106 protein-coding genes and 1 tRNA gene (2 of these 107 cut by a window edge) are annotated in these 115343 nt (G+C 57.2%); 46 read left to right on the top strand and 61 right to left on the bottom strand.

Features of this window, described 5'->3' with window-relative positions; translation table 11 throughout:
- The 3 genes from AB1A64_RS07715 to AB1A64_RS07725 all read right to left on the bottom strand — a co-directional run.
- On the bottom strand, nucleotides 1-652 hold the 5' portion of the coding sequence (locus AB1A64_RS07715) for a DctP family TRAP transporter solute-binding subunit (RefSeq protein WP_366550872.1). Its footprint begins 350 nt before the window's first position; the window shows 652 of its 1002 coding nt (coding positions 1-652); the start codon lies at nucleotides 650-652; its stop codon lies off the left edge, out of view.
- Between the two features lie 372 nt (nucleotides 653-1024).
- A complete protein-coding gene (locus AB1A64_RS07720) occupies nucleotides 1025-2254 on the bottom strand; it encodes a sigma-54 dependent transcriptional regulator (protein ID WP_366550873.1) in 1230 nt (409 codons plus the stop codon).
- Nucleotides 2251-3984, bottom strand: a complete 1734-nt coding sequence (locus AB1A64_RS07725) for an ATP-binding protein (protein ID WP_366550874.1) — start codon at nucleotides 3982-3984, stop codon at nucleotides 2251-2253. Before AB1A64_RS07725 ends, AB1A64_RS07720 begins: the two co-directional genes overlap by 4 nt.
- 47 nt (nucleotides 3985-4031) lie before the next feature.
- On the opposite strand from AB1A64_RS07725, the gene AB1A64_RS07730 reads away from it, so the two are divergent.
- Nucleotides 4032-5204, top strand: a complete 1173-nt coding sequence (locus AB1A64_RS07730) for a cytochrome P450 (protein ID WP_366551256.1) — start codon at nucleotides 4032-4034, stop codon at nucleotides 5202-5204.
- Between the two features lie 6 nt (nucleotides 5205-5210).
- Here AB1A64_RS07730 and AB1A64_RS07735 read toward each other — a convergent pair whose 3' ends face one another.
- Nucleotides 5211-5690 (bottom strand): Lrp/AsnC family transcriptional regulator, encoded by a 480-nt coding sequence (locus AB1A64_RS07735; RefSeq protein ID WP_170348555.1) that lies wholly within the window; start codon nucleotides 5688-5690, stop codon nucleotides 5211-5213.
- A gap of 141 nt (nucleotides 5691-5831) precedes the next feature.
- Between AB1A64_RS07735 and cobA the strand changes: the two genes are divergently transcribed.
- The 7 genes from cobA to infC all read left to right on the top strand — a co-directional run bounded on the left by cobA (nucleotide 5832) and on the right by infC (nucleotide 11456).
- Entirely contained in the window at nucleotides 5832-6608 is a 777-nt protein-coding gene (gene cobA, locus AB1A64_RS07740; protein ID WP_366550875.1) for a uroporphyrinogen-III C-methyltransferase, read from the top strand.
- A complete protein-coding gene (locus tag AB1A64_RS07745) occupies nucleotides 6608-6922 on the top strand; it encodes a DUF2849 domain-containing protein (RefSeq protein WP_366550876.1) in 315 nt (104 codons plus the stop codon). Before cobA ends, AB1A64_RS07745 begins: the two co-directional genes overlap by 1 nt.
- 66 nt (nucleotides 6923-6988) lie before the next feature.
- Nucleotides 6989-8653: a nitrite/sulfite reductase gene (locus tag AB1A64_RS07750; RefSeq protein ID WP_366550877.1), complete on the top strand. Its 1665-nt coding sequence runs from the start codon at nucleotides 6989-6991 to the stop codon at nucleotides 8651-8653.
- A complete protein-coding gene (locus tag AB1A64_RS07755) occupies nucleotides 8643-9404 on the top strand; it encodes a phosphoadenylyl-sulfate reductase (protein WP_366550878.1) in 762 nt (253 codons plus the stop codon). The genes AB1A64_RS07750 and AB1A64_RS07755 overlap by 11 nt, the downstream gene beginning before the upstream one ends.
- Complete coding sequence (locus tag AB1A64_RS07760) at nucleotides 9401-9808, top strand: DUF934 domain-containing protein (RefSeq protein ID WP_366550879.1); 408 nt, start codon at nucleotides 9401-9403, stop codon at nucleotides 9806-9808. Before AB1A64_RS07755 ends, AB1A64_RS07760 begins: the two co-directional genes overlap by 4 nt.
- A 107-nt stretch (nucleotides 9809-9915) precedes the next feature.
- Nucleotides 9916-10749, top strand: coding sequence for a ferredoxin--NADP reductase (locus AB1A64_RS07765; RefSeq protein WP_366550880.1), 834 nt, complete (start codon nucleotides 9916-9918; stop codon nucleotides 10747-10749).
- 158 nt (nucleotides 10750-10907) lie between these two features.
- Nucleotides 10908-11456 (top strand): translation initiation factor IF-3, encoded by a 549-nt coding sequence (gene infC, locus AB1A64_RS07770; RefSeq protein WP_366551257.1) that lies wholly within the window; start codon nucleotides 10908-10910, stop codon nucleotides 11454-11456.
- A gap of 77 nt (nucleotides 11457-11533) precedes the next feature.
- Here the strand turns inward: infC and AB1A64_RS07775 are convergent, their stop codons facing one another.
- Nucleotides 11534-12850, bottom strand: coding sequence for an aspartate aminotransferase family protein (locus tag AB1A64_RS07775; protein ID WP_366550881.1), 1317 nt, complete (start codon nucleotides 12848-12850; stop codon nucleotides 11534-11536).
- Nucleotides 12847-13626, bottom strand: coding sequence for a 3-keto-5-aminohexanoate cleavage protein (locus tag AB1A64_RS07780; RefSeq protein ID WP_366550882.1), 780 nt, complete (start codon nucleotides 13624-13626; stop codon nucleotides 12847-12849). Before AB1A64_RS07780 ends, AB1A64_RS07775 begins: the two co-directional genes overlap by 4 nt.
- Nucleotides 13627-13715: 89 nt before the next feature.
- On the opposite strand from AB1A64_RS07780, the gene AB1A64_RS07785 reads away from it, so the two are divergent.
- A complete protein-coding gene (locus AB1A64_RS07785) occupies nucleotides 13716-14615 on the top strand; it encodes a MurR/RpiR family transcriptional regulator (protein WP_366550883.1) in 900 nt (299 codons plus the stop codon).
- Nucleotides 14616-14659: 44 nt separating this feature from the next.
- Here AB1A64_RS07785 and AB1A64_RS07790 read toward each other — a convergent pair whose 3' ends face one another.
- The 5 genes from AB1A64_RS07790 to AB1A64_RS07810 all read right to left on the bottom strand — a co-directional run bounded on the left by AB1A64_RS07790 (nucleotide 14660) and on the right by AB1A64_RS07810 (nucleotide 20572).
- Nucleotides 14660-15451, bottom strand: a complete 792-nt coding sequence (locus AB1A64_RS07790) for a xanthine dehydrogenase family protein subunit M (protein WP_366550884.1) — start codon at nucleotides 15449-15451, stop codon at nucleotides 14660-14662.
- A gap of 94 nt (nucleotides 15452-15545) precedes the next feature.
- On the bottom strand, nucleotides 15546-17906 hold the full coding sequence (locus AB1A64_RS07795; protein ID WP_366550885.1) for a xanthine dehydrogenase family protein molybdopterin-binding subunit: 2361 nt from the start codon (nucleotides 17904-17906) through the stop codon (nucleotides 15546-15548).
- A gap of 79 nt (nucleotides 17907-17985) precedes the next feature.
- The gene (locus tag AB1A64_RS07800; protein WP_366550886.1) at nucleotides 17986-18471 is read right to left on the bottom strand and encodes a (2Fe-2S)-binding protein; all 486 of its coding nucleotides are present in this window, start codon (nucleotides 18469-18471) and stop codon (nucleotides 17986-17988) included.
- A gap of 137 nt (nucleotides 18472-18608) precedes the next feature.
- On the bottom strand, nucleotides 18609-19607 hold the full coding sequence (locus AB1A64_RS07805) for a molybdopterin-binding protein (protein WP_366550887.1): 999 nt from the start codon (nucleotides 19605-19607) through the stop codon (nucleotides 18609-18611).
- Nucleotides 19604-20572: an XdhC family protein gene (locus AB1A64_RS07810; protein WP_366550888.1), complete on the bottom strand. Its 969-nt coding sequence runs from the start codon at nucleotides 20570-20572 to the stop codon at nucleotides 19604-19606. The genes AB1A64_RS07805 and AB1A64_RS07810 overlap by 4 nt, the downstream gene beginning before the upstream one ends.
- Nucleotides 20573-20806: 234 nt before the next feature.
- Between AB1A64_RS07810 and AB1A64_RS07815 the strand changes: the two genes are divergently transcribed.
- Nucleotides 20807-21307: a hypothetical protein gene (locus tag AB1A64_RS07815; protein ID WP_170348541.1), complete on the top strand. Its 501-nt coding sequence runs from the start codon at nucleotides 20807-20809 to the stop codon at nucleotides 21305-21307.
- 3 nt (nucleotides 21308-21310) lie between these two features.
- On the opposite strand, the gene AB1A64_RS07820 is transcribed toward AB1A64_RS07815, so the two are convergent.
- Entirely contained in the window at nucleotides 21311-22567 is a 1257-nt protein-coding gene (locus tag AB1A64_RS07820) for a VWA domain-containing protein (protein WP_366550889.1), read from the bottom strand.
- Nucleotides 22567-23475, bottom strand: a complete 909-nt coding sequence (locus tag AB1A64_RS07825; RefSeq protein ID WP_366550890.1) for a MoxR family ATPase — start codon at nucleotides 23473-23475, stop codon at nucleotides 22567-22569. The genes AB1A64_RS07820 and AB1A64_RS07825 overlap by 1 nt, the downstream gene beginning before the upstream one ends.
- A 134-nt stretch (nucleotides 23476-23609) precedes the next feature.
- Between AB1A64_RS07825 and pyrC the strand changes: the two genes are divergently transcribed.
- Nucleotides 23610-24647 carry a dihydroorotase gene (gene pyrC, locus AB1A64_RS07830; protein WP_366550891.1) on the top strand — a complete coding sequence of 346 codons (1038 nt, stop codon included), beginning with the start codon at nucleotides 23610-23612 and terminating at the stop codon, nucleotides 24645-24647.
- On the opposite strand, the gene AB1A64_RS07835 is transcribed toward pyrC, so the two are convergent.
- Nucleotides 24644-25939, bottom strand: a complete 1296-nt coding sequence (locus AB1A64_RS07835) for an MmgE/PrpD family protein (RefSeq protein WP_366550892.1) — start codon at nucleotides 25937-25939, stop codon at nucleotides 24644-24646. The genes pyrC and AB1A64_RS07835 overlap by 4 nt on opposite strands.
- 37 nt (nucleotides 25940-25976) lie before the next feature.
- Nucleotides 25977-26423, bottom strand: a complete 447-nt coding sequence (locus tag AB1A64_RS07840) for a type II toxin-antitoxin system RatA family toxin (protein ID WP_366550893.1) — start codon at nucleotides 26421-26423, stop codon at nucleotides 25977-25979.
- 72 nt (nucleotides 26424-26495) lie between these two features.
- On the opposite strand from AB1A64_RS07840, the gene hpt reads away from it, so the two are divergent.
- The gene (gene hpt, locus AB1A64_RS07845) at nucleotides 26496-27038 is read left to right on the top strand and encodes a hypoxanthine phosphoribosyltransferase (RefSeq protein ID WP_170348535.1); all 543 of its coding nucleotides are present in this window, start codon (nucleotides 26496-26498) and stop codon (nucleotides 27036-27038) included.
- Here hpt and AB1A64_RS07850 read toward each other — a convergent pair.
- Both AB1A64_RS07850 and lipA read right to left on the bottom strand, forming a co-directional pair.
- The gene (locus AB1A64_RS07850) at nucleotides 27025-28182 is read right to left on the bottom strand and encodes an amidohydrolase (RefSeq protein WP_366550894.1); all 1158 of its coding nucleotides are present in this window, start codon (nucleotides 28180-28182) and stop codon (nucleotides 27025-27027) included. The genes hpt and AB1A64_RS07850 overlap by 14 nt on opposite strands.
- Nucleotides 28179-29129 carry a lipoyl synthase gene (gene lipA, locus AB1A64_RS07855; RefSeq protein ID WP_366550895.1) on the bottom strand — a complete coding sequence of 317 codons (951 nt, stop codon included), beginning with the start codon at nucleotides 29127-29129 and terminating at the stop codon, nucleotides 28179-28181. The genes AB1A64_RS07850 and lipA overlap by 4 nt, the downstream gene beginning before the upstream one ends.
- Nucleotides 29130-29392: 263 nt before the next feature.
- On the opposite strand from lipA, the gene AB1A64_RS07860 reads away from it, so the two are divergent.
- The gene (locus AB1A64_RS07860) at nucleotides 29393-29941 is read left to right on the top strand and encodes a peroxiredoxin (RefSeq protein WP_170348532.1); all 549 of its coding nucleotides are present in this window, start codon (nucleotides 29393-29395) and stop codon (nucleotides 29939-29941) included.
- 52 nt (nucleotides 29942-29993) lie between these two features.
- Here AB1A64_RS07860 and AB1A64_RS07865 read toward each other — a convergent pair whose 3' ends face one another.
- Together AB1A64_RS07865 and AB1A64_RS07870 are read right to left on the bottom strand one after the other, a co-directional pair.
- The gene (locus AB1A64_RS07865) at nucleotides 29994-30917 is read right to left on the bottom strand and encodes a LysR substrate-binding domain-containing protein (protein ID WP_366550896.1); all 924 of its coding nucleotides are present in this window, start codon (nucleotides 30915-30917) and stop codon (nucleotides 29994-29996) included.
- A gap of 52 nt (nucleotides 30918-30969) precedes the next feature.
- On the bottom strand, nucleotides 30970-32091 hold the full coding sequence (locus tag AB1A64_RS07870; protein ID WP_366550897.1) for a DUF6456 domain-containing protein: 1122 nt from the start codon (nucleotides 32089-32091) through the stop codon (nucleotides 30970-30972).
- A gap of 241 nt (nucleotides 32092-32332) precedes the next feature.
- Between AB1A64_RS07870 and AB1A64_RS07875 the strand changes: the two genes are divergently transcribed.
- Complete coding sequence (locus AB1A64_RS07875; RefSeq protein ID WP_366550898.1) at nucleotides 32333-32632, top strand: DUF6477 family protein; 300 nt, start codon at nucleotides 32333-32335, stop codon at nucleotides 32630-32632.
- Here AB1A64_RS07875 and AB1A64_RS07880 read toward each other — a convergent pair whose 3' ends face one another.
- A complete protein-coding gene (locus AB1A64_RS07880; RefSeq protein WP_366550899.1) occupies nucleotides 32633-34177 on the bottom strand; it encodes a trimethylamine methyltransferase family protein in 1545 nt (514 codons plus the stop codon).
- Between the two features lie 282 nt (nucleotides 34178-34459).
- Entirely contained in the window at nucleotides 34460-34897 is a 438-nt protein-coding gene (locus tag AB1A64_RS07885; RefSeq protein ID WP_366550900.1) for a GNAT family N-acetyltransferase, read from the bottom strand.
- An 81-nt stretch (nucleotides 34898-34978) separates the two neighbouring features.
- Here AB1A64_RS07885 and guaA point away from each other — a divergent pair, with 81 nt between their 5' ends.
- The 9 genes from guaA to AB1A64_RS07930 all read left to right on the top strand — a co-directional run bounded on the left by guaA (nucleotide 34979) and on the right by AB1A64_RS07930 (nucleotide 44253).
- A complete protein-coding gene (gene guaA / locus AB1A64_RS07890) occupies nucleotides 34979-36538 on the top strand; it encodes a glutamine-hydrolyzing GMP synthase (protein WP_366550901.1) in 1560 nt (519 codons plus the stop codon).
- 96 nt (nucleotides 36539-36634) lie between these two features.
- Nucleotides 36635-37540, top strand: coding sequence for a DMT family transporter (locus AB1A64_RS07895; protein WP_366550902.1), 906 nt, complete (start codon nucleotides 36635-36637; stop codon nucleotides 37538-37540).
- Nucleotides 37541-37661: 121 nt separating this feature from the next.
- Nucleotides 37662-38795 carry an outer membrane protein transport protein gene (locus tag AB1A64_RS07900; RefSeq protein WP_170513720.1) on the top strand — a complete coding sequence of 378 codons (1134 nt, stop codon included), beginning with the start codon at nucleotides 37662-37664 and terminating at the stop codon, nucleotides 38793-38795.
- Between the two features lie 120 nt (nucleotides 38796-38915).
- Nucleotides 38916-39485 (top strand): hypothetical protein, encoded by a 570-nt coding sequence (locus tag AB1A64_RS07905; protein ID WP_366550903.1) that lies wholly within the window; start codon nucleotides 38916-38918, stop codon nucleotides 39483-39485.
- Between the two features lie 353 nt (nucleotides 39486-39838).
- Nucleotides 39839-40711: an ATPase gene (locus AB1A64_RS07910; protein ID WP_366550904.1), complete on the top strand. Its 873-nt coding sequence runs from the start codon at nucleotides 39839-39841 to the stop codon at nucleotides 40709-40711.
- Nucleotides 40712-40750: 39 nt separating this feature from the next.
- Complete coding sequence (gene metA / locus AB1A64_RS07915; protein WP_366550905.1) at nucleotides 40751-41689, top strand: homoserine O-succinyltransferase; 939 nt, start codon at nucleotides 40751-40753, stop codon at nucleotides 41687-41689.
- A gap of 7 nt (nucleotides 41690-41696) precedes the next feature.
- Complete coding sequence (locus AB1A64_RS07920; RefSeq protein WP_366550906.1) at nucleotides 41697-42644, top strand: alpha/beta hydrolase; 948 nt, start codon at nucleotides 41697-41699, stop codon at nucleotides 42642-42644.
- Nucleotides 42645-42693: 49 nt separating this feature from the next.
- Nucleotides 42694-43563: a polyphosphate kinase 2 gene (gene ppk2 / locus AB1A64_RS07925; protein ID WP_366550907.1), complete on the top strand. Its 870-nt coding sequence runs from the start codon at nucleotides 42694-42696 to the stop codon at nucleotides 43561-43563.
- A 75-nt stretch (nucleotides 43564-43638) separates the two neighbouring features.
- A complete protein-coding gene (locus AB1A64_RS07930; RefSeq protein WP_170348518.1) occupies nucleotides 43639-44253 on the top strand; it encodes a TetR/AcrR family transcriptional regulator in 615 nt (204 codons plus the stop codon).
- A 3-nt stretch (nucleotides 44254-44256) separates the two neighbouring features.
- Here the strand turns inward: AB1A64_RS07930 and AB1A64_RS07935 are convergent, their stop codons facing one another.
- The 11 genes from AB1A64_RS07935 to AB1A64_RS07985 form a co-directional block, all read right to left on the bottom strand.
- Nucleotides 44257-45315 (bottom strand): adenylate/guanylate cyclase domain-containing protein, encoded by a 1059-nt coding sequence (locus tag AB1A64_RS07935; RefSeq protein ID WP_366550908.1) that lies wholly within the window; start codon nucleotides 45313-45315, stop codon nucleotides 44257-44259.
- Complete coding sequence (locus AB1A64_RS07940; RefSeq protein WP_366550909.1) at nucleotides 45312-45680, bottom strand: group 1 truncated hemoglobin; 369 nt, start codon at nucleotides 45678-45680, stop codon at nucleotides 45312-45314. The genes AB1A64_RS07935 and AB1A64_RS07940 overlap by 4 nt, the downstream gene beginning before the upstream one ends.
- Nucleotides 45681-45810: 130 nt before the next feature.
- Entirely contained in the window at nucleotides 45811-46653 is an 843-nt protein-coding gene (locus AB1A64_RS07945) for a glycosyltransferase family 25 protein (RefSeq protein ID WP_366550910.1), read from the bottom strand.
- Between the two features lie 134 nt (nucleotides 46654-46787).
- Complete coding sequence (locus AB1A64_RS07950) at nucleotides 46788-48008, bottom strand: aminopeptidase P family protein (RefSeq protein WP_366550911.1); 1221 nt, start codon at nucleotides 48006-48008, stop codon at nucleotides 46788-46790.
- Nucleotides 48009-48168: 160 nt separating this feature from the next.
- Complete coding sequence (locus AB1A64_RS07955; protein WP_366550912.1) at nucleotides 48169-49380, bottom strand: ABC transporter permease; 1212 nt, start codon at nucleotides 49378-49380, stop codon at nucleotides 48169-48171.
- A gap of 5 nt (nucleotides 49381-49385) precedes the next feature.
- The gene (locus tag AB1A64_RS07960) at nucleotides 49386-50660 is read right to left on the bottom strand and encodes an ABC transporter permease (protein ID WP_366550913.1); all 1275 of its coding nucleotides are present in this window, start codon (nucleotides 50658-50660) and stop codon (nucleotides 49386-49388) included.
- 70 nt (nucleotides 50661-50730) lie between these two features.
- Nucleotides 50731-51828, bottom strand: a complete 1098-nt coding sequence (locus tag AB1A64_RS07965) for an ABC transporter substrate-binding protein (protein WP_366550914.1) — start codon at nucleotides 51826-51828, stop codon at nucleotides 50731-50733.
- 110 nt (nucleotides 51829-51938) lie between these two features.
- Nucleotides 51939-53030, bottom strand: a complete 1092-nt coding sequence (locus tag AB1A64_RS07970; RefSeq protein WP_366550915.1) for an ABC transporter ATP-binding protein — start codon at nucleotides 53028-53030, stop codon at nucleotides 51939-51941.
- Between the two features lie 147 nt (nucleotides 53031-53177).
- Complete coding sequence (locus AB1A64_RS07975; protein ID WP_366550916.1) at nucleotides 53178-53888, bottom strand: aspartate/glutamate racemase family protein; 711 nt, start codon at nucleotides 53886-53888, stop codon at nucleotides 53178-53180.
- Entirely contained in the window at nucleotides 53885-55030 is a 1146-nt protein-coding gene (locus AB1A64_RS07980; RefSeq protein WP_366550917.1) for a Xaa-Pro peptidase family protein, read from the bottom strand. The genes AB1A64_RS07975 and AB1A64_RS07980 overlap by 4 nt, the downstream gene beginning before the upstream one ends.
- A complete protein-coding gene (locus AB1A64_RS07985; protein WP_366550918.1) occupies nucleotides 55027-56070 on the bottom strand; it encodes a pyridoxal-phosphate dependent enzyme in 1044 nt (347 codons plus the stop codon). The genes AB1A64_RS07980 and AB1A64_RS07985 overlap by 4 nt, the downstream gene beginning before the upstream one ends.
- Before the next feature lie 85 nt (nucleotides 56071-56155).
- On the opposite strand from AB1A64_RS07985, the gene AB1A64_RS07990 reads away from it, so the two are divergent.
- Both AB1A64_RS07990 and argE read left to right on the top strand, forming a co-directional pair.
- Complete coding sequence (locus tag AB1A64_RS07990; protein WP_366550919.1) at nucleotides 56156-57340, top strand: M24 family metallopeptidase; 1185 nt, start codon at nucleotides 56156-56158, stop codon at nucleotides 57338-57340.
- A complete protein-coding gene (argE, locus tag AB1A64_RS07995) occupies nucleotides 57337-58494 on the top strand; it encodes an acetylornithine deacetylase (RefSeq protein WP_366550920.1) in 1158 nt (385 codons plus the stop codon). The genes AB1A64_RS07990 and argE overlap by 4 nt, the downstream gene beginning before the upstream one ends.
- Here argE and AB1A64_RS08000 read toward each other — a convergent pair.
- Genes AB1A64_RS08000 through AB1A64_RS08025 form a run of 6 tightly spaced genes read right to left on the bottom strand, consistent with a single transcriptional unit; the run spans nucleotide 58491 to nucleotide 64176 of the window.
- Entirely contained in the window at nucleotides 58491-59357 is an 867-nt protein-coding gene (locus tag AB1A64_RS08000; protein WP_366550921.1) for a DUF1989 domain-containing protein, read from the bottom strand. The two genes, argE and AB1A64_RS08000, sit on opposite strands and share 4 nt — an antisense overlap.
- A 29-nt stretch (nucleotides 59358-59386) precedes the next feature.
- Complete coding sequence (locus AB1A64_RS08005; RefSeq protein WP_366550922.1) at nucleotides 59387-60865, bottom strand: aldehyde dehydrogenase; 1479 nt, start codon at nucleotides 60863-60865, stop codon at nucleotides 59387-59389.
- Between the two features lie 8 nt (nucleotides 60866-60873).
- Nucleotides 60874-61908 (bottom strand): LLM class flavin-dependent oxidoreductase, encoded by a 1035-nt coding sequence (locus AB1A64_RS08010; RefSeq protein ID WP_366550923.1) that lies wholly within the window; start codon nucleotides 61906-61908, stop codon nucleotides 60874-60876.
- Between the two features lie 12 nt (nucleotides 61909-61920).
- The gene (locus AB1A64_RS08015; protein WP_366550924.1) at nucleotides 61921-62829 is read right to left on the bottom strand and encodes a flavin reductase family protein; all 909 of its coding nucleotides are present in this window, start codon (nucleotides 62827-62829) and stop codon (nucleotides 61921-61923) included.
- Nucleotides 62826-63605 (bottom strand): alpha/beta hydrolase, encoded by a 780-nt coding sequence (locus AB1A64_RS08020; RefSeq protein WP_366550925.1) that lies wholly within the window; start codon nucleotides 63603-63605, stop codon nucleotides 62826-62828. Before AB1A64_RS08020 ends, AB1A64_RS08015 begins: the two co-directional genes overlap by 4 nt.
- A complete protein-coding gene (locus tag AB1A64_RS08025) occupies nucleotides 63577-64176 on the bottom strand; it encodes an amino acid synthesis family protein (protein ID WP_366550926.1) in 600 nt (199 codons plus the stop codon). Before AB1A64_RS08025 ends, AB1A64_RS08020 begins: the two co-directional genes overlap by 29 nt.
- A 107-nt stretch (nucleotides 64177-64283) precedes the next feature.
- On the opposite strand from AB1A64_RS08025, the gene AB1A64_RS08030 reads away from it, so the two are divergent.
- The 5 genes from AB1A64_RS08030 to AB1A64_RS08050 all read left to right on the top strand — a co-directional run bounded on the left by AB1A64_RS08030 (nucleotide 64284) and on the right by AB1A64_RS08050 (nucleotide 70271).
- Nucleotides 64284-65141 (top strand): LysR family transcriptional regulator, encoded by an 858-nt coding sequence (locus tag AB1A64_RS08030; RefSeq protein WP_366550927.1) that lies wholly within the window; start codon nucleotides 64284-64286, stop codon nucleotides 65139-65141.
- Between the two features lie 84 nt (nucleotides 65142-65225).
- The gene (locus AB1A64_RS08035; protein WP_366550928.1) at nucleotides 65226-66476 is read left to right on the top strand and encodes a sarcosine oxidase subunit beta family protein; all 1251 of its coding nucleotides are present in this window, start codon (nucleotides 65226-65228) and stop codon (nucleotides 66474-66476) included.
- Between the two features lie 12 nt (nucleotides 66477-66488).
- Complete coding sequence (locus AB1A64_RS08040) at nucleotides 66489-66776, top strand: sarcosine oxidase subunit delta (protein ID WP_170393802.1); 288 nt, start codon at nucleotides 66489-66491, stop codon at nucleotides 66774-66776.
- Entirely contained in the window at nucleotides 66773-69718 is a 2946-nt protein-coding gene (locus AB1A64_RS08045) for a sarcosine oxidase subunit alpha family protein (RefSeq protein WP_366550929.1), read from the top strand. Before AB1A64_RS08040 ends, AB1A64_RS08045 begins: the two co-directional genes overlap by 4 nt.
- Nucleotides 69711-70271, top strand: a complete 561-nt coding sequence (locus tag AB1A64_RS08050) for a sarcosine oxidase subunit gamma (protein ID WP_366550930.1) — start codon at nucleotides 69711-69713, stop codon at nucleotides 70269-70271. The genes AB1A64_RS08045 and AB1A64_RS08050 overlap by 8 nt, the downstream gene beginning before the upstream one ends.
- 8 nt (nucleotides 70272-70279) lie before the next feature.
- Here the strand turns inward: AB1A64_RS08050 and AB1A64_RS08055 are convergent, their stop codons facing one another.
- On the bottom strand, nucleotides 70280-71284 hold the full coding sequence (locus AB1A64_RS08055; RefSeq protein ID WP_366550931.1) for a GlxA family transcriptional regulator: 1005 nt from the start codon (nucleotides 71282-71284) through the stop codon (nucleotides 70280-70282).
- Between the two features lie 44 nt (nucleotides 71285-71328).
- A complete protein-coding gene (locus AB1A64_RS08060; protein WP_366550932.1) occupies nucleotides 71329-71577 on the bottom strand; it encodes a hypothetical protein in 249 nt (82 codons plus the stop codon).
- A 166-nt stretch (nucleotides 71578-71743) separates the two neighbouring features.
- Between AB1A64_RS08060 and AB1A64_RS08065 the strand changes: the two genes are divergently transcribed.
- A complete protein-coding gene (locus AB1A64_RS08065) occupies nucleotides 71744-72613 on the top strand; it encodes a LysR family transcriptional regulator (RefSeq protein ID WP_366550933.1) in 870 nt (289 codons plus the stop codon).
- 1 nt (nucleotide 72614) lies between these two features.
- Here AB1A64_RS08065 and AB1A64_RS08070 read toward each other — a convergent pair whose 3' ends face one another.
- Together AB1A64_RS08070 and gcvA are read right to left on the bottom strand one after the other, a co-directional pair.
- Nucleotides 72615-73226 (bottom strand): YrbL family protein, encoded by a 612-nt coding sequence (locus tag AB1A64_RS08070; protein ID WP_366550934.1) that lies wholly within the window; start codon nucleotides 73224-73226, stop codon nucleotides 72615-72617.
- A 106-nt stretch (nucleotides 73227-73332) separates the two neighbouring features.
- Nucleotides 73333-74232 carry a transcriptional regulator GcvA gene (gcvA, locus tag AB1A64_RS08075; RefSeq protein WP_366550935.1) on the bottom strand — a complete coding sequence of 300 codons (900 nt, stop codon included), beginning with the start codon at nucleotides 74230-74232 and terminating at the stop codon, nucleotides 73333-73335.
- A 113-nt stretch (nucleotides 74233-74345) separates the two neighbouring features.
- Between gcvA and AB1A64_RS08080 the strand changes: the two genes are divergently transcribed.
- Nucleotides 74346-75053, top strand: coding sequence for an SDR family oxidoreductase (locus AB1A64_RS08080; protein ID WP_366550936.1), 708 nt, complete (start codon nucleotides 74346-74348; stop codon nucleotides 75051-75053).
- A gap of 107 nt (nucleotides 75054-75160) precedes the next feature.
- Here AB1A64_RS08080 and AB1A64_RS08085 read toward each other — a convergent pair whose 3' ends face one another.
- From AB1A64_RS08085 to AB1A64_RS08105, 5 genes are all read right to left on the bottom strand, one after another.
- Nucleotides 75161-75577: a hypothetical protein gene (locus tag AB1A64_RS08085; RefSeq protein ID WP_366550937.1), complete on the bottom strand. Its 417-nt coding sequence runs from the start codon at nucleotides 75575-75577 to the stop codon at nucleotides 75161-75163.
- Between the two features lie 56 nt (nucleotides 75578-75633).
- Complete coding sequence (locus AB1A64_RS08090; RefSeq protein ID WP_366550938.1) at nucleotides 75634-77697, bottom strand: glycosyltransferase; 2064 nt, start codon at nucleotides 77695-77697, stop codon at nucleotides 75634-75636.
- Entirely contained in the window at nucleotides 77694-78776 is a 1083-nt protein-coding gene (locus tag AB1A64_RS08095) for a hypothetical protein (RefSeq protein WP_366550939.1), read from the bottom strand. Before AB1A64_RS08095 ends, AB1A64_RS08090 begins: the two co-directional genes overlap by 4 nt.
- Nucleotides 78777-78781: 5 nt before the next feature.
- Nucleotides 78782-79090 carry a hypothetical protein gene (locus AB1A64_RS08100; RefSeq protein ID WP_366550940.1) on the bottom strand — a complete coding sequence of 103 codons (309 nt, stop codon included), beginning with the start codon at nucleotides 79088-79090 and terminating at the stop codon, nucleotides 78782-78784.
- A gap of 77 nt (nucleotides 79091-79167) precedes the next feature.
- Entirely contained in the window at nucleotides 79168-80724 is a 1557-nt protein-coding gene (locus tag AB1A64_RS08105) for a hypothetical protein (RefSeq protein ID WP_366550941.1), read from the bottom strand.
- Between the two features lie 1025 nt (nucleotides 80725-81749).
- Here AB1A64_RS08105 and AB1A64_RS08110 point away from each other — a divergent pair.
- Nucleotides 81750-82709, top strand: coding sequence for a radical SAM protein (locus AB1A64_RS08110; protein WP_366550942.1), 960 nt, complete (start codon nucleotides 81750-81752; stop codon nucleotides 82707-82709).
- 50 nt (nucleotides 82710-82759) lie between these two features.
- Here the strand turns inward: AB1A64_RS08110 and AB1A64_RS08115 are convergent.
- The 10 genes from AB1A64_RS08115 to pyrH all read right to left on the bottom strand — a co-directional run bounded on the left by AB1A64_RS08115 (nucleotide 82760) and on the right by pyrH (nucleotide 94867).
- A tRNA-Ser gene (locus tag AB1A64_RS08115) sits at nucleotides 82760-82849 on the bottom strand.
- A 90-nt stretch (nucleotides 82850-82939) separates the two neighbouring features.
- Complete coding sequence (locus AB1A64_RS08120) at nucleotides 82940-85375, bottom strand: DUF3772 domain-containing protein (RefSeq protein WP_366550943.1); 2436 nt, start codon at nucleotides 85373-85375, stop codon at nucleotides 82940-82942.
- Entirely contained in the window at nucleotides 85375-86409 is a 1035-nt protein-coding gene (locus AB1A64_RS08125) for a cysteine synthase A (protein WP_366550944.1), read from the bottom strand. The genes AB1A64_RS08120 and AB1A64_RS08125 overlap by 1 nt, the downstream gene beginning before the upstream one ends.
- A 69-nt stretch (nucleotides 86410-86478) precedes the next feature.
- A complete protein-coding gene (locus AB1A64_RS08130) occupies nucleotides 86479-87594 on the bottom strand; it encodes an NUDIX domain-containing protein (RefSeq protein WP_366550945.1) in 1116 nt (371 codons plus the stop codon).
- Nucleotides 87595-87624: 30 nt separating this feature from the next.
- Complete coding sequence (locus tag AB1A64_RS08135) at nucleotides 87625-88065, bottom strand: TrgA family protein (RefSeq protein ID WP_366550946.1); 441 nt, start codon at nucleotides 88063-88065, stop codon at nucleotides 87625-87627.
- Nucleotides 88066-88081: 16 nt separating this feature from the next.
- Nucleotides 88082-89290, bottom strand: coding sequence for a cyclopropane-fatty-acyl-phospholipid synthase family protein (locus AB1A64_RS08140; protein ID WP_366550947.1), 1209 nt, complete (start codon nucleotides 89288-89290; stop codon nucleotides 88082-88084).
- Nucleotides 89291-89359: 69 nt separating this feature from the next.
- Nucleotides 89360-90781, bottom strand: a complete 1422-nt coding sequence (locus AB1A64_RS08145; RefSeq protein ID WP_366550948.1) for a deoxyribodipyrimidine photo-lyase — start codon at nucleotides 90779-90781, stop codon at nucleotides 89360-89362.
- A 48-nt stretch (nucleotides 90782-90829) separates the two neighbouring features.
- Nucleotides 90830-92056: an aminotransferase class V-fold PLP-dependent enzyme gene (locus tag AB1A64_RS08150; RefSeq protein WP_366551258.1), complete on the bottom strand. Its 1227-nt coding sequence runs from the start codon at nucleotides 92054-92056 to the stop codon at nucleotides 90830-90832.
- Between the two features lie 258 nt (nucleotides 92057-92314).
- The gene (locus tag AB1A64_RS08155) at nucleotides 92315-93901 is read right to left on the bottom strand and encodes a BCCT family transporter (RefSeq protein ID WP_366550949.1); all 1587 of its coding nucleotides are present in this window, start codon (nucleotides 93899-93901) and stop codon (nucleotides 92315-92317) included.
- 213 nt (nucleotides 93902-94114) lie between these two features.
- Nucleotides 94115-94867, bottom strand: coding sequence for a UMP kinase (gene pyrH, locus AB1A64_RS08160; RefSeq protein WP_366550950.1), 753 nt, complete (start codon nucleotides 94865-94867; stop codon nucleotides 94115-94117).
- A gap of 96 nt (nucleotides 94868-94963) precedes the next feature.
- Between pyrH and miaA the strand changes: the two genes are divergently transcribed.
- The 5 genes from miaA (at nucleotide 94964) to AB1A64_RS08185 (ending at nucleotide 102694) form a co-directional block, all read left to right on the top strand.
- Nucleotides 94964-95857, top strand: coding sequence for a tRNA (adenosine(37)-N6)-dimethylallyltransferase MiaA (gene miaA, locus AB1A64_RS08165; RefSeq protein WP_366550951.1), 894 nt, complete (start codon nucleotides 94964-94966; stop codon nucleotides 95855-95857).
- Nucleotides 95858-96182: 325 nt separating this feature from the next.
- Nucleotides 96183-97853 (top strand): ABC transporter substrate-binding protein, encoded by a 1671-nt coding sequence (locus tag AB1A64_RS08170; protein WP_366550952.1) that lies wholly within the window; start codon nucleotides 96183-96185, stop codon nucleotides 97851-97853.
- Nucleotides 97854-97989: 136 nt separating this feature from the next.
- Entirely contained in the window at nucleotides 97990-99036 is a 1047-nt protein-coding gene (locus AB1A64_RS08175) for an ABC transporter permease (protein ID WP_366550953.1), read from the top strand.
- A 13-nt stretch (nucleotides 99037-99049) separates the two neighbouring features.
- Complete coding sequence (locus AB1A64_RS08180; RefSeq protein ID WP_366550954.1) at nucleotides 99050-100513, top strand: ABC transporter permease; 1464 nt, start codon at nucleotides 99050-99052, stop codon at nucleotides 100511-100513.
- Nucleotides 100514-100606: 93 nt separating this feature from the next.
- The gene (locus tag AB1A64_RS08185; RefSeq protein WP_366550955.1) at nucleotides 100607-102694 is read left to right on the top strand and encodes an ABC transporter ATP-binding protein; all 2088 of its coding nucleotides are present in this window, start codon (nucleotides 100607-100609) and stop codon (nucleotides 102692-102694) included.
- A 127-nt stretch (nucleotides 102695-102821) separates the two neighbouring features.
- Here AB1A64_RS08185 and AB1A64_RS08190 read toward each other — a convergent pair whose 3' ends face one another.
- Complete coding sequence (locus tag AB1A64_RS08190; protein WP_366550956.1) at nucleotides 102822-103400, bottom strand: lytic transglycosylase domain-containing protein; 579 nt, start codon at nucleotides 103398-103400, stop codon at nucleotides 102822-102824.
- A 206-nt stretch (nucleotides 103401-103606) separates the two neighbouring features.
- Here AB1A64_RS08190 and ssb point away from each other — a divergent pair, with 206 nt between their 5' ends.
- Together ssb and AB1A64_RS08200 are read left to right on the top strand one after the other, a co-directional pair.
- The gene (gene ssb, locus AB1A64_RS08195; protein WP_366550957.1) at nucleotides 103607-104101 is read left to right on the top strand and encodes a single-stranded DNA-binding protein; all 495 of its coding nucleotides are present in this window, start codon (nucleotides 103607-103609) and stop codon (nucleotides 104099-104101) included.
- Between the two features lie 18 nt (nucleotides 104102-104119).
- On the top strand, nucleotides 104120-105190 hold the full coding sequence (locus AB1A64_RS08200; protein ID WP_366550958.1) for a site-2 protease family protein: 1071 nt from the start codon (nucleotides 104120-104122) through the stop codon (nucleotides 105188-105190).
- Here AB1A64_RS08200 and aroB read toward each other — a convergent pair whose 3' ends face one another.
- Entirely contained in the window at nucleotides 105191-106303 is a 1113-nt protein-coding gene (gene aroB, locus AB1A64_RS08205; RefSeq protein WP_366550959.1) for a 3-dehydroquinate synthase, read from the bottom strand. It lies immediately after the preceding gene.
- Nucleotides 106303-106890: a shikimate kinase gene (locus tag AB1A64_RS08210; protein ID WP_366550960.1), complete on the bottom strand. Its 588-nt coding sequence runs from the start codon at nucleotides 106888-106890 to the stop codon at nucleotides 106303-106305. The genes aroB and AB1A64_RS08210 overlap by 1 nt, the downstream gene beginning before the upstream one ends.
- A 79-nt stretch (nucleotides 106891-106969) precedes the next feature.
- Between AB1A64_RS08210 and AB1A64_RS08215 the strand changes: the two genes are divergently transcribed.
- The 4 genes from AB1A64_RS08215 (at nucleotide 106970) to AB1A64_RS08230 (ending at nucleotide 110959) form a co-directional block, all read left to right on the top strand.
- Nucleotides 106970-107119, top strand: a complete 150-nt coding sequence (locus AB1A64_RS08215) for a hypothetical protein (RefSeq protein WP_366550961.1) — start codon at nucleotides 106970-106972, stop codon at nucleotides 107117-107119.
- The gene (locus tag AB1A64_RS08220) at nucleotides 107109-108632 is read left to right on the top strand and encodes a hypothetical protein (RefSeq protein WP_366550962.1); all 1524 of its coding nucleotides are present in this window, start codon (nucleotides 107109-107111) and stop codon (nucleotides 108630-108632) included. The genes AB1A64_RS08215 and AB1A64_RS08220 overlap by 11 nt, the downstream gene beginning before the upstream one ends.
- Nucleotides 108633-108634: 2 nt before the next feature.
- A complete protein-coding gene (locus AB1A64_RS08225; protein ID WP_366550963.1) occupies nucleotides 108635-109588 on the top strand; it encodes a site-specific tyrosine recombinase XerD in 954 nt (317 codons plus the stop codon).
- A gap of 63 nt (nucleotides 109589-109651) precedes the next feature.
- The gene (locus tag AB1A64_RS08230; RefSeq protein ID WP_366550964.1) at nucleotides 109652-110959 is read left to right on the top strand and encodes an HlyC/CorC family transporter; all 1308 of its coding nucleotides are present in this window, start codon (nucleotides 109652-109654) and stop codon (nucleotides 110957-110959) included.
- A 55-nt stretch (nucleotides 110960-111014) separates the two neighbouring features.
- On the opposite strand, the gene AB1A64_RS08235 is transcribed toward AB1A64_RS08230, so the two are convergent.
- Nucleotides 111015-112583, bottom strand: coding sequence for an ABC transporter substrate-binding protein (locus tag AB1A64_RS08235; RefSeq protein WP_366550965.1), 1569 nt, complete (start codon nucleotides 112581-112583; stop codon nucleotides 111015-111017).
- 194 nt (nucleotides 112584-112777) lie between these two features.
- On the opposite strand from AB1A64_RS08235, the gene AB1A64_RS08240 reads away from it, so the two are divergent.
- Complete coding sequence (locus AB1A64_RS08240) at nucleotides 112778-115195, top strand: FAD-dependent oxidoreductase (RefSeq protein ID WP_366550966.1); 2418 nt, start codon at nucleotides 112778-112780, stop codon at nucleotides 115193-115195.
- A gap of 31 nt (nucleotides 115196-115226) precedes the next feature.
- A protein-coding gene (locus AB1A64_RS08245) for a nucleotidyltransferase family protein (RefSeq protein WP_366550967.1) crosses the window boundary here: on the top strand, nucleotides 115227-115343 show its beginning. It continues 483 nt past the right edge of the window; only the first 117 of its 600 coding nucleotides appear in the window; its start codon is at nucleotides 115227-115229; its stop codon lies off the right edge, out of view.

Here is a 115343-nt window from a genome sequence, read left to right on the forward strand (position 1 = left end):
AGATGTTCGACCAGGTGTTCTCCTGCCCGTCCACAACGCCCTGCTGCAGCGCGCCGTACACTTCCGAGAACGCCATTTTCTGCGGGCTGCCACCGATGGCCTCCATCTGTGCAACCAGCACGTCCGAGGACTGCACGCGGAACTTCAGGCCATCCGCATCTGACGGATCAACCAGCGGCTTGTTGGCCGACATCTGCTTCATGCCATTGTGCCAGAACGCCAGACCTTGCAGGCCACGGCGCTGCATGCTGTCTTTCATAGCCTGGCCTTCCGCCGAGGCCTGGAATGCATCCACAGCGTCGATGTTCTTGAACATGAACGGCAGGTCAAACAGGCGGAATTGCTTGGTGAACTTTTCGAACTTAGACAGCGACGGTGCGGCCAGTTGCACATCGCCCTGCAACATCGCCTCAAGCACCTTGTCGTCGTTATAAAGTGTCGAGTTCGGATAGACCTCAACACACATCACGCCGTTCATCTCGTCGTTTACACGCTGTTCCAGCAGCGATGCCGCGATGCCCTTGGGGTGTTTATCAGTGTTCGTCACATGCGCAAACTTCACAACGATTTCACCATCGTCGCACGCCGCCATGCCAGTCGTCGCAATTGCAGACAGTGCAATCGCCGTTGCAGCGGTTGTCAGAAATTTCATCAGCCTTTTCCTCCCGGACTTCCTAGATACTCCAATTGGCGCTTGGTTAGCGCCGCATGCCGGGAAGTGAACTGAATCAGCGGATACGGCTCAACGATTTGTTACAACGCGCCACATCCGTAATTTTTCCTTTTTAAATTAGCCTGTTAAATGGTGATCTTTCGATTCATCTATAACGCAACATGTCCCATTGTGTGAAAATCCGCACACGTCTGACGCACGTTGTGCGGATTCTCGCACTTCTGTCGAATCACTTCGAAAGAATCAGGTCTCTCTTAGCTTGATCCAACCGTAGCCTGCGCCAGCGGGCTGCCCGGCCCAACGCCTTTAACCGCATGATAACGCGGTCAAAGGGGACGGGAGAACTTGCGACTACCTCCGGTAATCCTCTGGGCGAATCTGATACCTGGCCAATTTGTCATAGAACGTTTTGCGCGGCAGCTTCAGCGCCTTTGCCGCGTCCGATGCCTTGCCATTGTGCCGCCCCAGCGCTGCAATCAGCAAAGATCTCTCAACCCGCGCCATCTGTTCACTCAGCCCCAAGTCGACGGATTGTGAAACTTCTTCGGGCATCCCCAATACAAACCGCATAGCGGCCGACATCAAGGAGCGCGCGTTTCCCGGCCATTCTCTGACCATGAGTGTGGCGAGATGATCCGAGGTTATCTCGGGTTCCGCGATACCCGATTGTTCAGCTGCCTGTGCCACATAGTGGCGAAAGATCACCGGAATATCCTCGGGTCGTTCAGCCAAAGACGGAATGCGCACGCGCATCACATCCAAGCGATAGAACAAGTCCGCATGAAACCGCCCCTCAGCCGATAAAGAGGCCAAATCCGCCGTTGTGCCCGCCAAAATACGCGCGCCCACGCCCTGTTCGACCAATTCCAGCGCAGCATACTGAGTGGCCTCTGGCATCGCTGAAATCTCATCCAGAAACAGGGACCCGCCAGCGGCATCTTCGCAGACCTGAACCAGCGCCTCAGGCGTCAGACCCGACGACGGCTGTTTCACGAACGAGCCCTGAACCTGCGGCGACATCAGATGAACGACCTCAGCCACTTTCGAAATCCCGCTGCCTGCAGGCCCGGTAACCAGCACCTCGGCCCCGGTGGGGGCGACGGTCCGAACACGCTCTCTCAACGCTTCGGCCTGTGCGGATAGACCAAACAGCAACCGCGCAGCTGGATCTCCGCGCATCAGTTCGTTCTTCAAGGCTCGCCGTTCCAGAACCTGAGCGCGAGCAGCAAAAGCCTTATTCAATACCTCAAGCAGGTCGGCAGCCGCACAGGGTTTTTCCAGAAAATCGAATGCACCCTGTCCCATGGCCCGCACTGCCATGGGAATATCCCCTTCGCCTGTCAACAGAACAACCGGCAGTTCCGGGTCAACCTCATTCGCGTAGTTCAAAAGGTGAAATCCGTCCCGCCCTGGCATGCGGATATCCGACACGATCACACCCGGAAAATCATCACGAATGTGGTCCTTGGCCGCCACAAACGATCCCGCCGTGACCGGATGGTATTCTGCTAATTCCAGCGTCTGCGCCAATGCCTCGCGCACGGCGGCGTCATCATCGACCAATAGAACCTTACGCGTCATGCCACTTTATCTTCCCGGTAGTATTCAAGCTCGACCGTAAACATCGCACCTGTCCGGGCGTTGGACCCTCGGATGTTGCCGCCAAAACTCTGGACCAAACCATACGAGATCGACAGGCCAAGACCCATCCCTTCGGATGAACCAACAGCCTTTGTGGTATAGAACGGCTCGAACAGTTTTTCAGTGTTCTCAATGCCCGGCCCGATATCTCGCACAGTAACAGCCAGCTTCTTTCCGTCATTGATTGCAATTCGAATAAGTCGATCATCCTGCTGGCTCATCGCGTCTGCGGCGTTGTTGATCAGGTTTACAAAGACCTGAACCAGCCGCACCTCTCCACCCCACGCATATACCGGTGCCTTTGGAGGATGCCATTCCATCGTCACGCTTTCGGCACGCAGGCGCGCTTCGGTCAGCTCTACAGCCGTGTCGACCACCTGCCCCAGATCGACCTTGCCCATTGGCTCACTTTCATTGCGGGCAAAAGCGCGCAGGTTCTTGATGATCCGCGCCATCCGGGCCGCCATATCGGAAATGCGTGTCAGGTTTTCGCCAGCCTTTTCTGCACGGCCTCGCGACAGGAACGCAGCCCCATTGTCAGCAAATTGCCGGATCGCCATCAGAGGCTGATTCAATTCATGACTGATGCCGGCCGACATCTGACCCAGGGCGCTTAGTTTGCCGGCCTGAATAAGTTCCTCCTGCGCGTGTTTTAGCGCAGCCTCAGCCTCTTGCCGCTCATGCACCTCACGGCGCAATGCAGTGTTGACCGCCGTCAGAGCATGGGTGCGCTCGGCGACGCGAATCTCAAGTTCCGAATTGGCCTCGGCCAGGGTACGCCTGCGCTCGGTCGCCAGAAACAGCAGGGCGCCAAAGGCTAGGCAGATCGCCGCAACGGTAGCCGCCTGCAAACCGGCCAGACGCCGTGCGGGGGCCACATCCATAACAACTTCGCCCGTCATACCGATCACCGGCAAATCCCGACTGAGGTGTAAGGCACGCTGTGGTAGGTATGGCCCCCACCCCAGCTGCCACAACTTGTACGAACCAAGGCGGGTTTCGGAAAAAACAACCCTTTCACCACTCGGAGGGATCAATCCCAACTGCCCCTCAGCGCGTTGCCAAAATAGCAGTTCGGATCGGTTGGAAATGAACACCAAGCCGGTGCGATCAACAAAATACACGGCTTCGGTGCTACCGCGCCAGGTCTGCTCGATGCCCTCGACATCGGCGATGACGATCAAAGCGCCTGTGACTGTACCATTGGGTGCAAAGTCCGGCGCAGCATAGGTGAAAATCCGGCTTCCCATCTTGGGCAGGACACCGTGGGAACTGCCCAATGCACCCTGCATCGCGCGCTCGAACGCAGGTTGACCTGAAACATTGCCGCCTACAACGTCATGCGCTGCCGCCAAAACGCGCCCCGAAGCGTCAGCATAAAGGACATCGACAGCCGCAGTTTTGTCAGCAACCTCCAACAGCAGGGCTTGGGCGACCGCCAAATCCACAGGGTCGTTCAGGTTGCGCAACTCGGGGTGCCCTGACATCAGAACGGCCAGCTCCTGATACACCTGCAACTGCGTACTGAGCCGATCTGCAGCCAATTCCAGATCCGCTTCGGCTTTTTCGCTAAGCTGCGACAGCGCCTGCCGATACCCATAAGACCACACCCCGGCGGACAACAGCCCGACAGCACACAGAAAACCCAAGATCAACCAAACCCTTTGCATGACTTAGGGTCTTGCATTCAGCGGGCCACATGGCAAGTCTGCCGAGCATGAAGACGGTGTTCCAATCCCCGGTCGAACCGGGTTTCGTTCAAAACCCCTATCCGTTCTATGACGCGGCCCGTAGGCATGGGGACCTTGTATATTGGGATGATTATATGAAGGTCGCAGCAGTTTCGCACCAGGCTGTGCAGGCCTTGCTGAAAGATCGCCGTTTTGGCCGCGAGGTTCCCACCGAACTGCAACGCCCTGGGCCCGACCACTTAGCGCCCTGGTTGATGACCGAGGCGCATTCCCTGCTTGAGGCTGAACCACCCCGCCACACGCGGCTGCGCGCGCTGGTCATGCGAGCCTTTACGTCGCGTGCGATTACCGCGTTGGAACCTTCGATTCAAGACCTCAGCCACAGCTTGATCGACCAATTCCCCGGCACACACTTCGACTTACTGGACGCGTTTTGCACGCAGGTTCCCGTGATCACCATCTGCCGTCTTCTGGGTGTACCCGAAAAAATGTCGCCCGATCTATTGCGATGGTCGCATGCCATGGTAGCGATGTATCAGGCCAGCCGTACGCGCCAGACCGAGGACAAAGCCGCTGACGCCGCGCGTGATTTTACTCTATTCCTTGCTGAATACATCGAACAGCGCCGGACCGATCCCCAGGACGATCTCATCACCCGCTTGATCGCGGCCGAGGAAGAGGGTGAAAAGCTTTCACACGATGAACTGGTCGCCACCTGCATATTGCTGCTGAATGCGGGGCATGAGGCGACAGTTCATTCGTTGGGCAACGGTGTGAAAACGGTTCTGCAACTGGGATTTGATCCCCGAACTTGTGACCCGGACAGGTTGGTCGAGGAAATCCTGCGTTTCGATCCGCCCCTGCATATGTTCACGCGCTATGCCTATGAAGATGTTGAGGTTTTCGGCTGCGACTTCAAACGTGGTGATGAGGTTGCCCTGCTGCTGGGTGCCGCGAACCGTGACCCTTTGATCTGGAGCGATCCGGGGCGCTTTGACCCCTCGCGCCCGATTGTCACCAATACCAGTTTCGGTGGCGGTTTGCATTTCTGCGTCGGTGCCCCGCTGGCCCGGTTAGAGATGCGAATTGCATTGCAAGCTTTGTTCGACCGATGCCCAAACCTGCGCTTAGTCGACGAACCGGAGTATTCGAATACCTATCATTTCCACGGGCTGACCCGGTTGATAGTTCAGGTCTAAGCGGCTTTAGCTTTCGATCAGCGCATTCAGCGGCAGCATTGTGGTGGATTTAATCTCTTCCATCGACAGCAAGGCGGTCACGTTATGAACGCGCACCTCGGAAATTAGGGTCTGATAGAAGACGTCATAAGCCCGCGCGTTTTTGACCCGCACCTTCAGGATATAATCGATGTCACCGGCCAACCTGTGCGCCTCTTGCACTTCGGGTCGATCACGCAGGGCCTTAAGGAACTTGCGCTGCCATTCTGCCTCATGTTCCGAGGTTCGGATCAGAACGAAAAATGTGGCCTCAAACCCCAGCGCTTCGGCATCCAGCAAAACGGTCTGCTGACCGATGACCCCGGCCCCTTTCAGCTTGCGGATTCGATTCCAGACTGGGGTCTTGGAACTGCCAACACGGGCGGCTATTTCATCCAGCGATTGGCTGGCATCGCGCTGTAGCTCGGCCAAAATTTTCCGATCCGTGTCATCTATCCGCACCGACATTCCAATTTTCCCTTTGTTTCGAAACCAGCGTCCCAATTGGCGATCGCAGAAGAACATTTGTCCTTTTTTGGCCGCCCATATGGCGCATTACCGGGAATATTTCCTATATTGCAGGTCAAGTCAAACCAAGCGGAACAGATCATGCAGTTTACGCATTCATATGATGGCACAGGGCACGTCGACTTTGTCGGCGCAGGTCCGGGCGATCCGGAATTGCTGACGCTCAAGGCGCTGAATGCCTTTGCGCGCGCTGACGTCGTGCTGCATGACCGCCTGATCAGCGCCGAGGTTCTGGAACTGGCTGGCAAGACCGCTGTTCTAATCGATGTCGGTAAGGCCGGGTTTGGTCCGTCATGGAAACAGGAAGACATTGACGCGCTGCTGGTGGATTACGTTCTGAAAGGTCAGCGTGTGGTGCGCTTGAAATCCGGCGATCCGACCGTTTTCGGGCGCCTGGATGAAGAGATTGAAGCGGTTGAGGCCGCAGGCATCACCTGGCAGATCGTGCCTGGCATCACCGCTGCGTCGGCAGCCGTCGCCGGGATTGGTCAAAGCCTAACCCGCCGTGGCCGCAACTCGTCCGTGCGCATCCTGACCGGCCATGACATGAAAGGATTTGCCGATCACGACTGGACCGCGCTGGCACGTGCCGGTTCCGTAGCGGCGATCTATATGGGTAAGAAATCCGCCCGCTTCATTCAGGGCCGCCTGATCATGCACGGTGCCGACCGGGACACGCCGGTGACGCTGGTCGAAAATGCCTCGCGCCCCGATCAACGCATTCTGGCCACCAATCTGGCCCAGCTGCCCAATGACCTGGCCGCCGCTGAAATGGACGGCCCCGCCCTGACCTTTTATGGCCTCGCCCCGCGCCAAGCGGCCCAGGCCCTGACCGAATTTAAGAAGGAGCACGCCTGATGGCCCGCGCTTTTACCCCCAAAGTAGTGACCGCCAACGATCTGTTGGAAGGTGATGTTATTTACCTGACCGAGGACGACCGCTGGTCGCGTGATCTGCGCGATGCGGAACTGATCACTGACGAAGCACATGCGCAGGTTCGCTTGCTGGATGCCCAACGCCAGGCCAACAAGATTGTCGGTGCCTATCTGGCGGATGCCGTCGCTGGCGCAACCGGCCCCGAACCCACCCATTTCCGCGAGGATTTCCGCCGTACCGGCCCGTCAAACTATGCCCACGGCAAGCAGGAAACAGCAACGCAGCCCCGGGCCTGACCTCTGGCCTACTCTCTCCCCTTCAAGGCCCCTTGGTATCGGGGCTGCAACTAAGGACAGCTAGACATGTATCGCTACTCCGAATTTGACCACGATTTTCTGGCAGAGCGTAACGCACAGTTCCGCGCCCAGGTCGAGCGCCGCATTGACGGTTCGCTGACCGAAGATGAATTCAAGCCCTTGCGCCTGATGAACGGCCTGTATCTGCAGTTGCACGCCTATATGCTACGCGTCGCGATCCCTTACGGCACGCTGTCCAGTGCGCAAATGCGCCAGCTGGCCCTGTTGGCCGAGAAGTGGGATAAGGGCTATGGCCACTTCACCACCCGCCAGAACATTCAGTACAACTGGCCGAAACTGAACGACGTGCCGGACATGCTGGACGCGCTGGCCGAGGTTGGCATGCACGCCATTCAGACGTCGGGCAACACCATCCGCAACGTAACCGCCGACCATTTTGCCGGCGCCGCGGCAGATGAGGTCGCCGATCCACGCCCCTATGCCGAATTGCTGCGCCAGTGGTCGACCGACCACCCGGAATTCCAGTTCATGCCGCGTAAGTTCAAGATCGCCATCACCGGCTCGGAAGAGGACCGCGCCGTGATCAAAGCGCATGACATTGGCCTGCAACTGGTCGAGCGCGACGGCGTTCTGGGCGCCCGCGTCATCGTGGGTGGTGGTCTGGGCCGCACGCCGATGATTGGCAAGGAACTGTCCGAATTCGTCGCCTTTGACGACCTGCTGGCGTATCTCGAAGCCACCGTTTCCGTTTGGAACCAGATCGGTCGTCGCGACAACAAGTACAAGGCGCGCATCAAGATCACCGTGCATGAACACGGCATTGATGCAATCCGCGCCAAGGTTAACGAACGGTTCCTGCAGGTTCGCTCGCAGTTCAAAGGAGCCGATATGGCCCTGCTGGAGGAAATCAAGGGCCACTTCGCCCCGCCTGCCTTCCGCGAAGGTTCGGTTGCGTCGTTTGAAAGCGCCTATACCAACGATCCGGTCTTCCGCTCGTGGGTCGACACGAACATCGCGCCACACAAGAACGCGGATCATGCGATTGTCACGATCTCGATCAAGAAACACGGCGCGACGCCGGGCGACGCGACGGCTGAACAGATGCGCGTGATGGCTGACCTGGCGGAAGAGTTCGCCTATGACGAACTGCGCATCAGCCATGAGCAGAACGTGATCCTGCCGCACGTCCACAAGTCGGACCTGCCCGCGATCCACGCCAAGCTGAAAGAGCATGAGCTGGCAACCGCGAATATCGGCCTGATCAGCGACATCATCGCCTGCCCTGGCATGGACTACTGCGCCCTGGCGACAGCGCGCTCAATCCCTGTTGCCCAGGAAATCGCGAACCGCTTTGATGACCTCAAGCTTGAGCATGATATCGGTCACCTGAAAATCAAGATCTCGGGCTGCATCAACGCCTGTGGTCACCACCACGTTGGTCATATCGGTATTCTGGGTCTGGATCGCGCAGGCGTCGAAAACTACCAGATCACTCTCGGTGGTGACGGCACCGAGAACGCGGCCATCGGCGATCGCACGGGTCCCGGCTTTGCCTATGACGAAATCGTGCCTGCCGTAGAACGCATCGTTGACACGTATCTTGAGCAACGCGAAAGCGCAGAGGAAGAATTCCTGCAGACCTATCGTCGGGTAGGCATGGCACCCTTCAAGGCTGCCCTCTACCCCGAGGCGCAGGCCAATGCCGCTTGACCTAATCCAGACGGAACTGGGTAAGGATCGTGCTGAACTGACCGAACAGGTCGAAGCATTGAACGCCCAGTTCCGCCATCACAGCGCTCATGATGTGATGCACGGCGCGATTGAAGAGATCGATGAGCTTGCTCTGGTCTCAAGCTTTGGGGCTGAATCGGTTGTGCTGCTGCATATGGCGGCTGTGGTGAACAAGGCCACACCGGTTTTGTTTGTGGATACGCAAATGCTGTTTACCGAAACGCTGGAATACCAGCAGGAGGTGAGCGAGCGTCTGGGCCTGTCGAATGTCCGTATCATTCGGGCAGAGGACGAAGACCTTGAGCGTGACGATCCATACGGTGCTTTGCGGCTGAACGACATGGATGCTTGCTGCAACCTGCGCAAGACCTTCCCGCTACAAAAGGCACTGGCGGGATTCGATGGCTGGATCACCGGGCGCAAACGGTTCCAGTCCGGCTCGCGGGCCGAGCTCGATTTCTTTGAGGTCGAGGACGGAACCGGTCGGATTAAGGTCAACCCGCTGGCCCATTGGGCGCCCGAAGATGTGCGCGCCTATATGGAAGAGAACAACCTGCCGCGGCATCCGCTGGTGGCCAAAGGATACCCTTCGATCGGCTGTGCGCCCTGCACCTCGCCGGTCAAAAAGGGCGAAGATCCCCGCGCCGGGCGTTGGCGCGATCAGAACAAGGAAGAATGCGGCATCCATTTTGTCGATGGCAAAATGGTGCGCGCCGGAGAGAAAACATGAACGTAATCGTAACGGATACGGGGTTCGCCCCCGATGACTGGACCGATGGCTTTGTCACACTGGAAGATGCGGCCAATGATGTGGTCGCACTTGACGTGGCCTCGGATACGGACCCGGATGAACTGTTTGACCGCCTAGGCAACGCCAAAATGGTGCGTGTGGATTTTCCATCCTCGGCCGATGGTCGCGGCTTCACCATTGCGCGCGTCCTGCGCCTGAAGGGCTTCACCGGGCGCTTGCGTGCCAAGGGCCATGTACTGGCCGACCAATATGCGATGGCCCGCCGCAGTGGCTTTGACGAGGTCGAGATTGATCACGCGCTTGCCAACCGCCAGACGGAAGATCAGTGGCTGGCCCGCGCCAACTGGAAAGACCACAGCTACCAGGCCCGCCTGCGCGGCTGAAACCGCCATCGCCAGCTTGTGACCGGAGGGGGGCAAACTGTCCCCTTTTCCTGCCTTGAAACAACGTTTAAACGGAGATGCCGGTCACGCTGACCGACAGTGAAACCATGACAGAGATGAAGCCCGTGACCGAAGCAACCGCCGTGAAGGCCCCCGTTCTGCCTGACGCCCAGACCGTAACAGACGTCAAACACTGGACCGACAGCCTGTTCTCGTTCAAGGTGTCACGCCCTGCCTCGCTGCGGTTCCGCTCGGGCGAGTTCGTGATGATCGGCCTGCTGGGCGACAACGGCAAGCCGCTACTGCGCGCCTACTCTATCGCCTCGCCGTCCTGGGACGAAGAGTTGGAGTTCTATTCGATCAAGGTGCAAGACGGCCCGCTGACTTCGAAGTTGCAGCACATCAAACCGGGCGACCAGATCATCCTGCGACCCAAACCAGTCGGAACGCTGGTGCATGACGCCTTGCTGCCCGGCAAGCGCCTGTGGTTCTTCGCCACTGGCACCGGCTTTGCCCCGTTCGCCTCGCTGCTGCGTGAACCGCAGACCTATGAGGATTATGACGAGGTCATCATCACCCATACGTGCCGCGAAGTGGCGGAATTGGAGTACGGCCGTCAGATGATCGAAAACATCCGTCAGGACGAGATGTTGGCCGAATTGATGGGCGAAGGCTTTGCCGACAAGATTCGCTATTACCCCACGACCACCCGCGAAGAGAGCCCCAAGATGGGCCGCATCACCAACCTGTTGAAAGACGGGACCGTGTTTGCCGATCTGGGCATTGAAGGTGGCATCAACCCCGACACCGACCGTGCCATGGTCTGTGGTTCGCTGGCTTTCAACCTGGATATCAAGGCAATACTGGAAGAATTCGGCCTGCGCGAAGGTGCCAATTCTGAGCCCAAGGAATTCGTGATCGAAAAGGCCTTTGTGGGCTGATCCATTCGTGCGGGCCGCTGGAATTACCGTGGCCCGCGCATAAACCCGCTGCAAACCTGTGAATTTCGGCCATTTCCGCGCGGATGGCGCTTGAAACGGGCCGCGCAGCAGTCTAAATTTCGGGCTCGAAATTCTGCAATCATCAAAGGAATGAACCAATAGCTCGCAGACCTCACAACGCGCCGCCGCAGCGAGACACCGGCCCGCGCGTCAATGATAAGATCCGTGCCCCCGAAATTCGCCTGATTGGCGCCGAAGGTGAAAACGTCGGGGTGGTTCATCCCGCCAAAGCAATGCAAATGGCCGCCGATGTCGGACTTGATTTGGTTGAAATCTCGCCCAATGCGAACCCGCCTGTCTGCAAGATCATGGATTTCGGCAAGTTCAAGTACGAACAGCAGAAACGCGAAAGCGAAGCACGCAAAAAGCAAAAAATCATCGAGGTGAAAGAGGTCAAATTCCGACCCAACACCGACACGCACGATTATGATGTGAAAATGCGCAACGTGTTCAAGTTTCTTGAAAACGGCGACAAGGTCAAAGTTACCCTGCGTTTCCGTGGTCGTGAGATGGCGCACCAGAACCTGGGTCGTGAGCTGCTGGAGCGTGTGGCCGAAGACGTCAAAGAGCTGGGCAAGATCGAAAACATGCCCAAAATGGAAGGTCGTCAGATGATCATGATGATCGGGCCTCTGCCGCAGAAATAAATTTCTGACAGATTAAATGATCAAAGCCCCCTTCTCATAAGGGGGCTTTTCCATTTCAAGCGCGCTGTTTCATACCGCTAGATCACGGTCGCTATTGCCTTGTTCAGCTTGCTGGCCATCTCATCAATCTGCGCGTCTTCGATGATAAAGGGCGGTGCCAACAGGATGTGATCCCCCAGCCGCCCGTCGCGTGTGCCGGACATGGGATAGCAAATCAGTCCTTCGGCCAGCGCGGCCTTTTTGATCTTGCCAGCCACCCCAAGCGCGGGGTCAAGCGGCGCCTTGGTGTCACGATCCGCCACCAGTTCAACGCCTCGGAACAATCCCCGACCTCGAATATCTCCGACATTGGGATGCTGGCCCAAAGCAGCCTCAAGTTTGGATTGGACCTTTTGCCCCATGACCGCCACCCGAGCAGGCAGATCGCGTTGTGTCATTTCGCGGACAACAGCCAGGGCTGCCGCTGTCGCGACCGGATGCCCGATATAGGTGTGGCCGTGCTGAAAAAAACCAGACCCGTCGCGAATTGCATCAAAAATCTGCGCGGTACACATCATTGCACCGATGGGTTGATACCCAGCCCCCAACCCCTTGGCGATACATAGAATATCAGGGGTGACCCCATCGTGATCGCAGGCAAACAGATGCCCTGTCCGACCCATACCGCACATCACCTCATCGAGGATCAACAGTACACCGTAGTGGTCGCAGATTTCGCGAACACGTTTGAAATACCCCTCGACCGCTGGCACCGCGCCCAAGGTTGCGCCAACAACCGGCTCAGCCATAAACGCCATTACGGCGTCAGGGCCCAGCCTTAAAATTTCAGCCTCAAGCTCATTGGCCACGCGCTGACCGTAGTCAAAGCTCCTCTCGCCGTCGGTTTTATCCACGTATTCATAGCAGGGCGCGATGTGAGTCATCTCGATCAGCATCGGTGCGAACTGCGCGCGCCGCCATGCGTTGCCCCCAGCTGACAAAGCCCCCAGAGTGTTCCCGTGATAGCTCTGCCGCCGGGCAATGACATGTCGCCGCTCAGGCTGGCCAATTTCCAAATAATACTGCCGCGCCAGCTTGATCGCAGCCTCGGTCGCCTCGGACCCACCCGACACGAAATACACCCGATCCAAATCACCCGGAGCATGCTCGACCAGCAAATCCGCCAACGCCTCGGCCGGTTTCGAGGTCATAAACCCGGTATGCGCAAAAGCGATCTGTTGGACCTGTTCCTGTACTGCCCGGATGACGGTTGGGTTGGAATGCCCCAGACACGACACCGCCGCATCACCACAATCCAAATAGCGGCGGCCCTGCGCGTCAATCAGGTAACACCCGTCCCCACCAGCCGCGACCGGCAACTCAGATTTTGTGTGACGAGGAAATACGTGACTCATTTGACTTCCCTTTCCAACTTGGCAACAAGCGCCGACACCGACGCGGCATTGTCTTTCCAAAGGGTTCCGCTCTCATCCGTCAGGCTGTTTTCAAACCCAACGCGAACGTCCCCGCCTTGCCCGGCTGCATATGCCAGACAGGCATGTTCCTGCGCGCCAAAGGCACAGACCATCCATGGCGACGACCCCTTGGGAAATCTGTCCAGGTCCTGCGGGGTAGATTGCTGACCGGTCGTATAGCGCCCCAGAACCAAAATACGCTCTACCTGATCTTCACGCACAATTCCGGTTTTTTGCCATTGAGCCAGCAAGTCGACGTCATCGGCATCGTACAGAATGTGCTGCACCCGTGTACCTTGCGCGGCACACAGACCGTAAACCTGATCGGCCAATTCAGGCGAGCGCGCAATCTCCCGTATGGAAATCGAGGCCCAGTCGGGGCACACCCGTTCCAAACACGCGAACTGAGCCGCCACATCGAACACGCCCGCGGCCTCGGTCGTGATCTGTAGGTCCAGTCCGGGTACACTTTCACGTAACGCGGTTATCGTTTCCAGATACTGACCAGCGTCCAGAGAATGCTGTCCCTCCGCGTCCCGTATATGCAAATGCAATCCGTTCGCGCCCGCAACTAAACAGGCGCGTGCGGTCTGGATGATCTGATCGGTGGACACCGGCAATTCCGGGTGATCCGACGTCCCACGCCGCGCGCCATTTGGGGCGACCAGAACATAGGGCCGCCCAGCAGTTTGGATTTTTGATTGCGAGTCCGACATGCACACTCCTCAGGTAATACTTGCCCTATCTAATCCGCTGAAAAATGTTTTTTACTTGCTAATTTCATAACATTTGTTTTTTTACTGCCATGAACAGCACACCAACCCAGATCATCGACCATCTGCGTCAAGAGATTGAACAGATGCCAGCTGCCCTGCAAGCTGCCGCCAAATACATCATCGACTACCCCGGAGATTTCGGCCTTGATCCGATCCGCACCACAGCCGCCCGGATTGGCGTCAGCTCGAATGTTCTGGTTCGTTTGGCGCAACGCATGGGTTTCGATGGATTCGAGACCTTCCGCACCCCATTCCGCAATGCTCTGGTCACCGACAGGGAAAGTGATTTGGGACAAGAATGGCTGAGCGCCCTGCAATCCGAGGATCCCTTTGGCACCTTTCAAGCCAAACTGGTGCAGAACGAACAGAACGTCGTCACACGGTCGCTGCGCCTCATGAAACCCGAAAAAGTGCGCGAGGCCATCCAGTACATGACCACATCTCGCCGGTGTTTCGTGACGGCAACGCGCGCCAGCTATGCGCTGGCCTATTATTTCTCCTATACGGGACGCATGGCGCATCCGGGCATTCAATTGGCGCCGCGCCATGTAGGATCTGCAACTGACGATCTGCTGGACGCAGATCATCGCGATTGCCTCATCGCTATCACTGTTCACCCCTATTCTGCGGATACGATCCAGTCGATGCGCTTTGCAAAGCAACAGGGGCTGCGCCTGATCCTGATCTCGGACAGTGACGTGATTGCACCAGGGGTCGAGCCTGAAGTTACTTTCACTGTCAGCACCCGCGCCTTGCACCCGTTTTCCTGTTTCACCGGCGCAATGACTGTTCTGGAATGTCTGTTGGGTCACCTGTTTGAAATCGGAGGTGACGCCGCTCGTCAACGGCTGGAGTCCTATCAAAAAGCCCGCGAAGACACCGGCGCATACTGGCAGCCCTCAAAACCCCCGAAGCTACGCCGCACGTAAAAAGCCCCGACACGCGGGCCGGGGCTTCAATAAGATTGCTGCAATCACATACAGGCTTCGACTGCCCGTTTAGTCATGACGCCCACAAGATGTGCACGGTAGTCCTTACTGCCATGCAGATCGGCGATCATGTTGGCCGGATTGATGCGCAAATCCATTAGCGCATCCGCCCGGAACTCTTTGTTCAATGCCTCTTCTGCCTCGGACCACCGGAATACACCGTCGTCACCGGCCCCGGTTACAGCAACGCGCACCCCATCCGCAAAACGGGCCAGATACACACCGACCAGAGCAAACCGCGAGGCCGGTTGCAGGAATTTCTGATAGCTCGCTGCCTGTGGCACCCGGAACCGGATCGATGTGATGATCTCACCCTCGTCCAATGCGGTCGAAAACAACCCTTCAAAGAAATCATCGGCCGCAATCTGACGAGCATTGGTGATGATTGTCGCCCCCGAGCCCAAAACGCCCGCCGGATAGCAGGCCGCCGGATCGTTGTTGGCAACCGAACCGCCGATGGTGCCGCGATTGCGCACCGCTGGATCGCCGATCTGACCGGCCAGCGCCGCCAATGCCGGATAACTGCCAGCAGCCTCAGTCGCGACGGAGGCATGCGTTGTTGCCCCGCCGATGGAGACCGAGCCATCATCGTCGACACACACACCCTTCATCTCGGCAATTCCGCTTAACGAAACCAGAACCGAGGGTGACGCCAACCGTTGTTTCAGCGTTGGAATCAGTGTTTGCCCACCCCCCAAAGCCTGCGCGTCTTCGACCCCCAATGCGGCGACCGCATCAGCAACGGTCGAGGGTTTCTCAAACTCGAAATTGTACATTTCGTCTTCCTTTCCGAAAGGCGCGGATCCGCCCTTCATCTGGCTATAAATACCTCGGGGGTCCGGGGGCTGCCCCCCGGTCCACCCTCTCCATTCAGCTGTTCATCGCCGCCCAAACGCGCGATGGGCTCATTGGCATGTCGATGTGATCCACCGCCTTACCTCCCGAGTTCAGCGCATCCAGCACCGCGTTCACCACTGCGGGCGGTGAACCGATCGCGCCAGCCTCACCACAACCTTTGACACCCAGCGGGTTGTGCGTACATGGCGTCTGGCTGGAGTGGTCGACCGCATAGAACGGAACGTCATCGGCACGCGGCATGGCGTAATCCATGTAAGAGGCGCTCAGCAGTTGGCCATTTTCGTCGTAAGCGCAGTTCTCTAACAGCGCCTGGCCAATGCCCTGACCGATACCGCCGTGCACCTGACCATCGACGATCATCGGATTGACGATGTTGCCAAAGTCATCCGCAGCCGTGAAGGCTTCGATGCTGACCCGCCCGGTTTCCGGGTCGACCTCGACCTCACAGGCATAGGCCCCTGCGGGGAAAGTAAAGTTGGCCGGGTCATAAAACGCGGTTTCCTCCAACCCTGGCTCAACCTCCAACGGATAGTTGTGCGGCACATAAGCCGTGAGGGTCACATCGCCCCAGGCCACTGATTTGTCGGTGCCTGCGACACTGAACTGACCGTCCTTCAGCTCGATATCGGCCTCGGACGCCTCAAGCAGGTGAGCCGCGATCCGCTTGGCTTTCTCGATCACCTTCTCGGTCGCCTTGACCATGGCCGAGCCGCAGACCGCCAACGAGCGAGACCCATAGGTGCCCATACCAAACGGAATCTTAGACGTATCGCCATGCACAATCTCAACCATCGACTCGTCAATGCCGATCATGTCTGCCACAACCTGCGGAAAAGCGGTTTCATGCCCTTGCCCATGGCTATGCGCACCGACCATGACACTGATCGAGCCGGTGGCATTTACCCTCACCGTCGCCGCATCATAAAGACCCGCTCGGGCCCCGAGCATGCCAACGATGTTCGAAGGCGCGATACCGCAGGCTTCAATATAGCAATTGATGCCAAGCCCGCGCAGCTTGCCCTTCGCTTCGCTTTCCGCGCGGCGCGCCGCAAAGCCTACCAAATCGGCCGCGGTTTCAAGCTTGTCCATCGTCCCATTGTAATCCCCGGTGTCATAGGTCAGCGCCACCGGTGTGTCATAGGGGAACTGGGTGATAAAATTCTGACGACGCAGGGCAACCGGATCGACCCCCAACTCGCGCGCGGCTTTGTCCACGACGCGTTCCAGTTGGAATGTCGCCTCGGGCCGTCCTGCTCCTCGGTACGCATCCACCGGCACCGTATTGGTAAACATCGCCTTCACGTTCACCTGAATAACCGGCGTCTTGTAATTGCCTGCCATCAACGTGCCGTGCAGCCAGGTCGGAACCGAGCTTGAGAAGGTCGACAGATAGGCACCCAGATTGGCGTAGGTATTGGTGCGCAAACCGACAAAGTTGTTGTCCCCATCCAGCGCCAGCTCGATGGTGCTGACATGATCGCGACCATGAGCGTCCGACATAAACGCCTCGGACCGACTAGCCGACCATTTGACCGCACGATTGCAAGCCTTGGCGGCAAAGGTGCAGAATGCCTCTTCGGCATAGTGGAAAATCTTGGTGCCAAAGCCGCCGCCGACATCCGGTGCCACAACGCGGACCTTATGCTCGGGCAGGCCCAGAACAAACGCACACATCAGCAGCCGGATCACATGCGGGTTCTGTGACGTTGTGTACAGCGTGTATTCATCCGTGCTGCGCTTGTATTCGGCTACGGCCACGCGCGGCTCCATCGGGTTTGCCACCAGACGGTTGTTCACAAGATCCAATGTGGTCACGTGCGCCGCATTGGCGAAAACCTCATTTACCTTGGCGTCATCGGCCTCACCCAACTGCCAGTCATAGCAGATGTTGTTCTTAAGATCGTCATGAACCAGCGTCGCGCCATCCTGCGCGGCGACTTTCATATCCATGACGGCAGGCAGTTCCTCGATGTCGACATCAATCGCCTCGGCGGCATCACGAGCCTGTTCAAGACTGTCAGCGACAACCGCCGCAATCGGGTCGCCCACATGGCGCACCTTACCTTGCGCTAGAATGGGGTGCGGCGGCTCTTGCATGGGCGCGCCATGCTTGTCGGTGACTTCCCAGCCGCAGGGCATCCCCCCTACGCCTTCAAAATCCTTACCCGTGAAAACCTTGACCACGCCGGGCATACCTTCGGCGGCAGAGGTGTCCACGCTTTTGATCCGTGCATGCGCGATGTCGGACCGCAGAAAATGCACATAGGCCTGGCCGGCCACGTTGATATCGTCGGTATAATTGCCGTCTCCGGTCAGAAAGCGCACGTCTTCGCGGCGCTTGGAACTGGCTCCGATGCCACTGTCTTTGGGCATTGCTTGTTCTCCTCCCATTAACGGATGCTTATGCACCCTTTGTCATCCCACGGGCGTCTCGCTTACGCCCGCAGCGGCATCATTCGGCAGCGATGCTGCTGACGTCCTGGCCAGACGCGGCCATGATCGCCTTGACGATGTTGTGGTATCCGGTGCAGCGACACAGATTGCCTTCCAGATACTTGCGGATTTCAGCTTCGGTCGGGCGCGGATTGTCTTTCAGCAAAGCAGCCGTACTCATCACCATGCCCGGCGTGCAGAAACCGCATTGCAACCCGTGGTGATCCTGAAAGGCCTGCTGAATGGTGTTCAGCGAACCATCGTCGTTGGCCTGCCCCTCAATCGTGCCGACATCGGACCCATCAGCCTCAAGCGCAAGCATATTGCAGGATTTGACCGCCTCGCCATTCACATGGACCACACACGCACCGCACTGTGCAGTGTCGCATCCTACATGCGTTCCAGTCAGTGACAGATGATCGCGTAGAAAACTGGACAGCAAGGTCCGGCCCTCGACATCACCGCTCACGGATTTTCCGTTCACGGTCATTGAGACCTGTGTCATTCGCTCCTCCCAAAATGAAACTCCCTGGCCCGAGTTAAACACGGGAATTTTTGTTTGAGAACAAAAATATTTAGCGATTTGCCCAGGAGGTCATTTGGGTAGCCTTCATAAGTATTACACTGACTCAGAAAGGCAAATTATCGCCGCGATGCCCGTGGTTGCGGCCGCGTCGGGATCTCTTTAAGCAAACCACCTACGCCCATCCCGGCAATGTCCGCACCGGTCGTGTCGATCCCGCAGGCGACACGGGACAGGACCCAATCGGCCCCGTTCAACGCCGGTGACCGCGCACATCCCGGCAATCCGATCACCGGTCGCGATCCAAGCGAGCCAAGAAATAGCAGATTGCCCGGGTCGACCGGCATGCCAAACCGATCCACCTGCCCACCTGCGGCCCGCACCGCCTGAGGGGCGACATCCGCCACATCCGAGGTGGCCGACCCGGTCAGTATCATCGCCACTTGGCCTTGTATCTCAGAGACAGCTTGCGCAATCGCATCCGTCTGGTGCGGGACGATGCGAACATCGGTCATCTCCATCCCCAGCGCCTCGACCCGGCCCTGAATTGCGGCGATACCTTTTTCATTCGAAGGACCGCCAGGAATGTCAGTCACAACCAACCCCGCTTTTTGGTAGATCGGTGTTGCTAGGCGAATAGCGCCTTGCGCCAGCCGAGCCGCTTCTAGAACATCTGCGCCCGGCACGGCGTAGGAAATGACCTTGATCGTTGCGACCATACCTCCGGCACCCATCTGCTGATGTTGCTGCACGGTGGCAACTGTGATCATCGGGTTGACCTGATTGAACGCCTCAAGTGCTGCAACATCAAGAACCGCAACACCCGGCCCGTCCGCCAACAGGTTCACGCGCCCGGTGAACGGTTGCGTCACACGTAACGCGGCAGCTTGCGGATCGGGTGCCAGAGCATCGGCCAGCATCCCGGCGGCCTTGTCCTCATGACAATCTCCGGGCTCTAGCCGGGCGACCGTGACAGCCTCATACCCAGCGGCAGCCAATTGCTCTTGATGCTCGGGCGTTAGAACGATTCCTTTGCGCAGTTTGGCGTTCTGAACCTGCACGGAATGCGCCAGGATGGCTCCGGCAGCTTGATCGACGGGAACAGCGCCGAACTTCACGCTTTGCCTCGCAGCACGGCTGTCATTTGCGCCAAAATGGCCACGGCGATTTCTGAAGGCCCTGCAGCCCCGATATCCAACCCGATGGGGCCATGAATGCGGGCGATCTGTGCGTCGGTAAAGCCGGCCTCTTTCATCCGTGCCACCCGCTTGGCATGGGTTCGGGTCGATCCCAGAGCGCCGATATAAAACACGCCCGCCTGCAAGGCTGACTCCAAGGCCGGGTCGTCCAGCTTTGGGTCATGGGTCAACAACACCACTGCCGTGCGTGCGTCCAAGCCCAGTTTGGCCACCGCCTCATCCGGCCAATCGGTCAGGATCGTCTCACCCGGAAACCGTGCGTCCGAGGCAAAGGCGTCGCGCGGATCGATGATAGCCGGATCATACCCGGCGATCCGCGCCATCGGCACCAACGCCTGCGCGATATGAACCGCGCCAACAATGATAAGTCGCAGCGGGGGGTTATGAACCGCAACGAATGTCTGACCGTCCTCTTCAAAACCGGATCGGTCCATGCGCAGCCGATCTGCATAAGCGTTGCGGCGCAGGGCCCGATGACCGGTTTCGATGTTCACTTCGTAGGCCACGGGGTCACGCCCGGCACGCGCCTTTACCAGCTCATGCAGCATGGGTTCGGGCAGCACGCTGCCCACGGGCTCGACCAGAACACGGATTGTACCGCCACAGGCCAGACCCACGGCAAAGGCGTCCTCGTCGCTGACGCCAAATTCTAACAGGCGCGCTTCGCCTTCGTCGATCGCCTCCAACGCCTCGACCACAACTGCGCCTTCGACACAACCGCCCGAGACCGAACCTTCGATCCGTCCATCCGCACCTATGACCAGCTGCGCACCAACACGGCGCGGAGCACTGCCCCAGGTCTCTACCACTGTGGCCAAGGCTGTGGGTTGCCCTTGGCTGAACCAGCGCAAAGCCGTTTCCGGGCTATTGTCGAATCTGTCCATAAACACTCTCCGCCAGCGTTCTGACCCAACATAGGCAGGTTTCGCCATATGAAAAGGAAACCCGGTCATCAACTCTGTGCGTGAGTTCGAAGTTCGGAACCTTCGGCGCAATTTAGCCCGGATTGCCGCCATTTCCGCAAGGGATTGATTGTCACGGGGCCTGATTCTAGCTTACACGCGCGACTAGTGCATTCCAGTATGCGCATATTTAATTTTCGCAAGGGAGACAGAGACTTGAAACGCATTTTTACACTCGGAACAGCAATTGCCCTGTTGGCGTCAACCGCAGTCAGCGCGGACACATTCCTGCGTTATGGCGAAGTTGAAGGATGGAAGGTCTTCATCGATCAGGAAAAGAAATCCTGCCTAATCGAGGCTGTAGATAGCGCTGAAAACGTGGTGCAGATGGGCCTGACCGAAGATCGTGGCGTTGGGTACGTGGGCGTTTTCACCAAAGCCAAGACCGACATCAAGCGCGGCGAAAAAGAAGCCGTAGCAATATTGCTGGGCGACAATGTTTACGTCGGCGAAGCCACTGGCATGAAGGGTAACATCACCAAAGGCTATTCTGGCGGCTATGTTCTGTCAGATGATCCCCAATTCGCCGAGGATATCGCAAAGCAAAAGGTCATGGTCGTGTTCCCGGAAAAGGAATTCGCCTTCACCGTTGATCTGACCGGCACCTACAAGGCCATGGAAATGGCGCGTAAGTGCAACGAAGAACAGCTGGGCTAAGGTTTAGCCAGAAAGCGCGGTCATCAGCCGCGCTTTCTCACCCATATCATCGGGCTTTGAGATTGCGACGGCCAGGTCTTCCAGTGACGCAATTGAGTGGCCGGCGCGGAAACTGTCCACATGCGGCAGCATGGCCACCACCCCCTGCGCCTTGGGCATGAACCCATCCCAACGCAGCAGCGGATTAAGCCAGATCAGACGGCGCGACGACAGATGTAGGCGCTCCACCTCTCGGCCCAAGGCGTCGGGATCGCCCCGATCCAGCCCGTCCGAGATCAGCAGAACCACAGCCCCCTGCCCCATAACCCTGCGCGACCAATCGCGGTTGAACGCGTGCAGGCATTCCCCGATCCTGGTTCCGCCCTCCCAATCTTGTGCTTCGGCACCAGCCGCAGCAAGCGCTGCGTCCACGTCGCGTTGTTGCAAATGACGGCTGATGTTGGTCAGGCGGGTGCCAAAGGTAAAGGCATGCACCCTGGCCCAACCCGCGCCCTTGGTGTTCGAAACAGAGTGAAGGAAGTGCAAGATAAGCCGACTGTATTGGCTCATCGATCCCGAAATATCACACAGCACCACAAGGTTGGGCCAACGCAGCTTAGGCTTCAGGCGGGCGATATCGCGCAGTTCCCCGCCCTGACGCATCGCCGACCGCAACGTCCGGGCACGGTCAATCCGGTGCCCCAGATGGCTGGCTTGTCCCCGGCGGGATTCGATCGGTTTTACAGGCAACGCCAGCCACGCCAGCATGCGCTTAGCCTGCGCGATTTCGGCCGTACTCATCTGTTCAAAATCCAGACTGCGCAGCCGTTCCTCGGTCGACGCCGTTTTTGAGGCGTCGATCTCCAACTCAGTTTCTCCCTCGTCCTCATCAACGTCTGGCGGGTCACGCTCGACTCCGTCCAACAAAGCCTCGGCCGCGCGCTTTTCGGCGGCGTCGGCCTTGCGTTCCTCTTGCACGCCGCGGATCGCGGGCAACATCAAGGACATCATATGTTCAAGATACCGCGGGTCGCGCCAATACAGGCGAAAGACCTGCGCAAACACCGTGCGATGTTCGGGGCGGTTCACGAAACAAGCGTGCAAGGTCCAGTAGAAATCCTGCTTCTCCGTAAATCCTGCTGCCTGAACGGCACGTATGGCATCAACCACCCTGCCTGTCCCGATGGGCAAACCGGCCTTGCGTAAGGCTCGCGCAAAATGAGTGATGTTTTGCGCCAGCTTCGGGTCGTCAGGAATATCAAGCGGGAGTTGTTCCGCCATCAGGCCGGTTCCAGATCCGCTTTCGCCTCATCCAGAATTCGCTTCGCCTCGGACCCTTGCAGCTTTTGAATGTCGTCTTGGTATTTCAGGATTGCACCCAACGTATCGCCAATCACCTCGGGGCTGAGGTTGATCACGTCCAGCGCCAGCAGGCATTTGGCCCAGTCGATGGTCTCGGCCACGCCAGGTTTTTTGAACAAATCCTCGGTGCGCAGACGCTGGACAAAGGCGACGACCTCACGGCTGAGCGCCTCGGCAGCTTCGGGCGCGCGGGCATGCAGGATTTCGATCTCGCGCTCGAAATCCGGGTAATCGACCCAGTGATACAGACAGCGGCGTTTCAACGCGTCATGCACCTCGCGCGTGCGGTTCGAGGTGACAATGACGATGGGCGGTTCGGGCGCTTTGACGGTGCCGAGTTCGGGAATTGTGACCTGAAAATCGCTGAGAGCTTCAAGCAAAAACGCCTCAAAGGGTTCGTCCGTCCGGTCCAGTTCGTCAATAAGCAAGACCGGCGCTCCGTTCTCATCCGGGCGCATGGCTTGCAACAGCGGGCGTTCAATCAGGTAATCGTCCGAGAACAACTCAGACTGCAAAGTCCCGCGATCTGCACCGCCCGAGGCCTCGGCTGTGCGGATTGCCACCATCTGTGCCGGGAAATTCCATTCGTACACAGCCGAGGACGCATCCAGCCCCTCGTAACACTGCAACCGGATCAGGCGTCGGTTCAGCCCGGCGGCCATTGCCTTGGCGATTTCTGTTTTTCCGACCCCGGCCTCACCTTCCAGAAACAACGGCCGACCCAGTTTCAGCGACAGAAACACAACCGTAGCCAAGGCCCGCCCGCAGACATAGCCCTGCGCGCCCAGCATTTTTTGAACGGCGTCAATGGATTCCGGCTGTGTCATATCAATTTTCTCCTTCGCCTCAACTGGTCATGGCTGTGTGAAAGCGTCAAGGCCGTAATCTTTCCAGACATACGGTGATCTGAGTCGTTGACAAGGTCTTTTCCGGCGGCGGGCTCTGTGCTAGCCGGTGCGCCATGACCGATAGCATCACGATCCGCCGCCCCGACGACTGGCATCTGCACTTGCGCGACGGCGCTATGCTGCAGGCCGTCTTGCCCGAAACCGCGCGACATTTTGCCCGTGCCATCATCATGCCGAACTTGGTGCCGCCGGTGGTGCGCGGCGATCAGGCCGCCGCCTATCGCGACCGCATTCTGGCTGCCCTGCCCGAAGGTATGACGTTCGAGCCGCTGATGACACTGTATCTGACCGAAGACACTGACGCCGAGGATGTAGCCGCCGCGCATGCCAGCGGGTTAGTCAAAGCGGTCAAACTGTATCCGGCGGGCGCCACGACCAACTCAGCCTCGGGTGTGCAGGATTTCGACAATGTCCGCTCGGTGTTGGAAAAGATGGCCGAGATCGGGTTACCGCTGTGCGTCCATGGCGAAGTCACCGCCCCCGAAGTCGACATTTTCGACCGTGAGGCAGTGTTCATCGACCGTATTCTGGACCCGATCCGCAAGGCGACACCCGGACTGCGAGTGGTGATGGAACACATCACGACCAAAGACGGTGTGGATTATGTGAAGTCAAATGACGCGGATCTGGGCGCGACCATCACCGCTCACCACCTGATCATCAACCGTAACCATATTCTGGTGGGTGGAATCAAACCGCACTACTACTGCTTGCCTGTCGCCAAGCGAGAGGAACACCGGCTGGCGCTGCTGGCCGCTGCGACCTCGGGTGATGCGCGGTATTTCCTGGGCACCGACAGCGCGCCGCATACGGATGCCAACAAGGAAATGGCCTGTGGTTGTGCCGGGTGTTTCACCGCGACAAACACCATGTCGCTGGTGGCCGAGATGTTTGACGCCGAAGGCGCACTGGAAAAGCTTGAAGGCTTCGTCTCGCTTAACGGGCCTGCATTCTATCACCTGCCGGTGAACGAGGGCACCATTACCCTGACCAAGGGCGACCCTGTGGACTACCCCGACAAGATCGAAACCGAGGACGGCCCCGTGACGGTGTTTGAACCGGGCTTCGCTTTGCACTGGCGCGTAGTTTAACGCGCCAGCATTCCTGCCAGATCGCGGGCGCGGCCACCGGTGCGCAGCATCGACCAGATCGCGTCCGCCTCTTCACTGCCGATCAGCTTGGTCGCCTTGCCGCGCACGCGGTCTTCTCGGTCAGACAAGGTCATCGGCGCCATAAGATCATGCGTCGCCTCAAGCCGAGCGCCGTCGCGGCGAAGCAAGGTCAGATGCGCCCGCGTTTCCGACAGAGACTCATCAGCCTCAACCGAGATTCGGTCGCGCAGGGATATCAGCCGTGGATCGGCACAGACCCTTTCTGTGTAGCTGCCCGGCAAAGCCGTATCATAGCCAAGCGCCTGCATGGCAATCACGGTGCGATACGAAAACTTCGCCCCAAGCCCGGTCGTCGGAGTCATCTGGTTGCAAACACTCATCCAGCGAGGGTGGGTCTTGATCTTGATCTCGGCCACTTCGGGTTCGGCAATATCCAGATCGCGCGCGGCCTCAAGTGCGGCGTGCAGGCCGTGGCAACAAGCGTGGAACTTGTGGCTGACATTCTCGAACAGCCATTCATCGCCCAACCCATCTAAAGCGGTTTGCGCATCCGCCTCACCGCTATGGGTCGCACCAAACCCATACTGACCTTCCAAAGCGTTCATGTTCGGCGTGAAGCCTTTAGCGATCAGCAACGCTGCTTCGACCCCGGCCGAAGCCGCAAGCCCTGCATTATAGGGTTTGCCCATTGTTCCGAATTGCGTCTTGAGGCCAGCCGCGCGGGTGGCCGTCAACCCAAGCGTTTTTTGCATCTGATCCGTGTCGAAGCCAAGGATACGCCCCGCCGCAACGGCCGCACCGAACGCGCCTGCCGTAGCGGTTTGGTGAAACCCCGCCTGATAGTGGTCCCGTCCAAGCCACAGCCCGACGCGGATCGAAACCTCCATCCCCACAAGCGCGGCCTCAAGGAAATCGACCAGGATGCGGTCATCCCATTCGCTCAGCGCCAGCGTAGCGGGCAGAATCGCAACCGAAGGATGACCGATATGGGCAAAGTGTGTGTCATCGTAATCCAATGCATGCGACACGGTGCCATTGACCAATGCCGCCCCACGCAACGGCGCCGCTCCACCGCCAAAAAGATGCGCCTGCGCGGCGCCCTCTTCGCCCAAAACAAGGTCACGGATTGTCTTTGAGACCGGCTCATCAACCCCGGCCCGTCCAACAGCAATCCAGTCCAATACAGACAAAGATGTGACGACTCGCGTTTGCAGTGTCGTCTCAACGGGTCCGGCAGCAAACCCTGCAAGAGATGTGGAGAAATCGCTCATGGGCGCAGTCTAGCGTGCGCCGTTTGCGGGTAAAGGCCTAGGTATACAAATCCTTGGCACGGATCTCAAACGCTTGAACGATCCGGTGCATGGCTTCGTTGAACACCACGCCGATAATGCCCTGCAAGATGGCGTTCTTGAATTCGAAATCTACGTGAAAGGACACGTTGCACCCCCCCTCGGGTGCATCCTCGAACTGCCAATCGGATTTCATGTATTTGAACGGGCCGTCCAGATATTCCGTGTCGATCTTCATCTGATCAGGAAACAGCGTTACCCGGCTGCCGAACCTTTCGCGGAACACTTTGAACGAGATGATCAGGTCGGCCTCCATCACCTGAGCCTCACCCGCGGCATAGGTCCGTCGAATACGGGCAGCAGCACACCAGGGCAGAAACTCGGGGTATTTCGCCACGTCCGCGATCAGGTCGTACATCTGCTGCGCCGTATACGGCAGGTGGCGGGTTTCCGAATGAGTAGGCATAGCGTCCGGTATTAACAGGTGACAATGGCGCGTGATTTCGTATGTTGCGCGCCAAAGATCAAGGGGGCAGCGATGAGCGACCGTGCATATGTGATAGATGAGATGATCTCGGCCAAGGCCATCGCCGCCCGGATCGAGGAGTTGTGTCGCGAAATCAGCACTGAATACAAAGACACCGACAAGCTGGTCGTGGTCGGCTTGCTGCGCGGTAGTTTCGTCTTTATCGCCGACCTAGTGCGCGAGTTGGACCTGCCGATTGAGGTGGATTTCCTTGAAGCGTCATCCTATGGCGATTCAATGGAAAGCAGTCGAGAAGTTCGCATTCTCAAGGACTTGCGCGGCGCGATTGAAGGGCGCGACGTTCTGGTCGTCGAGGATATCGTCGATACCGGCCACACACTGAACCACGTCACCCATCTGCTGCAAAGCCGCAAACCCGCGCGGCTGAGATCCATTGCACTGCTGGACAAACCCAGCCGTCGCGAGGTTGATTTCCGGTCCGACTGGATCGGGTTCGAGATTCCGGATGAATTTGTTGTGGGTTATGGAATCGACTACGCGCAGCGCAACCGTAACCTGCCGTTCATCGGCAAGGTTCGCTTCACCGAGGATTGATCGGGCCCAATACCTGCTGAACGGCAGCCAGGAAAATCCCGGTACCGATCGGGATCAGCGCATCCGGGAAATCGTAGTCTGGGTTGTGCAGTTGCGGGTGGTCGCCTCCTGAGCCCAGCCAGAACATTGCCGCTTGGGCGTCTTTGCCGAACTGCCCAAAATCTTCCGAGAACTTCTGCGGGTAAGCCGTCACTTCACAAGATACACCCGTTTCTGAGCAAGATCGGCTTAGGATATCGACGGCGTCAGGCGCGTTCACGCAGGCTTCGAACACGTCTTCATAGGTGATCTCGTATCCAAGCCCTTGATCCAATGCCACTTGTGCAACCAGCACCTCGGCCTCCTCAATCAGGCTTTGCATCCGCGCATCAGCGACGGTGCGCAGGGTCACCCACAGCTCGGCCCGGCCCGGCGCTACGCCAAAGGTCGGTTCACCAAGATTGACATGCGTCACGGTCGTCAGCGCGAAATCGGCGTCCAGCGAACCGCCACTTCCCAGCCCTGCCATTTGCGGCATCAACGCGGCCAGTGCCCTCGCCGGTGAGACCCCATCCTGCGGCGCCGCCGCGTGCGAGGTCTTGCCCTTCAGAGCAACCTTCATTCCGCGAGACGCGCAGTTTGCCGGACCCTCGCAAAGCAGAACGTCACCCAACGCCAGCCCGGGCAAATTATGCAGGGAAAACACATAATCCGGTGCAATTTCCATAAACTTAGGGTCCGCCCTATAGGCAATGGCCCCTTGCCCGGTTTCCTCGGCGGGTTGGAAGATCAACACCACCCGGCCTAGATGAGGACGATTCTGGTTCAGATGGTCCGCAACACCCAGAACCATCACCATATGTCCGTCATGCCCGCACAGATGACCCTTGCCCGAAATGCGCGAGGCATAGGCTGCGCCGGACAGCTCTTGAATGGGCAAACCATCAAGCTCGCATCGAATGGCAATAGTCGGCCCGGCCTGCCCGCTCTCGAACACACCCGCCACTCCGTGCCCACCGATTCCCGTCAAAACCTGATCTGCACCACGGGCACGCAATTCGTCCGCGATCCGAGCGGCCGTCAGCTCTTCTTGGCCCGAAAGTTCCGGGGATTGGTGCAGTTCGTGACGCAGGCGGGTAAGCTGTGCGCGTGTGTCAGGTGTCACCCTTGCTCCAACTTCTTCTGGCGTGCATCGCGCAGGCGGGCAAAATCGTCGCCCGCGTGGTAAGACGACCGGGTCAGAGGCGTTGCTGAAACCATCAGGAAGCCCTTGCCAAAGGCCGCTTTCTCATAAGATGCGAACTCTTCCGGCGTGACAAAGCGATCGACGCCATGGTGTTTCGGCGTGGGCTGCAGGTATTGGCCAATGGTCAGGAAATCAATGTCAGCGGCGCGCATGTCATCCATAACTTGCCGAACCTGTTGTTCGTCTTCACCCAGACCAACCATGATGCCCGATTTGGTAAAGATCGACGGATCCAGTTCCTTGACCCGCTGCAACAGGCGCAGCGAATGGAAATAGCGCGCACCGGGGCGTACTTCGGGATAGAGGCCCGGTACAGTTTCGAGGTTGTGGTTAAACACGTCCGGCTTGGCTTCGACCACGACCTCAAGAACCGAAGGGTCGCATTTCAGGAAATCCGGCGTCAAAATCTCGATCGTTGTTTTGGGTGAGCGGTGCCGTATGGCGCGAATGGTCTGCGCGAAATGCTCTGCCCCGCCGTCAGTCAGGTCATCGCGATCTACGGATGTAATGACTACATGGTTCAGCCCCAGTTTCTGTACAGCGTGCGCCACGCGCCCGGGCTCGAACGCGTCCAGATCATCTGGGCGGCCCGTAGCGATGTTGCAGAATGTACAGCCGCGGGTACAGATCTCGCCCATGATCATCATGGTGGCGTGGCCCTGGCTCCAGCATTCGCCCACATTCGGGCAACCGGCCTCTTCGCACACAGTAACCAGATTGTTCTCGCGCATGATTTTGTGAGTTTCGGCATAGCCCTTACCGCCGGGTGCTTTTACGCGAATCCACTTCGGCTTTTTCGGCTGCGCATTGTCCTGACGATGCGCCTTTTCGGGATGACGTTGTTCGGGGATCTTCAGATCACGCACGGTTTGCTTTCCTGACTTTGGGTCATTTTGCTTCGACATAATATAAACTGCCGTGTCTAGCTATACCACCCATGCATACCTGCCATAGTGGCGCACGTTTCAATTGCAGAATATCGACTGGAGGGAGCCATGAAACACGTTTGAAAACAGTACATTCACCCACGTGGTGCAGAAATTGCATTTGCAGAGAAAATTCCATTGAAGCCAATTTAGAACTGTTTTAACTCCTCCTGAGTTCACACATGAATCACAGGAAATTGAAAATGAAGTCCGGGACAAAACTGCCTGATGTAACCTTTCATACCCGTGTGCGCGATGAGGCCGTCGAAGGCCCCAATCCGTTCCGCTGGGAAGACAAGACAACGGCAGATTACTTTGCCGGAAAGCGCGTGATCCTGTTCTCGCTGCCCGGTGCGTTCACCCCCACCTGCTCGACCTACCAGCTGCCCGGCTTTGAAAATGGCTATGCCGAGTTCAAGGAAAAGGGCATCGATGACATCTATTGCATGTCGGTGAATGACAGCTTTGTCATGAACAAATGGGCACAAGACCAGGGTCTGGAAAACGTCAAGGTTATCCCTGATGGATCGGGCGAGTTCACTCGCAAGATGGGCATGCTGGTCGACAAGGACAATCTGGGTTTCGGCATGCGCTCGTGGCGCTATGCCGCCATCGTCAATGACGGTGTGGTTGAGGCATGGTTCGAAGAGCCCGGCCTGATGGATAACTGCCCCGAAGACCCCTATGGCGTGTCTTCTCCGGACAATCTGAAAAAGCACCTGAACGAAGCGAAAGAGCCAGCTTTGGCTTAAGGCTCACAGCGATCTAATGCAAAAGGCCCGCCACTGGCGGGTCTTTTCATTTTCAGGCGCGGGTTGCGGTGACGATGCTCTCTCCGACCTGCCGAATGACCTGCGCCAGCCCGTCAAACCAATCTTCTCCCGCAGTCGATGCACGCCTTACCAAACCAACCGTCCGCGCCGGTTGCGGCGCACCAAAGCGCAGTAGCTTCAATCCGGGAACAGCCTCGGATTCTGCGCGGGCGGCCAGCTCGGGCATAAGTGTCAGGCCAAACCCTTCGGCCACCAAGCGCGATAGGGTAGCAAGCGAAGACGCGCCCATATTGATCAGACCACTGCTTCGATCCTGACCGCAAACCTCAAGCGCCTGATCAGTCAGACAATGACCATCATCCAACAACATCAGCTGTGCGGTTTGCAGGTCCAGCGGCCGCAAAGCTTCGGGGTTGGTGGTCATGCCTTGAAGGCGCGCAGAACTGCCAGCCAGCAGGAAACGGTCCTGAAACAGCGGCAACTCGAACAGCTCGCCTCCACCCGCAGGCAATGCCATGACACCGGCGTCGATTTCACCGCCGCGCAGCATGGTCAGCAAACGCTCGGTTCTGGCTTCGCGGACCTGCACGCGCAATGACACGTCTGAGGACCGCAAACCCGCCAGCACACCCGGCAGCAAATACGGCGCAATCGTCGGGATGATCCCGATCGCCAACGATCTGTGTCCGCCCGAGCGATCTCTGGCGAACTGGTCCAGCCTATCCGCTGCCCCAAGGACCTGACGCGCGTGATCCAGCACATCGCGCCCCAGCGGGGTCAGCAGAATGTCGCGCGCCTGACGCTCGAAAAGCGGACCGCCCAAACTGTCCTCCAACGCCTTGATCTGCACAGACAAGGCGGGCTGAGATACGTGGCACACCTGGGCGGCCCGACCGAAATTGCGCTGTTCTGCGACTGCACTGAAGTATTTCAGCTGTCTAAGGGTAAAATTCATAACCTTTGATTATCACTCGCCCACCCAAGTGCAACCAAAACATATCGCACCGTTAACCGATCATGCGATTGCGCTCGGATTGCCCCTCATAATGTCGCTTGAGTCGCTGCAACGCGATCCGCAGCACAATCTTGCCCGAGCGCGCCGACCATCCCATCCGCTTTTCCGCAAGCTCAAGCCCTTCGAGGTAACAACAACAGCGCAAAGCCACATCGCTGAGGCCCGGACCCAGATCCGACAAGGCATGTTCAACCCGATACCGTGCATCCGACGCCCCGTGCCCGGCATGGGCTTCACTGTTGAAACCACCGCGCGCCCCGGCCGTCAGAAAATGATCCCAATTCTGTGCGACCTGAGGGCCAATCTGCGCCAGTTCGAAATCCTCACGCAGGCGTTCGCCCGCCGCCACAAGTGTTTCATCAAGAAAAGGCTTTCCATCCCGATCCCGTCTGCGTGCCAATGCGATCAGAGGGCTTTCCGCTGCACTATAACGAATCCGCCGAGGCCGGTCGGGTTTCGCAATCGCGCTCTGACAGGGTGCCATTTGCGCCTGAAACGGAGATTGTGCATCTGCCATTCCAAATTCACTACGCTCACGCGCTTTGTTTTCGGCCTCGGCAATAAGGCGGCTCAGCGCCGTGCGGCCCGACGAGGAAATCCGATACCGCGAAATCCGTCCGGGATTGTCGCAGGAAATCCAGTCTTTCAGCGCCAGCGCTTGCGCGATCTTGCAATCCACAACCGCTGTTCGAGTGGCGCCGCTGTCGCCGGTGTCGCGGACCACCACGGCCTTGTCCATTTCCTCGGCCACCGCAAGCACTGATCCCGTTTCACACAAACGACGCAAAATTCGCAGTGCCTCACGGTTGAATTCTTCGTCCTTGGCGGCGGCGGTTTCTTCTTCGGTCACAGCCAAGGCTCCGAATTGGATCGGGCCCGTGGCATCGGTTGGATCCGAGAAATGCGTCTCGGCCAGAGATTGCAGCGCTGCATCCACCAAAGGATCGTCCCGTCGCATTTCGATGCGCCTGATTTGTCTGAGTATGGTCGAAGCATGGCACCCTGCGGATCGCGCAATATCGCGGATCGACTGTCCGGTCTCTGTGTGGGCAAGGTATCGTTGTGCCCCCTCAGGTACCCAAGCCGGAATGGTGAATGCCATGTTGTTTTCCATAGTTACTTGCCCTCGTCGACACAACAATCTGTTTTCAATCGCCCCCGATGAATTTGTTAACCAATTCTAACTAGAGTTGCTTTCGTTACTCGTTCGTTAACCCGTGGCGACAAGGACCAGATTTGATTCAAAAACATAAACACTCATGAAGTCAGAGTTCGGCGCGAACCCAATCAAGGCAACACCCGCTTAGGTTGTGCAACACATTCAGGGACGTTCACACACACAAGGGAACCCCGGAATGCAGGACCTGATGACCATGATTACCACCCTCCGCCGCCCTCGCCTGTTGGCACGGGCCGCGAAACACGGGGCGCAGGACTATGACCGGGATCGGTACCTGCAACGCATCCTGGGCTATGGATCACTGCCCGGCACGGGCGCGGCTCTGATGCGGCTGATGGAAATGGAGCGAGAGGTTAACGCGCAGCGCGTGGAAGAGGACGCAGCCTATTCTCTGGTCCGTCATTTGGACTTGCTGATCGCGTTGTTGGGCGAGGCGCAGCTGTTTCAGGCCAGCCGCGCCGCGCAATATCAGTGATCAGGTGAAGGCATCCGGCATGGATGCTTTTTTCTTGTCAATGTACTCGTTCAGAGCAGCATTGATTGCCGGGTCGAGTTGCGGTTGCTGGTAGTTGGCCAGCAGATGCTCGACCCGGGCAGAGGCCAGTTGACGCGTGTCACGCCCGCCTTCATCTTCCCAGGTTTCGAACGGTTTGTAGTCCAGCATTTCCGACTTCCAGAACGCGTCCTTGAAGTTCGCCTGCGTATGCGCACAACCCAGATAGTGGCCGCCCGGACCAACCTCGCGGATCGCATCCATTGCCTGCGCGTTCTCGTCGTAAGCCACGCCTTTGGCCAAGCCGTGCAGCACGCCCAGTTGATCCGCATCCATGACGAACTTCTCGAAATCCGCAACCAGACCGCCTTCGAGCCAACCGCAGGAATGCAGCATGAAGTTCACGCCTGACATCAGGCCCATGTTCAGCGAGTTTGCTGTTTCGTAAGCAGCCTGCGCGTCGGGCAGTTTCGAGCCACAGAACGACCCGGCCGAGCGGAACGGCAGGTTCAGGCGACGCGCCAGCTGACCCGCACCATAGGTGACCATCGACGCCTCAGGCGTACCAAAGGTCGGTGCGCCCGAGTTCATATCAATCGACGACACGAAGGCCCCAAAGATCGCCGGGGCACCCGGACGGATGATCTGGCTGTACGCGACGCCGGCCAGAACTTCGGCCAGAACCTGTGTCAGCGTCCCCGCCACCGAAACCGGTGCCATCGCGCCACCCACGATAAAGGGCGAGATGATGCAGGCCTGATTATTTGCAGCGTAAACTTCAAGCGAACCCATCATCACATCGTCGAAGGTCATCGGCGAGTTGATGTTGGTCAGCGAGGTCATCACTGTGTTTTCCTGCACGAACTCTTTGCCGAACAGGATCTCGCACATCTCTACCGAATCCTGCGCCCGGCTGGGGTCGGTGACCGAGCCCATGAACGGCTTGTCCGACAGGGTCATATGCGCCATCAGCATGTCCAGGTGACGCTTGTTCACCGGCACGTCGGTCGGTTCGCACACAGTCCCGCCCGAGTGGTGCAACCACTTGGACATATAGGCCAGTTTCACGAACTTGTTGAAATCGTCCATGGTCGCATAGCGACGGCCACCTTGCGCGTCGCGCACGAATGGAGGACCATAGACCGGTGCCAGCACCAGATTGCGCCCCCCGATGACAACCGATTTTTCGGGGTTGCGCGCGTGTTGTGTGAACTCGCTGGGGGCAGTTTTGATCAGCTGCCGCGCTAGACCGCGCGGGATGCGAACACGTTCACCATCGACATCAGCCCCGGCATCTTTCCAGCGCTGCAGAGCGCCCGGATTGTCGACGAAATTAACGCCGACATCAGCCAGAATGGTTTCCGCATTGGTTTCAATGATCTCCAACGCTTCTGCGTTGAGAACCTCGAAATTCGGAATATTCCGTTCGATGTATTTTGCAGTTTCGATTCGAACTGCGGTGCGCTCGGCCCTGCGGGCGGCACCACCACCGCCTCTGGCTCTGCGTCGGGTGTTTGCCTCTGCCATGAGATAATCCCGTTAGTCATGTTCACGTTGCAAATCGTGTTACCGGAACCGCAGATCACACCAGACGTGGATTACGGCGCTATAGGGGTAAAAGCGACATGATCGCCCATTCGATGTCGTTTGAACCCCTAATTCCTGACGCTCATGATAAAAGCATGGAACCGAAATCGCAAAATCGGTCTAACCGCTAGCTGCGCGAAAGCTCCTTTCCGCGACAGAAATTGGGTACGTCGCATTTCACAAGATGGTTTAGAGAAATCTAAATTGACGGACTGACAAACCTCAGAAGTTTTTACGCATCGCAACCGAATTCCCGGCCACCTCGGCTTCGATCCAACCGAGATGCGCGTAAATCGCCCTCGTATCTTTCATCAGACGATGGGTGCGCAGTTCCATATGGGTGCAGCCAGCCTCGCGCGCTTCGGCCTCGGCGTACGACAACAACTTTCCGGCAACTCCCTGCCCCTGCGCCGAAGGTGAGACAGCCAAGTTGACGATTTTCATCACAGCACCTAGTTGCGCAAAGATAATCACCCCTGCCAACCCATCATCGCAGTGGGCCAGGACCACGCGATGATCCGCTATATCCTGCGCCAAACCACCCGTCACATCAGGCAGATCATCAATGCTTTTGCGCGCTTTGGCATAAGCCACCCTGATGCAGTCTGTGACCGCCTCGACGTCATCCCGCGTAGCATCCGTGAAACGAATGACGGCCATTGATCCAATCTCCCTCTGCATCTGGCTGAAATAGCCCTCATAACGCTTGCACATAACCGCCGCGCGACCTAAGAGCCAGTCATGAGCCAGACATCCCATGACCGCCTTCTGATCATCGACTTCGGCAGCCAGGTGACGCAGCTGATCGCACGCCGCCTGCGCGAGTTGAATGTCTATTGCGAAATCCACCCCTACCAGAAAGTCACGATGGACTTTGTGCGCGAAATGGCGCCCAAGGCCGTGATCTTTTCAGGCGGGCCAGACAGCGTGACGCGCGAGGGGTCTCCCCGCGCCCCGCAAGAGATTTTTGACTATGGCGTGCCGATCCTTGGCATCTGCTATGGACAGCAAGTCATGATGCATCAGCTTGGCGGCAAGGTCGAAAGCGGTCACGGCACTGCCGAGTTCGGGCGGGCCTTTGTTACCCCTAAAAACCAACTGGATATTCTGAACGGCTGGTTCGCGGATGGCGACGAACAAGTTTGGATGAGCCACGGCGACCACGTCAGCGAAATCGCCCCCGGGTTCGAGGTCTTCGGCACCTCACCCAATGCGCCCTATGCCATTACGGCTGATACCAACCGTCACTTCTATGCCGTTCAGTTCCACCCCGAAGTTCATCACACGCCCAAAGGCGCGAAGCTGTACGAGAACTTCGTGAAACTGGCCGGGTTCCGCGGTGACTGGACCATGGGTGCCTATCGCGAACAGATGATCGAAAAGATTCGCGAGCAAGTCGGCGACAAAAAGGTCATCTGCGGCCTGTCCGGCGGCGTCGACAGCTCGGTCGCGGCGATCCTGATTCATGAGGCAATCGGAGATCAGCTGACCTGTGTGTTTGTCGATCACGGCCTGTTGCGCAAGAACGAGGCCGAAGAAGTCGTGGGCATGTTCCGCGACAACTACAACATTCAGTTGATCCACGCGGATGAAAGCGACCTGTTTCTGGGCGAGCTGGACGGTCAGTCCGACCCGGAAACCAAGCGCAAGATCATCGGCAAGCTATTCATCGACGTGTTCCAGAAACATGCCGACACGATCGAAGGGGCCGAATTCCTGGCCCAAGGCACACTCTATCCCGACGTGATCGAATCGGTTTCGTTCTCGGGCGGCCCCTCGGTCACTATCAAGTCGCACCACAATGTCGGTGGCCTGCCTGAAAAAATGGGTCTGAAACTGGTCGAACCCCTGCGCGAGCTGTTCAAGGACGAGGTCCGCGCCCTGGGCCGCGAACTTGGCCTGCCGCAGAGCTTCATCGGGCGCCACCCCTTCCCCGGGCCGGGTCTGGCGATTCGCTGCCCAGGCGAGATCACCCGTGAAAAACTGGAGATTTTGCGCGAAGCCGACGCCGTCTATATCGATCAGATTCGCAAACACGGTCTGTATGATGATATCTGGCAGGCTTTTGTTGCCATCCTTCCAGTGCGCACCGTCGGTGTGATGGGTGACGGGCGCACATATGATTATGCATGTGCGCTGCGGGCTGTAACTTCGGTCGATGGCATGACCGCCGACTACTATCCGTTCAGCCACGAATTCCTCGGTGAGACCGCCACGCGGATAATCAACGAGGTCAAGGGCATCAACCGATGCACTTATGACATTACCTCGAAACCTCCGGGAACGATCGAGTGGGAATAACAAAAAAGCCGGGCTTTGACCCGGCTTTTTTGTTTAAGTCCTGCCAGAAACCCATAGGTTTCAAATTAGAATTCCGCGAATCCCGCAGGCAGGTCAATGGATAGCAGCAAACCGCAGATCGGCAAGGCCGCGCTTTGGATGACGGGGGCAATTGCCTCTTTCTCATCGATGGCCGTTGCCGGCCGCGAATTGAGCGTGGCCCATGATACATTCGAAATCATGTTTTACCGCAGCCTCGTCGGCATCGTCGTTGTAGCGGTGATTCTGACACTGTCGCGCAAATGGGATCAGGTCTCGACATACAGACTGGGGCTGCACGGCGTCCGAAACCTGACGCATTTTATTGGTCAGAATTTGTGGTTCTACGCGGTAACTGTCATCCCTCTGGCACAGGTTTTTGCGCTTGAGTTCACGCAACCCATCTGGGTGATCCTGCTGTCTCCGTTGCTGCTGAACGAACGGCTAACACCTGTACGCGCGCTGTCTGCCCTGATTGGTTTTGCCGGTGTCCTGCTTATTACCCGCCCCGGTGCCGTGCCTTTGAGTGCTGGTATTCTAGCAGCAGCAATGTCTGCCGTATTCTTCGCGTTTACAACGATTTCCACCAAAACCCTGACCCGTTTTGCCAGCATTGGATGCATCATGTTCTGGCTGACCGTCATGCAGGCTGTCCTGGGATTGATGGCCGCGGGGATCGATGGGCAGATTACTCTGCCAACTGCAAACACGGCCCCCTTCCTGGTCTTGATTGGGTTGGCAGGGTTGCTGGCGCATTATTGTATTACCAACGCCCTGGCCATTGCGCCTGCGACCGTGGTTGTACCGTTCGATTTTGTCCGACTGCCCACAATCGCAGTGATCGGAATGATTCTGTACCACGAGCCACTGGACCACTGGACTCTGCTGGGGGCCGTCGTGATCTTTTCGGGCATCTTTTTGAACGTGCACGCCGAAAATCGTAACAGTTTGGCAACAGTTTCCCGACACACTCACCCTGAATAACGCACCGTCACTAGTTGACGGTAATATAACCCTCAAGAAAGTATCGGGCACCACAAGACAGATCGGCCTTCACCACTCGATAACCCGGTCTGAAAAACAGGACACCTTTTGGGAGGACAGAATGAAAAAAGCGCTTCTACAGGCGTGCGCGGTGTGCGTTGGGACAACAGGAGCTTACGCTGGCGGTCTGGATCGTAGCGGACAGGGTGTCAATATCCTGTTCGAAGAGGGATCCGTTGTACAATTCCGTCTCGGCTATACTGATCCAAGCGTAAGCGGCACTCAAAATGGTGTAGATTCCGGCAATGTTGCCGAGTCATTCTTCACACCGCATTTAGCCTATAAACATGCTTTTACAGACAGACTGGATTTCGCACTGGTCTATGATGAGCCGTTCGGTGCGGATATCGAGTATCCGTCAAACTACCCGTTGTCGATCAACCCGACGACGCCGTTTGGTGGGCGTACAGATGTTCTGCGCGCCAAAGCAGATGTGGACGCAATCACTGCGCTTGTTCGGTATAAATTCGACGGTGGCTTCAGCGCTATCGGAGGTCTGCGCGCGCAACGTTTGAAAGCCAACGTAGCCGTACCCGCTGCCGTGGGATACGAAGTCGACACAGATTCTGACATCGCATTTGGATATGTCGTCGGCGTCGCGTGGGAAAAGCCAGAAATCGCTGCACGTGTGGCTCTGACCTACAACTCAAAAATCACACACGACTTTTCGCAGACAGAATCATTCAACGTCGTGCCGCCTGTATTCCCACCTAGTGCGGTACTGGTCACAGCGGAAACCGAGTCTGAGATTGAATCACCTCAATCCATCAATCTGGATTTCCAAACCGGTGTAGCCCCCAAAACACTTCTGTTTGGGTCAATCCGATGGGTGGACTGGCCGCAGACTGTGTTTGCACCGCCAAACTATGTCAACATTGTCGGTGATAACCTTGTCGACTACGCAGATGATACGTTCACGTACACGCTGGGGCTCGGCTATCAGTTCTCAGAAGAATTCTCGGGTGCAGTTACTGCTGGGTATGAAACGTCCACTGGTTCCGAAGTCACCAATTTGGGCCCGACAGATGGGTTCTGGAGCCTTGGGCTTGGTGGAACTTACTCTCTTGAACGCGCGCAGATTTCCGGCGGTGTCCGGTATACTGACATTGGAGACGCCACCACCACCACGGGGGGAGAGTTCAGCGGCAACAGCGCTTGGAGTGTGGGATTCCAGATCACCTACTCGCTGGGCTGATCCACAACACAATGAAACCTTGAACCCCGCCCTACCGGCGGGGTTTTTCTGTGCGCGTTACCAAAGATTTCAACGACCCCGGCCATTGCAGGCACACAAGAACTTCGCGGTGCTGCAACCTTGGGCTATGGACAATCTTCCATTTCCAACGGCGGTGGCGATTACGGCACCTTCACCGGAGATTTCACTGGCACTTTGAGCTTCGACAACGGTCTGCATTGGGGCCTTGACGCCAAGTATTACAACACCGATCCCGACAATGTTTCCGGGGATGTTTCCCTTTGGGATCTGGGCGCGACGCTGAATTACCAAATTGATAACGGCGGCGTTCCGGGCGGCTACCTCGACTATACCGGACTCGAAGGCTGGATCGGCGAATCGGAAACATCCTCAAGCCTGCCAAACGGCACGGATCGGACCGATCTCGACGCACGAATCCGCTATCAAGCGTCGGACAATGCGGTATTCGGTGGTCACTATTTTCGCAGCGACGTTTCGGGTGGTGGTGTAAACCTTGATCTGTATTACGTCGGCTTGGGTGGTTACTACCGATTCAACAGCGGTTGGGGGACTTACGCCGGTCTCGTGCATCGGTCGTTTAGCGACCTTGATTTGGATTACACAATGCTGGGTATCGGCGTTGTTTTAACCTGCTTGAGACCAGCGAAATTCCCGGACAAGTGTCGCTAGAACTGGCCAGAACGGATTTCGATATCGGCGGTGCAAGCGGCGATATCGATACCCTTCGCTTTGGTCTGACATTCCCCCTTGGCGGTCCCACCTCCTCCACTCTGCTCAACAGCGCAGCCCGCGCGTCTTGATGACATTTTTGACCATTGGGCTGCTGAACATCGCCATTCCGTTTTCCGGGATGATTTGGGAGCAGTTGTATATCGATACCAGCTTGATCTCGTGCTAGAGAGGGCGGTTAGTTTAGTGGGGGGCTACCACTGTCAGACGGCTGTTCCCAAACCATTCTGGCACACGCGATTGACGCCACCCGCTGCCCGTTTTAGCAAGGTCGGAAAAAGGGATGGCGGACAATGATCTACGGCTCGGCAAAAGATTGGCGCGATGCGGCGCGAAAAAAGGTGCTGTTCTTTGGCATGTCGGGCCTGGGCAAAACCTATGTGTCGAACGTGCTGCGCGACTCGGGCGATTGGTTCCACTATTCCATCGATTACCGCATCGGCACCCGGTACATGGGCGAATACATAGCCGACAACGCCAAAGCCGAGGCGATGAAAATCCCGTTTCTGCGAGAACTGCTGTTGTCGGATTCAATCTTTATCGGCTCGAATATCTCGTTCGAAAACCTGACCCCCGTTGCCGCCTATTTGGGTAAGCCCGGAAATCCGGCGCTAGGTGGTTTGGAACTGCCCGAATACAAGCGCAGGCAGGAACAATTCCGGCAGGCGGAAATTCACGCGCTTCTGGATACCGAGTATTTCATCGACCGGGCACAACGCCTGTACGAATACCCGCATTTTATCTGCGACACCGGCGGGTCGATCTGCGAATGGGTAGACCCGGAAAATCCTACGGATCACGTGCTTTCCGAACTGTCCCGCCAAACCCTAATGATTTGGATTCAAGGGGATGAAGATCACACGGCAGAGCTGATCAGCCGCTTTGATAAAGCGCCCAAACCGATGTCTTATCAGCCTGAATTCCTGGTCCGTGTTTGGGACGACTATCTAACCCAACATAATTGCCGATCCGAGGATGTAGACCCCGACGCATTCATTCGCTGGACTTACGCGCAGGCGCTGGCGCATCGGCAGCCCCGCTATCAGGCCATGGCGGACAATTGGGGGGTGACAGTCACCGCGGATGACATGCAGAAGGTCCGTGATGCCGCTGATTTCGACGAGTTGATCGAACGCACCCTTGAGACCGGCGCAAACCGGGCTTAATTACCGCCTCTACACTGTAACTCCAAAGGCTTGCACCTGATGCCAATCAAGATCCCCTCTGACCTGCCCGCATTTGACGTTCTCACCCAAGAGGGCGTTTCGGTCATGGCCGAGGATCAGGCAATGCGTCAAGATATCCGTCCCCTCAGGATCGGGTTGTTGAATCTGATGCCCAAGAAGATTCAGACTGAAAATCAGTTTGCCCGCCTGATCGGGGCGACCCCATTGCAGATCGATTTGTCGCTGATCCGGATGACGGAACACCGCACCAAGAACACCGCGGCCGAGCACATGGCCGAATTCTATCGCCCCTTTCAGGAGGTGAAGGACGAGAAATTTGACGGGCTGATCATCACCGGTGCCCCGATTGAGCATCTGGAATTCGACAACGTCACCTATTGGGACGAAATGCGCGAAGTGTTCGAATGGACGCAGACCAATGTGCATTCTACCTTTGGTGTGTGCTGGGGTGGAATGGCGATGATCAATCACTTTCATGGCGTCAAGAAACATATGCTGGATGCCAAGGCGTTTGGTTGTTTCCGGCATGCGAACCTTAATCCGGCCTCGCCGTTCCTGCGCGGATTCTCGGATGATTGCGTGATTCCGGTCAGCCGCTGGACGGAAATGAAACAGAATGAGATTGATGCCGCTAGCGGTTTGGTAACCCTGCTGGGCAGCGACGATGTAGGTCCCTGTCTGGTCGAAGATCGGAACCATCGTGCCATCTATATTTTCAACCATTTCGAATATGACAGCGATACGTTGAAACAAGAATACGACCGCGATGTTGCCAACGGCACGCCGATCAACGTACCCATGAACTACTATCCGGACGACGATCCAAGCCAGACACCACAGAACAGATGGCGCAGCCATGCGCATTTGCTCTATGGCAACTGGATCAGCGAGATTTATGGCACCACGCCCTATGACATAAACCGGATCGGTGTTGACCAGACCGACCTGAGGGCCTGATCCGGTGATGCGCGTCGGCCTCATAGCTTTGACCTTGCTGGTCTTGCTGTGGGCCCTCGCACTCTGGCGCGCCGGTCGGAACGAAGCCCGCGCCGAAGCCGCCTTTCCTCCAGAAGGCCAAATTGTCGAAGTCGATGGTATCCCGGTGCATGCGGTGGTGATGGGTGAAGGCCCTGATGTTGTGCTGATCCACGGGTCCAGCGGCAACACGCGCGATATGACTTTTGCTCTGGCCCCGATCCTGGCAGAAAACTACCGTGTGATTGTATTCGACCGACCGGGTCTGGGGTATAGCGCCAGCTTCAATCCGGACGGTGAAACCATTGAGGAACAGGCAGAAATTTTGCAAAAGGCCGCGGCTCAACTGGGTGTGGAAAAACCTATCGTCGCGGGGCAAAGCTATGGCGGATCCGTCTCACTTGCATGGGCTGTTACGCGGCCAGACAATATCTCGGGGCTGGTCCTGATCGCAGCTGCCGCCATCCCGTGGGAGACACCTCTGGACGGGTTCAACACACTGGCGGCAACGCCCACCGGCAACGCCACCGCCCTGCCCTTGATTACTGCCTTTGTGCCCGAGTGGTACGTTGAAAAAGCTTTGGACAAGGTGTTCGCACCGCAAACCGCGCCCGAAGGATATGCCGACCATTTCGGCCCCGGGCTGACCATGCGCCGGGCCTCGATGCATGCAAATGCTAAACAGCGCGCCAACTTGCTGGAAGAAGTCCGCGCCCTACAACCGCGATACGGCGATATCGACGTGCCAACCGAGATCGTCCATGGCACCGCCGATGATACCGTTGGGCTGGGCTGGCATTCACATCGACTGATCGAACAAATCCCCGGCGCGGAACTGATTGAACTGCCCGGTATCGGGCACATGCCTCAAGTCGTTGCTGCACCCGAAGTTGCTGCCGCCATCGACCGCGCCGCACAACGAGCGGGTTTGCGTTAGGCCCGCCGCTAATCCATAGTAGGATATGGATTTTATGGCGAGGTAACACATGGCCCGTTCCGAAAAAGGCTCCATCGAAAAGTACTTTAAGAATGACGCCCCGAAAGAGGTGCGTTCGGCCATCGAAAAGTCCGAAAAAGGCGACATCCTGAACCCCACCTACCCTTACGACGAACGAATGAAGCGTAAGGAATACGAAAAACGGATCGAAAAGCTGCAGATTGAGCTGGTCAAGATGCAGTCCTGGCTCAAGGAAACTGACCATCGCATATTGCTTATTTTCGAAGGTCGGGATGCGGCAGGTAAAGGGGGCACGATCAAGCGGTTTCGCGAGAACCTGAACCCACGCGGCGCACGCAATGTCGCGCTAAGCAAACCCTCAGACACTGAGCGCAGTCAGTGGTATTTTCAACGCTATATCGCACATCTACCTGCCGCTGGTGAGATCGTGTTCTTTGACCGCAGCTGGTATAATCGCGGTGTTGTCGAGAACGTCTTTGGCTTTTGCACAGCAGAAGAACGCGAACGGTTTTTCCGACAGGTCCTGCCGCTGGAAACCGGTTTGGTGAATGACGGAATCAAACTGTTTAAATTCTGGTTGAATGTCGGCCGGGCGGAACAGCTCAACCGTTTTTTGGCGCGTGAAACCGACCCGCTGAAACAATGGAAACTCAGCCCGATTGATATCGCGGGTCTGAACAAATGGGATGAGTACAGCCAGTCGATCGAAGAAACCCTGACGCGCAGCCACACGGAACACTGCCCCTGGACCATCGTGCGATCAGACGACAAGAAACGCGCGCGGCTGGCGGCCATTCGTACGGTTCTGCACGCGCTGGACTATGACGAAAAGGACGAAGACGCCATCGGCGCGAATGACCCCGATATCTGTGGTGGGCCAGAGATTTGGGATGCGTGACAGGTGGTGGACGAATGCGTTTTCGCGAATTATGTCATGAATTCTATAACTTAAAAAAGGGCACCTGAAGCAGGAATGACAAAACGCGGGTATCACCACGGGAACCTGAAACAGGCTCTGATCGAGGCTGCGCTGTCTCTGATCGAAGAAAAAGGTCCGACCGGCTTTACCCTGTCTGAAGCTGCAAAAACCGCCGGCGTCACCCCCGCTGCGGTTTACCGGCATTTCCACGGGCGCGAAGACCTGATCGCCGAAGCCGCCCGGCAAGGGTTCGAGATGTTCTCGGATCTGATGCAATACGCCTATGACAAGGGCCAGCCCTCAGCGCTCGCCGCGTTCGAGGCAACAGGCCGAGCCTATCTGGCATTTGCCCGCAAGCACCCCGGCCATTACATCGCCATGTTCGAGAGCGGGATTTCGATCAATCGAACGCCTGAACTATCCTTGGCCGCAAACCGCGCCAAGGCAGTGTTAGAGAAAGCCGCCGCTGATCTGTCGCAACACATTCCGCCTGAAAAACGCCCGCCGGCATCCATGTTCAGTGCCCATATCTGGGCCATGAGCCACGGCGTAGTTGAACTTTATGCCCGCAACACTGGCGCCAGTTCCCCCTTTTCACCCGAAGATTTGCTGGAATCCGGCATTGGCATTTATTTGCGGGGTTTGGGGTTGGTGCCGCAGGACGACTGACAATCAGAACCTGCTCAGCGGCTGTGGCGCGCTGAGGCCCGAGGTGACGTTAATCAACTCCATTTCCCCCATGCCCTTGATATCCACACGTCCGATATCCGCGACCTGAAACTCATCAATCAAGGCAAATTTCATCTCTTCCGGGGCAACGATATTCATTGGGTTTGCAAAGACTTGCAGGCGCGAAGCAATGTTCACAGCCGGACCGAACACGTCATAGACGTATTTCTGTATTCCAACGACAGAGCCCACCGCAGCCCCCATACCAAGGCCAATCCGGGCCTGCCATTTATGCGGATGGCTTTCATTTCGCCGCTCCAGATACCGCAGGAAACGAACCGCACAATGGGCCACGGCCGTGGCATGATCCGGCGTGGCATCCGGCATGCCGGAGACAGCCAGATAGGCGTCACCGATGGTTTTGATCCGCTCGCATCCGAATTGTTCGACGATACGGTCGAACGCGGTGAAAATGTCATTCAACTCGCTTAACGTGACGGTTGGATCGGTCTTGGCGGCGAAATCAGTAAAGCCCACAAAATCCAGCATGACCACCGACACCTGATCATATAGCTGCGGCGTGACGACACCGAAGGTCTTGAACTCTTCGTACACTGCCCGCGGCATAAGGTTCAGCAACAACCGCTCGACACGCTCTTTCTCGCGCTCCAATTCTCGTGTGTTGCGTTCGACCATGGTCGAGTAGCTGTCGATCATGCTTTCCAGTTCGCGAATGCGGGTGATGTTCTGGCATTCCACGACCAGAACCTGTTCGGACAAGCCGTTCGCCAGGGATACAGCCGTTGCGAAAATCAGCGTCCTGCGTTTTGGCTTGATCTGCAATTCAACTGTATAACGAAGCCCCGATTGCTTGACGTCGTCTAATTCGCGGGGTTCCAGCGATGGGATCAAATCCAGCAAAGTCTGCCCTTCGGTCGGGGTTCCAAACCATTCGGCAAACGGCCCGTTGTGAAACACAAAACTCAGGTCTGAGGCGCGAACGACGGCCACGCCAACACCAATCGCCCGCAGCAATTGTTCGTTTATCGCTAAAATACTCATGCGGCGTCACGGGCAACAATAATTGCGCGTTTGGATTCAATGGCATTCAAGGCGATCTTGATGTGTCCGTCTTCCATACCGTGCATGGAAAGCGCTTCGGCAAACAGCTCGGCCATCTCATCAAAATCCGCATGAGAGATTTTCAGGTGCCGATGGACGGCCTCGATCCTGTCATCGCTAAAGGACGCAGGACCACCAACCAGTGAAGACACGAATTTGGTCTGATGATCGATCAGACGTGGCATGTCTATGTCTTCGAAATGGCCGCCGATCTGATCGGAATCCAATGCCATTTCATAGAATGTCATCACGATCCGACTGATCGTTTTGAAGCCACCATATCTTTCATAGATTGTCTGCCCCACACCACTCACCCAAGCGTTAACCAAAAAACAACACTGCAACCTTATATCAAGTTGACAGTTTTGTTAACGCTTATACGAGGGTTCACGGTCCAACATTCACAAACACCTGTTGGACGTCCTGTAAGAGACGCTATACGTTCAGATCGTCGGCGCAGGGGATGAAACCCGCAAAGCCACCTTGTGCCAGAAGCCTGTCCTGCCCGCCTGCGCGCCAATACAGTTTGCGCCGCGCGGCCTGCAGCTCGCGCCGGATGCGGAACCCCAATGGCCCCTTATCTAAACCGCTGTTGGTTTTCTGATCCTGCGACCGCTCACTGACCTTTACAGGTTCGGCAGTCTGTTCCTGCTGCTTGGACCACATCATCTGCACCCCTACCGCGGGAAAACATTGACACATGCGCCAGTCAGGACGTGGGAGCGAGATAAAGTCGTCCAGATGGTCCGAATACTCCTCGGACCAGGACAGCAGTTTCCGACAGGCCGCTTGCGTCAGAATGTAGGCAGCAGAACTGGGGGCCATTTCCAACATTGGGCGAACCGGAACGTCCGCAATCGACTCAAGCGGCCCAAACCGCATCGAACGTGGCGAATAATCCAGTTTGATCAGATCAAAAACTGCATCATCTGCCAGCAAAGCCGCGATGACGGCCCCGGCCTGAGCCGACATTTCAACGTCATCCTCAAAAATCGCAACCCTGCTCAGGTTCTGATCCACAGCAACCTGCCAAACGGCGCGGTGGCTTTCAAAGCAGGCGATTTCGCTTTGTGTCAGCCCCCATCGGGTGCCGGCGCCGGGAACGTAGCAATTGCCATCCAGTGCGCCGGGTTGCTGACCGTCCACTGCGCTGAACCGCTGTGAGCCATGCAATCCTGTTTCGGCGAACTGACCTTCCATGAACTCAGCCCGCTCGGGCACCCGATCAAGGTTGATAAAATAGGCAGCAGCTCCCGATGGCAGTTCGTAATGTCCCACGGCGCATCCTTTCAAACACTGTCGTCAGATACACACCGCTGAGCCGGACAATCAACCCCACCAGAGTATGACTGCGCTGCCCATTGTTTGCAACGTAAGGCAGGAAGGGCTGATCGCCCTTCCTGCTGATCCGATCAAGCGCTGATCGTGTTGTGTTCAGGGCCATAGGGGAAGCCGGTGATGTTCTCGGCACCAGATTCCTCGACCACCAGAATGTCATGCTCGCGATACCCGCCAGCACCTTTCTGGCCTTCGGGTATCCACAGCATCGGCTCGATGGATACAACCATGCCCGGCTCCAGAACCGTGTCGATGTCTTCACGCAGCTCAAGCCCGGCCTCGCGACCGTAATAGTGGCTGAGAATGCCGAAGGAATGGCCATAGCCGAACGAGCGGTATTGCAGCAAACCTTCGTCAGCAAAGAACCGGTTGATCTCTTCACAGATGCCAGAGCAGGTCGCGCCGGGTTTGATCAGGCTCAGGCCCAGCTCATGCGCGGCGACATTCGCCTTCCAGATGCGCAGGCTTTCGGCGTCGGGTTCCCCCAGGAACAGGGTGCGTTCCAGCGCAGTGTAATAGCCCGAGATCATCGGGAACGTGTTCAGCGACAGGATATCGCCCTTTTGCAGCGCCCGTTTTGTGACCGGGTTATGCGCCCCATCGGTATTCAGACCGGACTGGAACCAAACCCACGTGTCGCGATATTCGGCGTCTGGATAGGCGCGCGCAATCTCAGCCTCCATCGCATCACGACCGGCCATGGCGATCTCAATCTCGGTCGCGCCTTCGCGGATCGCGGCGTGGATTGCCGCGCCACCGACATCAGCCGTACGCGCACCACCTTTGATCAGCTCGATCTCTTCCGCGGATTTCACCATGCGCGCAGCCATCGTATCCGGTGCGATATCGACCAGTTCCGGCACACCCAGCATGTCCAACGCCGTATCGCGCATCGCCAGTGTCATGTGATCACCCTCGATACCGATCCGGCCCACAGACCCAATCAGGCTGGCCACAGCGCGCCAATAGTTGTTCCGCTGCCAATCGGTATAAATCACATTCTCTTCGACCGAGCGCCGCCAAGGCTGGCCCGCGTCAATATTCGCCGAAACCGTAGTGCAGCTGTCCTGGGTCACAACACAGCCATAGGGGCGCCCAAAGGCGCAATATAAAAAGCCCGAGTAATAGGCAATGTTGTGCATCGATGTCAGCAGCACCGCTGGGATATCACGCGCCGCCATCGTCGCTCGAAGGCTGGCCAGACGCCGGTCATATTCTGCCTTGCTAAACGGCAGCGGGGCTTTGTCACCGTTATGGCTGGTGAAGAACTCGGGGCGATTGATCAGGTCTTTCATCATCTCTCTCCTCAATGCCGGACAGGCAAAGCCCGGCCACAAGTCCCGGCGTTCAGGACAAGCGGCCTCGGGAACCGAGAGCCATGCGCCCCGCGTTGCGTCACGACGCCATCGTGACCGAGGTGCATGGTGAAATCGCTAAATCAGCTTTCGAGTCGCGTCAAGCCGGGCTGAGACCCCGCAAGCGCTCAGACCGACGCCGCAGCAGTTCGACCGTGGTCAGCAGCGCAATCGAAATCACCACAAGAATGGTCGCAACCGCCAGAATGGTCGGGCTGATCTGCTCACGCAGGCCAGTGAACATCTGCCAGGGCAACGTTTTCTGACTGGCTGAACCGACGAATAGAACCACCACAACCTCGTCAAACGACGTGATAAAGGCAAACAAACCACCCGAGATTACGCCGGGCAAGATCAACGGCATCTGAATTTTGAAGAAGGTCCGTACTGGCCCTGCCCCCATATTCGCCGCGGCCCGCGTCAGGGATCGGTCAAACCCGACCAACGTCGCTGTCACCGTAATGATAACGAACGGAATACCCAGAACCGCATGCGCCAGAACAACTTTGATGTATCCGACAAAGTTCTTGTCCATGCCCAATGTTCCTTCCATGAAACGACCGATGTCGCTGTAGAAAAAGAACATACCCGTAGCCGAAATGATCAGCGGCACAATCATGGGCGAGATCAGGATACCCATGATCGCCCGACGACCTGGCACGTGCGACTGGCTGAGACCAATCGCTGCCAACGTCCCCAGTGAAACCGAAATGACAGTCGCGATTGGCGCGATAATCAGCGAGTTTTTGAAGCTGCGCTGCCATTCATTGTTGGTGAAGAAATCACGGTAGTGCTTCAGCGAGTAGCCTTCGGGGTCCAAACGCAGCATCTCAGGCGTGAAGGTAAAGAAATCCTGCGCGTTGAACGACAGTGGCAGAACCACAAGGATGGGCGTGATCAGGAACACGAAGATTGCGCCACAGATAACCCGAAACAGGTAATGTCCGAACACCTGCTGGCCAGTCAAATAGGGCAGCAGCCTTTGCCTATAGCGCCCCTCGTACAGCCAGAAGATGAAGAAGGCAAAGAACCAACCGGCCAGTAAGCCAACGATCAGTCCCGTGAACCCGGCGAACAGTAAACCGACCACACCCAGCCCAAGAATGGTGATCCAGCGCGCAACGCGTTCGTTATCCAGCACCGTGATATAGACCCAGGCCAGCGCCGCCATGAGCGCGGCGCCTATCAGGATGCCCAGCAGGACACTGCCCTGCCCGGCCCCGACGAACATGCCGAGGAAACCTCCGGCGGCGGCTACTGTGGGCAGAACCATCGACAACGGCTTGCGGGATATTGGTGTAAGTGCTGCCATGATATTTATCCCAGTTTCACGTTATCGATGCCTACGATCTTGTCGTAGCACCAGTACAGAAGCATAACGACCGCAAGCAGGATCGTACCCAACGCCGCAGCCAGTCCCCAGTTCAACGAGGACGAAATGTGATACGCAATCCGGTTCGAAATGAATACACCTTTGGTGCCACCCACGATCTCGGGCGTGATGTAGTAGCCGATGGCCAGAATGAACACGAGGATCGACCCAGCCCCAATTCCCGGAACGGATTGGGGGAAGTAAATCCTCCAGAAGGTGGTCCAGTTCGTGGCCCCCATCGACTTGGCCGCACGGGTGTAAGACGGCGGGATCGTCTGCATCACCGAATACATTGGCAGGATCATGAACGGCAGCAAGATATGCGTCATCGCGACGATTGTACCGATCTGGTTGTTGATAATTACAAGTCGCGCATCGTCTGCGACCAACCCAAGCCAAACCAGAGTTTCGTTAATGACGCCTTGTTGTTGCAGCATCACTTTCCATGCCGAAGTCCGCACCAACAGTGATGTCCAGAAGGGCAACAGCACCAGGATCATCAGCATGTTCGAAACACGCATCGGCAAATTCGCCAACAGATAGGAAACCGGATAAGCCAGCAGGATACAGGACCCAGTGATGATCAGGGACATGAACAGGGTACGGCCAAACAGCTTTACAAGTATCTGCTTGTCTTCCGGCTGCGCAGCCACGCCGTCAGGCGTCAGCCTCAGATCGACGGCGGCAAGAAAATAACCGGGGGTCACGTTTCGGGAATGGGTCTTGATCACGCGCCAGTTCTCAACGTCCCCCCACCCCTTGTCCGCGTCAATAAGCTTTTCTTTGAACGGGGCATCCGCTTCGGGGTCCCATTTGCGGATCTTCCGACCGGTTTTACGGAACAGGGACGAGATGCCCGGTTCTTCGTAGTTCAACCGTGATCCCAACCGGGTGTGTTTCTTTTCAGCAACCGCAATGATCATGTCATTGACAAAGGCGTCATAGACGGCCTCGTCCGGCAGTTCGCCGCTTTTTTCATCCCAACTTTCCAACGCCACGACCGTCAGAGGCAGCGTTCTTTCCACGATGCTGTTTTCCACCGAGCGGAACAGCATCGACGCAATCGGAATTATGAAAGAGAACAGAACGAACAGAAGAAGGGGCGCAATCAATAACAGAGCGCGCAGCTTTTGCCGTCGTAGTGAACGTGCCAGAGATTGCTTGAGCGGCGTTCCGTCCGCGGCCAGCATCGGTCCTGCGTTTTGGCTTACGTCTGTCATCAGTGCCCCTTGATTTTATGGGTCAAGGGGCAGCGAACTGCCCCCTGACTGGTTTTTTGAACTTGAACGGTTACTGAGACAGCCAGGCCTGGAAACGTGCGTCCAGATCATCGCGGTAGTCAGCCCACCATTCGTAGTTGTTCACAAATGTGTTTTTCGCATTGCGTGGATCGGTCGGCATGTGCGGTGCCATGTCGATACCCAGATCGGCGTGCTTATCGACCAGAGGCGCCGAGGATTTACGTGCCGGACCATACGAGATGTATTTTGCCTGATCCGCCAGACGCTGCGTATCGGACGAGAACCGGATGTAGTCCAAGGCCCGTGCCTCGCGCTCAGGGCTCAGACCAGCTGGGATCGCCCAGCCGTCCAGATCGAACATCTGCCAGTCCCAAGCCATGCCAACAGGCTGATTCTGCTCGACAATCATCGAGAACAGACGGCCGTTGTAGGTGGACCCCATAAAGATTTCGCCATCAGCCAAAAGCTGAACCGGCTCGGCCGCGGCCGACCACCAGATCGTCTGGTCCTTGATCGTGTCCAGCTTGGCCAGCGCACGTTCAATACCCTCTTCTGTTTCAAGCGTGTCGTATACGTCTTCGTAGGCTACGCCATCACAAAGCAGAGCCCATTCCATATTGGCGATTGGGCGTTTGTTGAGCGCGCGTTTGCCAGGATACTTCTCGAGGTCGAATACGTCACATGCTCCAGTCGGGGCGTCTACGCCTTCAGGCACCATATCGGTGCGATAGCCGAAGGTTGTCGAGTACACGATCGTCGGGATGTAGCAAGGCGAGACAAGCTGATCGCCAAAGTCCTCAGACGCTGGTGTTCCATCAGGCGCAGGGGCCAGATGCACGTCGGGGTCGATTTCAATAATCAGGCCTTCGTCGCATGCGCGGATATTGTCAGCGGCTTCAAGATCAACAACGTCCCACGTGACGTTGCCCGCCTCGTTCATGGCGCGCAGCTTGGCAACACCTTCGGGCGAGCTGTCATCATTCAGAATGGTAACACCGGTCTTTTCCGAATAGGGTTCGTGATACGCTTTCAGCTGCGATTTGGAATACGCTCCGCCCCACGAGACGATTGTCATCTCTTCGGCCATAGCGCCACCAGCAATTGCGGCAACCGCACTCGCCAGTAGAGTGGTTTTGGTAACTTTCATTGTTAACTCCCTGTTATTCCCGTTAATTTTAGCTTTTCAGATCAGGTCACGGGGTGCCTGATCATCTGATACCCCGCGCGTCCGGGCAGAGCGCGCGGGTATTTCCCTGCTCAGGCGTCCAGCGCCCGGCAGTCATGGGCTAGCCAGCCGATTTCGACCTCTTGGCCCGGCTGCAGTTTTACCGCATCCGGCGCGTTCCGGGTTTTGATGATGAAATCGTCGTTCCCCGCAACAGACAGACGGAAACGGAACACGTCGCCCATATAGATGAATTCTTTGACCGTTGCCTTCAGCGTATGCGCATCTGCGTGCAGACGGTCTTTGTTGAACTCGACCCGTTCGGGACGGATGGAAACCTTGGTCCGATCACCTGGGTTGTGGACGTTCACCGGCTTTGCATCAATCTCGGACCCATCGTCCAGCGCAACTACGCAGGAATCGCCGTCGATGGATTTAATAACGCCTTCCAACGTATTGTTTTCGCCAATAAACTGCGCAACGAAGCTATTTTCGGGTTCTTCGTACAGAAGATCAGGTGGGGCCAATTGCTGAATGCGCCCATCGTCAAACACCGCGACACGGTCCGACATCGTCAAAGCTTCGGTCTGGTCGTGTGTCACATAAACCGTGGTGATCCCAAGCTCATGCGCCAGTCGGGTGATTTCAAACTGCATATGTTCGCGCAGCTGTTTGTCCAGCGCGCCCAGCGGTTCGTCCATCAGCACCAGTTCCGGTTCGAAGACCAGCGCCCGCGCCAAGGCGATACGCTGTTGCTGACCACCCGAAAGCTGCGCCGGGCGGCGGCTGCCAAAGGCCCCCATCTGAACCATATCCAGCGCGCGTTTGACCTTTTCCTCGCGCTGATCCTTGCCCATTTTCCGCACTTCCAAAGGAAAGGACAGGTTTTCGGCCACGGTCATGTGCGGAAACAGGGCATAGTTCTGGAAAACCATCCCGATGCCACGTTTATGCGGGGGGATATTGTTGATCGGTTTCCCGTCTAACATGATCTCGCCATGCGTGGCGGTTTCAAACCCTGCCAGCATCATCAGACAAGTTGTCTTACCGGACCCTGACGGGCCCAACATTGTCAGAAACTCACCTTTTGGCAATGAGAGGTTTAGATCTTTTACAACGAGTATTTCACCATCATACGACTTTTGGACACGTTGAAATTCGACGAACGCAGCGTCATTGGACATATACCGACTTGGCTCCCTGTGCGGTCTGTTGGTTGCCCGGTTTATCCGGATCTCAAAGACCATTGGGGACATTTAAGGCCATGCAAGGCGCGCCACGCAACCCAAAATTTTTCGGCAGCCCGACTATTTTCAAAAGCATCCGGGCTGTCATTCGGCCAAGTTCAGTTCCCGCATATGCCATGCAAGGCTTTGATTGCTGGACAAAACCGGTTTTCCCAAGCGTTCCTGAATCTCTGGGATTGCATCAAAAGTTCTTAGATTCGTGCAGCTTAGAAAAATAGCTTCAACCGAAGAATCAGCCCCAAGCTTGAGCGCTGCATCAACCACCGAGCGCCGGGAAATGCGCACAACTTTCGATTCTTCGGCCTCTCCAAACGAGCCGAAAACATCCATTGATACCCCATTTTCGGCGAATGCCCGACGTAACGGTTCGTTAACATCTTCGATATATGGCGACAACAGAGCGAATTTTGAGACCCCCAAATGCGCCGCACAGGCTGATGCAGCACGCAACGGATTTGTGACCACGGCTGTATTGCAGGTCTCTTGCACCATACGCTCGACCTGCTCGGACCCGATGACCGAACTGGCGGATGTGCATCCATATCCAACCACCTTGTAGGGGCGGATTTTCGGCAGCAAATCCGCCGCTGCGGGCAAAGCCCTTTCCATTTGCGCCAAGGTATCGGTCGTAACCTCTGTCCCACTTGGAATACGCGAGACATAGATCGGACAGGTTCGATCGGCGAAATAGGCATTGAACTCGGGCTCTATGGTCTCATCCGTTTGCAAAACGATTAGGCCCATTGGTGAGGCAGCTGGATCATCCGCATCCAACGTATAGGGAAGATAACTCATATCTGGGGCAACTCCGGGCCGACTCTTGGGCTGATAAAACGCGGTGCGCCTTCGGTAATGACGATATTTTCTTCGTGAACCAGGATTTTGTCGCCTACGGCGATACCAGGCTCCAATGTCAGGACCATACCGGGTTCCAATACCGTGTGATCCGACGGGATCAGTGAGGGCCATTCCGTCAGCGACATGCCAAGGCCATGTCCCAACCTCCCTGCTCCGGTGTATTCGCTGTTTCGGGACAAGATCGCGTTCATTGCGTGGAACAGATCAGCTGCTGTCGCGCCTGGGCGTGCGGCTTCGAACCCCGCGTCAGATGCTTCGATCAACGTGGCATAAGCGTCGCGCACCTGCATGGTTGCCTGCCCGATCGACCAATTGCGGTCATAATCGCAAAAATACCCGTCCCACACCAAGCCCGTGTCCAGCATCAGAATATCGCCCGGAACCAACGCGGCTGAACGGGCTGGAGAGATCACATCGGCGTACCCGCCCTGCTCGGCCCCGCCAGCAAGATACGGCACCCAATCCGCGCCTTCTTCAAGGCACAGCATCTGGAAACGGCGAAACACCTCGTCCAGAGCAACACCAGCACCGGCGATTTCGGGCACGCGTTGAAAGGCCCTGCCCCCGATTGCGCAGGCGGTTTCGATCTTGGCGATCTCTGCATCGGATTTCACCATCCGCAGCGCGCGGAGAATACCGCAGTCGCTGCCCAGACGACGGGAACCCAAGCTATCTTGCAACCTGTTAAGATCGGCCAGAGGCATGCGAACATGGGTCTCATGCCCGTCCGGCGAACCGATTACCGCATCTGCAGGGCAGATCTCGCACAAGGCGTCGGTCAGCAGGCTGATACCATCGTCGGTCAAGTCCGGTGCGCTCCAGGTGCGGATGTCTTCGATCCAGGTTGTCGCCATCAATGCCGCCCCAATCGATGGGATGACGGCGATCGGTTTGCCAGTTGCGGGCACGATCAGGAACCATGGGCGCGTCGGGCTTTCCCAGAACCGGGTCAGATACCCTGTAAAATAGCGAACCTCGGGTTCTGTGGTCAGCAACAGCGCCGTTAGCCCCTCTCGCGCCATCCGATGTTGCGCACGTTCGGTCCGAGACTGGAATTCGGACGCTTCAAAGCCCCTCATTCGGCAATCTCGGAGATAATGCACAGCACACGAGCATCTGGACCGATGCCCAGACCCGCCCTCGCATCCGCATTCATCACGGCGGCAACCCCTGCCCCGCCCGACGCCGTCGTAGCGATGCCAGTATCGGCCATTGCGGGAAGATGTTCAGTCACCTGCTCATCGGTCAGGGTCAGGAAACTGTCGGCATCCCGGGCCAATCCATTCAGGGCAATCAGAGATGGTTCCTTGCAATCGAGACGTCCCATGACGCTGTCCGGGCCATCGGCAAACACGCAGGCCCCGGCCTCAATACTGGCTTGCAAGGCCGGAGCTGCATTAGGTTCGACCACGATGATCTGCGGTTCTTGCCCCCAAGCCGTCCTCATATAGGCTGCGGCCGCTCCGGCCAAACCACCAACACCGGCCTGAAGCATGATATGGGTCGGCACTTGCGGGCATTGGCGCACAGCTTCGGCGGCCATCTGCAAATACCCTTCCATCAGAGTATGCGGCAGCTCGTAATACCCCTCCCACGAACTGTCCGACAGCAATATCCATCCGTTATCCTGCGCAGCTTTACTCGCGGCCTCCATGCTGGCGGCATAGTCCACGCCCTCGCGCACAACATCAGCACCCTGAGCGCGCAGGCGTTCGGCAAAACTTTCGGGTACGGTATCTGCGATGTAGACGACAGAATTGGCCCCGAAACGGCGCGCACCCGACGCGACGCTTAGGCCGTGATTGCCTGCGCTGGCGGTGACATAGGTCCGACCCGCCAGTGTCGAGGCGTCCGGGTTTTCCGCGATATCCGCCGCATGGCGTGCAATGACATAGGCCGCGCCCAAGGCTTTGAACGACCCCAAATCCATCCGACCGCGTTCATCCTTTGCCCACAGGTGTGCGACATCGGCCAACCCCTTCACTTCGGTCAGAGGCGTTTCTTTGTCCGACAGGCAGCGGGCGATCAATTCTGACGCGCGCGCAACGTTGGTCGAAGGGTACGGTGCGGCTTCGATCAGTTTCTGGCCGCCGCGATGAGGGTTGGATGTGATTTTCAATTGAGCGTCTTTCCTGAGTTGCCCATTGACGTGATCGGATTCGTCAAGTTCTGTCAACAAAACTCGACCACCACAGGAGGACCTCATGGCCCACGCCAACCCGGCCTTCAGCCCATCTGAATACGACCGTCGGCTGGCAAAGACGCGCGCCGCCATGGCCGCAGCCGGGCTGGACGCTTTGTTTATCGAAGATCCGTCCAACATGGCGTGGCTGACGGGGTATGAGGGTTGGTCTTTTTACGTCCATCAAGGCGTTCTGGTGATGCATCATCAGGACCCGGTCTGGTGGGGCCGTAACCAGGATGCCAACGGCGCGCGGCGCACGGTCTGGATGAAAGACGACCGAATTCACGGATATGCGGACCACTATGTGCAATCGACCGTCCGCCATCCCATGCAAGATCTCGCAGCATTGATCCGCGACTGTGGGCTTACTGCCAGCAAGATCGGCGTCGAATTGGATAACTACTATTATTCGGCCAAGGCGCATCTCACCTTGATGGCCGAACTGCCGCAGGCCGATTTGGTTGACGCGAACGGGCTGGTGAACTGGCAACGCGCAGTGAAATCCGATGAAGAGATTGCCCTGATGCGCAAGGCCGCGCGTATCTCAGAACACGTTATCGACGGCGTCATTGACCGGATCGAACCCGGCCTGCGTAAGAACGAACTGGTCGCGCAGATTTACCACGATGCGATCCTGGGTGTGGGCGAGGATTGGGGGGACTATGCCGCCATCGTGCCGCTGCTGCCTTCGGGCTCGGATGCTGCCGCCCCGCACCTGACATGGGACGGCGCACCTTTCAAATCCGGCGAGTGTACGTTCTTTGAGCTATCCGGTTGCTACCGCCGCTATCACATCCCCTTTTGCAGGTCGGTCTTTCTGGGTCAGCCGCCGGAATACCTGTTGCGGGCCGAGGCGGCGCTGGTCGAAGGGCTTGAGGCTGGACTAGACGCCGCCCGCGCGGGCAATCAGGCCCGCGATATTGCGCTGGCCCTGGCCGCCCCATTGGAACGTGCCGGAATCGAACGCGGTGCGCGATGTGGCTATCCGATTGGCCTCAGCTATCCGCCGGATTGGGGCGAGCGCACCATCTCATTGCGCCCCGAGGATGAGACCGTTCTGGAACCCGGAATGACCTTCCACTTTATGCCCGGCCTCTGGATGGACGACTGGGGGCTTGAAATCACCGAGTCGATTCTGATTACCGAAACCGGACCCGCAGAATGCTTTTGCAACCGGCCCCGAAAGCTGTTCGTAAAGCCATGACCCTACTGAGAACCACGGAAATCCTTGCCGACCTGATCGCCTTTGAAACGGTATCCGCTGACAGCAACCTTGAGATTATCCGCTATCTGACCGACCACCTTGAGGCTTTGGGCGCGCGCTGTATTGAAACGCGGGACGCGACCGGGAAAAAGGCCAATGTCTTTGCCACGCTTGGCCCGGATATGGCGGGCGGCATCCTGCTGTCAGGTCACACGGATGTGGTGCCGGTGGCTGATCAGGACTGGGCCACGAACCCGTTTGAGATGACCAAGAGAGACGGCAAACTCTATGGTCGCGGCACCTGTGACATGAAAGGGTTTATTGCCGCCGCGCTGGCATTTGCCGAAACGCTGGATGTAAGCAAACTGACCCAACCGTTGCATTTCGCCTTTACCTATGACGAAGAAACCGGCTGTCTGGGCGCGCAGAACCTTGTCAGTGACCTATCCGAGCGCGGCATCGTGCCAGACATTGCCATCATCGGCGAACCGACCGAGATGCGCGTGATCGAGGGACACAAAGGTTGCTTTGAATACACCACCAGTTTCGTCGGGCTTGAAGGGCATAGTTCGGCCCCTGATGACGGCGTCAACGCGGCAGAATACGCGGCGCGCTATATCGCTAAGCTGCTGGAACTGCGTCATATCCTGAAATCGCGAGCGCCAAAGGGCAGCCTGTTTGAGCCGCCTTGGACCACGGTCAATGTCGGGCGCATCTCAGGCGGGGTCGCCCATAACGTCATCGCCAGCAAAGCCGAGGTCGCGTGGGAAATGCGCCCGGTGCAATCCAGCGACGCCGAATTGGTCAGAAACACCCTATCGGATTACGTCAAATACAGCTTGTTGCCCGAAATGCAGGCCGTCCACCCCGACGCGAGCATCACACAGGAAGCGGTGGCCGAGGTCGAAGGGCTTGAGGCCATGGACGAAAACGCCGCGCGCGAGCTGGTGGCCGAACTGACCGGCGCCAATGGCACCGGCGTCGTCGCCTTCGCCACCGAGGCCGGTCTGTTTCAGCAACTGGGCGTGCACGCCATTGTCTGCGGGCCGGGCTCGATCACCCAAGCGCACAAGGCGGATGAGTATGTCGAAATCGAACAACTTGATCTTTGCTGCCGAATGCTGAACCGCTTGGGCCGCCGCCTGATCGCTTAATCAGTCCCGTGCTTGCGGTCATAGGCCGAGCGTGCGGGTTGCACATGCGCTGCGCGTGCGTCCTCGCCCGGATCATAGACCTCCATCACCAGCGGATAGCAGGCGGCAGCGTCCGAGGAATGCTCAGAAGAACAATCCCCTCCGGGACAGGCTGAAAGACCGACGATCAGGTCGATCTCGGCGAAGAACTCAAGATAGTCGCCGGGGCGCACCGGGCTGGCCTTCATGAAATACTGCCCGGTGTCTCGGGTGAACCCGGTACACATGAACACGTTCAGAACGTCATGCACTAACATCTCGGCCTCGTACAACGGCAAGTCGCAATGACTGGCCAGCGCACGGGTCAGGTTGGAATGGCAGCAATAGTGGTAATCATCGCCGGTCAACAACCGTCCCGTATAAGGATCGCAGCGCGTGCCGATCACGTCATGAACCGAGCCGCCGAACGCGTCGAACCCGTACCAATCCAACGTATCATCGATGACAGTCGCCATCGGGCGCATGTTGGGAAAGCTCGACCACATGCGATCCCCGGTCGACAGATGGGTGCCGTGCAGAGCGCGGGTTTTGCCGGAATAGAACCGCTCGGACAGGTCGTGCTTGTTCCACATGTTCAGATCGCCGACCTGCGGACCATCAACAGACAAGACCCGAACAAACGCCCCGGCGGGCACGTCGATACAGGCCGCATCACGTGGGGCAGCGATGACTTCGGCCGTCTTGCCGGCCCCCTGACGCAGCTTAGCCAACGCGGTCAGGTCCGGTTGCGTCAACGTCTCGGGCGGGTAGCAGATGACCGGCTGGATAGCCTTGCGGTCATCTGCATCCGTTGGTGCCGCGAAGTTCGGGTTTTCCAGTTTCATCAACGCTCTCCCCATACTTTGGCACAGGCTTAGCGCATAATGAACGGGTTCGCCATCGGCTCTTGCGCAGTGTTGATCCAGGTTGTTTTTGTTCGGGTATAGTCCAGTATCGCCTCAACCCCGGCCTCACGCCCATAGCCCGATTGGTTAAACCCTCCAAAGGGTGCAATTGGTGAGATCGCTCGGTATGTATTCACCCAGCAAATCCCCGCCCGGATTCGTTTCGACACCCTATGCGCCCGCGCGAGATTCTGCGTGAACACTCCGGAACCCAAGCCGTAGGACGTGCTGTTCGCCAGCGCGATCGCCTCATCCTCGGTATCAAACGGAAGCAAAGACATCACCGGCCCGAACATTTCGACCTTCAACGTCTCCGTGTCGGGTGAGGCGCACTGCACTAGGGTCGGTTTCATATAGTTGCCCGGCCGATCCGCGATCTCACCGCCAAATCGGATCGACGCGCCCTGCCCGCGTGCCTTGGCGAGCGTTTCCTCGATCCGTCGCACCTGTGCCGCAGTACACAACGGCCCCACATGCGTTTCCGCCTGCAGCGGATCACCCAGTCGTATATCACTGGCCTTCTGCTCTATCCGCTCAATCAACGGTTCCAGAATGGAGCGATGCACCAACCCCCGTGTCCCTGCAACACAGCTCTGACCCGAGGCACCAAAGTTTCCAGCGATCAGACCGTTAGCCGCACCGTCCAGATCGGCATCTTCAAACACCAAAATTGGGGATTTACCGCCCAGTTCCAACGAGGTGACAGCAAAGTTCTCGGCCGAGTTGCGCACCACATGCCGCGCGGTCTCTGGCCCGCCGGTAAAGGCGATCCGGTCAATATCCGGGTGGCGGGTCAGTGGAATGGCACAGTTTTCAGCATCGCCCGTGATAACCGAGACGACACCGGGCGGAAACCCAGCCTGTTCAATCAACCGCGCAAACTCCAGCATCGGCGCCGGCGCAATTTCCGAGGCTTTTAGAACAACTGAGCATCCCGCCGCCAAAGCCGGCCCCAGCTTTGTCGCGGTCAAAAACATTTGCGCGTTCCACGGCACGATGGCCGCGACAACTCCAATGGGTTCGCGAGTTGTAAAGACGTGCATATCGGGCTTGTCGATGGGCAGCACCGTGCCTTCGACCTTATCCGCCAGACCTGCGAAATAGCGGTAGTAGTCCGCAACATAACCCGTTTGTGCCGAGGTTTCGGCCAGCAGCTTGCCGCTGTCCGTTGTCTCCAACTCTCCCAACTTAGGCGCATGTTCAGCCACCAGATCGGCCAGCCGGTACAACAGCTTGCCACGCGCGGTCTGCGTCATATCCCGCCACGCCGGATCGTCCAGAACGCGTTTGGCAGCCGCAACAGCGCGATCGACATCCCCGGCCGAGGCGCAAGCGAACGTGGCCCATCCCTGCCCGGTCGCGGGGTTCTCTGATGTCATGACCTGAGCGTCTGATCCTTCGGACCACTCGCCATCAATGAACAGTTGAAAATGCGGAAGATTTCCCATGGTGGTCCTCACTGAAAAGCTGGCATGACGTCGTCGATGAACCGCGCCAGAGAGGCGCGTTTGCGTCCGTTGGTCATGCCGCTATCGACCCAGAACGAAAATTCATCATAACCCAGATCCTCATATCGTTTGATCCGGTCAATCACCTGCTGTGTGGTTCCAACGGTCAGATCGCGGCCCAGCTTATCGGTGGTATACATCGGGTTGGCGTCCATTTCGGCCTGCGTGATCGGTTCGATCAAGCCCTGCTGGACCGGGCGTTTGTTCAGGAACCACGCACCGAAATAATTGTAGTAGCGCCGCAGATCCTCAATCCCCTGCGCCACGTCATCCTCATCCTTGCCGACATATGTATGATGCAGCAGCATAATCTTGGGGCGGGGTCCGGCATAGCTGTCGCAGGCATCGTTGAACCGACCCATCAGCGTTTCGATCTCCTCCATCCCCTGCCACAGTGGCGTGACCTGAATGTTGAACCCATTGTGTACGCCAAATTCGTGGCTGTTTGGGTCTCGCGCCGCGATCCATATCGGCGGGCCACCATCCTGCAGCGGCTTCGGGGCCGAGGTCGTGGCAGGGAAGGAATAGAACTCGCCATCATGCGCGCAATCCCCCTGCCAGATTTGGGGCAATAACGGCGTGGTTTCCCGCATTCGCTGGCCAGCTTCCCAAGCGTCCATCCCGGGCATCAGACGTTCGTATTCAAAGGAATAGGCCCCGCGTGCAATGCCTAACTCAATCCGGCCCTTGGTGATCTGATCCGCTGCTGCGGCCTCACCGGCCAGCTTAATAGGGTGCCAGAATGGCGCGACTACCGTACCGGTACCAAGGCGTACATTCTTCGTGTGATGCGCCAGATCAACCAGTGACAGGAACGGGTTCGGCGCAATGGTGAATTCCATGCCGTGATGCTCGCCCGTCCAAACCGCGCGCATACCGCCCTCATCGGCCATTTTCACCAAACCAACGAATTCGTCATAAAGAACGTCATGCGGCTGATCAGGCGTCAGGCGCTCCATGTGCGCAAACAGCGAAAATTCCATCAATCGGCTCCTTTAGCGAAAACTATGAATGTCGCCGCGCTCGGCGTCGCCCAGATACAGGGCGAAATCCCCGGTCTGAGCCTCGCTCGCAAAGCGGGTCATCATGTGGTGAATGCCCTGAGTGGCATATGTCAGATTGGGCAGGTCCGCGACCGGAACCCATTGAGTATTTGCGGATGCAAGAGCCTGATCTGCTGACGCCAGGAAAAACGTATATTGCAGCTTGGTCTCGGTGTCATTGAACGACGAATAGACCTGTTCGATCCGCGCATGGATACCGCGTTCCGACAACCCCTGCTCTAGCCTGTTCCGTTGACCACCAGTCTCAGCGCCCGAGACCTGAACCGGTCGAAACGCAGCGCCATGGGGTTCCAGAAGCACTTGGTCGCCAGCTGTGATAATCGCACCGCAAACCGTTGGGACTTTGGCGTCCATTTCGGCTTCAAGACCCAAGCTGAAATACGACCCGCCCACATAGCCCAATCCGTCGCCCGCAACGTGCGAGAATTCAAGCACACGGCCCATCAGAATGGTATGATCGCCTGCTGGAATGGCCTGATGGGTTTCGCAACAGAATTGCGCCACCGCTCCGTCAACCAGCGGCAAGTCATGCGCGCCATTTTGATGTGGAACTTTCGCGAACCGGTCGCCCTTGTACCCTGCAAAAGTGTTCGAAACTTCTTGCTGGCCCTCTGCCAGGATGTTGACGGCGAAATGACCGCATTCGGTGAACACCTCATAGCTGGACAGGAACTTACCTGGGCACACCAGCAACAGCGGTGGGTCCAGAGAAACCGAAGTAAACGAGTTGGCCGTGAAGCCAACTGGTGCGCCCGTCGCATCGCGGGTGGTCACTACTGTCACGCCGGTCATGAAGCTGCCAAAGGCATTGCGCAGGGCGCGTGGGTCTAGTGTTGTCATGTCAGGCACTCCTGAACGAAGGGCAACAGGACGGCGTTGACCTCTGCCGCATGGGTCATCGGCATCATATGAGCCGCATCAGGGATGATCTCTGCACGCCCCTTTGGTGCAAGGCTGGCCATCTGGCGCGACATATTGGGGGTCGAGTTCGGTTCATCCGCGCCGGTTACAAACAAAGCTGAACATGTGATCTCAGCCAGTTGCTCCTCGGTCGGACCGTCGCTTTCGGCAAAGACCGAATAGGCCGCTTTATAGGCGCGTGGATCGACCTCTTGGAGCCATTGCGCGCAGGCGTCGCGTTCCGCTGACGTATCCTCTGCAAACCACCGGTGAAGAGTGACCGAGGCGTCATTCAACCGCTGCGCATCCAGAGCACGAGCCCGCGACAGGACCGATTGTTGGGCCGCGTCTGACCGCTTGAAAATGGCGTTTAGGGCCGCAACCCCCTTGACATTTCGATTGCCCGAGGCCGCTGTATGCGTCGCAATCAGCGCGCCCATCGAATGCCCGATCAGCACCGCAGGCTCGTTCAACAACGCGGCAATCGGCGCGGCGTAACTATTCAGTCCACTTGGCGCGGCAAATGCCGATTCCCCGTGACCCAGCATGTCCGGGCAAACAACCCGATACCCAGCAGAAACCAAAGGCTCGATCTGCCCGCCCCACGCTTCGGCCCGCAGACCGACACCGTGCAACAGCACGACCAGAGGCCCCTCGCCCACGTCAATCGCGGCCAGATCGCCGAACTTAGACCGAGGCCGGGTTGTCCACGTCATTACCCAAATCCTTCAAGTCCTGATAACGGTCACCAATCCGGTGGTGCGGACGCCCCGTCGTCGCGCCGCCCAGCACAATCACAACCTCATCAGCGCGCGGAGCGTCGGGAATGGCGAATTGCAACGTCAGGTAATGTGACCGGCGACCGGCGTCGTTCTTGTCCATCAGTGGCACCATGATCGGTGCATTGGCTGCCCCTCGGGTATTGGTGAAGGACAGGTAGGATTTCGCCCCAACGGCCTGCCGGAAATGATTACCGAAATGCAGCGTGTGGATCAGGCCCGAGGCATGCTCGACCTCTCCATCCAGCCCTACCACAGCAGCCTTGCCATAGGCTTCGATTGCATCACCGCTGCCAGCCAGCGCAATCATTCGTCCGGTCAGTTCCTCACCTAGAACAGGGGCAAAGCTGAGAATCTCAGGCCTCAGATCTTCAACATAACGCCCGGCCCATGGGTTGGTGACCACGGCCGCAACCGCGAACATCCGCCATGGGCAATCTGCCTTGCGAAAACCTTCCACCAGAACCTCTTCGTCGTAGGTCACGATTTTTCGAATATTTGGCTGCACAAACGCCCCCTGTGATTGGTTGGCAAAATATCACTGGCGAAGGGCTGCTTTGACAAACGAAAGAACTTTGGTCTTAGGTATTAGTGACTCTAATATGTAGGTTACAAATGTCCAAAACCCTACCCCCGCTCACGTGGTTCAGATCGTTTGAAGCGGCCGCCCGACGGCTAAGTTCCACCGCAGCCGCTGACGAGATCGGCCTGACGCAATCCGCTGTCAGCCAACAGATCAGATCGCTGGAAACGCGGTTGGGTGTGGTGCTGTTTCACCGCCACGCGCGTGGCTTGTCACTGACCGACGAGGGCCGCAAGCTGCTGCCACAGGTCGAGGCCGCGTTGGAGATGCTGCACTCGGCCGCGTCACCGTATCTGGCCGATGAACGCGCGCGTCACCTGACTGTTGCGGCGTCGGTCAGCGTGCTGGAATGGGTGATATCCCCCGCGTTGCCGCAATTCCGGTCGCGAAACCCGGACACATCCGTGCGCTTTGTCAGCACGATCTGGCCGGATGAATACTCGGCCTCTCGCGCGGATATCGAAATTCGGTTCGGGTCTGCGAAACAGGTGGGTCGGGACGCAACCGAACTGTTGCCCAATGATCTGATCGCGGTGAAATCACCCCGGTTGAACGGTGACCTGTCGGACCTGCCGTTGATCGAGGCGGTCGGCACATCCGGCAATTGGACCTCTTGGTCCGAGGCCACTGGACACTCGATCCCAACGCCCACTTTCTATGTGGATTCTTACGGCCTTGCCCTGCAACTCGCCACAACCGGAAACGGGGTGGCTCTGGTCAACGCTCTGGTCGCGGAACACGCATTGCGCACCAGTCAGGTCATACGTGCCACCGAAGCCTGGGCCCCGGCAACCGAAGGGTATTTTCTAGCGGTCCAACGCCGCTCGCCCGAGGTGGACGCATTTGTAGAATGGTTTTCCGGCATCCTGCCCGAGGTAAGTCGCATTTAACGTCTGATTCAGACAAGTCGATGTCGCATCTGAGGATATTCACAAGCCGCATTTTAGTGAATTCTGGCAAAAAAGGTCCGATTCATGCGATATTCAGGCTTCCGAGTCATCAAAGAGGCGCTCACCGGCCACAAAGGGTGGAAACCGGTCTGGCACGAGCCCGAACCCAAGGCGCATTACGATATCATCGTCATTGGTGGCGGTGGTCATGGGCTGGCGACGGCGCACTACCTGTCCAAGGTCTATGGTCAGCGCAACGTGGCCGTTGTCGAAAAGGGTTGGATCGGCGGTGGCAATGTGGGGCGGAACACGACGATTGTCCGATCGAACTATATGCTGGACGGGAATGAGCCGTTCTACGAGTTCTCGATGAAGCTGTGGGAAGGGCTTGAGCAGGACCTGAACTACAACGCCATGATGAGCCAGCGCGGGATCATCAATCTGTTCCACACGGACGGCCAGCGCGACGCCTATACAAGGCGCGGCAACGCGATGATCCTGAATGGCGCGGATGCCGAGTTGCTGGATGCCGAACAGGTGCGCAAGGAACATCCCTATCTGAATTTCGACGACGCACGCTTTCCGATCAAAGGCGGCTTGGTTCAGCGCCGCGCGGGTACTGCTCGTCATGACGCGGTGGCTTGGGGGTTTGCGCGGTCGGCTGATTTGCACGGCGTCGACATCATCCAGAATTGCGAGGTCACGGGCCTGCGGATCGAGAATGGCAAATGCCTGGGCGTAGAAACCACCAAAGGCTTCATCGGCGCAAACAAAGTGGGGTGTGCGGTTGCGGGCAGCTCCGGGCGCGTGATGGGAATGGCAGGGATGCGGCTGCCCATCGAAAGCCACGTGTTGCAGGCCTTTGTATCTGAGGGTCTGAAACCGGTACTGCCCAGCGTTATCACCTTTGGCGCGGGGCATTTCTATGTCAGCCAATCCGACAAGGGCGGCCTTGTCTTTGGCGGCGATATCGACGGCTATAACACCTACGCCCAACGCGGCAACCTGCCGGTGGTCGAGGATGTTTGCGAAGGCGGGGTCGCCCTGATGCCCATGATCGGCCGGGCCCGTCTGTTGCGGATGTGGGGCGGTGTCATGGATATGTCGATGGACGGCTCGCCCATCATCGACCGCACGCCGGTTGAGGGGCTCTATTTTAACGGCGGTTGGTGTTACGGCGGGTTTAAGGCGACTCCGGCTTCGGGCCATTGCTTTGCGCATCTGTTGGCGAAGAACGAGCCGCACCCGGTCGCAACCGCCTATCGTCTCGACCGGTTTCGGACCGGCCGGATGATCGACGAAAAAGGGGTGGGCAACCAGCCCAACCTGCACTGAGGGGACCGTTCAATGATTATCAACCATCCCCTTTTGGGCCCGCGCGATGCCTCGGAATTCACTTATCTGGGCGATGCCTCGCTGATCGATCGTCCTGATTGGCAGTCTGAGAACGCAGCTGAGGCGTTCTATGAATATGGTTATGTTCGTGACAACCCAGCCGGTGAGCACCAGGAGCTTTGGTATCATGAGGCCGGAGACCGATCCTGGCTGGTCGTCACACGCAACACGCTGACGCATGAGATTTCAAAGGTGGAACTGGCCCGCGACGTGGCCCGCGCACGGGGGCGATCCAAATGACGCAGACAAACCGGCTGAATGGCGGCCAGATCGACCGCAACACCTCTTTGTCCTTCAAGTTCGACGGGCGCAGCTTTACCGCACATCCCGGCGATACTCTGGCCTCGGCCCTGCTGGCCAACGACGTGCGGCTGATCGGGCGCTCGTTCAAGTACCACCGCCCGCGCGGGTTGCTGACCGCCGGGTCCGAAGAACCCAACGGCATGGTCGAGCTGCGCACCGGCGCCCGCAAGGAACCCAACACCCGCGCTACAACGATTGAGATTTTCGATGGGCTTGAGGCAAAGTCGCAGAACCGCTGGCCCAGCTTGAAGTTCGATGCGCTGGCCGTGAACGATATGTTTTCGAACTTCCTGTCAGCGGGGTTTTACTACAAGACTTTCATGTGGCCCGCGGCGTTCTGGGAAAAGCTTTACGAGCCGATGATCCGCCGCGCCGCCGGTCTGGGGTCTCTGTCGATGGAGGCCGACCCGGACGAGTATGATAAGGGGTTCCGTCACTGCGATCTGCTGATCATCGGTGCCGGTCCTGCTGGTTTGATGGCAGCGCTGACCGCAGGACGTGCCGGGGCAAACGTTATTCTGGCGGATGAGGATTTCACCCTAGGCGGACGTCTAAACAGCGAGAGCTATACGCTGGGTGACCACAAGGCCCCAGACTGGGCGGCTCAAGCGGTTGCAGAGCTATCGTCTTTGCCCAACGTCAGGCTTATGCCGCGCACCACAGTCATCGGCGCGTTTGACCATGGCGTCTATGGCGCAGTGGAACGGACCGGAGATCACCTGGCCACCCTGCCCGCAGGCAAACCCCGACAGATCCTGTGGCGCATCTACACGCAGAAAGCGCTGCTTTGCGCCGGGGCCACAGAACGCCCCATCGCGTTCGAAAACAACGACCGACCCGGCATCATGATGGCCAGCGCCTTGCGAACCTATACCAACCGGTTCGCGGCCACGGCATCGCAACGCGTGGCGATCTTTACCAACAATGACGATGGTCATCGCACCGCGGCCGATCTGCACGCCAAAGGCGTCACAATCACTGCCGTCGTGGATGTGCGCGAGGACGCACCTACCTGCTATGATTATGAGGTTCTGAAAGGCGCGCAAGTCATTGACACTAAAGGACGCCACGGCCTGACCTTTGTCGAGATCGCCTTGCCTGACGGCTCAACCCGTACTCTGGAAAGCGGGGCGCTGGGCGTGTCCGGCGGCTGGAACCCGAACGTGCATATGACATGTCACCAACGCGGACGCCCGGTCTGGAACGACGCTCTGGCTGCCTTTGTGCCTGGAGAAAACCTGCCCGTCGGCCTGTCGGTTGCTGGTGCTGCAAACGGGGTGATGTCGACACATGGCGCCCTGCAATCCGGTGCGGAAGGCGCGGCCAACGCGCTGGAACTGACAGGTCCCCTGCCCGACTTGCCCGAAGCTGAGGATGCTCCGGTCTCGCAAACGCCATTCTGGTACGTTCAAGGATGCAAGCGCGCCTGGGTGGATCAGCAGAACGACGTGACAGTCAAGGACGTCAAGCTCAGCTATCAGGAAGGGTTCCGCTCGGTCGAGCATCTGAAACGCTATACAACACTGGGCATGGCGACGGATCAGGGCAAGACCTCGAATATCACTGGGCTTGCGATCATGGCCGAGGTGGCTGGCAAATCGATCCCCGAGGTTGGAACCACCATCTTCCGCCCGCCCTATACGCCCGTGCCGATTGGCACCTTTGCGGGCCGGATGAAGGGGCGGGAATTCCACCCGACCCGCCTGACGCCCTCGCACTATTGGGCCAAGGAACGCGGCGCGGTGTTTGTCGAGGTTGGCAACTGGCTGCGCGCGCAGTGGTTCCCCCTGCCCGGTGAAACCCATTGGCGGCAATCGGTGGACCGTGAGGTGCGCCAAACCCGCGCCTCAGTCGGGGTGTGCGATTGTACGACGCTGGGCAAGATCGACGTTCAGGGGACCGATGCGGCCGAATTTCTGAACCGCATCTACGCCAACGGTTTTGCCAAGCTGGCGGTGGGAAAAACCCGGTACGGCCTGATGCTGCGCGAAGACGGGATGGTCATGGATGACGGCACCGCCGCGCGGATGGCCGAAGATCACTTCGTCGTCACAACAACCACGGCGAACGCTGTAAGTGTCTATCGCCACATGGAATTTGCGCGCCAGTGCCTGTATCCGGACATGGATGTGCAACTGATTTCTACCACCGAAGCCTGGGCACAATACGCAGTGGCCGGACCCAATTCGCGCAAACTGCTGCAAAAGATCGTGGACCTTGAGTTTGATCTTTCGAACGACGCCTTCCCGTTCATGGCATGCGGCAACGTCACCGTCTGCGGTGGGCTACGGGCGCGGCTGTTCCGGATCTCGTTCTCGGGCGAGCTGGCCTATGAAATCGCGGTGCCCTCACGTTATGGCGACGCGCTGATGCGGCGGCTGATGGCCGAGGGTGAGGAATTTGACGTCACACCCTATGGCACCGAAGCGCTGGGCGTGATGCGGGTTGAAAAGGGCCATGCTGCCGGAAGTGAACTGAACGGCACCACAACAGCATTGAACCTTGGCTTGGGTAAAATGGTGTCGAAGAAGAAAGACAGCATCGGCTCGGTCCTGTCCGAACGCGAGGCTCTGGTCGAACCGGATGTTCTGCGGCTCGTCGGGATCAAACCTCTGCAACCCGAAGATAAGGTCACAGCAGGCGGACATCTAATGAACAGCGAAGGCCCGGTCGATGCGGCGCATGATCAAGGGTATGTGACCTCGGCTGTCTACTCGCCGATCCTCAACAGCAATATCGGTCTGGGTCTTGTGAAAAACGGGGCCGAGCGACTGGGCGAGAAAATGCGTCTGGTCTCACCCCTGACTGACCTGACCATCGAGGTGGAACTTGTCTCGGCCCATTTCGTCGACCCTGAAGGAGAGCGTCTGCGTGCATGATCTTGTTGCGATAACCGCCCTGGGCGGGACTGACCCACACGTGGACACCGTCGGAGATGTCACATGTACCGAAGTGCCCGGTGTTGCGCTGGCTTCGGTCGCGGCCCGGATGGGGCAGGAAGACAATACCGCCACTTCTCTGGCTAAGTTGATCGATGCCCCCACCCCCGATATTGGTCGCTGGGCGGGTACAACGATCAGCGCGTTCTGGGCCGGCCCCGATCAATGGATGATTGAGGCCCCCTTTGACACCTACGAAGCGCTTGCAGAACAGGTCAAAACCGCCATGGGAGATGCCGCCTCGGTCACCGAGCAAACGGACGGCTGGACGCGGTTCGACCTGAACGGAGATGCTATCGCGGCAGTTCTGGAACTGCTGTGTCAGCTTGATCTGCGCAAGCTTGACCCAGGCAGCGCCGCGCGCTGTTCGATCCATCATATCGGTTGTTTTGTTCTGTGCCGAACACCCGAGAGCTTTAGTGTCTACGGTCCGCGATCCTCGGCTGGTTCGTTGCATCATGCAATTGTCACAGCGATGCGCTCGGCGCTTTGATCCATCAGTCAGACCGACGGGAGCGGCGCGTTATCTTCGACGCGAAAACGGTTGATTCTGCGCCGATCTTCGCTGGGGCTTAGTCCGAAGGCCGCCCGATAATGCGTCACCAGAGGAGCGACCGAACCGTACCCGACGGCTGAGGCAATCTGGGGTATCGGGTCCTTGGTATAAACCACCATTTGCCTCGCGGCCTTCATGCGCATTGCACGGTAATAGTGGCTGGGGCTTTGGCTGGTCGCCTGTTTGAAAGCCCGTTCGATCTGGCGGGGCGTCACCCCCATCTGCTGCGCCACCTCTGCCACAGAAATCGGCTCACTCATATGCGCTGCAAACAACGCGACGCTACGGGATACCAAAGGCGGCAGGTTGTCACCCGTGTCGGGCGCAGTGGCGCTGGGTACCTGCTGTTGCACACTGGCGCCGCGCATCATCGGGTGCTGGAACCAACAGGCAACCTCATGCGCGACGTCCCCGCCCAACCTGTCCTGAATAAGATGCAAAGCCAAATCAAACCCCGCCGCCGCGCCCGAGACGGTTGTACGACTGGCATCTCTGACGATCACTTCACTACGGGCATCCATTTCGGGGAATTCTGCTTCGAACGCGGCCTCATAACACCAATGCACTGACACCGGATGACCCTGCATGACACCTGACCGGACCAGCGGAAAAACACCCGCGCTGATCCCGCCCAGAACCGTCCCGTGGCGGCCAAGACTGCGCAGAGCCCCGTTGCCAAAACTCGGGTTGTTAAAGACCGATGTCGGGCTGCTGAGAAGGAAAATGATGTCAACATCCTTGCAGGTCGCCAGCGATCGTTCGGCTTCGAACCCGACACCTGCGCTGGATTGGACTTTTTGACCATTCTCGGAAATCAGCGACCAGAGGAACGCTTCTTGTCCCGCGATTTCATTGGCCGCCCGCAATGGCTCGATCACCGAGGTCAGGCAAGCCATGGGAAAGCCGTCAAACAGCAAAAAGCCGATCTCGATTCTGTTTTCAGTCCGCATGGACCTGTCCTAGCAGGAAATCCGCCGCTGCTCTAAGCGAAGTTTCAAGCCCAGCGGATCAACCCAATGACGGCTGATGTTGCGTAAAACCCCTGTAGCAACAGAAATGTCCAGCGACGGTCGATCACAGCCCAGGCTGCGAACAGACCCGACGACAATAGCAGAAGCGTAAAACCCAACAGCTCCGCCCCGATATTCGAGGCGATCAGCAAGGCATAGGCCATCGCCAACACGGACCCGGTGATTTCAAACACCGTAGTTAGACCACGGCGCGAGGTTTCGAGTTTTTCCATGCTTCACCTCTGTCCTATCATGCGGTCTGTCTGAGCGGGCACAGTGATAAAAAATGTCATGTTCGGCCTTTGATGTTTTGTCTTTTCCTGTGACTAGACCAAGGTTATCATGTGACTCAAATGAATGATTGTCATTCTGTGATCTTATTTTGTCATATGGCCGTACATGAACGAACGTCTGGAAATTGACGCCCTGCGCGCCTTGCTGGCCATTGCGGCACATGGTGGCGTGACCCGCGCGGCGGAACATCTGGCGCTGTCTCAATCTGCGGTCAGCCACAAAATTCGTCGGCTGGAACATGCGTTGGATTGTAGATTACTGGCCCGCCGCGCCGGTGGCCCCTTGTTTACCGAGGCCGGCCAACGGCTGTGCGACTATGCCCGCCGGATCACTGATTTGCATGACGAAGCGTTGTCATCTTTGGGCAAGAAACCCCTGACCGGAACCATCCGCCTGGGCATGACCGAGGACACCGCCACAAGCGATATCGCCCGAATAATAGGTCGCTTCACGCGATTATACCCTGACATTCGTGTCCGCACCCGCACCAGCCAAAGCCTAAACGTACAGACCTGGTTGAAGGCCGGAGAACTGGATGTGGCGGTCATGCAGATCTTTCATCAGGACATCCTGCCTGATGATTTAATCCTGTTTGAAGACACACTGCACTGGGTCAAAGCGCCGGAATTTCACCTGGATTTATCCTCGCCTGTGCCTTTTCTATCCTTCGATAGCCAGTGTTTTTATAAACAATGGGGCATGGGACAAAAGCTGCACCAATTCGACAATGTTCTAGAGTGCCCGAGTGCGGCGGGCATCCAATCGGCGGTGCGGTCGGGTTTGGGTGTCGCATTGTTGAACGGAATGCACATCACTTCGGACATGGAAATCATCGACAAGCTTTTCCCAGTCCCGCCCCGTATCGCCTTTGTCGCGCGCACGCATCTAAAGCGCCGAAACCCGGCTGCAATAGCTCTCATTCAGGAAATCCGCAAAGAGGTTGAGACCACGATGCCTGCGACCGGCGCAGGCTAAGTTAACTCGCCCCGAGATTGAACGCTTTGGACATACGTTCCCGGCGGCGTTCGATCGACTTGTGAAACGCCAACTTGCTGAACAAAACAAGCGGGAACATCACCCGTTCACCTAGCCCGTCAATCACTACCAGCTTTCCGCCCCGTTCTTGCGCGCGAACGATGTTTTCAAACCCCATATCACCGACAATGATCTGCCCTTTTTTGAGGTCATCCATCAACTCCATGAACTCATCATGTAGTCGTTGGCGCGCCTCCCTGTCCGACGCAACCGCGCGCTTTTCGGATTGCAGGGTCGGCGCCAGCCCACCACCTGAACCGGTCAGTTTTTCCACAACCAAAGCCGGGCCTTGCGATGTCGGCGCATACCCCATGAACCGTGCGAGGCGCTCGATTTCCGGGCAACCGCGGTTCAACGCGGCCAGATATTCGTTCGCTTCTCGATTCCATTGCCGCAGATTGCCATAGCGCCAGGCCGCATACCGCGGAATCGTATGATGACGAACAGGTTCATCCACCCGAACTTTCAACAACGCGCCTTCAATTTCCGGGTGTTGGAAAATCTTGTAGTTGCGGCTTTCGCGCAGCGGAGTTTGGCCGCTTAGGTCAATCATGTCTGTCAGGTCCCAATCATGAGAAACGTGCGCCGCAGGGGCACTTAGTGCTGAAATCAGTGCCCTTCATAGGGCGTTCTTATTTCCGTGACAATTCACCTTTGTTTCAACCTGTACCAGCTGATGACGCTTCCTGGGCCTGTTTGATCAACCAGTTCTGAACCGCCTCAGCGACTTTTGCCTGTCTGGGCGTGCGGGGGGTGACGACGTGGTACCCCTCCTGCACCGGGGTCGTAAAAGAAACGGGTTGGCACAAACGCCCGGCCTCAATATCCCCGGCGACAAATTCCCGGTTGGCCAGCGCAACGCCCTGCCCGGCGATTGCTGCATCGATGGCCAGTGAGGTCTGGCTGAACGCCATGGTTTTTAGCCCGGATACAGGCACTTCTCCCAAAGCGGCCTCCAGAAACAGGGGCCATTGACCATGGGTGTCTTCGAGCAGAACATGGTTGATCAGGTCTGCAGGCGACTGAATTGGGTTGCGCCCTGACGCCAGATCAGGATGGCAGACAGCGATCAATTCGGCAGAAAACAAAGGCACCGAGACCAATCCCGGACCAAACGGTGGCTTACCCTGCCGGATCGCGATATCGACCCCGTCCGTCTGGAAATTCGCCAATGTGTTCGACGCATCCAGACGTAGCCGGATATCGGGATGGTCCTTCGCGAAAAAGCCCAATCTCGGCACCAGCCACCGTGTAGCAAAAGAAGGGGTTGAACTGATCGTGGCAACAACGTCTTGCGGTGACAGGTTTGCCGTCGCCTCGGCCATCAAGTCAAAAGCGCGACGGAGCGGTGCAAGGTAGGCTCGCCCCTCATCAGTCAGGGACAGTCCTCGGGCCTGCCTATGGAACAGTTTGATTTGCAATATTTCTTCAAGCGACCGTACCTGTTGGGCCACAGCGCCTTGCGTGACACCCAACTCATCAGCGGCCCGGCTGAAATTCAGATGGCGCCCGGATGCTTCAAACGCCTTCAATGCGTTCAAGGGGGGTAAATTACGCATGGTTAGGGAGTCAACATGATAGAATTTCTACAAGGTTAAGGCAGAATTACTGATTGGTCAAACGCCACCGTTGACGCCATCTTGCACCTTAAGTAAACGCAAAGAGGTGCAACATGACGGACAACAAAGTCGCAATCATCGTGGGCGGCGGCAGCGGCATGGGCGCGGAAAGCGCCCGTCGTTTGGCAGCAGATGGGTTCAACGTCGCCATCCTGTCTTCATCGGGTAAAGGCGAAGCCTTGGCGACCGAATTGGGTGGCATCGGCTTGACCGGCACCAACAGGTCCAGCGCGGACATGCAAAGGTTGGTGGACATGGCCATGGACCGCTGGGGTCGCGTGGATGTGTTGGTGAATTCGGCTGGTCACGGCCCCCGCGCCCCGGTCCTCGAGATCAGTGATGACGACTGGCACGAAGGGCTGGAGGTCTACTTCCTCAACGCGGTAAGGGCCACGCGGATCATCGCCCCGATCATGATCGGCCAAAAGTTCGGAGCAATCATCAACATCTCGACCTTCGCGGCGTTCGAACCCGATCCGGTGTTTCCAACCTCTGGTGTGATGCGGGCAGGTCTGGCAGCCTACACCAAATTGTTCGCGGACAAACATGCGGCTGATAATGTGCGCATGAACAACGTGCTGCCGGGCTTCATCGACAGCCTGCCGGAAAATCCGGACTGGAAGGCCCGCATCCCGATGGAACGATATGGCAAGGCCTATGACGAAATCGCAGCAACCGTAGCTTTTCTGGCCTCGGACGGCGGGGCGTATATCACCGGCCAGAACATCCGCGTGGATGGTGGCCTGACACGGTCGGTTTGATACCGGCCAAGGGGGACTTTGGGCCAACTTTGCGCAAACTGGCCACCAGAGCACATCGCATGTTAGCCCCGCTCAGACGTCCGGCAACGGGGTCAATAGTTAAACGGTCATTTGCTGTTATCCGCGCCACTCTGGGATTGGGTCTTTTGACCGGCCCAAAGTCCAATATCGTCCCCGTCGATGATAATCGCCAGATTCCAGAATTTTCGGATCTCTTCTTCAGCAACCCGCGCTGCAATCGGTTCATCCGGCACGCGTTCAACGCGGAAACCGAACTGCTCAAATCCGCTGTAATCTAAACGACTTAGAATGACCGGATACACCTCGCGTTCCAACGCGGCTGCGGCAAGAAATCTTGCTACATTGTATACTGATTTCATGGGGCTCACGATCCGAACACCGATATGCGTTGGCCCACCCTCATCCCGTTCCCACAGAGCAACGGAAGGGATAAGGCCCATTTCAGGAAATACAACATTCCCGTGCGGCTTGAGTGCTTGATCGCCAGAGATCAGATCATCCAATTGAACCGGCCGTTTTGGCGTCGTTCTGCTCAGGATATCGTACCATGAAATATCTGTCATTTTCTGTACTTGGCCTCTGCGATGATTTCGGCCGCTTTCGCCGCCCCCGCTTCTGGCAATTCAATTTTATTCAACGCGGTCCGATAGACCTCCAGATCACCTTGATCCAGGCAGTCTGAAACCGTTCGCTCTAGTTTCATGAACTCTTTTTCGGTGATGATCGCGCACAGGTCGCGGTCAGCCAACGCCTGAGCGCGTCGTTCCTGATTGTCCAGATACGGTGCTGATTGGGGGATCAGGATTGCCGGAATTTTGTTGTACAGGATCTCGAGAACAGAATTGTATCCCGCCGCCGAAATGACCAAATCCGCGGCCAGGCAAAGGGTTGTGGCCTCAAAGGTCTGAACAACGTGAGTATTTGACCAACCGAAGGTGGCCGGCTGAACCTTGCTGCCCGGCCAGGTTACGACAAGATGCAAACAGTCTGACCGGTCCTCAAGCATCCCGGAAATTGCCTGAAGTTGCGCTGACCGGTCCGACGCCACGCCGCCGCCTAACATGCTGACAACCAGGTGATCGAAGTCACGCCCAAACCGTTCAGCCAGCCGATGCCTAAGTCCTTGGCGTTCATCATCCGACTGAACCACATGGCGAAAGATCGGGCCAACATTGCGAACGTGATCGCCGTAACTGTAGGTGTCGTTTAGCTCTTCAAAGGCTTCGGATGGCACTATGACCTTGTCGAATACGGCCTCACGCTGAAGCATTCTTGGCCTGGACCGTCCATCAGGCCACAACCCACGCCGTATCCAAACCGCCGACAAGTTGCGCTCAAGGATCGTTCGGTAGACGGAATCAAAGACATAGCCGCCGTCAAACACCAACCTGTCATTTTCCTGTAGCGCTGCGCCAAGTCGGCGGTAAGTCAGGATATCGTTGCCGTTAAAATTGGCTGATACTTCAGTCCGCTGAACCAGAGGGATACTGTCCATGCCTTCGCGGAGCACAAGTGGAACGCAGCTGGGAAAGGCCGCAAAAATCGGGGCCACGTCATCCGGCAATTCTTTGGCAATGATAGCGCATCGCTGAGCGTGCCCCAATCCAACCCCGTTGGTTGGAAAAAACACTGTTCGCTGTGCCGTTCGAATAGGTTCCCGCTTTCGGGGCATTAGGTCTGCTGCCTTTTCCAAACGGGAAATGTCCACCGAATGCAGCCACTGGGATTTTGTCGCCTGTTCAGCAACCCCGGCAAGGTTTTCAAGTATCTTCCCTGTGAGGTACCCGTCCAGCGCAAGCGGCGTTTTGGGCCCGATCAAAGCCGGGGCGCCAGAGGACACAATGGCCTCATCATCCGTGCAATCTATCGCGACCCCACCAGTGGCGATCAATTCGACTGCAAGCGCGGCCATGCGAACCCCGGCGACACCATGACCAAACATCACTAAGACGTCTGTCGTATTTGCCAGGATGCGGGCTGAAAGATCTGTATACAGAATAGTAGGCAAATCGTGGAAGGGCGACTCATTGATCACCTTGTTCTGCGCCCCGTTGACGATAAGTTGCAGAGTATAGTCACTGCGATTGCTCATCCGGGACAAGCAAGAGAGCGTCTCAGGCGCGTCCAGTTCCATGGACCCCAAGACCACGGCAACACTTGGCATTTCGACCGCAGAACGGGCCGTTGGCCGAATGTCGGCGACCAACGGACAGGCCGCCGAAGGTAGCATCGAGCGCGGTTGGAATTCCGTAAGGTCCAGAACAGTGGCTTCACGCCCAAGCGCATATGCCAGACGCGCCTTTGCACTGATATAACTTTGCTGCGTTTCGAAACGGCCCGTGGCAACCACTGGAACATCCGCCGCCAGTTGCCTTTGCCTCAAGGACTCAAGAAGAAGATCATCAATCTCCTCGGCGCCAAGCACAAATACCCTTTCGACCTCATGCTCGTCCGGATCGACCAGAAACTTGGCAGCATCGTAAACCCGGCCACGGCCCGCGTCTTTCGGCAGGTATTCGGCATCAATACACACGTTGAAACCGCGTGCGTGCAGCTGATCGGCAAAGATCAATTGCGCATCAAAAGTCCGCAGCGAGCGCGTGCCGGCCTCGATAAAAATCATTTAACAACCCCGCTGTCTGCGGTCAGGACATTGGACAACATTGCCTTGAAACTTTCTGCCGAATAACGCTCCAGCACCTTTTGCGACCGTGAGACCTGTTCTTGATATCGCTGCGGGTCAGCGACGAGATCAGATATGATCCGGTCCACGTCGCCCGGATGACACGTAAGGACAGCATCGCCGAAATTTGCGCCGGTTTCCGGATTGGTAAGAACAACTTTGCCAGCGGCCAACGCTTCGGTCACGACGCGACCAAAGCTTTCTTGCCAGGTCGACGCTGTAAAATAGACGTAGAAATCGATCATTCCAAAAAACTCGTCCACACTAATGGCGTCAAAAGGCAGCAAGGTCCAATGAGCCCGCAGAACACCTGCGTTCAGCATCGCATCAGCACCCAGAATGACATTGCTTTGAGAATGCTCGGGAAAGCACATGTCGAGGTCGGAAAGCGATGGAAACTTTTCAAACCCCGGTCGTGAATGCCTGCCCCGACGGTCCTGTGGCTTTTCGCACGGAGGACTTATATCCGCATGGCAGATGTTGAACCAGTCGGTGTCCCGAACCCTCCACTGCCTTGCCAAGCGTGAGCTTGCCAACCAATCGTTCACGGTCTGGCGATTATGGGGTGAAATCGGTGCCAGGGTTCGCCTTAGCACAAAAGATGACGCCTCAATCTGGTTCAGGCAGCCGGAGACGTCGAACCCTTCCTCGCCGCCCGGACGCAAGAAATTTTCATGCGTCACCACGATCAGATCACGGGCAAAAATTTTGGTGTTCAGTGCCTCGTTGAACTTTAGAAACGATGGATTGTGCAGGATCACGTAATCCGCACTAATACGCGGTGCATCCCAAATCAACGGAATGTGCAATTCGTCCAGCACCTGCCGCAGTGCCGGCGCAACAAATTGATTTTCGCCAAAAGTTCGCGAAGTTATCGCATGCACCTCTAGCGTTCCAAAGTCCACAGCCACCCGCAGTTCGGCCGCAACCGCCGCTGACGTTCCACCGGAAAACCGCGGTTCAATGATGTAGGCGATCTTTGGACGCACTGAGCTATTGATGGCCTCAAGCGCCGACATAAGCTTTAATGCGCCAGCTCGTTGTCGGTCGTAGCAGCCGCGGTACCGGCTGTCGGACCAGCGGTATAGCCAAAGTTCAATGTGCCGGTGGACGCGGCCTCATAAAAGCTGCGGAGTTCGGCCGACAATTCATCGGTTCCGGTCAGCAACCCGGGATTTCTTTCCAGATACGAGCGTAGCGCCTGGGTGTCATTGGCCGACAAGAGTTGATCGATGGCAAGGAGATGCTCAAGCGTGATCTCAGCGCGCGCATCCTGCGTCGTCGTCAGAAATAGTAGCGCGGTTACTATGCCAATAAGTCTGCTTTCAGTCATTTTACAAAAACCCGTCGATACTTTTTAACTTTACACAATTTAACTTAGTCCTTCGCACTTGCCCCATAATAGCGCCATTAGTTTGTCGTTGTCCTGAGTTTTTTCAGAACCTGACTTTTAAGGCGGTTAACCGGGCTGCTTTGGGTCGTTGTCCGGCGGCTTTTCTTGGCCACCCGTTTGACCGGAGCTTGGCCAAGGCCTTCACCGGCCAGATACAATTCGATCACCCCGGTAGGTGTTTTGGACTTCGATCCGGTGAAATCGCGCAACAAGGCGCCTGCGTCCTTAGCAAGGGCGGCAGCTTTGGCCGCATCCTGCCTGTGATAGAACCGCACATTGGATTGGGACACTTTGTAACCAACACGCGCAGTTCCGCTAAGTTCATGCCCCGTCGTTGTTAATTCGGCAACAAATGAGTCCACAGCATCATTGGGAATCTTGTTTGGCGCATAGAGCCTGAATGACGCGCCACCACTTGCACTCGGCTTCAATGGATCGGCATCTTCGCCCGGTAGCGCCGCAATATCCTCGGCAGGCAATGCCGCAGCAGTGGTCGAATCCAGCGGGTTTGGCACCTGTTTCAAAGTAAGCGCCCGTGGGGTTGGCGGGCTAAGCGCCACGTCTTCCAGCAGGATCGAAGGATCAGATGAAACGACTTTCAAAGGACGCTCAGCAGGATTACCCACCAAAGGACGATCTGGCTGAGGTACCTGGATCAGAATAGATGGCAACTGGTGATCTTCTGCGGCCTCCAAAGCCACCGGAGATTGAAGCGACACAATCTGTGAGGACACGCTGGGCGCGCGCTGCGGGGGAATGATCTGGTCGATTGAAATAGCCAAAGGATCAAATGTTGTGGAAATCTCATCCACCAAGGCAATCCGCGTGGCAAAAAGCTCTGGCTCAAGTTCATAAGGCAGAAAACTCGGGTTTGCGTCTTGTTTTGGTAGGTCACCAGCCCCGCCCACCGGCAACAGCGGTGGCTCAAGCGCCGCAACAAATGACAAAACGCTAGGCGGCACGCTTGAGGCGCTGGGCTCAACAACCTCGGTGCTAGAAGAAACAGTAGTCGCCCGCCGCGAGGGCGGGATCGGGTCAATCGAAAACGCCACTGGATCAAAGCCTGCCGAAACTTCGTCCAGCACAGCGATCGACGTAGCAAAGAACTCAGGTTCGAACTCATATGGCAGGAAACTCGGATTAGCCTCTCGTCTCGGCAAATAGCCAGCGCCGCCTACCGGTAGTAACGGTGGTTCTAGCGTCGGAACATACGACAGAACGCTAGGGGCCAGACTTGGAGTGCCGGGCTCAACGATCTCGGCCGTTTCCGCCAACTCGGACTGAAGGGGCGCTGATGAGGCAAGGCTGCTCAGATCCTCCGTCTCTTCCAATTTTGCGCCGGATGACAGCTGCAATGATGACTCGTCGAACAAATCGGCGGAAATAACTGTTTCGCCCCCTGCTCCGCTTGGCACATCAGGTTGCAATGGTCCCGTTTGACCAAAATCGTCTGCCGCTGCGCCATCTGTAGGCCCAATAGCCGCGCTTTCAATCGGGTTCGACACACCCAATCCGAACAAAGTCAGAAATACCGAAGACGAAGCAACCACACCGATGGTGCATCCAAGGGCCACCAAGCCCCACCTGATCCTGCGCCGCGTCCGTTGGTGATCTTTCAGCTGTTGCAGAAGCTTTTTGGACAGGCGATGATCAACTTCCTCGGAAGACAGTATTAAACTTAACTCTGCCCTCGTCAGCGCGCTTAAGGACGCGTCTTCGCTTGCCAGAGTGTCATCAGATGGGCCCGATTTCCCTGCGTCCCTATCTTCCAGAACGCTTTTGGCTGTGGCTTGGTCTGGTTTAGGACTGGCGCGATCAGTTTGTTCACGATTGGTCGGCTTTTCTTCCTGTCTCGGTGTCCGCGTGGAGGTTGCTTTGTCTCCGCCTTCCAGGTTTCCCTGCCGCGCATCGGGACTGCCAGGATCTGCTTTTTTCGACTCGGCTGCGCGACGGGCAAGCACTTCATTTCTTTTGTGCCTCGCTTCCTCGACCTGAGCGGACCATGGCTTTTGCTTGCTTTGGGCACGCTCATTTGTGGTTGATTGGTCGACCCTACGGCGAACCGGTTTAGGTTGTTGATCCTCTTTGTTTTGCTGCGCAGGGGCCGAAAGGTTTTTCTCTCGTTCTACCCGCGCTTTTTCAAGCACCTTCTGCCACTCGGGGGATTGCACAAAATCATAGATATCCGCCGTTTGATTGGCAGTTTTCTTGGCAACTTTAGGTCGAGTTCTTGGGCCGTTAGCCTTTGTCATAAATTCCCCCGACTGGCCGCCGAAACAGGCCCTAATTTATTGTAAATTCGACAAACCGATTACGCCTTAGCGCCGAAAATTCTAAAAGATTATGTTTAAACTATAAAAAGATGGCCACTCGAAAACAAGTCGACCGAACCCGCAATCGCCCTGTCACATAGGCAATTGGCCTTGTGAAATGGGTTCCCAGACATCCGAAACCGTCCACTAAAGCACCTTTGCTGCCCAGGGTTCCAAAAAATTTTGTTCCAATTCCATTTTCAAGCTAGGCTGTGGAAAATTGGTGGGTGCCACAAGACCACTCTGGTCGCACTGTCGGAGGAACTTAGCTAAACGCTTGGATTTAAATGGAAGATATCCAGAACCAACCGGACCTATTTACTCTGATAGATCACCCCGATCCTGCGTGTGGCAACATGGTCGTGGTGGACTGGACACTGGGGAATTCGTGCAGCTATGCGTGCAGTTATTGCCCAAAGGCTTTGCACGATGGTTCGCTTGAATGGCAGAAAACCGATGACGTCCTGAATCTGTACCGTCAATTAAATCGACACTATGTGGATGAATTAGGCAAGATTGTCTGGCTACAGTTTACAGGCGGCGAACCCACAATGCATCCTCGCATCATTGATCTGCTAGGTCATGCGTCCGAGACAGGTTTCAAGGTCAGCTTGATCAGCAATGCGTCGCGCACACTTCGGTTTTGGGAGATGATCAACAGCCGCCTGAACAGCGTTATCCTGACCTATCATGCCGAATTTGCCGAGCTGAGCCATTTTATCCAAGTGGCCGACACGATGACTGATCGTATCACCGTTCATGTCAACGTGACGATGCATCCAGATCGTTTTGATCAGACGCTTGAAGAAGCGCGGGAATTACGCGCGGCGCTGCCCACCGCTTCGATTTCCCTGAAACCATTGCGAAAAGATTTCGGAGCGCAGCTGTACGACTACACCGACGATCAGTTGCAGGTTCTTGCTATGGGTTTGCCCTCGGACAAGGCTCCTGTTGGTGAAGAACCTCGATCGCTGATGCGCGCAACCACGCGGTCGGGCCACACTGAGATACTCCGCCCCAATGACTTCCTTCTTAGGGATATGAACCGCTGGCGTGGATATAAATGCAACGTAGGGCTTGAATCCCTTCGGGTCCGGGGGAATGGCGAAATCTTCCGGGGCGTCTGCGGCGTTGGGGGCAAAATAGGGACTCTCGGCGACGAGCTTGACCTGCCTCGCGATCAAATTCGATGCACAAAAGACGCATGCTCTTGTCTGGCCGACATCCTGATCCGTAAAGAGATGTAATTCCCGCGCGATTAATAGGCCAAAGCTCAAAAGCGAAAATCAGGTAAGGGTGGCGGAGAGACAGGGATTCGAACCCTGGAGACGGTTTCCCGCCTACACACTTTCCAGGCGTGCGCCTTCGACCACTCGGCCACCTCTCCGTGCGCGCGATATTTGGACCATCGCCGGGGGATTTGCAAGGGGCGATTAAAGCGAAAATTCAACCTTCCGCAGTTCCGCCACAAACCCCGTTACAGCTCGTCCCCATCACCGTCTGCAAGATCGGCCTCGGTCATGTCCACAGGCTTTGAAGACGGGGGGTCGGTAGGTGTTCTTTCCGTTGTAGGTTCGGTTTTTTGCGCAGGCCCCTGCCCTTGCAACGTCTCAGGATTGCGCAGCCAGACATCGCGCTGCGCGAAGGGGATTTCGATACCTTCTTCGACAAACCGGCGATTGATCTCGTGGTTCATATCCGATTTCACCGAAAGCACCCAGTTCACGTCGCGCAGGATGGCGCGAATTTCAAAATCCAGCGAATCCGCACCAAAGCCCTGAAACACCACGCTGGGCGCCGGATGGGCCAGAACCATCGGATGGGAATTGGCGATCTCACCCAGAATTTTCTCAACCACGCGGGTATCTGTGCCATAGGCAACGCCCACCGGCACGATAACGCGCCCGATCGTGTTGCCCCGCGTATAGTTCGTCACCACCCCGCTGATCAGGTCCGAGTTGGGAACGATCACATCGGTACGATCAAACGTCTCAATCCGCGTAGACCGCACCGAGATATCGCGCACATAGCCCATCATCCCATTCACATCGATCCAGTCCCCCTTGGAGATTGGGCGTTCGACCAGCAGGATGATCCCCGACACAAAATTCGACACGATGGTCTGTAGTCCAAAGCCGATCCCAACCGACAATGCGCCGGCGACAATGGCCAGCGAAGACAGATCAAACCCCGCCAACATGATGGCCACCAGCGCGGCCAGGAATATCCCCACATAGCCGGTACCCGCGGCAATCGCGTTCTGGCCGCCCGGATCAATACTGGTCTTTGGCAGAAGCGAATTGCGCAGCCCGCTTTGCAACAGCCGGGTCAAGCCATAACCGATGACAAACACGATCAGGAAGGTGAAGAAGTTGCTGGGCGAAATCGTAACGCCGCCAATATCGAAGCCAAGCAGCAAACGCGACCAAACCTCAAGCAAGTCAGTCTGTCGTGCGCCCCAATACAGCGCCAGAACCGGCAAGGTCAGGATGGCGATAATAAACCCGGCCAACACCGAAAACAGTGAGTCCCGCGCCGACTCACCTTGCCCGCTGAGCCAGCCGTAAACCGAGGTGATAAAGCGATGAAAGATCGTCAAAGCCGCAAACAGAACCAGCGTTTTCACCGCCGGGAAAACGATCCCCTCGGCTGCGTTGGTATATCCAATAGCCGCCAAAATCGGGCTCGCGATCCCCAGCAAAAAAATCGCCTTGCGCAGAAAGTCCATCAGCTGGGTCAGCCCGGCACTTCGCGGCGTTTCGCTTGACTGCCCATCTTCGGATTCTGGCTTTGAGGTCTGAATCCGGCGGATACGCAGAAGAACCAGCGCGGTTCCCACCACCACAGGAAAGCTGATAACGGCCCGCGTCGCGTCCGAGATATTTTCGATCTGATCAAACAGCAGCCCGAATTCGTACACGATCAGGAAGATCGCCAAAATATCCAAGTAAACCCGCAACTGCGTGACACTCTTGCGGGATAGCCGGTTAAAGTTCTGTGCCGCCTGCGAGATGTGAACCTGACGACCGATCCAGTCGTAATAGAAGATAAGCGCGGCCCAATAGGGAACATTCTGGATCAACAGCGTTCCGCGCAAACCCGGTAGACCGGTCATGATAACTGCTTGAACCAGCAGCCACACGCCTAGCCATGGCAGCAGAATCCGCAACAACGAAACCAGAAACGTCCACACGCCGCTACCCCGGCCTCCCAACTGCCGTAGATATTCACCTGCAGCCTCGGACCAGTAACGCCCGTAATACAGTAAAATCCCTGCCGCGACGGTCAGGAAGAAAATGCCCAGCCCGCGCTCTTTCAGGTGTTTTTGAACGATGTTGGTTTTCAGGTTCAGCGCAGATTCATTGATCAGGCCTCGCACGGCCTCGACAATATCGACCCAGGCTGGACCCCAATAGACAGGGTTAAGCGGCGATACACCGCGTTCTAAAAGCTCTTTTGTCTGCCGCTCGCGCAACAGGCTGTCTATCTCGCTGATCAGGCCGTTGGCGCGGCTGAACGCTTCTTCCGAGATGATTTGCGGCACCTGCAGGCTGGTCAGTTGGTTTTCCAGATGCGCGCGAAGTCTAGCAATCTCTTCAGGTTCGGTCGCGTCCCCTTCGGGGGCTGGTCCCAATGCCTTGATCTGCGCGTCCAGCGTCTGAATTCGGTCCGTATTGGCGCCACGTGCCTTGTTGAAATCCTCACGATAGTTGTGGATTTCAGCCCGCAGGTTTTCCAGCGCTGCGTTCGACGTGCGGTTGGATTCGATGTCAGCTTCGGCACGGTCCGCCGTCTCGAGCCAATCCTGGTAATACTCGCTCTGCCGATCAGTCAACTGGGCAGCTACAGGGCCGCCCAGCATGGCAGAACAAACCAGTAGAAACGCAAGAAACAGGCGAACCTGCCGCAGCATCATACGTCCTCGAATACGCCGGGAATGCTGCGCGGAGCTTCGGTCATCCAATCCGGCACCGGCAGTTCCTTTTCACGCAGGAATTCAGGATTGAACAGCTTGGACTGATAGCGCGTGCCAAAGTCGCACAGGATCGTCACAATGGTGTGGCCCGGCCCCAGATCCTTGGCCAGTCGCACCGCGCCCGCCATGTTGATCGCGGTCGATCCACCCATAACCAGGCCTTCGTCGCGCAGCAGATCAAAGATATAAGGCAGCGCCTCGTTATCTGTCATTTGATACGAAAAGTCCGGCTTGAACCCTTCGAGGTTCTTGGTGATGCGTACCTGACCAATGCCTTCGGCGATCGAGCTGCCCTCCATCGCGATCTCACCGGTGGTGTAGTATGAATACAGCCCCGCCCCCATCGGATCGACCAGAGCGATCTTGACGCCTTTCGGCTGCAACGCGTCGGCCACGCCGGCCAGCGTACCACCCGAACCTACGGCGCTGACAAAGCCATCGACCTTGCCGCCAGTCTGCTCCCAAATCTCGGGGCCGGTGGTTTCCACATGGGCCTGACGGTTGGCAACATTGTCGAACTGATTGGCCCAAATCGCGCCATTGGGCTCGGTCTGCGCCAGTTCCTCAGCCAGACGGCGCGAATAATGCACAAAGTTGTTGGGATTGCGATACGGGGCGGCCGGAACCTGAACCAGTTGCGCGCCCGCCAAACGCAGCATGTCTTTCTTTTCCTCGGATTGGGTTTCCGGGATCACGATCACCGTTTTGAACCCCATCGACGCGCCCACCAATGCAAGGCCAATCCCGGTGTTACCGGCCGTGCCTTCGACAATGGTTCCACCGGGCTTCAGCTCACCGCGCGCAATTGCGTCCTTGATGATGTACAGCGCCGCGCGATCCTTGACCGATTGCCCCGGGTTCATGAACTCGGCCTTCCCGAGAATCTCGCAACCGGTCTCTTCACTGATGCGCTTCAACCGGATCAGCGGTGTTTTCCCGACTGCGTCGGCAAGGTCTCGTGCAATGCGCATGGCGCCCTCATTTCATTACGTATCAACGAAGATTTACAGATGCCGTGCGACAACCACAAGCGGCGATAGTTAACCGCGCAAACGATCGCGATGCCGGGCCAGCCAATTGGCCATCAACAACAGGGGCAAATCCTTGAATTCGTTGTTGTCGACCCTTTGAAGGAACGCGTCATATGGCAGGATTTGTGTGCGAATATCCTCACCTTCCGTAGCAACGCCACCATTGTCGATGGTCCGGGTCAGATCAGCCAACCCGACATAAAGGTGGACATACTCGGTCGATGACCCGCTTGAGGAATAGGCACCACCCGCATATTCCAATGCGTTCAGCGTCACCTGCGCCTCTTCCTGCACTTCGCGATGGGCGGCCTGTTCCGGCGTTTCACCGGGATCGATCATGCCTGCCACCGGCTCCCACATCCACGGTTCAGGATCGTCGATCAGAAAAACCGGCGCACGGAATTGTTCAACCAAAAGAACGGTGTCGCGCACCGGGTCATAAGGCAAAACAACGACGGCGGCCCCTTGCATCAATCCGCTGCGGTGCAGGACGGGACCCATCGTTCCGTCATGCTGGCGGTGCTGCAGATCCAATTCTTCCACACCAAAGTAATTGACATACGCTCGCCGATGATTTTGCACGATCACGTCTTTTGCGACGTTACGCGGATCACCGGTCAGACGTTTACGCGCAGCCAGTTTGGCCCAGGCCCGGGTGCGGATCGGCGCAAAGTTACGAGCGATCGTGGTCGCGTCTACCTTTCCGTAATAGGCCAGCTCTTCCTGCGCAGCTAGCAAGGTTACTTTGGACCATGTGTCAACCCAGGCTTGCAACGACCACGGCTTGTCTGGCGTCCACAATCCGGGTTCGGGAAAGAACACGCTGGCGTCGGCGTGCGAACCGTCAGCTACCTCCACATCGTGCGGGCTGAGATCATAGTCGAACCCACCTTCGTAAAAGGCCAATCGTTTCAGATCTTCGGGGCTGAAATCCTGAACCAGCAACCCCTTGGCTCGATTACCCTTTTCCGGAACAATCATCGGGAACGCCTGCCCTGCCACACCGTAAACTGCATGATCCGGCAAACTGGCCTGAGATATTTTTAATTGCGAAAGCGGGTGGCCAAGCACACATTCCAGCAGCGGCAAATGCCTGAGCGTGCCGTAAAAGAACAAATCGGACACTAGAGTACAGCTCGTCTCAATTCTGGTGAGTTACCGCCAGCGACGGCTGGCTTCTTCGGTTGCAAGCCCTGCGATAAGAGCTCCGATAGCCAAAGTCCACAGAATTTCCGGAACGATGAGCAGTTTGCCATAGTCCACACCAATCTTGAAAATGGCCGTGAGCGCCTCAAACGGGCCGTCATAGCGATGCCGCATGGCCAGTCGGAACATCTCGTAGCAGCCCTGAACAAAAAGGGCCCAAAACACCAAGGACACAACCCCAGCGATGCCATTATTGACCGCGGCGGTCCAACCGCGACCAACGCGCTTTCCCATCACCTTCCAACCACAGGCCACTGCAATCATCATGTTGACATAGGTGAACCAGCCATAGTCCTTGCCCTCTTCGCCGTTGCTGATGATCATGCTCGACACAATAAAGGCCACCGCCAATAGGCAAAATGAAGCAACAAGACGCGGCGCAGTGGGCATTCGGAATTTCCCTTTGTTAACTGGGTTTTGCTATAGTGATCTGTGTCACATCGCAGTTGCCAGTGTCAAAGGCCGCGCCGCACGCGGTTAAATAATAGTTCCACATGCGCCGGAAACGCTCGTCAAAGCCCATTTCGGAAATTTCGTCCCATTTGTCGTTGAATGTCTCGTACCAACGACGCAATGTCAGGTCATAACTTTTACCGAATTCCCGCGATTTCACCACGTTCAATCCAGCTTCTGCCACCTGCTGCTTCAGAACCGAAGGCGCAGGAAGCATTCCACCGGGAAAGATGTATTTCTGAATGAAATCAACGCCGTTCTTGTAAATGTCCCAGCGATGTTCGGCGACGGTAATGATTTGCAGGGTCGCGTGCGCACCGGGTTTTAGACGATCGCGCACCGTCTCAAAGTAAACCGGCCAGTATTTCTGTCCGACGGCTTCGAACATCTCGATCGAGGCGATGCCGTCATATTGGCCACGCTCATCGCGGTAATCTTGCAATTTGAACTCAACAAGGTCAGAAAGCCCCGCCTTTTCAATTCTTTGTCGCGCAAACTTCAACTGTTCCTGACTGATCGTCAAACCTGTGACCCGAAGGCCACGCTCTTTTGCGGCATATTCGGCGAAACCGCCCCATCCGCAACCGATCTCAAGGATGTGGTCTCCGGGTTTCGCGCCCATTTCATCGACCAGGCTGGCATATTTCGCAGTCTGCGCTTTTTCCAGGCTTTCCTGCCCTGTTTCGAACAGCGCGCTGGAATAAGTCATCGTTTCATCCAGCCACAAGCCGTAGAAATCGTTCCCTAAATCGTAGTGGTACGAGATGTTCTTCTTGGCCTGTCGACGATTGTTGTTATGTAACCAAAATCGAAGGCGTTCATAGGTTTGAACCAGGAATCTTCCGGTGAAATCGTCATACACCGTCTCGGTCCCTAAATGCACCAGATCCATGAAGGATCGCAGGTCGGGCGTGCTCCACCCCCCCTCCAGATAAGAATCCGAAAAACCCAGTTCTCCCTCTCGGATCAAACGCGCAAATACGTCGGGGTCGTGAATATCAACGCGCGCCACCGGTCCCGGCTTGGCACCTTCGGATCGGAACACGCGCCCATCGGGCAAAGCGATATCCATTCGCCCCGAACCCATCCGGTTCAACATTTTGAACACTTGAGCAAAGTATCTGGGCAAGTCTTTTTGCCCTTCAGTTGTCGTCAGGATCATCCGCTCTCCCCTGTGCGGCCGCAGTTAAAAGCTAGGCCGAGTTTGTGTTTCTGGCAAGTTTTCAGTTCCTTACCCGGTTTTTCGGCCTTCATAAGCCGCCAAGGCGCACGCTCGGCCAGCGGCCAGATCGACCACTGGTGAAGGGTAATTTTCCGCCGGATCAAGCGCCCACGAATGCGGCACCGCCCCAAAATAAGCCAACGCCGTAGCCGAAGGCTTGGTCTGTCCTTCGGCGATCCAGTGTTTTAGATAAACACCATCAGGATCAAATTTTTCCCGCTGTGTCAGTGGGTTAAATATCCGAAAGAACGGTGATGCATCCGGACCAGAGCCTGCAACCCACTGCCAACCCATCGCGTTGGCCGCCGGATCCCAGTCTATCAGGCAGTCGGCAAACCAGTTCATTCCGATTTTCCAGTGCGTCATCAGATGCTTGGTCAAGTAGCTTGCGACGATCATGCGCGCCCGGTTGTGCATACGACCGGTCACATACATTTGACGCAAACCCGCATCGACAACAGGAATACCGGTGCGGGCCTGTCGCCAAGCAACAACTGAGGGATGATCGGCGTCCGTGTTCCACGGAAACGTATCCCATTCCGGTTTCCAGTTCCCGCTGAGCAAACGCGGTGAGTGATACATCAAGTGGTACGCAAACTCACGCCAAACCAATTGGCGCAAATAGGCGTCTGTCCCTTGCGTACCGTTCATCGCGGCCCGCTGAACCGCATGCCAGACACTGCGGGGGCCGATTTCGCCGAGCGATAGGTATTCGGACAGATCCGAGGTACCCTTCAAATCCAAACGGTCCCGGTCGCGCGAATAGTTTGGGATTCGGTCCAGAAATTCGTGCAAAGCCTCAAAGGCGGCATTCTCTCCAGGGCGGACAAAAGGTGCGACCACGGCCGCGCCCCGGTTCATTGCCGCACCCAGATTCCAACCGGTCAGGTTTTCCGAAGTCGGCCAAGTCAAGGGTGCTTTGATCGACGGCACGCCTTCAGGCATGGCGACTTCTCGACCTTGAACGGATCGCCACATCGGAGTGAACACCCGGAACGGCTGGCCCGTTTTGGTCGCGACGGTCCAGGGCTCAAACAGCAAATGTCCCGAAAATGATTTGGCCTCTACCCCCTGCTCTGCCAAAGCAGACTTAATGTTTGTGTCACGGGCGATGGCACCAGGATCATACGCTCGCGTCCAATAGACGCCGTTGGCTCCGGTTTCTGCGATTAGGTTCTGCAAAACAGTCAGAGCGTCGCCGCGCCGCAGGATTAACCGGCTGCCAATGTGCGACAGAGATTGCGCGAAAGCCTTAAGTCCCAGCCCAAGCCGCCATTTCGGCGCGGCACCAAGCGCTTGAGCCAAATCGTCCAGAATGAAAACCGGCAAAATAGGACGACCCTTTTGGGTCGCAGCACTTAGCGCGGGATGGTCCGACAGGCGCAAATCCCGCCGGAACCATATGATGATCGGTGATTGCTTGTTTTCCATAACCGCCCGGTTGTTTTCTTCGCATTACGAAGCCGAGCAGAAACCGGATCACAAAACGGCGTCAAGTGCGCCCAATAACTGATCAATTTCCTGTTGCGAGGTGTAGTGCGTAAAGCTGACCCTCAGCACACCCTGATCCAAATCCACACCCATCGCCTGCAACGGGCGCACGGCATAAAAATCGCCGCCTCCTGCCATGATACCGTGCTCCACCAGATCACCGGCCACAGCTTCGGCGTTCCGACTCAGCGACAAGGCTACGGTAGGAGCGCGACGAGTAGCATCCGAAGTACCGATCAAGCGTACGGCATTTCGATCCTTGACCGCGTCCAATACGGGCTGCAACAGGGCGACCTCTTGCCCACGCATCAGATCATGCACAAAGGCTCCGCGTTCGGTTGCGTTATCCTTGGGGCCGTTATGGTGGTCGCACAGCAGATCAACGTAATCCGCCATACCCGCACTGGCTGCGATCTGCGCGTGATCCGGGCCTGCCGGGGTGAAACGCTTGTACAGCGCGTCTGCATTAAAATAGTGCGCCTGATTTGGCAGCAGCTCGCCAAGCGCACGCCGGATCACCATGCACCCCTGATGTGGACCGTAGGTTTTATAGGCCGAGAAAAGATAGATATCCGGCCCCAGATCGCCGACATTCGGAAACCCATGCGGCGCGTATGAGACGCCATCCACACAGACAAACGCACCCGCCGCGTGAGCGATGGCGGTGATTTCGGTGACCGGGTTGATCTCTCCGACCACGTTCGAACAATGCGGGAAACAAACCAGACGTACCTTTTCGTCCAACAGGTTCTCAAGATCCTGCGGGTTGAGCGATCCGGTTTCCGGGTCGATCTGCCATTCGCGGACTTCGAACCCATCCTCGACCAGACGCCGCCAAGGCCCCGAGTTGGCCTCGTGGTCCTGATTGGTGACAACGATGGCATCGCCCGGCTGCATCCACTGGCGAAACGCCTGTGCCAGAACATAGGTGTTCTGCGTTGTCGAAGGACCAAAGCTCAGCTCATCAGTGTTTACGCCCAGAATCGCAGCCATGCGTGCGCGGGCTTCATCCATCTCCTCACCCGCCAGACGGCTTGCGTCATAGGGGCCGTAGGGCTGCACTTTGCGCTGCGTATAGTAGCGCGTCAGCCGGTCCAGCACCGGCTTACAAGTATATGACCCACCTGCGTTTTCAAAGAATGCCTGACCTTGCAGGCTGGGCTCGGAAAAGGCCGGGAACTGCGCCCGAACGAAATCGATATCAAGAGTGCCCATGGCACGTCGCTCCTTGCTCATGCTGCTTGTTCCGACGACGTGCCCGCGCATGATTTCGGACAACTCGGAAATCACGGCAGGTCTTCCAGCCCAGCCACAGCCTCGGTCACGCAAACAGAAGCACGGGCAGTCTTTCGGGGCCTGATCCGGCAACCAAAAGACGCGGATACATAGCCAGCGGCCCTAAGCTGGGTCAACCCGGCGTGAAACAAAAAAGCCCCGGCGCTGGTCCGGGGCTTTCGAAGGGCTGAATTGGATTCAGCGGCGACGCTTTTCGTTTGCAAGACCGATGAAGATCGACACGCACATCAGCACCAGAACGATCGCAAACGGGAAGCCGGTTGCAATCGCAGCAGCCTGCAGCGCGCCCAGGCCGCCCCCCAGCAACAGAACGATCGCGATAGCGCCCTCCAGAATGCACCAGAACACGCGCTGCGCCGTCGGAGCATCGGTTTTGCCACCCGCCGTTATCGTATCAATCACCAGCGAACCGGAATCCGAGCTGGTAACGAAGAAAACGACAACCAGCACAATGCCGACGAAGGACAGCAAACCTGTCATTGGGAAGGCTTCGAACATCTTGAACATCTTCAGTTCAAGTGCGGCATCCGACAGGACCTGCCCGGAACCAGACAAGACCTGATCCAGCGCCGCGCCACCAAAAACGCTCATCCACAAGGCGCCAACAACGGTTGGAATCAGGATCACGCAGGTTACGAATTCCCGCACGGTTCGGCCACGCGAGATTCGGGCGATGAACATGCCGACGAAAGGTGACCAGGAAATCCACCAGGCCCAGTAGAAGGTGGTCCAGCCCTGCATAAAGTTGGTGTCTTCGCGGCCAACCCAATTTGACAGTGCGGGTAATGCGACGACGTATTCAATCAGGCTGTCGAAGAAGCCAGTCAGAATCGCCACGGTAGGACCAAGGATCAGCACCAGCAGCAACAAGGCCGCGGCCAGGATCATGTTGGCCTCGGACAACCGCTTTACGCCTTTATCGAGGCCAGCAACCACCGAGATCAATGCGAACGCCGTGATCAGGCCAATCAGCAGCACTTTCATCCCGTCTGTAATCGGAACATCGAACAGGTAGTTCAGACCAGCCAGCGCTTGCGTTGCGCCCAGACCCAGCGATGTCGCCAGACCGAAGATCGTGGCAAACACCGCCAAGACGTCGATGATATGCCCCAACGGACCCCATGTCGCCTCGCCAAACAATGGATAGAACACCGACCGCATGGTCAGCGGCAGACCCCGGTTGAAGCTAAAGAACGCCAGCGCCAGTGCCACCACCGCATACACGGCCCAGGGGTGCATGCCCCAGTGGAAAATAGTGGCCGCCATCGCCAGTTTCTTCGACGCTTCGGGGTCCTCAAGACCGGCACCTAACGGCGCCCAGTCGGTGCGAAGGCCATCCTCGCCAGCAGCAACCCCGCCCAGCGACGACCCGTAATGCGAGATTGGCTCGGCTACGCCCCAGAACACCAGACCGATGCCCATACCCGCGGCAAACAGCATCGAGAACCACCCGGCATAGCTGTAATCCGGTTTGGCATCATCACCGCCCAGCCGGATCGAGCCATAGGGCGTGACGATCAGCAACAGTGAAAACACGACAAAGATGTTCGCCGCAATCATGAACACCCAGTCAAAATTGCTGGTCAAAGCCGGTCGAAGCCACCCAAAGAATTCGCTCGCCTGCTCGCGGAACACCAACGAGAAAAACACGAATGCAATGATAGTTAGCCCCGAAACGGCAAAGACCGGATTGTGGACGTCCAGACCCATGATCTGAACGTTGTCCTGACCGACTTCATAGTCGGTTTCATTAGTGTCGGACATTGTCTCTTCCTTCCCTTAATCGGTGCGCAGGACATCCAATATCCGGCACCGAAAGGGCGTGACTGAGAAGACCACATATTACTTGAAAGCGACAAAATACGTGAAATAGACAAGCTTAATAAACGTGCGCGCCTTTCTACATATCGGTCGCCTCAAAAAGAAAACAGACCGGGCAAATGGCCCGACCTGCACACCAACTAGCGTTGATTTCTTTTAGCCCTGAACTTTGGTGTAAGTGCCCTCACCGGCCAGAATACCGCGGAACCCGCCCGGCTCATCCAGTCCGAAAACGATCAGCGGCAGGTTGTTGTCGCGGGCCAGCGCAATGGCCGAGGCATCCATGACGCGCAACCGCTTGGCCAGCACGTCATCATAAGTGACTGTGTCATAGCGCACTGCGTCCGCGTGCTCTTTGGGGTCCTTGTCGTAAACGCCATCCACACCGTTCTTACCCATAAAGATTGCCTCGCACGCCATTTCATTGGCACGCAAGGTCGCGGCGGTGTCGGTAGTAAAATACGGGTTGCCAGTTCCCGCGGCAAAGATACAAACCCGCTTTTTCTCAAGGTGGCGCACGGCGCGGCGGCGGATATAGGGCTCGCACACCTCATCCATGCGAATGGCCGAGATGACACGAGTGAACACGCCGATTTCTTCCAACGCCGACTGCATCCCCAGCGCGTTCATTACCGTGGCCAGCATGCCCATGTAATCGGCTGTTGTCCTCTCCATGCCCTGTGCCGAACCGCTGAGACCGCGGAAAATGTTGCCGCCGCCGATGACCATGCAAATCTCGACGCCTAGGTCGTGCACCGATTTGACCTCTTGCGCTATGCGTTGAACGGTCGGCGGATGCAGGCCGAATCCCTGATCGCCCATCAGCGCCTCGCCCGAGATTTTCAGCATTACGCGATTGTACTTTGTCTTCGCGGTTTCAGTGGCTTCGAGGGTCGGGGAAAGGCTCATGTTGCGCTCCGGGCTGGCACAGGTTTATTTTCCGGCGCAAAATGAAGCAAAACCTCCGCAGGTTCAATGCGGTTGGTGAGGATTGAGGCAGCCTGGATGGCAAATAACGACAGTTCGCAGATTTGGAACCGCCTGCCCCCAATCCCCAATGACAAGCCGGTATTGATTGCGGGACCAACAGCCTCGGGCAAATCGGCCCTTGCTTTGCAGATTGCCGAAACCTTCGGCGGTGTGATCGTCAATGCGGATGCAAGCCAGGTCTATGAATGCTGGCGTGTGATCTCCGCCCGCCCTTCGGTCGAAGAAGAAGCACGCGCGCAGCATCTGCTGTACGGTCACATCGCTTATGATCAAGAGTATTCGACCGGCCATTGGCTGCGCGAGGTGACGCCCCTGCTGACAGGGGATCAGCGCCCGATCATTGTCGGCGGCACCGGCTTGTATTTCTCGGCCCTGACCGAAGGGATGGCCGACATCCCCGCCACGCCACCAGAAGTCCGCGCCGAGGCGGATAAACTGGACCTGACCACATTGATTGCTGGTGTCGATACGCAGACGCTGGAGCGCATCGACACACAGAATCGCGCCCGTGTTCAGCGCGCATGGGAGGTGCAGCAAGCCACCGGACGCAGTCTAAGCGACTGGCAAGCCGAAACACCTCCCCCGATTCTGGATCTGGCTGACACTATTCCGATTGTTTTTGACGCGGACAAACAATGGCTTGTGGACCGCATAACCCACCGGTTTGATCAGATGCTGGACGATGGCGCGCTGCAAGAGGTCGACGCGATGCGTGACCGCTATGATCCATCACTTCCGGCCTTTAAGGCCATCGGCGTCCCCGAGTTGATTGCTTATCTGGACGGCCATCTATCATTGGACGCCGCCAAAGAACGCGCGACCATCGCAACACGCCAATTCGCAAAACGCCAACGCACATGGTTCCGCGCGCGAATGAAAAAATGGAATCCGATAGATTTCTCAAAATGATACGAGACGCTGCTGCAAGTTTGTTCTGATGCAATCGCGTGCAACGACTCTCACTCACATCGATTTTTCGGTTTACGACAGTATACATTGCCTGATTCAGCATTTATCGCCCCAGGCACAGCAGCAAATACCTCCGGACATGTCGTTTTTGTGCTATCTACGTCGATTTCGTACATTGACGTCATCAGAATTCTAGGGCGGAATAGCCTCATGGGGATGATGAATATCCAACAAGAATTCCGGGAACCAACTGTTCGCCTCAATATGGTCTGAACGGTTCCGACCTTCTTCAAAAAAAAAGAACATGTCACAGGGAGAGACATCGATGAATAAGCAAACTTTTACCGGAGCACCGATTCACTGGGCAGCAGAGATGCATGCTCAGGAATATCGGGACGGCAAATTAAGTCGGCGCGAGTTTCTGACCCGCGCCACAGGTCTGGGTGTTACTGCTGTAGGTGCCTACGGCATGATCGGCTTGGCAGCCCCTGCCCGCGCTGAAGGCGAAGACGTCAGACAAGAAGGCGGCACCCTGCGCGTTCAGATGAGCGTTCGTGCGCTGAAAGATCCGCGCACCTATGACTGGTCGGAAATGGGCAACCAAACCCGTGGTACGCTGGAATACCTAGTCGAGTACAACTCGGACGGTACATTCCGTGGCATGCTGCTGGAAGGTTGGGAAATCAACGAAGACGCCACTGTTTACACGCTGAAAGTACGTCCGGGTGTGAAGTGGACAAACGGAGACGATTTCACTGCAGATGACGTCGCACGAAATATTGCACGCTGGTGCGACAAAAGCTCGGAAACCAACTCGATGGCAGGTCGTTTCGGGACACTGATAGACGAAACCTCCGGTCAAGCTATCGAAGGCGCAATTGAAGTTGTTGACGCGTCAACTGTGAAACTAAACCTTCCCAGCTCAGATATCTCATTGATTGCCGGCATGTCCGATTATCCAGCAGCAATCGTACACAGCTCGTTCAACGAAAACGACTTGCTTAACAACGTCGGGACCGGCCCTTACGTAATCGAAGAGCTGGAGGTCGGGGTCAAATGCTCATTGGTACGCGCACCGGACCACACGTGGTGGGGTGACGAAGTCTTTGGTCCTGCAACGTTGGATCGAATCGAATATACTGACTATGGCACCGATCCGTCGGCGTGGTTGGCAGCCCTCGAATCTGACGAAGTCGACATGTTGCACGAATCCGTGGGTGAATTCATCGACGTGATGGATAGTCTCGGCTATGAAAAATCCGAAGTGATCACCATGGCGACCATCGTGGTCCGTCCCAACCAATTGGCTGAAATTGACGGCAAGCAAGTCTATGCTGACAAGCGTGTGCGTCAGGCCCTGCAGATGGCGGTGGACAATGAAGTTCTACTTGAATTGGGCTACGGCGGGCGCGGCGCGCCAGCTGAAAACCACCATGTTGGGCCGATCCACCCCGATTATGCAGAGTTGCCGAAGCAGAAAGCTGATCCTGCTGCCGCGAAAAAGCTCATGGAAGAAGCTGGCATGGCTGACTACGAGCACGAACTGCTTTCGATCGACGATGACTGGCGTCGCAACACGACCGATGCGGTTGCCGCTCAGCTTCGGGACGCAGGTATCAACGTCAAGCGTACAGTTCTGCCGGGCAACACTTTCTGGAACGACTGGGCCAAGTACCCGTACAGTTCGACGAACTGGAACCACCGCCCGTTGGGTGTACAAATCTGGGCATTGGCCTACAAATCCGGTGAAGCTTGGAACGAATTCGGCTGGAGTAACCCAGAATTCGACGGCATCCTGGCCGAAGCCCTGGCAATCGCCGACGCCGACAAACGGCGCGAAGTGGTCGCCAAAGGCGAGGCGCTGATCCAGGAAGAAGGCGTTACCATCCAACCCTACTGGCGCGCGCTGTACCGCCATATGAAAGATGGTCTGGTCGGAACCGATATGCATATCTCGTTCGAACATCACCACTACAAGTGGGGCTGGGCGGCCTAAAACCTGCCAGATGATAAATGGGGGCGCCTAATCAGGGCGCCCCTTTCCAGCCGCAGACAGGCCGACACAGGGTCGGATGTCCGAGGCCATAAAATGGTCCAATGATCTGCGGAACACCCGAAAAACAGGGACCATCATGGGACTATTCATCCTCCGACGGTTTGGCGTCATGCTGTTGACAGCATTGTGCCTGACGTTCGTGGTCTTCTTTCTGACCAACCTATACCCAAACTTGGAAAAGCTGGCCAAAACCCAGGGCAACCAACGGATGTCTGACGAACAGGTCGAGGCCTGGCTGGGTAATCGTGGCTACCTGCAACCTACGCTGATCAAGTATGGCCAATGGCTGGGCGTGGCACCGGGGTTTTCCAAAACTCTGGATGACGGCACATTCGTGGGCACCTGTACCCGACCTGGACTGACCGAGGATACCACGCCCCGGTTTTGCGGCATCCTTCAGGGGGACTGGGGCTATTCCACTGTTTTCAAGGATGAGGTTGGTACCATTGTCGCCAAGCGATTGGGCAATACCGGCTACTTGATGATGTGGGTTTTGATTCTGATGGTCCCATCAGCCCTGTTGGTGGGCGTTCTGGCCGGGATGCGCGAAGGCTCGGCGTTGGATCGGTCGCTTTCTACTTTTTCAATCGTCACGACGGCAACGCCAGAATATGTGTCGGGCGTAATTTTCATCGCGGTTTTCACCTCGTCCACCGTTGGTTTGAAATGGTTCAAGGGCACTGCAACGCAGGCGATGGACAATCCAACCTTCGAGAACTTTTTCCTGCCGGTACTGACCATTGCGCTGTATGGCATGGGTTATATCGCCCGAATGACCCGCGCCTCAATGACCGAGGTGATGACAGCACAGTACATCCGCACCGCGCGGCTGAAAGGCGTATCCTTTCCCAACATCGTCATGAAACACGCGCTGCGCAATGCGCTGATCGCGCCCTTTACCGTCATTATGCTGCAGTTCCCATGGCTGCTGAACGGCGTGGTGATTGTTGAGACGCTGTTCAACTACAAGGGCTTCGGTTGGGCGCTGGTGCAGGCGGCGGGCAACAACGACATCCAATTGCTGTTGGCGATTTCGGTCGTGTCGGTCTTTGTGGTGCTGATAACACAGCTGATCTCGGATATCGGCTATGTCTATCTCAACCCGCGCATTCGCATTTCTTAAGGAGGGTTAGATCATGGAACCACTTACCTGGACCGGCTCTATCGCCTTCCTGAACCCGCTGCTGATGATCGCAATCGCAGCCCTTCTGGTCTCGATCGTGATTTGGATAGTTGGCAGTATCGTACTGCCCGAGGCGCCGATGAGTGTGAATCTGGACGGCACGCTCAGCTCGGGATCGGGCATGCGTGGGTTGACGCAAAAGGCGCTGCGCTACAGCTTTGCTGCCTGTGTCGCGCTTGCCGTGGCCTATATCGTGCTGGGCATCGTGTTGGGTACCAGCGCGGGGATCATCGGTGCGATCTCACAGCAGTTTCTACCTGTCTGGCTGTCGCTGATCATCCTGTACGCCATGTCGATCGCATTTAAGCGGCGTCTGGGCCTTTATGGCAAACTGTTCGACAGCCCCATCGGCATGATCGGCTTCGGCCTTGTGATGTTCTGGGTTTTCACCGGTGTTTTTGGTGCGCTGGATCTGATCGTCACTCATGATCCTCTGTCGCAGGTATCGGGAATGAAGAACAAAGTGCCGGGAACGCCTCTGCCCAGCCCGGAAGAGGGAGAATACACCTGGTATCTGTTGGGGGGTGACAACCTAGCCCGCGACGTCTTCAGCCGCATGGTCAGAGGTGCCTGGATCGTGGTGCAGATTGCGCCACTGGCAACGTTGTTTGCCTTTATGGTCGGGATCACTCTGGGTCTGCCCGCGGGTTACTATGGAGGTCGGTTGGATACGTTCCTGTCCTTCCTGGCCAACCTGATCCTGGCCTTCCCGGTGATCTTGCTGTTCTACCTGCTGGTGACACCGGAAATCGTAGCGACAGGCGTGCCGAACTATATGGCAGCCGTGCTATTCGTCTTTCCGATCCTATTCATCGGTGTTCTGCTGAATTCGCGCTATTACACGCGACCGAATTTCCGCACGCCGCTGCTGATCGGGGTGTTGGGAGTTGCGATCTGGTTCTACCTGTCGCTGATCTCGACCGGTGGTTACATCATCAATACTGACAGCTACCGTATCTGGGGCCTGCCGACATATCTGGACCTGTTCGATATCCCCGGCGGCATCCTGGTGGTGTTCGTATCCGTTGTGTTCGTGAATTCACCCACCGTGTTCCGCATCGTGCGTGGTTTGGCGTTGGACATTAAGACGCGAGATTATGTGGCGGCGGCACAAACCCGTGGAGAAGGTCCATGGTACATCATGCTGTGGGAAATTCTGCCAAACGCGCGCGGTCCGCTGATCGTCGATTTTTGCCTGCGGATTGGCTACACCACCATCCTTTTGGGAACCTTGGGTTTCTTCGGGCTGGGGCTGCCACCGGAAAGCCCGGATTGGGGTTCGACGATCAACGAGGGGCGCAAGCTGTTGTCGATCTACCTGCACCCTGCCCTTCCGCCTGCGCTGGCCCTGTTGTCACTGGTTCTTGGTCTGAACCTGCTTGCGGACGGTCTGCGTGAGGAAAGTCTGAAGGACTGATGTGATCGAGGCCGGGGGCATAGCCCCCGGACCCCCCAGATTATTTTTAGCCAGATGAAGGGGATCCCCCGGACTCTCGCGAGGAGATACAAAATGAACAAACTGGCAGAATATGACGGGCCTATTCTTGAGATCGACAAGCTCTCGATTTCGTTTTTCACTCGTCTGCGAGAAATTCCAGCCGTTATGGATTTCTCGGTCAGTGTGCAGCCCGGCGAAGCCGTCGGGCTTGTTGGTGAATCAGGCTGCGGCAAATCCACTGTTGCTTTGGGTGTGATGCAGGACCTTGGCAAGAACGGGCGGATTGTCGGAGGCACGATCAAGTTCAAAGGGCGAGACCTGTCCGAAATGAGCTCTGACGAGTTGCGCGACATTCGCGGCAATGAGATCGCGATGATCTATCAGGAACCGATGGCTTCGCTGAACCCTGCTATGAAAATCGGCAGGCAGCTGATGGAAGTGCCGATGATCCACGAAGGCGTTGGTGCGGAAGAGGCCCGCGCCCGCGCGCTTGAGGTGGTCACCGATGTACGCCTGCCCGACCCTGAGAGGATGCTGAATTCGTTCCCCCACCAGTTGTCGGGTGGTCAGCAGCAGCGGATCGTGATCGCCATGGCGCTGATGTCGAAACCAGCGCTGCTGATCCTGGATGAACCGACCACCGCTTTGGATGTAACGGTTGAGGCCGCCGTAGTCGAACTGGTCAGGGATTTGGGTAAGAAGTATGGCACCTCGATGCTGTTCATCTCGCACAATCTGGGTCTGGTGCTGGAAACCTGCGACCGACTCTGTGTGATGTATTCGGGTGAGGCCGTCGAACGCGGCTCGATCCACGATGTATTCGACGAGATGCAGCATCCTTATACGCAAGCACTGTTCCGCTCGATCCCCCTGCCCGGTGCCGACAAGAACGCACGCCCGCTGGTGGCCATTCCGGGGAACTTCCCTCTGCCGCATGAACGCCCGCCGGGATGCAACTTTGGCCCGCGATGCGACTATTTCGAAGAAGGCCGCTGCGACGCGCAGAACATCCTGATGGAACCTGTGCCGGGCAATGACCGCCACCACACGCGCTGTCTGAAGTTCCAGGAGATCGACTGGAACGCGCCAATCACCGTGGCCGAACAAAAGGAAAAGGGCCAAATCGGTCGCACCGTCCTGAAGATGGACAACCTCAAGAAATACTATGAAGTGGCAGCGAATGCCCTGTTTGGGGGTGGCGAGACTAAGGTCGTAAAAGCCAATGAAACATTGAGTTTCGAGGCCCATGAATCCGAAACACTGGCCATTGTGGGTGAATCCGGTTGCGGCAAATCCACGTTCGCCAAGGTACTGATGGGGCTGGAAACCGCCACCGACGGTCAGATCCTGCTGGACAATCGTAATATTGAGGCTGTCCCGATTGAGGAGCGCGACGCGAAGACAGTAGGCGAAGTTCAGATGGTGTTCCAGAACCCATTCGATACGCTGAATCCATCGATGACCGTGGGTCGTCAGATTATCCGCGCGTTGGAAATATTCGGCGTCGGCAATTCTGAATCCGAACGCAAGCAACGTATGCTGGAACTACTGGACCTAGTGAAGCTACCCCGCGCCTTTGCTGACCGGATGCCGCGCCAGTTGTCAGGCGGACAGAAGCAACGTGTCGGTATCGCCCGCGCCTTTGCAGGGGACGCGCGCATTGTGGTGGCGGATGAGCCGGTCTCGGCCCTGGATGTGTCCGTTCAGGCGGCTGTGACTGATCTGCTGATGGAGATTCAGCGCGAGCACAAGACCACCCTGCTGTTCATCAGTCATGACCTGTCCATTGTGCGTTACCTCAGCGACCGGGTGATGGTGATGTATCTGGGTCATGTGGTCGAACTGGGCACCACCGATCAGGTCTTTGCGCCGCCCTACCACCCCTATACCGAAGCCCTGCTGAGCGCCGTCCCCATTGCGGATACGTCGATCGAGAAGCAGCACATCGTGCTTGAGGGCGATATCCCGTCGGCCATGAATCCACCGCCGGGTTGCCCGTTCCAGACTCGGTGCCGTTGGAAATCCGAAGTTCCGGGTGGGTTGTGCGAACGCGACGTACCGCCGGTGAAAACTCTGGCCGATGGGCATCAGGTGAAATGTCATCTGGCTGATGGTATTCTAGCCCGTATGGAGCCGGTCATCAAAGTCGCCGCGGAATAGGCTTCAAAATTGGCGCAAAGGGCGTCGGTTTCTGATCGGCGCCCTTTGGCATTACTTGACCACATTTTCCCATAAGCATTTTAGCTAAATGTACCTGGTCAGACGAGACCTATGCATCGAATTTAGCTCAACCGCCCCAGATAACCTTCACGTAGTTCTGGGTTTCCTTGTAAGGTGGTACGCCGCCATGTTTCTCAACCGCCTGAGGTCCGGCATTGTAGGCCGCCAGTGCCAGACGCCAGGATTTGAACTTGCGGTATTGCCAGGAGAGATACCGCGCGCCACCTTCCAGGTTCTGCTGTGGATCATGCGGATTCACACCCAAAAGCTGCGCCGTACCGGGCATCAGCTGTGCAAGTCCCAAAGCGCCCTTGTGTGATACTGCACGTGGATTCCAACCGCTTTCTTGTTGAACCAGACGCAGAAAAAGCTCTTCCGGGACGTTATGCTTGCGTGCCGCCTGACGCGCCAGTGTCATATACTGACCGCGATACTTCCCAGTATAGCGTTTGTTAAACTTCGGCTGAGCTGTCTTGGGTTTAAGCCGCTCGGAATCCCGATACTGGGTTGCGGCGCGTGTGTCCAGAATCTTGGATTGTTTAAGGAAAATGTCCTTCCGGCTTTTCGTCGACAAGTTTTGCGCGGCCACCGGAACCGAGACCAGAGCAACACATAAACCAACAAAACAACCAACCAGAAAACGCATTAATGCCAATCTCGCTTAGTCAGGAACCTTATGGAGTATAGATATCTCAGATTATAATGAAAGCATGGTTAACCGAACCTGAGTAAATTCTTGCTCAGTGTTGCATGCAGTAACTGTGTTTCAACCAAGACGCAGGCCGTATAGGGTCGCTGGGAAACACTGCGCCAGATTCGGCGCGCATACGTCAATTCAGAACGGGGAAATACATGGCGGGTTCAGTCAACAAGGTCATTCTGGTCGGAAATCTTGGCCGCGATCCCGAGGTCCGGACATTCCAGAACGGTGGCAAGGTTTGCAATCTGCGCATCGCCACATCCGAGACCTGGAAAGACCGCAACACAGGTGAGCGTCGCGAGCGTACCGAGTGGCACTCGGTCGCGATCTTCAACGAGGGGCTTGTCCGCGTGGCCGAGCAATACCTGCGCAAAGGGTCCAAGGTGTATCTTGAAGGCCAACTGCAGACCCGCAAATGGCAGGATCAATCCGGTCAGGATCGGTATTCGACCGAGGTTGTTCTGCAAGGCTTTGGCTCTACCCTTGTGATGTTGGATGGCCGCGGCGAAGGCGGCGGCGGTGGCGGCCAATCGGGCGGTTACGGCGGCGGTCAAGCCGGGGGTGGATACGGCGATCCTTATGGCAGCCAATCCAGCGCCCCTGCCCCGGCATCCGGTGGAATCGACGACGACGAGATTCCGTTCTAAGAGTAACGGAGGCAAATCATGACATGGTCCTTCTCACTCGGCCGATTTCTGGGGTCCGAGCTGAGGGTCCATGTCACCTTTTTCCTTCTGCTGGCTTGGGTCGGCTTCGCCGCCTATTCAAGCGGCGGAATGGCAGCAGCCATTGAAAACCTGATCTTTGTGCTGGCCTTGTTTGCCTGCGTCGTTGCGCATGAATTCGGCCATGCGCTGATGGCACGGCGATACGGCATCAAAACCCCTGACATAACTTTGCTGCCAATTGGTGGTCTGGCGCGGCTGGAGCGGATGCCCGAAAAGCCGATGCAAGAGGTCTGGGTGGCCCTTGCCGGTCCGGCAGTGAATATCGTCATCTGGATCATTCTGGTCGCACTGGGCGCCGGTATGCCGCTTGAGACGATGGCGCAGATCGACACCACTGTTCCGGGTCTGTTGAACCGTCTGGCATATGTGAACTTGCTGCTGGCCGCCTTCAATATGATACCAGCCTTCCCGATGGACGGCGGACGGGTGTTCCGCGCCTTGCTATGTCTCAAAATGGATCGGGTGAAGGCAACAAGGATCGCGGCCATCGCAGGACAGATCGTGGCTGTCGCCTTTGGCTTTTGGGGATTGAGTACCGGCAATGCCATTCTGGTCTTGATTGCGGTTTTCGTTTTTGTCGCCGCCAATTCCGAAAGTCAGGATGTTGCCATGCGTTCGGTCGCACGGCGGGTTCTGGCGCGCGATGCGATGATCACCGAATTCAATGCCCTGTCCCCGTCTGATACGCTGGCGACAGCAGCGCAGGCCGTCATACACACCACGCAGCACGAATTTCCCGTATTGGACAATGACGGCGCATTGCTAGGGTTTGTCACTCGCGGTCGTCTTTTTGCAGCCCTAGCCGGGGAAACTCCGCGGTCCGACCCCGCCACATCGGTCATGGAAACTAATATCCCAAGGGTTCAACTGACCAGCGGGCTTGAGATGGTTCTGGAAACGCTCCACAAGGGCGCACCGGCTATCGCCGTCTGCACGCAGACTGGTAAAATGGTCGGCTATATCACCCGGGAAAACATTGGTGAGCTGATGGTGATCCGGGGGCGCTGATCAGGCCGTCGCCAGGGCGTCTTCCAGCACGGATATCACCGCCTCACGCGGGACGTCCGATGTCACGAAAGCTTCACCGATCCCACGTGCCAGGATGAACCGCAATTGACCGTCGATGACCTTTTTGTCCTGCGCCATCAGATCGACCAAGGCTTCGGCCCCAGGCAGGTCGCCGGGAATGTCATTCAGATCGGTTTTCATGCCCATAGCGCACAAGTGTGCCCGCACGCGGCTGGGGTCTTCCTGTGAACACAGACCCAGGCGCGCCGACAGTTCGAACGCCAGCGCGCAGCCTATGGCGACGCCCTCGCCATGCAGCAGACGGTCGGAATAACCAGTGGCAGCCTCAAGCGCGTGACAGAAGGTATGGCCAAGGTTCAGCAGCGCGCGGTCGCCCTGCTCGGTCTCATCCCGCGCCACGATATCGGCCTTCATCTGCACCGAACGGGTTACGGCCCGCACCCGTGCGGCCATATCACCGCCTGAGACATCCGTTCCGTTGGTTTCCAGCCACTCAAAGAACGCTGCGTCCCCCAGCAGGCCGTATTTCACCACCTCGCCATAGCCTGACAGGAAATCGCGCTGGGTCATCGACCCCAACACCGAAGTATCTGCCAGCACCAGCGAAGGCTGATGGAATGCCCCGATCAAATTCTTACCCTGCGGCGAGTTGATCCCGGTTTTGCCGCCCACCGAACTGTCGACTTGAGCCAGCAGCGAGGTTGGGATTTGCATAAACCGTACTCCACGCCGTAAAGCCGCACTAGCAAACCCCACCAGATCGCCAATCACACCGCCACCAAAGGCAACGACGATATCTCGGCGTTCAATTTTCTCGGCCAACAACCACTCGACAGTGCGTTCGAAATGCGGCCAGCTTTTGGTCGCTTCACCAGCGGGCAAAGTCAGCGACGTCATCTCGATTCCGGCTTGGGCTAAACCGTCACGCAGGGCATCCAGATGCAATGCGCCCACGTTCTCATCCGTCACAACTGCTACTTTGGGCCGGTGCAACAACGGCGCGATCCGGGCACCCGCTTGCGTCAACAAATCCGGGCCGATTTCCACATCATACGAGCGTTCGCCCAGCTCAACATGTACAGTTTGGTGCATTATTTCCGTTCCAAAACATCGGGGCGTGTTGCCAACGCATCCACCACCCTGTTCACCATTTTCTCGATCGAGGTCTCGCCATCGGACTCGGCGACCAAGTCCGCCTGCGCATAAACCGGGACGCGCCGTTCATACAAGCCACGCAAAGTCGCATAAGGATCAGAGGTACGCAGCAAGGGGCGTGTGTCTTTGTGTTTGACGCGGTTCCACAAAACCTCGAGATCGGCCCGCAGCCAGACCGAGACCCCGCGTTCGGTAATCATCTGACGGTTCTGTTCCGCCAGAAACGCGCCGCCACCAGTCGACAGGATGCCTTTTTCCTCATCCAGCAAACGCCCTATGACCTGAGATTCCTTGGCGCGGAAAAACGGTTCTCCGTCACGTTCGAAAATCTCGGGGATGGTCATATTGGCCGCCGATTCGATCTCGGCGTCGCTGTCGAGAAAGGGAACGCCCAGCCGCGCGGCCAGCGCACGGCCCACCGCCGTCTTTCCCGCCCCCATCATGCCTACAAGTACGACCGTTTTGTGCAGTGCAAAGCCCGCATCTGTGTCCGAGCTGTGGGTGTTATGCTTAATTTCGCTCATTTCACTGTGAATGACGTGATCTTAGGAAAAATGCTAGCTATAACTATGACAAAAGAGAAAATTGGGGCAGCGTTGAGCAATGGGCCGTCTAGTCAAGTTCCTGTTATATCTGATTTGCCTGTGTTTCATCGGGCTGGTGGCATATGTCTATCTGGGGCCGTTCTTCGGCGCAGATTTCTCGGCACCGCAAGACGAGATACGAGAGCCGGTAATCCTGAATGTCGAATAGGACCGCAGTGTTCGCGCTGTGTTTGGCCGGCTCGGCGCAAGCGCAGCAGGAACCTCTTTCTGTTATTGAGTGGTTGAACAACCCGCCAGAGAACCTGCCGGGAACCGTGTTGCTGGAGCCGCCCGTGACGCAGACCGGTGTGCGGCCGGATGTCGAAGTCACACCACTTGAGGCGCTGTCACAACCGCTGGGGTTGGTGTCGTCCTCTGTAACGGGCCTGCCTGTGAGTCTATGGCAGAACAGTGATCCCGACCGACTGGCGCAACTGATCGCTCGGGTTCCTGTTAAGTACAATCCCGCAATGCAGCGCCTGTTGTTCACTCTGCTATTGTCCGAGGCACGATCTCCTGCTGGGCCAAATGCCCAAGAAACCCTGTTGCTGGCCCGCCTCGACCGTCTGATGCAGTTGGGCGCCGCCGATCCGACGCAATCATTGGTGCAACTGGCCGGACCCACCGACAGCCGCGCGCGGTTTCAGCGCTGGTTCGATGCAACGCTACTGACCGGGGATGAGGATCGCAGCTGCACAGCGCTCATCGCGCAACCGCACCTATCGCTGGATTATGCAGCACAGATTTTTTGCAAGGCGCGCCGGGGCGATTGGAGTTCTGCCGCGCTGACGCTTGAGGCCGCCCATGCGCTGCAAGTCCTGCCACCCGAGGATCTGGATGTGCTGGACCGGTTCCTGAGCCCCGAGTTGTTTGAGGATGCCGACTACCTTCCCCAGCCCGACAATCCCGATCCGCTGACTTTTCGATTGTTTGAAGCGATCGGCGAACGTTTGCCCTCGGCCCCTCTGCCGCGGGCTTTTGCCAACGCCGACCTGCGCGATGTGGCGGGCTGGAAAGCCCAGATCGAAGCGGCCGAACGCCTGACGCGGATTGGCGCGCTGACCCCTAACCAGCTTTTGGGCTTGTATACCGAGCGTGCCCCAGCGGCCTCCGGTGCGGTCTGGGACCGGGTGTCAGCCATTCAGAAATTCGAGAACGCGCTAGAAACTGGTAAACCTGAAGCCATCGCCAAATCGTTGCCCTTTGTGTGGGACCAGATGCACAGTGTCGGGCTTGAGGTTCCGTTCGCCGATTTGTTTTCCGGTCGCCTGTCACAAGTCTCTCTGCCGGATGACAAAGCCGAAAACCTGCGGTGGCGTATCCTGCTGCTGTCCGATCTTTATGAAACTGCAGCCGAGTCTCCGCCGGACCAATCAGAAGATGCGCTTTTTCTAGCCGCTTTGGCGCAAGGTGATCCGGGGCGTGCGCGCAGCCCTTCACCTTTGGCCGATGCGGTGGCTCAAGGCTTTGCCTGGGCGGCGCCGATCCCATCGGATATTCAGGCGATGCTGAACAACAACCAACTGGGCGAAGCTATTCTTGAAACGATGGAAATGTTTGCCCATGGCGCCAGGGGCAATCTGGTCGATCTGACGGCTGCCATTGCCACCCTGCGCCGGGTGGGTCTTGAGGATACGGCGCGGCGTGCGGCCCTGAACCTTTTGATCCTGCAGGGCACATGATCATGGCGGCCCCGGCAACTTCTGAGCTTTGGATATCCACCTTCCTGCAAGCGCAGGCCGCCGAGCTTGGGGCAGCCAACAACACCCTGTTGGCCTATGGCCGCGACCTAAAGGATTTCGCCGCCTGGCTGCAGCGTCGCAAAACCGATTTTGCAATGGCCGAGCGGGATCAAATCGAGGCATATCTGATCGATTGCGACGCACAAGGTCTGGCGCAGTCCACCCGCGCGCGGCGCCTGTCGGCGATTAAACAAATCTACCGTTTCGCGTTCGAGGAAGGTTGGCGCGACACCAACCCCGCCATTCAGATCAAAGGGCCCGGACGCCAAAAACGCCTGCCCAAAACACTGGACGTGCCCGAGGTAGACCGGCTGCTGCAAGCCGCCCGCCAGACCGGGCGCACCAAGGCAGACCGGGTGCGTAACACCTGCCTGATGCAGGTTCTCTATGCCACCGGTATGCGGGTGACCGAACTGGTCTCGCTGCCCGTTTCGTCAGCGCGCGGCGATCCGCGTATGTTGCTGGTGTTGGGCAAAGGCGGAAAAGAGCGGATGGTGCCCCTATCTCCGCCTGCACGCGACGCACTGGCGGTCTGGTTGACGGTGCGGGATGAAGCCGAGGATCAATTGGTTGCCGATGGCGGCCCGCGGTCCAAGTTCCTGTTTCCCTCGCGCGGCAAATCCGGACACCTAACCCGGCATATGTTCTTTCTGCTGGTCAAGGAATTGGCCGTTCAGGGCGGCGTGTCGCCGGAAAAGGTTACGCCACACACGTTGCGCCACGCATTTGCGACGCATCTGCTGGCCAACGGTGCGGATCTACGGTCGATCCAGACCCTGTTGGGACACGCGGATGTGGCAACAACCGAGATTTACACGCATGTACTCGACGAACGTCTGGCCGAACTGGTGTTAGAGCATCACCCGCTAGCGAAAGACCCCGACAACAAGGGCTAACCCCTTGATCCGCAGGGGGCGCGCCCCCATAACGGATGCAGCAACACCAACAATCAAGGACCGATGGAACCCTCTTCTTCTCTGATCGACAGCGCATTCTGGTTTACCACAGGCGCCATATTGCTTTTGCTCGTATTGTCGGGCTTTTTCTCGGGTTCCGAAACGGCATTGACCGCATCATCGCGCGGTAAGTTGCGGGCGCAGGCCGATAAGGGCTCGCACGGGGCGCAAAAGGCGCTGGACATCACCGATGACAATGAACGGCTGATCGGTTCGGTCCTGCTGGGCAATAACCTTGTCAACATCCTTGCGGCCTCATTGGCCACGGCCCTGTTCACCCGTTTGTTTGGCGAAAGCGGCGTGGCGTTGGCTACGCTAGTCATGACCCTGCTGGTATTGGTCTTCGCCGAAGTCCTGCCCAAGACCTACGCTATCACGAATGCTGAAAAAGCCGCCGCCCTGGTCGCGCCGATCATCAGCGTAGTAGTAACGGTTTTCTCGCCCATGGTCGCGGCTGTGCGCTTGCTGGTGAGGGGCGTCTTGCGCCTGTTCGGTGTTCGGATCGACCCTGACAGCAACATTCTTGCAGTGCGCGAAGAGATCGCGGGCGCGTTGCAGCTGGGCCATTCCGAAGGCGTGGTCGAAAAGGAAGACCGTGACCGCATCCTTGGCGCGCTGGATCTGGGTGATCGCACTGTGGAAGAGATCATGCTTCACCGCTCAAACATCGAGATGATCGACGCTGACGACACGCCCGAAGCCATCCTGCAACAATGTTTGAAAAGCCCCCATACCCGCCTGCCCGTGTTTCGGGATGAGCCCGAAAACATCGTGGGTGTCGTGCACGCCAAGGACCTATTCCGCGCCATGTATGCCCATGCGGGTGCCAGCGAAAGCGACAGCAATCGACTGAAAGAATTCGATATCTCCAAAGTGGCGAACGACCCTTATTTTGTGCCGGAAACCACAACGCTGGACGACCAAATGCGGGAATTCCTGCGGATGCACAGCCATTTTGCGTTGGTGGTCGATGAATACGGATCACTGCGCGGTTTGATCACGCTGGAAGATATCCTCGAAGAAATCGTGGGTGAAATCGCCGACGAGTTTGATATCGAAGAAGACGTTCCGGTGACCCGCACCGAAGACGGGCAGTTTCTGGTCGAAGGCGCGATGACAATCCGCGATGCAAACCGCGCGATGGACTGGTCATTGCCGGATGATGAGGCGAACACAGTCGCCGGGCTTGTCATTCACGAGGCGCAGATGATCCCGGTCGTGGGTCAGGTTTTCTCGTTCCACGGTTTCCGGTTCGAGGTCACCGCAAAGGAAGGCAACCGGGTGACTGAATTGAAAATCCGACCGCTATAACCCGGCTAAAGAAGCAACCGGCGCCCACCATCGGGCGCCGGTTTCATTTTTGGGGTTACGCAAACCAGGTACGGCTGGCGACATAGCCATCCATCAGGTCACCATTCGCATGTGCGGACCAACCCGTCACCTTATCCGAATACCCGTCGATGAACTGGTTGAACATCGGGTTGATCAGACCGCCCTCTTCCCAGACGATGCGCGCCATCTGGGCGTAGATGTCTTTGCGCTTGGCGGTGTCCAGCTCAGCACGGGCTTTCAATACCAGCGCGTCGAACTCTTCGTTCTTAAAGTTGGTGTCGTTCCAGTCTGCGGTCGACAGATAGCCAACCGACCACATCTGATCCTGCACCGGACGCCCGCCCCAGTAAGAAGCGCAGAATGGTTTGTTGTTCCACACTTCCGACCAGTAGCCATCTGCCGGTTCACGCTGAATCTCAAGCGGGATACCGGCCGCCTGCGCTGACAGCTGAAACAGCTGCGCCGCGTCAAGCGCGCCGGCAAAGGCCGCATCCGACACATGCAGAACGATGGGTGATCCGTCATGGCCCGATGCTTTATAATGCTCAGCTGCTTTGGCCAGATCGAACTGGCGCTGCTCCATCGACGCATCAAACAGTGGATAGGCTTCGTTGATCGGAATATCATTCCCGACCGAGCCAAAGCCGCGCAGAACCTTGTCGACCAGTTCCTCGCGATTGATGGCGTATTTCAGCGCCAGACGCAGGTCTTTGTTGTCAAAAGGCGCGGTATCGGTGTGCATGACAAAGATGTAATGCCCCCGGCCCGAGGTCGCATTGATGGTGACACCCGGCGCGCGGCCAAACAGCTTGGCGGTACGAGGGGGAACCACGTTGATGGCGTGTACCTGACCGGCCTGCAATGCTGCCGAACGAGCAGTGTCATCGTTCAGAACAAGGATTTCGTGGCTGTCATAATGGCCAACAGATTCGTCCCAGTGGTTGGCGAACTTCTCGAACGCATAGCGCACGCCGGGTTCATCCGCGGTCACCTTGTAAGCACCGGTCGAGATCCCCTCGCCGGGGTTATCGATCCCGCCACCCGGTTGCATGACCAGGTGATAATCCGACATCAGATACGGCAGATCGGCGTTGGGTGTGGTCAGCGTGATCACCACGTAGTCACCGTCGACCCGCACATCCTCGATCCCGCGCATGATGCCCAAAGCACCCGACTGCGAATCTTCGTTCGAGTGGCGCGCCAGGGTCTGCTGTACGTCTTCAGGCGTCAGTGTCTTACCATTGTGGAATTCAACGCCTTTGCGGATCAGGAAGGTCCAGACCTTGCCGTCCTCATTCGCTTCCCAGCTTGCGGCCAGGCTGGGTGCGATCCCACCATCAGCAGTCACCACGGTCAGGGTGTTTCCATAGGCCCGAAGCGCTTTGGCCGTCACATGCGACGCCGACAATGCCGGGTCCAGTGAGTTGGTGCTTTCACCACCCGTCAGACCCAAAACGAAATGGCCCCCTTTTTTGGGCGTCTCGGCCAGACCGGCCTCGGCCCAGATCAGGTTCGCAGCAGTGGCTGTCAGGCCAAGTGCCGCGGCTTTGGCCATGAATTCACGGCGGCTCAACGCTTGGGGTTGGGGATCAAACTTGCTCATCTTATGTCCTTGTAGAGTAGTTACACAGGGTCCTTCCCGGACGCCTGGTAGATCGATTCCGTAACAGAACCGCGACACCCTTTAGCGGATGTTTTCCGCAGATGCGATTTGCTGCGGCGACACGTTTTGTCGCATTCGGAATTGCATCCTGATCCCCACTGATCAGACTGGCAAAAACACTGACGGAGGCATTCATGAAACTTGAAACCCGCGTAGCAATTATTGGCGGTGGCGTCGTCGGTTGTTCCGTGCTGTACCACCTGACCAAACTGGGCTGGTCCGACGTCATGCTGCTGGAACGCTCAGAACTCACTAGCGGCTCAACCTGGCACGCGGCGGGCGGGTTCCACACGTTGAACGGCGACACCAACATGGCCGCCCTACAGGGATATACAATCCGCCTGTATAAAGAACTTGAAGAGATCACTGGCATGTCTTGCGGATTGCACCACGTTGGCGGGGTGACTTTGGCCGACAACCAAGACCGTTTTGACATGCTGTTGGCCGAACGTGCCAAGCATCGGTTCATGGGGTTGGAGACCGAGATTGTCGGCCCCGATGAAATCAAGAAGATCGCGCCCATCACCAATACAGACGGCATCATCGGTGCGCTGTATGATCCGCTGGACGGGCATCTGGACCCATCGGGCACCACTCATGCTTATGCCAAGGCGGCTCGGATGGGCGGGGCCGCAATCGAAACCCATTGCATGGTGCGCGAGACCAACCAGCGCCCCGATGGCACCTGGGATGTGGTCACCGACAAGGGCACCATTCACGCCGAACATGTGGTCAACGCCGGTGGTCTCTGGGCGCGCGAGGTTGGCGCGATGGCCGGCGTCTATTTCCCGCTGCACCCAATGGAACATCAGTATCTGGTGACAGATTCGATCCCGCAGATCGAAGCGATCATTGACGCTGGCGGGGAACACCCGCACGTAATGGACCCCGCAGGCGAAAGCTATCTACGGCAAGAAGGGCGCGGGCTGTGCATCGGATTCTACGAACAGCCCTGCAAACCGTGGGCCGTGGACGGCACCCCGTGGGAATTCGGGCATGAACTGCTGCCCGATGATTATGACAAGATCACTGACAGTATCGAATTCGCATATCGTCGCTTTCCCGTTCTGGCCGAAGCCGGAGTAAAATCGGTGATCCACGGGCCATTCACCTTTGCACCGGACGGGAACCCTCTGGTCGGGCCGGTACCGGGCATGCGAAACTATTGGTCGGCCTGCGGCGTGATGGCCGGATTCAGCCAGGGTGGCGGGGTTGGTCTGACGCTGGCGCAATGGATGATCGAGGGTGAACCGGAACGTGATGTCTTTGCGATGGACGTGGCCCGGTTCGGAGATTGGATCAGCCCCGGGTACACACGTCCGAAAGTGATCGAAAATTATCAGAAACGCTTCAGCGTCGCCTACCCGAATGAGGAACTGCCTGCCGCACGCCCAAACCGTACAACCCCGATGTACGATATTTTCAGCGATCTGGGCGCTGTCTGGGGTCAGCAATACGGATTGGAAGTCCCGAACTATTTCGCCCAAGGGGACGAGCCGGGCTATGAAACCCCCTCATTCCGTCGCTCGGACGCGTTTGACGCGACGGGGCGTGAGGTATGCGCCGTTCGTAACAGTGTCGGCATCAACGAGGTCCACAATTTCGGCAAGTACCGCATCACCGGCCCTACTGCCCGCGCATGGCTGGATCGGATCATGGCTGGGCGCATTCCACAACCTGGCCGAGTGTCTCTGACCCCAATGCTATCACCCAAGGGCAAGCTGATCGGGGATTTTACCGTTTCGTGTCTGGCTGAAGACGCATTTCAACTGACCGCCTCATACGGCAGTCAGGCATTCCACATGCGCTGGTTCCTGCAGCATCAACAGGACAGTGTGCAAATCGAAAACATCAGCGACCGGTTGAATGGGTTTCAAATCGCAGGCCCGAACGCAACGCAGGTTCTGGCCGCCTGTACTCGAGAGGACATTTCTGACCTCCGCTTTCTAGACGTGCGGCGTATGACCGTCGGCACGACTGACTGTATCGTGCAGCGGGTCAGCTATACCGGCGATCTGGGGTACGAGATCTATTGCGATCCGATGGCACAAAGACAGCTCTGGTGGGTTCTATGGCAGGCCGGACAACCGCACGGGATAGTGCCGTTTGGTATGCGCGCGATGATGAGCCTGCGTCTGGACAAGTTCTTTGGCTCGTGGATGCGAGAATTCTCGCCTGACTATACCGCCGCGGAAACAGGTCTGGACCGGTTCATGTCATTCTCGAAAAACGCTGATTTCATCGGCAGAGCCGCCGCTGAGCAAGACCGATCGCAGGGCCCGGCGCGCAAATTGGTGGCATTTGAAGTGGACGCCGACGACGCCGATGTGAATGCGTATGAACCGATCTGGTTGGACAGTAAGGTTGTGGGCTTCTGTACGTCTGGCGGATACTCGCACCATGCCCAAAAGTCGGTTGCAATGGGGTTCTTGCCCGTGGACCGGGTGACTGACGGACTGCAGGTTGAAATCGAAATCCTTGGTCAGTTGCGTGGGGCCAGGGTGATTTCCGAGCCTTTGTTTGACGCAGATGGCGCGCGTATGCGGGGATGACTCTGTCCTGTTGCGGCGGCATGGTGGCGGTATGACACAAATACCCATTATTCTATTGGCCGCCGGTCAATCCAGCCGCATGGGCGGCCAGGACAAGCTGTTGCAGATCATCGACCACCAACCTTTGCTACGTCGCGCGGCATTGATT

This window comes from Ruegeria sp. ANG10, assembly GCF_040705255.1.
Lineage (GTDB): Bacteria > Pseudomonadota > Alphaproteobacteria > Rhodobacterales > Rhodobacteraceae > Ruegeria.

Excerpts from the sequence above, each read along its gene's own strand:
- AB1A64_RS07720 (WP_366550873.1), bottom strand. The coding sequence starts at position 2,254 with ATGACGCGTAAGGTTCTATTGGTCGATGATGACGCCGCCGTGCGCGAG.
- AB1A64_RS07725 (WP_366550874.1), bottom strand. The coding sequence starts at position 3,984 with ATGCAAAGGGTTTGGTTGATCTTGGGTTTTCTGTGTGCTGTCGGGCTG.
- AB1A64_RS07730 (WP_366551256.1), top strand. The coding sequence starts at position 4,032 with ATGAAGACGGTGTTCCAATCCCCGGTCGAACCGGGTTTCGTTCAAAAC.
- AB1A64_RS07735 (WP_170348555.1), bottom strand. The coding sequence starts at position 5,690 with ATGTCGGTGCGGATAGATGACACGGATCGGAAAATTTTGGCCGAGCTA.
- cobA (WP_366550875.1), top strand. The coding sequence starts at position 5,832 with ATGCAGTTTACGCATTCATATGATGGCACAGGGCACGTCGACTTTGTC.
- AB1A64_RS07745 (WP_366550876.1), top strand. The coding sequence starts at position 6,608 with ATGGCCCGCGCTTTTACCCCCAAAGTAGTGACCGCCAACGATCTGTTG.
- AB1A64_RS07750 (WP_366550877.1), top strand. The coding sequence starts at position 6,989 with ATGTATCGCTACTCCGAATTTGACCACGATTTTCTGGCAGAGCGTAAC.
- AB1A64_RS07755 (WP_366550878.1), top strand. The coding sequence starts at position 8,643 with ATGCCGCTTGACCTAATCCAGACGGAACTGGGTAAGGATCGTGCTGAA.
- AB1A64_RS07760 (WP_366550879.1), top strand. The coding sequence starts at position 9,401 with ATGAACGTAATCGTAACGGATACGGGGTTCGCCCCCGATGACTGGACC.
- AB1A64_RS07765 (WP_366550880.1), top strand. The coding sequence starts at position 9,916 with ATGACAGAGATGAAGCCCGTGACCGAAGCAACCGCCGTGAAGGCCCCC.
- AB1A64_RS07775 (WP_366550881.1), bottom strand. The coding sequence starts at position 12,850 with ATGAGTCACGTATTTCCTCGTCACACAAAATCTGAGTTGCCGGTCGCG.
- AB1A64_RS07780 (WP_366550882.1), bottom strand. The coding sequence starts at position 13,626 with ATGTCGGACTCGCAATCAAAAATCCAAACTGCTGGGCGGCCCTATGTT.
- AB1A64_RS07785 (WP_366550883.1), top strand. The coding sequence starts at position 13,716 with ATGAACAGCACACCAACCCAGATCATCGACCATCTGCGTCAAGAGATT.
- AB1A64_RS07790 (WP_366550884.1), bottom strand. The coding sequence starts at position 15,451 with ATGTACAATTTCGAGTTTGAGAAACCCTCGACCGTTGCTGATGCGGTC.
- AB1A64_RS07795 (WP_366550885.1), bottom strand. The coding sequence starts at position 17,906 with ATGCCCAAAGACAGTGGCATCGGAGCCAGTTCCAAGCGCCGCGAAGAC.
- AB1A64_RS07800 (WP_366550886.1), bottom strand. The coding sequence starts at position 18,471 with ATGACACAGGTCTCAATGACCGTGAACGGAAAATCCGTGAGCGGTGAT.
- AB1A64_RS07810 (WP_366550888.1), bottom strand. The coding sequence starts at position 20,572 with ATGGACAGATTCGACAATAGCCCGGAAACGGCTTTGCGCTGGTTCAGC.
- AB1A64_RS07820 (WP_366550889.1), bottom strand. The coding sequence starts at position 22,567 with ATGGCGGAACAACTCCCGCTTGATATTCCTGACGACCCGAAGCTGGCG.
- AB1A64_RS07825 (WP_366550890.1), bottom strand. The coding sequence starts at position 23,475 with ATGACACAGCCGGAATCCATTGACGCCGTTCAAAAAATGCTGGGCGCG.
- pyrC (WP_366550891.1), top strand. The coding sequence starts at position 23,610 with ATGACCGATAGCATCACGATCCGCCGCCCCGACGACTGGCATCTGCAC.
- AB1A64_RS07835 (WP_366550892.1), bottom strand. The coding sequence starts at position 25,939 with ATGAGCGATTTCTCCACATCTCTTGCAGGGTTTGCTGCCGGACCCGTT.
- AB1A64_RS07840 (WP_366550893.1), bottom strand. The coding sequence starts at position 26,423 with ATGCCTACTCATTCGGAAACCCGCCACCTGCCGTATACGGCGCAGCAG.
- hpt (WP_170348535.1), top strand. The coding sequence starts at position 26,496 with ATGAGCGACCGTGCATATGTGATAGATGAGATGATCTCGGCCAAGGCC.
- AB1A64_RS07860 (WP_170348532.1), top strand. The coding sequence starts at position 29,393 with ATGAAGTCCGGGACAAAACTGCCTGATGTAACCTTTCATACCCGTGTG.
- AB1A64_RS07865 (WP_366550896.1), bottom strand. The coding sequence starts at position 30,917 with ATGAATTTTACCCTTAGACAGCTGAAATACTTCAGTGCAGTCGCAGAA.
- AB1A64_RS07870 (WP_366550897.1), bottom strand. The coding sequence starts at position 32,091 with ATGGAAAACAACATGGCATTCACCATTCCGGCTTGGGTACCTGAGGGG.
- AB1A64_RS07875 (WP_366550898.1), top strand. The coding sequence starts at position 32,333 with ATGCAGGACCTGATGACCATGATTACCACCCTCCGCCGCCCTCGCCTG.
- AB1A64_RS07880 (WP_366550899.1), bottom strand. The coding sequence starts at position 34,177 with ATGGCAGAGGCAAACACCCGACGCAGAGCCAGAGGCGGTGGTGGTGCC.
- AB1A64_RS07885 (WP_366550900.1), bottom strand. The coding sequence starts at position 34,897 with ATGGCCGTCATTCGTTTCACGGATGCTACGCGGGATGACGTCGAGGCG.
- guaA (WP_366550901.1), top strand. The coding sequence starts at position 34,979 with ATGAGCCAGACATCCCATGACCGCCTTCTGATCATCGACTTCGGCAGC.
- AB1A64_RS07895 (WP_366550902.1), top strand. The coding sequence starts at position 36,635 with ATGGATAGCAGCAAACCGCAGATCGGCAAGGCCGCGCTTTGGATGACG.
- AB1A64_RS07900 (WP_170513720.1), top strand. The coding sequence starts at position 37,662 with ATGAAAAAAGCGCTTCTACAGGCGTGCGCGGTGTGCGTTGGGACAACA.
- AB1A64_RS07910 (WP_366550904.1), top strand. The coding sequence starts at position 39,839 with ATGATCTACGGCTCGGCAAAAGATTGGCGCGATGCGGCGCGAAAAAAG.
- metA (WP_366550905.1), top strand. The coding sequence starts at position 40,751 with ATGCCAATCAAGATCCCCTCTGACCTGCCCGCATTTGACGTTCTCACC.
- AB1A64_RS07920 (WP_366550906.1), top strand. The coding sequence starts at position 41,697 with ATGCGCGTCGGCCTCATAGCTTTGACCTTGCTGGTCTTGCTGTGGGCC.
- ppk2 (WP_366550907.1), top strand. The coding sequence starts at position 42,694 with ATGGCCCGTTCCGAAAAAGGCTCCATCGAAAAGTACTTTAAGAATGAC.
- AB1A64_RS07930 (WP_170348518.1), top strand. The coding sequence starts at position 43,639 with ATGACAAAACGCGGGTATCACCACGGGAACCTGAAACAGGCTCTGATC.
- AB1A64_RS07935 (WP_366550908.1), bottom strand. The coding sequence starts at position 45,315 with ATGAGTATTTTAGCGATAAACGAACAATTGCTGCGGGCGATTGGTGTT.
- AB1A64_RS07950 (WP_366550911.1), bottom strand. The coding sequence starts at position 48,008 with ATGAAAGACCTGATCAATCGCCCCGAGTTCTTCACCAGCCATAACGGT.
- AB1A64_RS07955 (WP_366550912.1), bottom strand. The coding sequence starts at position 49,380 with ATGGCAGCACTTACACCAATATCCCGCAAGCCGTTGTCGATGGTTCTG.
- AB1A64_RS07960 (WP_366550913.1), bottom strand. The coding sequence starts at position 50,660 with ATGACAGACGTAAGCCAAAACGCAGGACCGATGCTGGCCGCGGACGGA.
- AB1A64_RS07965 (WP_366550914.1), bottom strand. The coding sequence starts at position 51,828 with ATGAAAGTTACCAAAACCACTCTACTGGCGAGTGCGGTTGCCGCAATT.
- AB1A64_RS07970 (WP_366550915.1), bottom strand. The coding sequence starts at position 53,030 with ATGTCCAATGACGCTGCGTTCGTCGAATTTCAACGTGTCCAAAAGTCG.
- AB1A64_RS07975 (WP_366550916.1), bottom strand. The coding sequence starts at position 53,888 with ATGAGTTATCTTCCCTATACGTTGGATGCGGATGATCCAGCTGCCTCA.
- AB1A64_RS07980 (WP_366550917.1), bottom strand. The coding sequence starts at position 55,030 with ATGAGGGGCTTTGAAGCGTCCGAATTCCAGTCTCGGACCGAACGTGCG.
- AB1A64_RS07990 (WP_366550919.1), top strand. The coding sequence starts at position 56,156 with ATGGCCCACGCCAACCCGGCCTTCAGCCCATCTGAATACGACCGTCGG.
- argE (WP_366550920.1), top strand. The coding sequence starts at position 57,337 with ATGACCCTACTGAGAACCACGGAAATCCTTGCCGACCTGATCGCCTTT.
- AB1A64_RS08000 (WP_366550921.1), bottom strand. The coding sequence starts at position 59,357 with ATGAAACTGGAAAACCCGAACTTCGCGGCACCAACGGATGCAGATGAC.
- AB1A64_RS08005 (WP_366550922.1), bottom strand. The coding sequence starts at position 60,865 with ATGGGAAATCTTCCGCATTTTCAACTGTTCATTGATGGCGAGTGGTCC.
- AB1A64_RS08010 (WP_366550923.1), bottom strand. The coding sequence starts at position 61,908 with ATGGAATTTTCGCTGTTTGCGCACATGGAGCGCCTGACGCCTGATCAG.
- AB1A64_RS08015 (WP_366550924.1), bottom strand. The coding sequence starts at position 62,829 with ATGACAACACTAGACCCACGCGCCCTGCGCAATGCCTTTGGCAGCTTC.
- AB1A64_RS08020 (WP_366550925.1), bottom strand. The coding sequence starts at position 63,605 with ATGACGTGGACAACCCGGCCTCGGTCTAAGTTCGGCGATCTGGCCGCG.
- AB1A64_RS08030 (WP_366550927.1), top strand. The coding sequence starts at position 64,284 with ATGTCCAAAACCCTACCCCCGCTCACGTGGTTCAGATCGTTTGAAGCG.
- AB1A64_RS08035 (WP_366550928.1), top strand. The coding sequence starts at position 65,226 with ATGCGATATTCAGGCTTCCGAGTCATCAAAGAGGCGCTCACCGGCCAC.
- AB1A64_RS08040 (WP_170393802.1), top strand. The coding sequence starts at position 66,489 with ATGATTATCAACCATCCCCTTTTGGGCCCGCGCGATGCCTCGGAATTC.
- AB1A64_RS08045 (WP_366550929.1), top strand. The coding sequence starts at position 66,773 with ATGACGCAGACAAACCGGCTGAATGGCGGCCAGATCGACCGCAACACC.
- AB1A64_RS08055 (WP_366550931.1), bottom strand. The coding sequence starts at position 71,284 with ATGCGGACTGAAAACAGAATCGAGATCGGCTTTTTGCTGTTTGACGGC.
- AB1A64_RS08060 (WP_366550932.1), bottom strand. The coding sequence starts at position 71,577 with ATGGAAAAACTCGAAACCTCGCGCCGTGGTCTAACTACGGTGTTTGAA.
- AB1A64_RS08065 (WP_366550933.1), top strand. The coding sequence starts at position 71,744 with ATGAACGAACGTCTGGAAATTGACGCCCTGCGCGCCTTGCTGGCCATT.
- AB1A64_RS08070 (WP_366550934.1), bottom strand. The coding sequence starts at position 73,226 with ATGATTGACCTAAGCGGCCAAACTCCGCTGCGCGAAAGCCGCAACTAC.
- gcvA (WP_366550935.1), bottom strand. The coding sequence starts at position 74,232 with ATGCGTAATTTACCCCCCTTGAACGCATTGAAGGCGTTTGAAGCATCC.
- AB1A64_RS08080 (WP_366550936.1), top strand. The coding sequence starts at position 74,346 with ATGACGGACAACAAAGTCGCAATCATCGTGGGCGGCGGCAGCGGCATG.
- AB1A64_RS08090 (WP_366550938.1), bottom strand. The coding sequence starts at position 77,697 with ATGATTTTTATCGAGGCCGGCACGCGCTCGCTGCGGACTTTTGATGCG.
- AB1A64_RS08095 (WP_366550939.1), bottom strand. The coding sequence starts at position 78,776 with ATGTCGGCGCTTGAGGCCATCAATAGCTCAGTGCGTCCAAAGATCGCC.
- AB1A64_RS08100 (WP_366550940.1), bottom strand. The coding sequence starts at position 79,090 with ATGACTGAAAGCAGACTTATTGGCATAGTAACCGCGCTACTATTTCTG.
- AB1A64_RS08110 (WP_366550942.1), top strand. The coding sequence starts at position 81,750 with ATGGAAGATATCCAGAACCAACCGGACCTATTTACTCTGATAGATCAC.
- AB1A64_RS08120 (WP_366550943.1), bottom strand. The coding sequence starts at position 85,375 with ATGCTGCGGCAGGTTCGCCTGTTTCTTGCGTTTCTACTGGTTTGTTCT.
- AB1A64_RS08125 (WP_366550944.1), bottom strand. The coding sequence starts at position 86,409 with ATGCGCATTGCACGAGACCTTGCCGACGCAGTCGGGAAAACACCGCTG.
- AB1A64_RS08135 (WP_366550946.1), bottom strand. The coding sequence starts at position 88,065 with ATGCCCACTGCGCCGCGTCTTGTTGCTTCATTTTGCCTATTGGCGGTG.
- AB1A64_RS08140 (WP_366550947.1), bottom strand. The coding sequence starts at position 89,290 with ATGATCCTGACGACAACTGAAGGGCAAAAAGACTTGCCCAGATACTTT.
- AB1A64_RS08145 (WP_366550948.1), bottom strand. The coding sequence starts at position 90,781 with ATGGAAAACAAGCAATCACCGATCATCATATGGTTCCGGCGGGATTTG.
- AB1A64_RS08150 (WP_366551258.1), bottom strand. The coding sequence starts at position 92,056 with ATGGGCACTCTTGATATCGATTTCGTTCGGGCGCAGTTCCCGGCCTTT.
- AB1A64_RS08155 (WP_366550949.1), bottom strand. The coding sequence starts at position 93,901 with ATGTCCGACACTAATGAAACCGACTATGAAGTCGGTCAGGACAACGTT.
- pyrH (WP_366550950.1), bottom strand. The coding sequence starts at position 94,867 with ATGAGCCTTTCCCCGACCCTCGAAGCCACTGAAACCGCGAAGACAAAG.
- miaA (WP_366550951.1), top strand. The coding sequence starts at position 94,964 with ATGGCAAATAACGACAGTTCGCAGATTTGGAACCGCCTGCCCCCAATC.
- AB1A64_RS08170 (WP_366550952.1), top strand. The coding sequence starts at position 96,183 with ATGAATAAGCAAACTTTTACCGGAGCACCGATTCACTGGGCAGCAGAG.
- AB1A64_RS08175 (WP_366550953.1), top strand. The coding sequence starts at position 97,990 with ATGGGACTATTCATCCTCCGACGGTTTGGCGTCATGCTGTTGACAGCA.
- AB1A64_RS08180 (WP_366550954.1), top strand. The coding sequence starts at position 99,050 with ATGGAACCACTTACCTGGACCGGCTCTATCGCCTTCCTGAACCCGCTG.
- AB1A64_RS08185 (WP_366550955.1), top strand. The coding sequence starts at position 100,607 with ATGAACAAACTGGCAGAATATGACGGGCCTATTCTTGAGATCGACAAG.
- AB1A64_RS08190 (WP_366550956.1), bottom strand. The coding sequence starts at position 103,400 with ATGCGTTTTCTGGTTGGTTGTTTTGTTGGTTTATGTGTTGCTCTGGTC.
- ssb (WP_366550957.1), top strand. The coding sequence starts at position 103,607 with ATGGCGGGTTCAGTCAACAAGGTCATTCTGGTCGGAAATCTTGGCCGC.
- AB1A64_RS08200 (WP_366550958.1), top strand. The coding sequence starts at position 104,120 with ATGACATGGTCCTTCTCACTCGGCCGATTTCTGGGGTCCGAGCTGAGG.
- aroB (WP_366550959.1), bottom strand. The coding sequence starts at position 106,303 with ATGCACCAAACTGTACATGTTGAGCTGGGCGAACGCTCGTATGATGTG.
- AB1A64_RS08210 (WP_366550960.1), bottom strand. The coding sequence starts at position 106,890 with ATGAGCGAAATTAAGCATAACACCCACAGCTCGGACACAGATGCGGGC.
- AB1A64_RS08215 (WP_366550961.1), top strand. The coding sequence starts at position 106,970 with ATGGGCCGTCTAGTCAAGTTCCTGTTATATCTGATTTGCCTGTGTTTC.
- AB1A64_RS08220 (WP_366550962.1), top strand. The coding sequence starts at position 107,109 with ATGTCGAATAGGACCGCAGTGTTCGCGCTGTGTTTGGCCGGCTCGGCG.
- AB1A64_RS08225 (WP_366550963.1), top strand. The coding sequence starts at position 108,635 with ATGGCGGCCCCGGCAACTTCTGAGCTTTGGATATCCACCTTCCTGCAA.
- AB1A64_RS08230 (WP_366550964.1), top strand. The coding sequence starts at position 109,652 with ATGGAACCCTCTTCTTCTCTGATCGACAGCGCATTCTGGTTTACCACA.
- AB1A64_RS08235 (WP_366550965.1), bottom strand. The coding sequence starts at position 112,583 with ATGAGCAAGTTTGATCCCCAACCCCAAGCGTTGAGCCGCCGTGAATTC.
- AB1A64_RS08240 (WP_366550966.1), top strand. The coding sequence starts at position 112,778 with ATGAAACTTGAAACCCGCGTAGCAATTATTGGCGGTGGCGTCGTCGGT.